Source organism: Variovorax endophyticus (genome assembly GCF_025376855.1).
GTDB lineage: Bacteria > Pseudomonadota > Gammaproteobacteria > Burkholderiales > Burkholderiaceae_C > Variovorax.
In genome coordinates, this window is the sequence record NZ_JAHUTH010000009.1 from 1 (window position 1) to 111,040 (window position 111,040).

Below are 111,040 nucleotides of genomic sequence, written 5' to 3' on the forward strand. Positions count from 1 at the left end.
CCTGCTGGCGCTGCCGGTGCTCGGCGGTTCGGCCGCCTATGCCTGCGCCGAGTTCCTGCGCGTGCGCCGCGGACTCGAGCAGCCGGTGGGCGCCGCGCCGGCCTTCTACGGCATCCTCGCGGCCGCCATGGTCTGCGGCATCGGCATCAGCCTGTGCGGCGTCGATCCGATGAAAGCGCTCGTGTGGGCGGCGGTGCTCAATTCGCTGATGTCGGTGCCGATCATGGTCGGCGTCATGTGGGCCGCCGGCAGCCGCCGCCTCATGGGCGAACTGGTGCTGCCGCTGCACTGGCGGGTGCTGGGCTGGGCCGCGACCGCGGTCATGGCGCTGGCGACCCTGGCCTTTCTCTGGACCAGCCTGCGGTCCTGAGCATCCGCCGCCCGCGGTGGGTCGCCTCGTTTCCGTTTCCACCGATTCCCGTAGGACTTAGTCGGGTTTTGTAATCTAGTGTGTTTAATTGCAACGAGTGTTATATTTTTGGCGAGTAACACTGGTTAACACTTAGGCATTCAATCAAAGGCGGGCCGCGAGGCTTCCCGGGGATGTTTCATCGATGGAAGCGCTTGAATTGCCATTCGGACTGCAAAAACGCCCCAATTTGGTGCGATCTTGGGCGAGTGCCGCCCAGCCACCTGCGGACCGCCCATGACCGGTTCCAGCGCCTCGACCCGCGACCGCCGGCCGCTGCTGAGCTTCAGCATCGAAGGGCTGCCGGCCCGCGACGAACTGCTTTTCAAGTCGCTGGTGCGGCTGCTCGACCACCGCACCCACCAGCACTGGGCCTGGCAGGTCGAGGGTGCCGACCTGCGCGTGGTGGGCGACCGGGCCGCGGCGCTGTCGGCCGAGGCGGCCGATTCGCCGCTGCCGCCGGTGCCGTTGCTGACCGTCGGCGACACGCCGCCGCCGCGCGGCCCCTTCCTGCGGCTGCCGCTGCATGCCGATGCGCTCGAGGCCATGCTCAACCGGCTTGGCGCGATGGTGGTCCATGCACGCGACCTGGGCCTGGCGGCATCGGCCGAACGCGGCGCGCGCGGCGAGGAATACCGCCTGCTGCGCTGGCCCTCGGTCGCGCTGCTCGACTCGGCCGTGCGCATGAAGCTCGCGACCCTGCTCGCGAGCCGCCCGGCCACGCTGGCGGCGCTGCAGCAGCGCTCGAACGCCAGCGCGCAGGAATGCGCCGATTTCATCGCCGCGCTCGAGCGCGCCGGCTTCGTGGCGGCCAGCGGCGGCGGCGCCGCGCGCGCGCCCGAGTCGATCTGGCCCGATTCGCAGGTCCACCCCGCCGCCGAGGCGACGCCCCCGGCGCGCGAGGTGCAGCCCGGCCTGCTCGCGCGCATCCGCAGCCGCCTCGGGCTGCTGTCCTCGGGATCGCGCGCCTGATGCGCCGCGATTCGCCCTCATGACCCCCACCGATTCCGACTGAGCGTGGAGCACAAGATCCTTTTCACCGGCACCATGGGCGCCGGCAAGACCACCGCCATCGCGGCCGTGAGCGAGATTGCGCCGGTGCGCACCGAGGTGCGCAACAGCGACACCTCGGTCGCCAAGGCCACCACCACCGTCGGCCTGGATTACGGCGAGCTCACGCTCGACAACGGCGAGAAGCTGCGCCTGTACGGCACGCCCGGCCAGATGCGCTTCGACTTCATGTGGCGCATCCTCGCGCGCGGCGCGCTCGGCCTCGTGATCCTGGTCGACAACAGCCGCCCCGATCCGCTGGCCGACCTCGAGGTCTACCTCGACGGCTTCGCCGAACTCATCGCGCAGACCGCCTGCGTGGTCGCGGTGGGCCGCACCGAGACCCATCCCGAACCCGGCCTCGACGCCTATGCCCAGCGCATGCAGGACAAGGGCGTGCTGTGCCCGGTGCTGCCGGCCAACGTGACCGATCCGCAGCAGGTGGTGCAGCTGCTCGAGCTGCTGCTGATCCAGCTCGAGGCCTGAGCGCCGCCCCTTTCTTTCCTTTCTCTTCCGACATGAACATTCCACCCCGCCTCAAGGACGCCGCCGAGTCCGCCGTCGACACGCTCATGCGCGAGATCAAGGGCGTGAAAGCCGTCGTGATCTCGACCGAGGACGGCCTCGAGCTGGCCGCGCGCGTGGAGAACACCGCGCAGGTCGCGCGCCTGTCGGCCATCGCGAGTTCACTGGCCGCGCTCGGCGCGGTGGCCGGCGAGGAGAGCGGCCTGGGCCGGTGCGAGAACGTCGCGATCGAGTCCGCGCTGGGCCACATCCTGATGCTGCAGGCGCGCCACGACGAGGCCGACCTGATCGTGAGCGTGGTCGCGGGCAAGGACGCGGTCATCGGCCAGGTCCTGTACTTCGCCAAGCAGGCGACGCTGGCGCTGCAGCGCGCCTGAGGCACGGGTCCTCCCTTCACTGTTACCAACCGGCCGCCGCTCATCACTCGCCCGGGTGGCGGCCGATCCTCAGGGCGATGGACTACGAAAGACAGCGATGGCAAATATCAAGCAATCCATGGACGAACTGATGACGATCGACGGCGCCCTGTGCGCGGCGCTGGTCGACTCCGGCAGCGGCATGATCCTGGGCCAGGTCGGCTCGGGCGTGGACCTCGAAGTGGCGGCCGCGGGCAATACCGAGGTGGTGCGCGCCAAGAACAAGACCATGCGCGCGCTCGGCCTGAACGACACGATCGAGGACATCCTGATCACGCTCGGCCGCCAGTACCACATCATCCGCCCGCTGCAGAAGCACGAAGGCCTGTTCGTCTACCTGGTGCTCGACAAGTCGAAGTCGAACCTCGCGCTCGCGCGCCGCAAGACGCAGGACGTGGAGCAGGCCCTCGCCGTCTGACGCGGCGCGCGTCGGCAACGGACAATGCCGGCGGCACGCACCACGCCGCCGACCCCACGCCGGACTCCGCCGATTGAAGCCCTTTCCCCCCGCCCCGCCGTACCGCATCGTCGCAGCGGACCAGCTGCCGCCGGACCTCGAGCAGGCCGCGGGGCTCGACTGGAAAGCCGCGCGGGTGCTGTCGTCCGCGCCCGCCGAGGCAGCGCGCGACCAGGCCGCGCCGGCCCTGCCGCCGGCCGCGAGCTGGGCGCTCTACGACCTCGCGGCCGACCGGCTGCTGGGCCACGAGCCCGCCGCCGGCAGCTATCCGCCGGCCGGCCTCGCCAAGCTCGCGACCGCGATGCTGGTGGAGCGCAAGCTGGTCGCCGAGCAGCGTGACCGGCGCGCCGAGCGCACGCCGATCGCGGTCGGCGCCGAGGCCATGGTGCGGCTGTCGGTGCAGCGCCTGCTCGAGGCCGTGCTGATCGCCTCGTCCGACAGCGCGGCCTTCGCGCTCGCCGCCTGGCACAGCGGCACCACCGAGGCCTTCGTCGAGGCCATGAACCGCCAGGCCGTGGCCTGGGGCCTGCGCGACACCCGCTTCGCCTGTCCCGCGGGCCAGGACGAGAGCGCGCGCAGCAACGCGGTCGACGTGCTGCGGCTGGCGGCGCGGCTGATGCGCGACCATCCGGCGCTCGCCGCCATCGCCGGCAAGACCCGGCTCGACCCCTGGGAGCAGGCGCTGCCCAACGTCAACCTGCTGCTGGGCACGGTGCGCGGCGTCGACGGCCTGGCCGCGGCCTTCTCGCCCGCGACGGGCGCGCACCAGATCGCCACCGCGGCGCACGAGGGCCGGCGCCTGCTGGCCGTGGTGCTCGGCGCGCCGGACCGCGTGGTCTGCGCCCGGCTCGCGGCGGCGCTGCTGCGCAAGGGTTTCTCGATGCCGGTGGCGGCGGCGCCGGCCTGAGCGCCGCGGCCGGCTGTCAGGCGCGGCCCGACATCGGCCACAGCCGCACGGCCAGCGCCGCGGCCGAGGAGGCGATCGCCAGCGCCGTCACCGCGGCCCAGCCCCATTGCGCGAGCGCCAGCGCACCCACCGCGGAGCCGATCGCCATGCCGATGAACATCGCCGTGAACAGCACCGCGTTGAGCCGGCTGCGCGCGCCGGGCTCGATGCCGTAGACGATGGTCTGGTGCGCGATCAGCGTGGCCTGCACGCCGAGGTCGAAGCCGATCACCGCCACCACGATCACCGCGAGCTGCGCGCCGGGCGCCATCAGCGGCGCGAGCGCCATCACCGCGAACGAGACCACCACCAGCGCGGCGCCCAGCCGCGTCACCAGTTCCGGGCCGCGGCGGTCGGCCAGCCGGCCCGCGAGCGGCGCGGCCAGCGCGCCGGCCGCGCCGGCCAGGCCGAAGGCGCCGGCCGCGGTGCTGCCGAGGTGGAAGGGCTGGCCGTGCAGCATCACGGCCAGCGTGGACCAGAAGGCGCTGAAGCCGATCGAGATCAGCCCCTGCGCCCAGGCCGCGCGGCGCAGCGCGCCATGGCGTTGCCACAGCGTGGCCAGCGAGCGCAGCAGCGCGCCGTAGGCCAGGTGCGTGGTGGCCTTGAAGCGCGGCAGCCCGCGCCAGGCGGCGGCGCCGATCAGCGCGATGCTGGCGGCGGCGGCCACGAACATCGTGCGCCAGCCGAAGTGCTCGGCCACGAAGCCGCTGACCACGCGAGACAGCAGGATGCCGAACAGCAGCCCGGTCATCACCGTGCCCACGGTCTTGCCGCGGCTGGCCTCGGGCGCCAGGGTGGCGGCGGCGGGCACGATGTCCTGCGCCATGGTGGCGGCCAGCCCGATCGCCAGGCTCGCGGCCAGCAGCATGCCGATCGAGGGCGAGGCGCCCGCGAGCAGCAGCGCCACGCACAGCACGGCCGCCTTGGCGAGGATGATGCGGCGCCGGTCGTAGCGGTCGCCCAGCGGCGCCAGGAACAGGATGCCCAGCGCATAGCCGAGCTGGGTCAGCGTGGGCACGAAGCCGACCGTGCGCGTCGGCGCGCCGATGTCGGCCGCGAGCACGCCCAGCATCGGCTGGCTGTAATAGAGGGCGGCCACCGCGAAGCCGGCGCCGCTGGCGAGCAGCAGCACCAGCGAGGCGGGCAGGGCCGGGGCGGCCGGCGCCAGCGGCTTGGTGCCCGCATGCGCTGCTTGAATGGAAGACATGGTATTTACCCTTGGATTCGGCGGAAAGTGCGCGGAGTTTGCAGGGCGGAGCGCTCGAACGGTAGCCCTCGGCAGCGAACAACGCCTATACGTTTGACGCATACAAGGCGCAGAATCCCGCGATGGCATCGAATTCCGCTCCCGAAACGCCCGCCGTTCTCCCGGCCGCCGTCCCGGCCGACCGTGTCGAGCTCATGCAGACCTTCGTCCGCATCGTCGAGGCCGGCAGCCTGTCGGCCGCCGCGGCCCAGCTCGGCATGAGCCAGCCCACCGTGAGCCGGCGCCTGCAGGCGCTTGAGCGCTCGCTCGGGCTGCGCCTGCTGCGGCGCTCCACCCACGGCATGAAGCTCACCGAGGACGGCGAACGCTGCTTCGCGCGCGCGAAGGAACTGCTGGCCGACTGGGCCGCGTTCGAGGACGAGCTGCGCGGCGCCGGCCGCGCGGCCGAGGGCACGCTGCGCGTGATCGCGCCGCATGCGCTCGGGCAAGACCTGCTGATGCATCCGCTGTACCGCTACCTGCGCGAGAACCCGCGCGTGGACGTCGAATGGCTGCTGCACGACCGGCGTCCCGACTTCATCACCGAGAACATCGACTGCGCGATCCAGGTCGGCGAGATCGACGACCCCTCGGTGGTGGCGCTCAAGCTGTCGGAGATCCCGCGCATCGTGGCCGCCGCGCCGGCGCTGATGGAAGGCCGGTCGCCGATCGCGCATGCCTCCGAGCTCGCGGCGCTGCCCTGGCTGGCGCTGCGCACCTTCTACCGCACCGAGCTGCGGCTCTCGCACGTGACGACCGGCGAGGAATGCCGGGTGCCGATCCGCCCGCGCCTGAGCACCGACGGCCTCTACGCGCTGCGCAACGCGGCCGTGCTGGGGCTCGGCGCCTGCATGGGCTCGGCCTGGCTGCTCAACGACGACATCGCGCGCGGCCGGCTGCTGCGGCTGGTGCCGCAATGGCAGGCGCCGCCGCTGCCGGTGTACCTCGTTTATCCGCAGACGCGCTTCCAGTCGGCCAAGCTGCGGCATTTCATCGAGGCGGTGCGCGCCGCGCTGCCGCGCGCGATCGACGTGGCCGATTCGCTCGCGGGCGTGGTGGCCTGAGGCACGGCGACGCCAGCGGAGGACTTCATGCTCACCCACAAGCAGTTGCGCTACTTCGTCGACATCGTCGATGCCGGCAGCTTCAGCCTCGCGGCGGAACGTCTCTACATCGCGCAGTCGGCGCTGAGCCGGCAGGTCAAGGAGATGGAAACCCAGCTGCAGGTGCCGCTGCTCGAGCGCGGCACGCGCCAGCTCGAGATGACGCCGGCCGGCCGTTCGCTGTATGCCGACGCGCGCCAGATCCTGCGCGCGCTCGATGCCGCCGCGCTGGGCGCGCGCCAGGCGCAGCGCGGCATCGAGGGCACGGTGCAGCTGCTGCATTCGAGCTCGGTGCCGCTGTCGCCGGTGCTGCTCGGCGCGCTGCGCTCGCATGCGCTGCGCTGTCCGGGCGTGGCGATCGAGGTCGCGCAGGCCTCGTCCGAGCACCAGGCGCTCGACATCGCCGAGGGCCGCGCCGACATCGGCCTCGCGCGCGCGCCGGTGCTGCGCCGCCATCCGGGCGTGGGCCATGCGCCGCTGTTCGACGAGCCGCTGGTGGTGCTGCTGCCCGCCGCGCACGCGCTGGCCGGGCGCGCGAGGCTGCGGCTCGCCGAGCTGCGTGCCGAGCCCTTCGTCGCGTTGCCGCACCGCGAGCGCGGCGGACTCAGCCATGCGGTGGCCGAGCTGTGCCGCGCCGAGGGCTTCGAGCCCGTGGGCGCGCAGGTGCGCTCGCGCAAGTGGTCGCAGCTCGCGCTGGTGCAGGCCGGCTTCGGCCTCGCGATCGTGCCGGCCTCGATGGCCGCGCTGGCGCCCGCGGGCGTGCGCGCGCTGCCGCTCGACGGCGAGGGCTGCCGCAGCGGCGTGCTGGTGCTGTGGCGCGAGGGCGGGCCGCGGCATGCGCTCGCGCTGCGCGAGTCGCTGCAGGCCGCGTTCGCGCCAGCGATCTGATTTCGAGATCGCCGCACGCCGCATTCGGCATTGTCGCGGCGCGGCGCCAGCGCCTAGATTCGCGTCCCATGACCTTGTCGTCGTCCCTGCAGCACCTGCTGCCCTTCACGCCGCTGCAACTGCTGGCCATCTGCGCCGGCATCGTCGCGGCCTACGTGATCTTCGGCATCGCCGGCTTCGGCACCGCGCTGGTCGCCGGGCCGGTGCTTGCGCAGTTCGTGCCGGTGGCCACGGTCGTGCCGCTGCTGGCGCTGCTCGACTTCGTCGCGGCCGTGGTCAACGTGAGCCGCGATGCCGGCGCGGCCGACCGCGCCGAGCTGCGCCGGCTGGTGCCGCTGATGGCGTTCGGCAGCCTCTTGGGCGCCGCGCTGCTGCTGCTGGGACGGCCGCAGGCGATGCTGCTGGCGCTGGGCATCTTCGCGGTCGCCTATGCGCTGTATGCGCTCAGCGGCTGGCGGCCGGTCGCGCGGCTCTCGGCGCGCGCGGCCGTGCCCTTCGGCTTCGTCGGCGGCATCTTCTCGGCCATGTTCGGCAGCGGCGGCTTCATCTATGCGATCTATCTCGCGGGCCGCATCGACGAAAAGGAACGCGTGCGCGTCACCCAGTCCACGCTGATCGGCCTCAGCACGCTCACGCGCGCGCTGCTGTTCCTGGCAGCGGGCGTGTATGCCGAGGTCTCAATCCTCGCGCTGGCCGTGCTGCTGCTGCCCGCGATGCTGCTGGGCACCGCGCTGGGCCGGCGCATCACGCTGCGGCTGTCGCGCGAGCAGTTCCTGCGCGTGGTCGCGCTCGCGGTGCTGTGCTCGGGCGCGTTCCTGATCGTGCGCTACGCGATGGGCTGAAGCCCGTGCGCTCAGGCCGCCTGCAGCCGGGGCGGCGCGACCTCGGGTTCCGCGCGCAGTTCGGCGCGCCGCGCGGCGATCGCCTCGGCAAGGAACTCCGCGTCGCGCGCCACGCCCGAGAAACGTCCCGAGCCCCAGGTATGCAGCCACGGCAGCCCGAGGAAGTACAGCCCCGGCTCGCGCGTGACGCCGCGCTGGTGCACCGGGTGGCCGCGGCCGTTGAACACCGGTGCGTCGACCCAGGCGAAGTCGGGCGAGAAGCCGATGCACCACAGCACGCTGGTGATGCCCGCGGCCGCGAGATCGAGCCGGGTGCGTTCCTCGGCCGGCTCCCACACGGGCGCGTAGACCGAGGGCGGCGGCGCCTCGATGCCGTTGGCGGCGATGAACTTGTCGATCGAGGCGTTGATGCCGTTGTAGATGCGGTCGGCATGGTCGAGGTGCTCGCGCAGGTTGGGCTGGAACTGCAGCACGCCCTGGTCCAGGTCGGTCAGCAGGCCGAACAGTTCCATGCCCTCGCGCGCGAAGCGCCGCAGGTCGATGTCGCGCCCGCCGTCGCGGCCGGTCACGTAGTGGTTGGTGTTGTCGCGCACGCCCTCGCGCAGCGGATGGGCGGTGACCGGCATGTCGTAGTACTGCATGTCGGCCAGCCAGTCGACCACCTCGCGGCCGCGGTAGAAGCGCGCGCAGCGCGGTGCGTCGCCCGTGGCCAGGTAGACCTTGCGGCCGGCCAGGTGCAGGTCCTCGGCGATCTGCGCGCCCGACTGGCCGCAGCCCACCACCAGCACCGCGCCCTCGGGCAGTTGCGCGGGGTTGCGGTACTGCGCCGAGTGGTACTGCGCCACCGAGGCCGGCAGCTTCTCGGCCAGCCGCGGCACGATCGGCTTGTGGTAGCCGCCCGAGGCCACCACCACCTGGTCGGCGGTGTAGAGGCCGGCGTCGGTCTGCACCTCGTAGCGGCCGCGCTCGCCGCTTTGCGGCACGTGCACCACGCGCTGCACCGTCACGCCCTCGAGCGCGGGCGGCTTCACCTGCGCCACGAAGCCCGCGAGCCAGTCGTTGATCTGATCCTTGACCATGAAGCCGTGCGGATCGTCGCCCTGGTAGGGCCAGCCCGGCAGCTGGCATTGCCAGTTGGGCGTGACCAGGCAGAACGAATCCCAGCGCTGCGTGCGCCAGCTGTGGACCAGGCTGCGCTTCTCGATCACGAGGTGGTCGATGCCGCGCTGCTGCAGGCAGTGGCTCAGCGACAGGCCGGCCTGGCCGCCGCCGACGATCGCCACGCTGTAGTGGCTGCGGCCGCCGTAGGGATGCTCGGGATGGGTGGGGTGGGACATGGGGTCTCTCTTTCTCGATGGGGGCGCAAGGGGGAGGTCAGTCGAAGGCCAGCACGGTGACTTCGGCGGCGGGCTCGAAGCGCGCGGCGATGCGCTCGATCTCGGCGAGCTGGTCCATCGCCTGCGAACAGGCGAAGCCATACTTCGCGCGCACGCGTTCGGAGGCGATGCCGAGCGCCTCGCGCGTGCGCCGCAGGAAATCGTCGAGCGCATAGCGTTCGCCGGGCGCGAGGAAGTCGCGCACCACCAGCGAGGGCGAGTAGCAGCGCGATTCGCTGGCATCGGGCCAGCGCACCTGGAAATGCATCACGGGCATGGGGCGGTCCTCGTCTCGATGGCGTGGGGGCGGCGCAGGCCTTCGCGGTAGAGGGCGACGTGCCGCTGCGCGCTCTCGGCCCAGCTGAAGTGCCGCGCGAGCCGGGCCGCCGATCGCGCGATGCGCGCGTCGTCGCGGCGCGCGAGCGCATCGGCCAGGGCCTGCGCGATCGAGCCGGCATCGAGCGGGTCGGCCCAGCTCACGTCCTCGGGCGCGAGGTAGTCGGTGAAGGGCGCGATGCGCGAGGCCACCACGGGCCGGCCGCTCGCCAGGCCTTCGAGCACCACCAGCCCGAAGCCTTCGCGCAGCGAGGGCATCGCGACCACGTCGGCCAGGCGATAGAGCGCGGGCATGTCCTCGTCGGCCAGCGGCCCGGTGAGCCGCACGGCACGGTCCGGACCTTCGGCCAGCCCGAGGCGCGCGAGCGCGCCGGCGAAGGCCTGCATGGCGGCGCTGTGGTCGAGCAGGCTCGCGCCGCCCGCGATCACCAGTTGCGCATCGGCCTGGCCCGGGCGCTGCCGCAGCAGCGCGAAGGCCTCGAGCAGGCGCAGCGTGTTCTTGCGCTCCTCGACGCCGCCGACGGCCAGCACCGTCGCGCCGGTACGGATGCCGAGTCGCCGCGCGAGCGCCGCGTCGCCGGCCTGCATGCGCGGCGAGAAGCGCGCGGTGTCGATGCCGTTCGCCACCTCCTGCGCCGCGATCCCATGGTGCCGAGCGAGATGCTCGCGCCACAGCCGGCTCACGCAGAACACCTGCCGCGCGCTGACGAAGGCCTGCTGCTGCCAGTGCGCGAGCTGCGCATCGGCGAAGTCGTCGAGGTGATGGACCGTGCGCACGAAGCCCTCGATGCGGCCCATGTCCTGCAGCCGTGCCAGCGCATTGCCGCCGATCGAATCGTGGGTGTGGAGCACGTCGAAGCGCTCGTGCTCGAGCAGCGCGCCCAGGTGGTCGACGAAGGCCGCGATGCGCGTGCGCACCATCGCCACCGTGTCGGCCGGCGTGCCGTGCACCGGCACGAGCTCGGCGCGGCAGGACGGTTCGCGGAAGAAGCGCTGGCCTGGCGCGGCCGGCGCGAACACGGTGACGGCATGGCCGGCCTCGTGCAGCGCACGCGCGAGTTCCAGCGTGTGGACCACGCCGCCGCGCGGGTTGACCGAATGCGTCAGCAGCCCGATGCGCAGCGGGCGCTCGAAGTGGTCTTCAGCCATGGCGGGCCTCCTCGCGCAGGCCGGACGGCGCCGGCGGCTGGATGAAGGCATCGCGGCTGAAGTCCCACAGCAGGGCCTCCTCGCCATCGGCGCGCAGGCGCACGGTGCGGCTCTCGTCCACGGTGCCGATCACGCCGCAGGCGATGTCGCGTGCCGCGAAGCGTGCGAGCACGCGCGCGAGCTGCGCCGGTGCCACGCTGAGCACGAAGCCGTAGCTCGGGAACGACGACAGCCAGCGCAACAGCGGCACGCCCTCGGGCTTCGGTAGCGCATCGAGCTCGATCGAGGCGCCCACGCCCGAGCATTCGAGCAGCATCATCGCGGTGCCGACCGCGCCGGCCATGCTGATGTCCTTGCCGGCGCGGCACAGGCCGGCCTCGGCCAGCGCGGGCAGCAGCTCGAGGTCGGCGCGCAGCCGCGCGGCCGGCGCGCGCGTCGAGGCGTTCCAGTAGGGGAAGGGCTCCTCGTAGGCGCCGCGCAGGTCGGCCGCCATCACCAGCAGATCGCCGGGCCGCGCATCGAAGCTCGTGATCAGCCGGCGCGCATGGCCGAGGATCGCGACCGCGAGCTGCGGCCGCTCGCTGCGGTTGTTGCTGTGGCCGCCGACGATCGGCACGCCATAGCGCGCCGCGGCCTCGGCCATGCCGCCGAGCACCTGGTCGGCCGGGTTCATGCCGCTGCTCCACAGCGCGTCGACCACCGCGGTCGGGCGCCCGCCCATCGCGTAGATGTCGCTCACGTTGACCATCACGCCGCAGTAGCCCGCGAACCAGGGCATGCGCACGATGAAGTCCTCGACCAGCCCCTCGATCGCGAACAGCAGGTAGCCGCCGCGGCCGTCGGGAATGGCGGCGCAGTCGTCGCCCACGGGTACGGCTTGCGCGAGCGCCGCGTGGCCGCCGGGCAGCGAGCGGCCCAGCGCCGCCACCACCTCGCTGATGTCGCGCTTGTGGGCGAAGCCGCGCGTGGCGCGCAGCGCTTCGGCGATCTCGGCGGCGCGGCTCATCGCGGCACCCTTGCGCGCGTGACGAAGCCGCTGACCGGATCGTGGCAGGGCGGATAGAAGCCGAGGTCGGCGCGCATGCGCGCATGCGCTCGGCCCTGCACCTCGCATTCGCCGAGCGTGGTCCAGCCGAGCTTGCGGAACAGCGGCTCGTTCTGCAGCTGCACCTGCGCGAGGAACAGCGTGCAGCCCAGCGCATGGGCGCGCGACACCGCGAGCCGGATCAGCGTCGCGCCCAGGTGGCCCTGGCTGCGGAAGGCCGGGTGCACCGCGAGCCGCGAGCCCCACCATTCGCCCGCGGCCGCGCCGCGATGGATGCGCACCGTGCCCACCACCTGCTCGGGCATGCCGGCGTTGCACGACATCGCGACCAGCAGCAGTGCATGGTCGTCGACCGCGTCGCGGTCGTCGCGCGCGAAGATGCCCTGCTCGATGCAGAACACGGCGCGGCGCAGCGCCATCGCCTCGTCGCGCTCCCATTGCTGGGAAGCCTCGCGCACGAGGTATTCGACCGGCGCGTAGGCCAGCGGCAGCTCGCTCCAGGCTTCGGCGGTCTTCATCTCAGGCCTCGTAGACGGACAGAGAAGAACACGCGCCGCACTTGCCGCAGCCGGCCTTGATGTCGGCCGAGCGCAGGCCGGCGGCCGCGACGCGCCGGCCCAGCGGCTCGAGCAGCGACTTCATGAACTCGGGCGTGGGCGCGGGATGGTCCTCGAGCGGCGTGCCGCTGATCGGCACGAAGGGCACGACGAAGGGGTAGACGCCGCGCGCGAGCAGCTCGTCGCAGACCGAGAGGATGGCCTCGCGCGAATCGCCGAGGCCCGCGAGGATGTAGGTGCTGACCTGGCCGCGGCCGAACACCGCCACCGCGGCCTCGAAGGCGCTCATGTAGCGCGACACCGGCACGCTGGCCTTGCCCGGCATGATGCGTTCGCGCACTTCGGGCGTGACCACCTCCAGGTGCATGCCCAGCGTGTCGATGCCCGCGGCCTTCATGCGCTGGAACCAGCGGTCGTCGTTGGGCGGCTCGCACTGGCCCTGGATCGGGATGTCGACTGCGGCCTTGATCGCGAAGGCGCTCTCGCAGAGCACCGCCGCGCCGCGGTCGGTGGCGTTGGGCGTGCCGGTGGTCAGCACCATGTGCTTCACGCCGTCGAGCAGCACGGCCGCGCGCGCCACCTCGGCGAGCTGCTGCGGCGTCTTGTGCGCGATGGTGCGGCCGGCCGCGAGCGACTGGCCGATCGCGCAGAACTTGCAGCTCTTGCGCCGGCTCTCGTAGCGGATGCAGGTCTGCAGCACGGTGGTGGCGAGCACGTCGCTGCCGTGCAAGGTGGCGATGTGCGAATAGGGCACGCCATCGAAGGTCTGCATCGCATAGAAGCGCGGCTGGCGCGGAAAGGCGATGTTCGCGATCGGGATGCTGCCGCGCATCACGCGGCTCACACCCTGCGCGTCGGGCGCCTCGGCCGTGAACGGCGAATGCCAGGCGCTCGCGGTGTGCACCGGCACCATGATCGTGTGGCCGTCGACCAGCACGGCCTTGTGGTCCGAGGGGCCGGCGCCGCCGCGGCGGCTGGCGGCACCCGCGCCGGGATCAACCAGCCGCAACCCGAAGGACTGGAGCTCCGTCATCAGCTGGCGGCTGTCCACCGGCGCGGGATTCGGTGCGGGGTTCGATGCGAGGGCGGCGGTCGTCGTCATGGTCGGGGCTCCGTGGGTGGGAAGAAAGGGTGTGCATCGGCACGGTGGTGGCCGCGGGCCGGTCGTCGATGGCGAGCGAGAGCAGCTCGGGGCGCGCGTAGTGGCCCACCGAATCCATCATTCGCTTGCGCTTGGCGATCAGCGCCATGTCGAGGTCGGCGATCACCATGCCCTCGCCCTCGGTGAGCGGCGGCGCGAGATGCCGGCCCTCGGGCGAGACGATGGCCGTGTGGCAGCCGCCGCGCAGCGCCTTCTGCAGGTTGGGGTCGGGCGTGACGCTGCGGATCTGCTCGTCGCTGAGCCAGCCGGTGGCGTTGACCACGAAGCAGCCCGACTCGAGCGCGTGGTGGCGGATCGTCACCTCCATCTGCTCGGCGAAGATCGGGCCCACCAGCGAGCCCGGGAACTGCGCGCAGTGGATCTCCTCGTGCTGCGCCATCAGGCTGTAGCGCGCCAGCGGGTTGTAGTGCTCCCAGCAGGCCAGCGCGCCGACGCGGCCGATGGCGGTGTCGACCACCTTGAGCCCGGCGCCGTCGCCCTGGCCCCAGACCATGCGCTCGTGGTAGGTCGGCGTGATCTTGCGGCGCTTGAGTGCGAGCGTGCCGTCGGCGTCGAACACCAGTTGCGTGTTGTAGAGGCTGCCGTGGTCGCGCTCGTTCACGCCGAGCACCACCACCACGCCGCGGGCGCGCGCCCGCTCGGCCACGGCCTGCGTGACCGGGCCGGGCACCACCACCGCGCGCTCGGCCAGCAGCAGGTGCGGCGCGCCCTGCAGCACCGGCGGCAGCACGAAGCTGAAGTAGGGGTAGTAGGGCACGAAGGTCTCGGGGAAGACCGCGAGCTGCGCGCCCTTCGAAGCGGCTTCGTCGATCGCGCTGCACACCCGATCGAGCGTGCCGTCGGGACGGTCGAAGTCCGGCGCGATCTGGATCGCCGCGGCACGGACGATGCGGGGTGCGGTGGCCATCGCTTACAGCGTCCAGGTGTCGAGGATGAAGGCGTTCTGCTTGCGGTGCAGCAGGATCAGGTCGAGCACGTCGAGCGGGTTGATCGGCTTGATGCCCTCGATCAGCGCGCCTTCGCCATGGCCGTAGAGCGCCTGCAGCGCGAAGCGGCAGGCGTAGACCTTGCCGCCCTCGGCGATGAAGGTGGCGATCTGCTTGTTGAAGTTCTGGTGGCCCGGGAAGGCCTCGTCGCCCAGGGTCGGGAAGCCGCGCTGCACGCCCAGCGTGACGCCGGGGCCGTAGAGCAGGATCGAGGTCTCGAAGCCCTTGCGCTTGAGGCGGGTGGCCTGCAGCAGGTTGACGAAGCCGATCGAGCCTTCGAAGGCCACGGTGTGGAAGGTCACGAGCGCCTTCTCGCCGGGCTCGGCCTTCACGTCTTCGAACACCTTCTCTTCGTAGTCGACGAGGAACTCGCCTTTTTCGTTGCGGGGACGGGTCACGGTGGGCATGGGGTACTCCGGTGAAAGGGATGAAGGAGAGGAACGCAGCAGCGTCTGCGCGCCTTCTTCTTCGCATGCCATGTGCCAGGGCGCGGGGCCCGCGATGCAATCAAGTTGCGATCAAGGCGCAGCGGTGCCGCATGCGGGCGCGAAAAAATTTCCGCGCGGGTGTCGCGGACGCGTCGCGCGGCCTTCGCGGCGGGCCGGGCCGCACCGTGGCGAAGCGTTCGGCGTGCGATCAATGCACCCGATCAATGGGGCTGATCGCACCCGTTCGAGGCATCGCCGGCCCTGGGAACCCCCAGGGGACGGGCACGTTTCCTGCGGGTTGATCGGTCCCCCGATGCAATCAATGGATGCAATCAAGTGGCCGCCACCGACACCGCCCCGATCGCCCCCGTCACGCTGCACTGGCGCAAGCAGCTGCGCGCCAGCGCCAAGCCGGCCTACCTGCTGCTGGCCGACCTGATCGCCGACGACATCCGCACCGGCCGGCTCGGCGCGCGCGACCGGCTGCCCACGCTGCGCGAGCTGGCGGCGGACCTGCAGCTCAACTACACGACCGTGGCGCGCGGCTACGCCGAGGCGCGCAAGCGCGGGCTGATCGACTCGCGCGCGGGCACCGGCACCTTCATCCGCACCGGCAGCCCGAGCCTGCGGCTGCGCGGCGGCAGCGGCGCCGAGATGACGATGAACATGCCGCCCGAGCCGCGCGACGAGCACCTGGTGGCGCGCATGCACGAGGGCGCCGCGCAGGCCTTCGCGCAGGCCGACCTCTACGACCTGCTGCGCTACCAGGACTTCGGCGGCACGGTGCACGACCGCGAGGCCGCGATGCAGTGGCTGCGCCCGCACGTGCCCGAGGCCGGCGTCGACCGCATCCTCGTGTGCCCCGGCATCCACGGCGTGCTGACCGCGCTGATCTCGCAGCTCGCGCGGCCCGGCGAGCTGGTGTGCGTGGAATCGCTGACCTATCCGGGCATCAAGGCCATCGCGGCCCAGCTCGGCGTGCAGCTGCATGCGCTGCAGCTCGACGACGACGGCCCGATCGCCGATGCCTTCGAGCACGCCTGCAAGACCCTGAAGCCCAAGGCGCTGTACTGCAACCCGACCCTGCTCAACCCCACCACCGGCACCGTGAGCCGCGCGCGGCGCGAGGCGCTGGCCGACGTGGCGCTGCGCTACGCCGTGCCGATCATCGAGGACGATGCCTACGGCATGCTGCCGCGCCAGATGCCGCCTACGCTCGCCACGCTGGCGCCCGCGCTGACCTACTACGTCACCGGCTTCTCCAAGTGCTTCGGCGCGGGGCTGCGCAGCGCCTATGTCTGCGCGCCGACCGCGCGCCAGTCGCAGCGGCTCGCGGGTGCCCTGCGCGCCACCACGGTGATGGCCTCGCCGGTCACCAATGCGCTGACCACGATGTGGGTCGAGGACGGCACGGCCGACGCCATGCTGCAGGCGGTGCGCGCCGAATCGGCCGCGCGCCAGCTGCTGGCCGCGCGCCACCTCGGCGGCCACGGGCTGCAGGCCCATCCCGAGGGCTTCCATGCCTGGCTGCCGCTCACGCCGGGCTGGAGCCCGGTCGAGTTCGCCTCCTTCCTGCGCACGCGCAACGTGGGCGTGGTCGCGAGCGCGGCCTTCTCGACCGACGGCGATCCGCCCGACGCGGTGCGCATCTGCCTCGGCGGGCCGATGTCGCGCGAGGAGTGCGACGACGCGCTGCGGCTGATCGCGGACACGCTGACGCATCCGCTGCATCCGCACGCGACGGTGCAGGAAAGAGCCTTCTAGCCACATCGGATCGTGGCGGCGGACGCGGAGCTTGTTACGGCGTGAAACACCGGACTACAGCCCGGTAAGATCGCCGGACTGGCCGGAACGCCGTTCCGGCCGCCGACTCCACCCGCACCCTCATCCATGGTTTTGGCCCGCTACCGAAGAAAAGGCGCTGCCTGATGGCGACCGCCGCCTCGATCACCAGCCTCACGCCCGTGCCGGCCTCCGCCGACGAGGCCGAGGCCTGGGTGCGCGGCGAGCTGATCCGCAGCCTGATGCGCTCGGCGCGCGGCTCCTACCTCGTGTCGGGCACCTTGATGGTCGGCATGGCGGCGCTCAACTGGTCGGCGCTGCCGCGCTGGGAGGTGCTGACCTGGCTCACCGCCGGCCTGATCTCGATGGCCTGCCGGGCCTGGGCCGCGCGCGTGTACGCGGTGCGCTACGTCGGGCGCAGCGCGCTGGCGCAGCAGCAGTACGCCGACCGCTATGCCTTCGTCTGGACCGCCAGCGCCTTCGTCTGGGGCCTGTCGGTGCTGCTGTTCTTCGAGCGCGTGCCGCAGGTCAACCAGTTCATCAGCTGGCTGGTGATCGCGGGCGTCGCGACCTCGCCGCTCAACGGGCTGGCGCTGCACCCGCCGCTGCTCAAGCGCTTCGTCAACACGCTGTTCGCCACCGTGCTCGGCTCGGTGCTGGTGCGGCTGGTGGTCATCAACCTCGAGCATCCGCAGTTCCAGTACGGCTTCCTGCTGCCGATCCTGCCCACGCTGCACTGGTACCTGCTGCTGCGCGCCGGCCACCACATCCACGAGACCGCGCGCAACAGCCTGGAGCTGCTGTTCCACAACCACATCCTGATCAAGTCGCTGACCCAGCAGCGGCAGGCGGCGGTGGCGGCCGTGGCGATGAAGAACCGCTTCCTCGCGAGCGCCGCGCACGACATGCGCCAGCCGGTGCTGGCGCTGTCGCTGTACGCCGACTGGCTGCGCAACGAGCCCGAGCTGGTGCTCGAGCTGGCACCGAAGATCGTGCGCGCCACCCATGCGGTCAATGCGCTGTTCGACTCCATGTTCGACCTCGCGCGCATCGACTCGGGCCAGGTGCGGCTGCACATCGAGCGCGTGGACATCGCCGAGCTGCTGCAGGACCTCGAGCTGCAGTACCGCCCCGTGGCCGAGAGCAAGGGGCTCGATTTCCGCGTCCACGTGACCGAGGGCAGCTTCCTCACCGACCCGATCCGCGTGCGCCGCATGATCGGCAACCTGCTGGCCAATGCGATCAAGTACACGCCCGAGGGCGGCGTGCTGCTGGCCTCGCGCCGCACGCGGGAGGGCATGCGCGTCGAGGTCTGGGACACCGGCATCGGCATCGCGCCCGAGCACCTGCGCGACGTGTTCCTCGAGTTCTACAAGGTGGCCGACCATGCCGGCACCTCCGATGGCTTCGGCCTCGGCCTGGCGATCGTCGCGCGCCTGTCGCACGTGCTGGGCCACCCGGTCAGCGTGCGCTCGCGCCTGGGCAGCGGCAGCGTGTTCCGCGTGGCGCTGCACGATGCGGACGAGGCGGTGGCGCAGGCGCGGGTGAGCGCGGCGGTGGGCTAGGAGCCTCCGCAGCATCAGGCCGACCTAGGGATTTGGCGCAGGGCCGAGGTGCCCGCTGCTGTTATCTTCCCCGCCATCTCGAAACGGAACCGCAGAGCCGCATCCAGCAGGCCGTTTCCGTTCTTTCAAGACAGGGCACGGGAGGGCCCGCAGAGATGATCCACAAGTTCAGATACGCCGTGGGAGCGGCCATGGTCGCGATGCTGTGCGCATGCGGTGGCGGAGGAGGCGGCGGTTCCGCCGGCTTCGCGTTCCTGCCGCCGGTTGCTCCGCCCGCGACGGGCGGGCCTTCCGGTCCGTCCGGGCCCTCGGAACCCGAAACCCCCACGCCCACCGACAGCGCGCCGCCGGTCGCCGCGGCCGCGAAGGCTTCGGCGGGCACGCTGGGGCTGGTCGCCACGCTCGACGGCAGTGGCAGCAAGGCGGCGCAGGGGCGCTCGCTCAGCTATGCCTGGGTGCTGCAGTCCAAGCCGCCGGGCAGCCAGGCGGTGCTGGCCGATGCGAATGGCGCGAAGCCGTCGCTGCTGCTCGACGAGCAAGGCGACTATGTGCTGCGGCTGGTCGTGAACGATGGCGTGAAGGACAGCGAGCCGGCGTACATCACCGTCACGCCCATGCTACCCGCCGCTACAGGTCCTTTGTTCAAGTTCGCGCTGGTCGAAACCGTCGCCGCGGTCGATCCGGGCCGATCGGGCTCGTACTCGGACTGCCAGGCCTGGCGCGCTGGAGACCATGTACGCGACTTCTGGCCGGTCGGCGTCAACGCGAGAGATTGCAACGGGGTAGGGACCCTTCCATCCGATTTCGAGGTGCGGTCGCGCGGGCTCGGCAGCCTGTTCGGGCTCGAACCCGAGCGTTTGCCCGTCTTCATTTCCACGGTCCTGGGAACGCCCAGGCTGGGCGTGTTTCCAGCGGATGCGCCGGCGACGCCGGTCAGCACGAGCTATGAAATTTCGCCGGACATCGTTGCGCTGGCACGCACGCCATTCGGCAAGAGCACGGGCGCGTCGCTCTACTTCTCGCTCAACGGCAATCGGATGGTCTATCTGCCCGACGATCCGCGGGTTCCGCCGGTGCGTCCGAAGGCGCGCTATCGGATCGTGGGTGCGGTGCTGCCCGAGAACGCGCCCGAGGGCTGGGAGGCTGCCGTGGAGATCACGGTCCGGTTGCGCGTGAATGCCAGCGATCTCCTCACGCCGGTCGCGAGCTTCGACGTCTACTCGAAGCGCTTCAGTGCGAATTTCTCGGAGGACGTGATGCTCGATCTCAACGCGGCTGTCTATCCACAGGCAGCCGGGGCGACGCAAGCGAGCTATCTGCTCGAGGTGACGCAGCAGGTGGCCTATCAGCGCAAGGCGCTGCCTTGAGGTCCGTACTGACCCCGCCCCGCGCCTGAAACGAAAAAGCCGCGCCCAGGGGCGCGGCTCATTCACTGCACTGCCGCAAGGGCCTCAGCCCGACAGCAACCCGTTCGTGCGCGCGTAATGCAGCGCCTGCGTGCGGCTCTTCACGCCGAGGCGGCGGAACAGGCGCCACAGGTGCACCTTCACCGTGTGCTCGCTGATCTCGAGGTCGGTGGCGATGTCGCGGTTGCTCATGCCCTTGTCGAGCATCGCGATCAGCTGGGTCTGGCGCTTCGAGAGCTTGCTGTTGCTGGCCAGCGGCGGCTCGTCGGTTTCTTCCGAGCCGGCCATCAGCAGGCCGCGCAGGGCCGCCGCCAGCTCGGCCGAGCTGGCCGACTTCTCGATGTAGGTGTCGGCACCGGCCTCGATGCAGGCGTCTTCCATGTCGGCCGAGGGCGCCGCCGAATAGACGGCGATCGGCACGTTGGGATAGACCTGCTTGACGGCGATCACGCCCGAAACGCCGTTGGTGTCGGGCAACTTCAGGTCGAGACAGAAGAGCGTGGGCGCTCCGCGCTGCGCGACGGAACTCGCGAGCTTGTCGAGCCGTTCGAGCTCGACGATGTTCTCGGCCGGACGAAGGCGCCGCAGGACCATCACGATCGCGTCGCGCATCAGGGGGTGGTCGTCGATGACATATATGCTCATGTTTTCTTCCTTTGTGATCGCACCGTCTTCTCTCTTCTCGTCCACCGGCGGATGGGCCGGTGGCGGTTGCCGGATCAGCCGCCCTTGGTGGTGGCGGTGGCCTCCGACAGTGCCTCCAGCGCCTCGCTCGCGGCGCGCAATCCTTCATCCGTGGCGATCGGCTCGAGCCGATCCGCATAAGTCGCCAAGGCCGCGCCGCGCTGCTCCTGCAGCGCCGCGATGGTACGGCCGGCCTCCTGCGGCGAGGCGAATGCTCGGCTCTGCAGCAGGGTTTCGCCGCTCGCGTCGAGCAGCTTGAAATAGAACATCCCGTCGCGTTCGCGGTATTGCTTGAAGCCGGCCTTGCCGGCCCCCTTGCCGCCCTTGCGCGCCTTGGCGCCGTCGCCCGCGTCGGCCAGGTTGCGCAGGCCGACGGCATGGCGCAGCCGCGTCATGAACGGGCGTGACAGCGCGCGCGCCTTGTCGGCACCGGCCAGCAGCGTGCGCTCGATCTGCGCCGGGTCGGCCATCAGCGCCTCGTAGCGCTCGCGCAGCGGCGCCACCTCGCGGTCGATGCGCTCGAACAGCACCTGCTTGGCGTCGCCCCAGGCGATGCCCTCGGCGTAGGACTTGCGCAGCGCCTCGGTTTCCTCGGCGCTCGCGAAGGCCTGGTAGATCTGGAACAGCGCCGAGCCCTCGGTCTCCTTGGGCTCGCCGGGCGCACGCGAGTCGGTCACGATGCTGGCGATCTGCTTTTGCAACTGGGCGCGCGGCGTGAACAACGGGATCGTGTTGTTGTAGCTCTTGCTCATCTTGCGGCCGTCGAGGCCGGGCAGGGTGGCGACGGCCTCGTCGATCTCGGCGTCCGGCAGCGTGAAGTGGTCGCCGTAGAGATGGTTGAAGCGCTGCGCCATGTCGCGCGCCATCTCGATGTGCTGCACCTGGTCGCGGCCCACGGGCACCTTGTGGGCGTTGAACATCAGGATGTCCGCACCCATCAGCACCGGGTACATGAACAGGCCCGCCGTGACGTCGGCATCGACGTCCTCGCCCTTGGCCGTGTTCTTGTCGACCTGGGCCTTGTAGGCATGGGCGCGGTTGAGCACGCCCTTGCCGGTGACGCAGGTCAGGAACCAGGTGAGCTCGGGGATCTCGGGGATGTCGGACTGGCGGTAGAAGGTGACGCGTTCGGGATCGAGCCCGCAGGCCAGCCAGCTGGCGGCGATCTCCAGGGTGGAGCGCTGGATCTTCGCGGGCTCCTGCACCTTGATGAGGGCGTGGTAGTCGGCCAGGAAGAAGTAGCTCTCGACGCCGGGTGCGACGCTCTGGCGCACCGAATGGCGGATCGAGCCGACGTAGTTGCCGAGATGGGGCGTGCCGGAGGGCGTGATGCCGGTGAGGACGCGCAGCGGGGAGGGGGAGGACGAAGCCATGGTCGGAACTGGAAACTAACGCAACATCAACGCAACAGGGCCTGCAGCGGCCCGATCAGCAGATCGAGCACCTCGTAGCCCACGCTCATCAGCGGCATCAGCCAGAACCTGCTGACGATGCCCGCGAGCACCAGGCCCATCACGATGAAGAAACCGTAGGGCTCGATGCGAGCGAGGAAATTCTGCGCCGGCCCGTTGGGCAGCAGCCCGGCCAGCACGCGGCCGCCGTCGAGCGGAGGCAGCGGGAAGAGGTTGAAGGCCCACATCACGAGGTTGACCAGCACGCCGCCCTGCGCCATCTTGACGAAGAAGGGCTCCTGCACGCCCACGCCGACGAGCACCGCCCAGACCACGGCCCAGAGGATCGCCTGGATGAAGTTCGAGGCCGGACCGGCCAGGGCCACCCAGACCATGTCGCGCTTGGGATGGCGCAGCCGGCCGAAATTGACCGGCACCGGCTTGGCATAGCCGAACAGGAAGGCGCCCGAGGTCGCGAAGTAGAGCATCAGCGGCATCAGGATGGTCCCGATGGGGTCGATGTGCTTCATCGGGTTGAGCGTGACGCGGCCCATGACCGCCGCCGTGTTGTCGCCGAGGTAGCGCGCCACGTAGCCGTGCGCGGCTTCGTGCACGGTGATCGCGAAGATCACGGGCAGCGCATAGATCAGGACCGTCTGTATCAGATTGGAGATATCCACTGCGAGATTGTGTCAGACGGAACAAGGGGAAAGCGAAGGCTGCATCACAGCCCCAGCACCGAGAGCGCCCCGCGCCCCTGGCGCACCACCACCGGATCGTCGCCGCTGCCCATGGGCGTGAGGTCGACCACGGTGGTCGGTTGGGAGGGGCAGGCGCCGGCGTCGATCACGCCCGCGATCTGCTTCTCGAAGCGCTCGCGGATGACCTCGGCGTCGTTGAGCGCCTCGGTCTCGCCGGGTGCGATCAGCGTGGTGGCCAAAAGCGGCGCGCCATGCAGCGCCAGCAGCTCGAGCAGCACCTTGTGGTCGGGCACGCGCAGGCCGATGGTCTTGCGCTGCGGATGGCTCACGCGCCGCGGCACTTCCTTGGTGGCCTCGAGCAGGAAGGTGTAGGGGCCGGGCGTGGCGGCCTTCAGCAGGCGGTACTGCTTGTTGTCCACGCGCGCGTAGTTCGCGAGCTCGCTGAGGTCGCGGCAGATCAGGGTCAGGTGGTGCTTGTCGTCGACCTGGCGGATGCGGCGCAGCTGGTCGACCGCGTCCTTGTCGTCGAGGTGGCAGGCCAGCGCGTAGCTGGAGTCGGTGGGCACGGCGACGATCTCGCCGCGCTGCAGCAGCGCCACGGCCTGCTTGAGCAGGCGCTGCTGGGGGTTCTCGGGGTGGACTTCGAAGTACTGGGCCATGAAAAACGCTCCTGATCAGGATTCCGCCGGTTCGATCGGCACGCGGCGCTCGCGCACGGTGAGCCAGGCACCGGCCGCGCCGCAGACGGCGATCATCGCCATGCCGACCAGCGACACGACATCGGGCACGTGGGAGAACATCAGCCAGCCGCCGAGCATCGCGAACGCGATCTGCGCATAGAGGTAGGGCGTGAGGGTGGAGGCTGGCGCGCGCTGGTAGGCGAGGATCAGCATGAAGTGCCCCACCGTGCCCATCAGGCCCATGAGGCACAGCAGCGCCCACCAGTGCCACGAGGGCAGCGCGGTCCAGGCGAAGGGCACGGCCAGCGAGGCCAGCAGCGTGCCGACCCAGCCGGTGTAGAAGTGCATGGTCAGCGGGTTCTCGGTCTGCGCGAGCTTGCTCGTGAGCACCTGGAACCAGGCGTTGGTCATCACCAGGCCGATCGGCAGCAGGATGGCCCAGCTGAAGGCGCCGCCGCCGGGCCGCAGGATGACCAGCGTGCCCGCGAAGCCGCCCGCCACCAGCGTCCAGCGCAGCGGCGAGACCTGCTCCTTGAGCGTGGTGGCCGCCAGCAGCGTGATCACCAGCGGCGCGATCAGCACGATCGAGGTGAACTCGGCCAGCGGCATGTAGCGCAGGCTCATGAAGGCGAACAGGCTCGAGCCCAGCAGCAGCGCCCCGCGCAGCGCCTGGTAGCGCGGATGGGCGGTGCGCAGCAGCGCGGTGCCGCGCAGCGGCAGCAGCACGGCGGTGGTGGCCACGGCCTGGAAGGCATAGCGGAACCACACGCCCATCAGGATCGGCACGCTCGCGGTCGAGATCTTGGTGGCGGTGTCGAGCGTGGCGAAGCAGGCCACGGCCAGCACCACGAGGCCGATGCCGGCCAGGATGCGTTCGGACTCGCGGCTGGAGGCGGCCTGGGCCGCGGCGCGGGCCAGGGCCAGCGCTTGGGTTGCGGCGCTCTCGGTCGCGGTCCCGGGCTGTTGGCTCACGCTAGGTCTGGATTCGGTGGCCGAGCAGTTCCCATACCGGCGTGAGCGAAGCGTGCAGCGGCGGCAGCTTGCCGAGGTCGCAGTGGCTTTCGTCGGGGCTGTGGAAATCGCTGCCGCGCGAGGCGGCGAAACCGAACTCGAGCGCCTTGTCGGCGTACTCGACGTATTCGGCCGGGGTGTGGCTGCCGGTGACGACCTCGATGGCCTGTCCGCCGTGCGCCTTGAACTCGAGAAACAGCGCGTACTCCTCGTTGGCGCTGAACTTGTAGCGGCCCGGGTGCGCGATCACGGCCAGGCCCTTGGCCGAGGTGATCCAGTGCACTGCATCCTTGAGCGTGGCCCAGCGGTGCGGCACGTAGCCGGGCTTGCCCTCGGTGAGGTATTTGCGGAATACCTCGGGCGTGTCGCGGCAGTGGCCCTGCTCGACCAGGAAGCGCGCGAAGTGGGTGCGCGAGATCAGCTCGGGGTTGCCGACGAACTTGAGCGCGCCTTCGTAGGCGCCCTGGATGCCGACCTTGGCCAGCCCCTCGGACATCTCCTGCGCACGCTTGCCGCGGCCGCCGCGGGTGTCGTACAGGCCCTGGGTCATGGCGGCGTCGTCGGGGTCGAAGCCCAGGCCGACGATGTGCACGGTCTCGCCCGCGAAGGTGACCGAGATCTCGGTGCCGGTGAGGTAGCGCATGCCGTTCTCGCGCGCGGCGGCGGCGGCGCGGTGCTGGCCGCCGATCTCGTCGTGGTCGGTCAGCGCCCACAGGTCGACGCCATTGCTGGCGGCGCGCACGGCGAGTTCTTCGGGCGTCAGTGTGCCGTCGGACACCACGGAGTGGCAGTGCAGGTCGGCATTGAGAATGGAGGACACCGGTCGATTCTAGGCGCTCCGGCCTGTCGACACGGTCGCATGGGTGCTCGTATTTGCTACTAGATAAATAGCATTAACCGCAGCGGTGGAGCGGCTCAGCGCTTCTTCCTGAAAGCGGCCCAGGCGGCCACCGCGGTGAAGGTGGCGACGATCGCCACCACGATCCAGAAGCCGTGCTTGTGCTCGGCCAGCGGGATGCCGCCGACGTTCATGCCGAACAGGCCGGCCAGGATGTTGATCGGCAGCGCCAGCACCGTGACCACCGTCAGCACGAACAGGCTGCGGTTGTTGTCCTCGTTGACGTTGGCGGCGATCTCTTCCTGCAGCAGCTTGATGCGTTCCTGCAGCGCCTGCATGTCGCGCAGCACCACCGAGAACTCCTCGGTCGCGCCGCGCAGCTCCTGCGTGTCGTCCTCGGCCATCCAGCCCGGCGGGCGCTGCAGCAGCCGGAACAGCGCCGCCGGCTCGGGCGCCAGCAGGCGCTGCAGCCGCACCAGCAGCCGGCGCATCAGGCCCAGGCGCGCGCGCTTGTGGTCGAGGCGGCCGGCCAGCAGTTCGTCCTCGATGCGGTCGACGCGGCCGGTCACGCCGCGCACGATCTTCACCAGCACGTCGGCCTGCGCGCGCAGCAGGTGCTCGAGCAGCTCGGTGCTCGAGCCCGGCGCGTCGCCGGCCTTGACCGCGGTGCGCAGTGCGTCGACCGAGCGCAGCGGCTTGCTGCGCGCGGTCACGACCAGCCGCGCGCCGACCGCGATCCACAGCGTCGAGATGTCCGAGGGCTCGAAGCTGAAATCGAAGTGCACGTCGTTGATGACCGCGATCAGCGCATCGTCGGCGCGCTCGATGCGCGTGGAGGGCAGGCCCTCGTGCAGCGTCTCGTAGAAGGTGTCCGACAGCCGCGCGTGGCGCCGCAGCCAGCGCTCGGCCTGGGCATGGCTCAGGTTGAAGTGCAGCCAGGCGTAGGGGCCCTCGAAAGGCGCGCCCGCCAGCTCTTCGTCGGGCGGCAGCGCATCGAGCCAGGCCGCGGCCTGGCTCGAATCGATCTCGCGCGAGGCGTCGGGGCCCGACGCGCCCGGGTCGAACAGGTAGCCGCAGATCAGCCCGGCTTCGTCGCCGCCATACGAATTGGCGGCCAGGTCATGGAGTGCCGGCAAGGTGCGCGATGCTTCAGAACAGGTGCGTGAACAGCCAGTACAGCACGCCCGACAGCAGCATCGCCGCCGGCAGCGTCAGCACCCAGGCCAGCGCGAGGTTGCGCAGCGTCGACATCTGCAGGCCCGAGCCGCTTGCGGTCATGGTGCCGGCCACGCCCGAGGACAGCACGTGCGTGGTCGAGACCGGCAGGCCGTACATGTCGGCCGCGCCGATGGTCACCATCGCCACCACCTCGGCCGAGGCGCCCTGGGCATAGCTCAGGTGGGTCTTGCCGATCTTCTCGCCCACGGTCACCACGATGCGCTTCCAGCCGATCATGGTGCCGAGGCCCAGCGCGATCGCCACCGCCACCTTCACCCACAGCGGGATGAAGCGGGTGGCGTCGTCGAGTTCCTGGCGCAGCGCGCCGACGCGGGCCTTGGTGTCGGCGTCGAAGCGCGCGGCGCCGCTCTTGTCCAGATGGCGGATCGCCTCGGAAGTCAGGTACATGTCGTTGCGCACGTTGGCCACCGCGTCGGCCGGCAGGCGGGCCAGCGAGCCGTGCTGCCTCACCTGCTGCGCGATGCTGCCGGTGACCGAGGCCAGCGCCGGCACCACCGTGTCGTTGAACTCGCGGGTGCGCACGTAGGTCGCGAGCGAGTCGCGCGCGGCCGCCGGCTGCAGCGCGGGCAGCGACGTCGGCAGGCTGCGCTGCATCGCGCCCTGCGCCACCTCGGCCACGGCGACGAACTTCACCGTTTGGTCGGCCGGCATGGCGCGGTTGAGCGCATAGGCCATCGGCACCGTGCCCACCAGGATCAGCATGATCAGGCCCATGCCCTTCTGGCCGTCGTTGGAGCCGTGCGCGAACGAGACGCCGGTGCAGGTCAGGATCAGCAGGCCGCGGATCCACCACGGCGGCGGCTCGCTGCCCTTGGGTTCTTCATAGAGCGCGCGGTTCTTCACGAAGGCGCGCAGCGCCAGCAGCAGCAGCGCGGCGCAGCCGAAGCCCACCAGCGGCGACAGCAGGAGCGAATAGCCGACCTTGGTGGCCTGCGCCCAGTCCACCCCGCTGGTGCCGTCGCGCCCGTGCATCAGCGCGTTGGCCACGCCCACGCCGATGATCGAGCCGATCAGCGTGTGCGAGGAGGAGGCCGGCAGCCCCAGCCACCAGGTGCCGAGGTTCCAGATGATGGCGGCGATCAGCAGCGCGAACACCATCGCGAAGCCCGCGCCCGAGCCCACCTGCAGGATCAGCTCCACCGGCAGCAGCGCGATGATGCCGAAGGCCACCGCGCCGCTGGAGACCAGCACGCCCAGGAAATTGAAAAAGCCCGACCACACGACCGCGAAGTTCGGCGGCAGCGAGTGGGTGTAGATCACGGTCGCCACCGCGTTGGCGGTGTCGTGGAAGCCGTTGACGAACTCGAAGCCCAGCGCGATCAGCAGCGCCACGCCCAGCAGGATGTAGGGCACCCAGGTGGTCATGGGCGCGCCGGAGTCGGAGACGTCGCTCACCAGGCTCCATGCCGTGTAGAGCAGGCCGACGGCCAGCAGGCCGACGAAGGTGATCAGGGCGACCGGACCGGGCCGGGCGTCGAGCTTCGGGCGGTGGGCTGCGGACCCTGCCGGCGCGGCCGGCATGTCCGTATTCGGGGCGGCGAGCGTGTTCATGGAAGCGTTCTGGAGTGTTGTAGTGGGGAGAAATGGTGTTCGCGCCGTGTGACAACGGCGTGTCGGCCTACAGGTTTCGGCCGCGAAACCGTCACGCCGGCGTCATCTGGTCCATGCAGCATGGTTTTCCCCGATCCCGCCACTCTTGCCCCCTTCACCATGCCGACGAGCGCCCTTCCCGACCACGAAGAACTGATGCAGCGCATCGCCCGAGACCTCATCGACAGCTACGACGAGGAGCTCGAGCTGGAGATCGAGGACCGCAACGTCGACGGCCTCGACGGCGAGCCCGCCGGCACGAACGGCGCGTCCGACAAGGCGGCCCGCCAGGCCTATTTCAAGGAACTGTTCCGCCTGCAGGGCGAACTGGTGAAGCTGCAGGACTGGGTCCAGCACAGCAAGCAGAAGGTCGTGATCCTGTTCGAGGGTCGCGACGCGGCCGGCAAGGGCGGCGTCATCAAGCGCATCACCCAGCGGCTGAACCCGCGCGTGGCCCGCGTGGCCGCGCTGCCCGCGCCCAACGACCGCGAACGCACCCAGTGGTACTTCCAGCGCTACGTGGCGCACTTGCCGGCCGCCGGCGAGATGGTGCTGTTCGACCGCAGCTGGTACAACCGCGCCGGCGTCGAACGCGTGATGGGCTTCTGCACCGACGACGAGTACGAGGAGTTCTTCCGCACCGTGCCCGAGTTCGAGAAGATGCTCGTGCGCTCGGGCATCAAGCTCATCAAGTACTGGTTCTCCATCACCGACGACGAGCAGCACATGCGCTTCCTCGGCCGCATCCACGATCCGCTCAAGCAGTGGAAGCTCAGCCCGATGGACCTCGAGAGCCGCCGCCGCTGGGAGGAATACACCAAGGCCAAGGAAACGATGCTGGAACGCACCCACATCCCCGAGGCGCCGTGGTGGGTGGTGCAGGCGGTCGACAAGAAGAAGGCGCGCCTGAACTGCATCAGCCACCTGCTGGGCCAGTTGCCCTACGAGATGGTGCCGCATGCACCGGTGGAGCTGCCGGCCCGCGTGCGCCATGCCGATTACCTGCGCCAGCCCGTCCCGGCCAGCATGATCGTTCCCGAGGTCTACTGATCTCCCAGGGGCAGCGGGCGATCGCTGTCCCATCGCGGCGCCATGCGTCACACTGCGCCATGGCCCGCCGCTCCACCGCTTCCGTCTTCGCCCGCGCCTACGAGCGCAACCTGAAGGCGCTCACCAAGCTCACGCTGCGCAACAGCAAGCGCGTGGCCGGCCAGGTCACGCGCGCCGCGGCGAAGCAGATGAAGCCGCCGCCGGGCCGCGGCGACTGGCTCTCGGGCATGGCGCTGGGGCCGGCCGGCGCGCGCCGCTACCACCTGTTCCGCCCCGCCGAACTGCAGCTCGCGCCCGGCGAACGCCTGCCGCTGATGGTGATGCTGCATGGCTGCGGCCAGACCGGGCGCGACTTCGCGATCTCCACGCGCATGAACGCGCTCGCGGTGCGGCACCGCTTCCTGGTGCTCTACCCCGAGCAGGACCGCATCGCCCATCCGCAGGGCTGCTGGAACTGGTACGAGCGCCGCTCGGGCAAGGCCGACGCCGAGGCCGCCACGCTGATGGCGGCCGTCGATCAGGTCTGCATGCTCTATCCGGCCGACCGCGAGCGCGTGGCCGTGGCCGGCCTCTCGGCCGGTGCCAGCATGGCGGCGCTGCTGGCCACGCGCTACCCGGCGCGCTTTCGTGCCGTCGCCATGCACTCGGGCGTGGCGCCGGGCGCCGCGCGTTCCTCCGCCACGGCCATCGGCGCGATGCGCGGCCGCAACGTGCCGCCGATGCCCGTCACCGCGGTCGGCAAGGCGATGGGCGCGGCGGCCGTGTTCGCGACCCTGCCGCCGATGCTGGTGCTGCACGGCGATGGCGACGCGGTGGTGGCGCCGAGCAATGCGCGCCACAGCGCCGAGGTCTGGGCCGCCGCCGTCGGCGCCGTGGCCGGCCCCGTGCGTGCCGTGAAGCGCGGGAAACGCCTGCCGATGCGCCTGACCGACTACCGGCGCCGCGGCCGCGCGCTCGTCGTGCTGTGCGAGATCGCCCAGCTCGGCCATGCCTGGAGCGGCGGTGCCGCGCGCGGGCTGTTCAGCGATCCGGCCGGGCCGGATGCCACGCGCATGGTGTGGGCGTTCGTGGCGGCGCAGTTCAAGGCGGCGGCGAAGGGCTGACCGGTTCGGCGCTCGACTGCGCCGGCACCCGACAGCATCAGCCCCCGCCGGGCGCGGGGAGCGCCGACAGCTTCGCTGCCACCTGCTGGCAGGCCACGATCATGTCCCGGACGATGCGCTCGTCCACGTTCAGGTCGCCCTCGTACTCGCCGAGGTTGCGGATCTCGTGGCCCTTGGCCAGCACGCGCCAGACCTCGGGGCCCAGCGACAGCGTGTGGGGCAGCACCTGGAAGACGATGAAGCGGTTGCCCGAGCGGTAGCCATGCCAGCGCAAGGCGGCGAGGCACAGGGCGTGGGCCGCGTTGTAGACGAGGTCGAAGCGGTCCTCGAGCGAGAGCTGCGCGACCTGCGCATCCTTCAGGCGGGCATGGCCCGAACGCAGCAAGCCCGCGAACTCGCGCGCATCGGGCGCCTCGGCCGCGAGCGGCTTCGAAGGGCCGCAGAGGTTGTCAAGCGGGGAGGGCATGCGCGTCGCCGAGCACCCAGAGCTTGGGCTGAGCCATCACGCGCGTGGCGAAGGATTCGCCGTCCTTGAGCTTTCGCATCAGTTCCTTCCTCGTGAACAGGGTCGGGTTCACTGTACGGCCGAGCCGTGCGGAGACGGCATCGAGCGCGAGAAAGAGATCCGGATAGGCAAGTTCGTCACTGATCAGCAGCAGGTCGATGTCGCTCGCGGCCGTGTCGCTCTTCTTGGCCACGGAGCCGTACACGAACGCGGCCTCGATCCTGTCGGCCACGGGCTGCAGCGCCTCGCGCAGCGGGCCCGCGAGCCCGAAGGTCTTGCGCACGATGCTGCTCAGTTCCTCGTGGATCGGCGATTGCGCATTGGCCTGGTAGTGCTTCTGATTGCCCACGCGCGACATCGTGAGCAGCCCGCTGTCGGTCAGTTGCTTGAGCTCGCGCTGCACGGCGCCCGAGCCCGCGCCGGTAAGCTTGATCAATTCGGTGAAGAAGAAGCTCCGGTCCGGCTGGCCGAAAAGGCAGCCCAGCACGCGCTGCTGGGTGGTCGTGAACAGGGCGTCGGCGAGTCCGACGGGTGCTTCGAGCTGCTTCGGCATCGGCGATTTACCCATTTTGGGCATTTTATTACCCAAAATGGGCTTTTCATGTTTGTGTCCCCAAGAGCCGCCATGACCCACGACCTCCAATCGCTCACGCTCGCCCTGCGCGACTTCGCCCGCGAGCGCCACTGGGAACCCTTCCACTCCCCGAAGAACCTCGCCGCCGCGCTCTCGGTCGAGGCCGCCGAGCTGCTCGAGCATTTCCAGTGGCTCACCGAGGCCCAGAGCCGCGAGCTGCCGGCCGACAAGCGCGCCGAGGTCGGCACCGAGATCGCCGACGTGCTGCTCTACCTGCTGCAACTGGCCGACCAGCTCGGCATCGATCCCGTCGAGGCCGCGCGCAGCAAGATGGTCGCGAACGCGCGCAAGTACCCGGCGCCGTAGCGCCGTTGACGCGGGCTGAGTACCTCCGTGTACGCCACCCGGCGTATTTCTCCTTCCTGGTGCATTCCGCAGACTCCCTCCCATCGCTCGGCACCGCGCCGGCGAACAGGTTCAACCCACCGGAGCAGGAGTCCACATGCAACGTCGTTTCACCCTCAAGGCGCTCACCGCCGCCGTCGCGCTGGCCAGCATCTCCGCTGTGCCGGCATTTGCCGCCGACACCATCAAGGTCGGCGTGCTGCACTCGCTGTCGGGCACGATGGCCATCTCGGAAACCGTGTTGAAGGACACGGTGCTGATGGCCATCGACGACATCAACGCCAAGGGCGGCGTGCTCGGCAAGAAGCTCGAGCCCGTGGTGGTCGACCCGGCCTCGAACTGGCCGCTGTTCGCCGAGAAGACCAAGCAGCTGCTCGGCCAGGACAAGGTCTCGGTGATCTTCGGCTGCTGGACCTCGGTGTCGCGCAAGTCGGTGCTGCCGGTGGTCGAGGAAATGAACGGCCTGCTGTTCTACCCGGTGCAGTACGAGGGTGAAGAGCTCTCGAAGAACGTGTTCTACACGGGTGCCGCGCCCAACCAGCAGGCGATTCCGGCCGTCGACTACCTGATGAGCAAGGAAGGCGGCGCCGCCAAGCGCTGGGTGCTGCTGGGCACCGACTACGTCTACCCGCGCACCACCAACAAGATCCTGCGCGCCTACCTCAAGAGCAAGGGCGTGAAGGACACCGACATCGACGAGAAGTACACCCCCTTCGGCCACAGCGACTACCAGACCATCGTCGCCGACATCAAGAAGTTCTCGGCCGGCGGCAAGACGGCCGTGGTGTCGACCATCAACGGCGACTCCAACGTGCCCTTCTACAAGGAACTCGGCAACGCCGGCCTGAAGGCCAAGGACGTGCCGGTGGTGGCCTTCTCGGTCGGCGAGGAAGAACTGCGCGGCGTGGACACCAAGCCGCTGGTCGGCCACCTGGCCGCGTGGAACTACTTCATGTCGATCAAGAACCCGACCAACACGGCCTTCATCAAGCAGTGGAGCGACTACGCCAAGGCCAAGAACATCGCCGGCCACAAGGACAAGCCGCTGACCAACGACCCGATGGAAGCCACCTGGATCGGCATCCACATGTGGAAGCAGGCGGTCGAGAAGGCCAAGTCGACCGACACCGACAAGGTGATCGCCGCCATGGCCGGCCAGACCTTCACCGCGCCCTCGGGCATCGTCTCGAAGATGGACGAGAAGAACCACCACCTGCACAAGAGCGTGTTCATCGGCGAGATCAAGGCCGACGGCCAGTTCAACGTGGTGTGGAAGACGCCGGGCCCGGTCAAGGCCAAGCCGTGGAGCCCGTACATCGAAGGCAACGACAAGAAGCCCGACTATCCGGCCGGCAAGTCGATGTAAGTGCGTTCCTCCCTCCCCCGCCCGGGGGAGGGCCTTTCCTACTTCCGCTTCAAGATGCTTCGACGAACCCTCCACTGCGCATTCGCCGCCATGCTGTTCATGGCAACGGCCGCCCAGGCGCTGACCGCCGACGAAGCCCGGGCCATCGCCGCCGGCGATTCCGAAGCCCGCATCGCGGCGCTCAACAAGGCCGTCACCAGCGCCGACGAGAAGACCGCCGACTTCATCCAGGCGATGTCGGACGACGCGGTCAAGTACACCGAAGACAAGGTCTTCGTGATGAAGGACGACAAGGGCTACGACCCCGTGACCGGCGCCGAGCTCAAGGTGCCCGACACGGCCGAGGACGTGGTCAACAACAACCTGATGCGCGGCGCGCTCGATGCCGCGCAGGCCGCGCTCAAGCTCACCAGCAAGGACGACGCGGTGCGCGCCGAGGCCGCGCAGGCGCTGTTCAAGGAGCCCGACGAATCGCGGCTGCCGCTGGTCGAGAAGGCGCTGGCCGCCGAGACCCACCCGAAGATCAAGGCGCAGCTCGAACTGGTGCGCGCCGCCAGCATGCTCGGCAGCGCCGACAAGGCCAAGCGCCTCGTGGCCGCGCGCGAGCTCGGCGAGAGCCGCAGCCCCGACACCAAGCTGCTGCTCAACCAGCGCCTGGCCGACGAGACCGAGGCCGACGTGAAGGCCGCGATCGTGGCCTCCATCGCCAGCATCGACGGCTCGCTGGTCTGGGGCGACCGCCTCAATGCCGTGTTCAGCGGCGTCAGCCTGGGCTCGGTGCTGCTGCTGGCCGCGCTGGGCCTGGCCATCACCTACGGCCTGATGGGCGTCATCAACATGGCGCATGGCGAGCTGATGATGATCGGCGCCTACGCCACCTACGTGATGCAGGGCATCTTCCAGAAGTACCTGCCCGAGGCCGCCTTCGGCTGGTACCTGGTGGCGGCGATCCCGGTCTCGTTCCTGGCCTCGGCGCTGGTGGGCGCGGTGCTCGAGCGCGGCGTGATCCGCTTCCTCTACGGACGCCCGCTCGAGACCCTGCTGGCCACCTGGGGCATCAGCCTGATGCTGCAGCAGCTGGTGCGCTCGCTGTTCGGCGCGCAGAACGTGGGCGTGGAGAACCCGGCCTGGATGAGCGGCGGCCTGTCGCTGCTGTCGAACGTCACGCTGCCGTGGAACCGCCTGTGCATCATCGTCTTCGCGGTGCTGGTGCTGCTGGCCATGGGCTGGCTGATCGGCCGCACGCGGCTGGGCCTGTTCGTGCGCGGCGTCACGCAGAACCGCCCGATCGCCTCCTGCATGGGCGTGAACACCGCGCGCATCGACACCTACGCCTTCGCACTGGGCTCGGGCATCGCCGGCCTCGCGGGCTGCGCGCTGAGCCAGATCGGCAACGTCGGCCCCGACCTGGGCCAGAGCTACATCGTCGACAGCTTCATGGTGGTCGTGATGGGCGGCGTCGGCCAGCTCGCGGGCACCGTCTACGCGGCGCTGGGGCTGGGCATCCTCAACAAGTTCATCGAAGGCTGGGCGGGCGCGGTGCTCGCGAAGATCGCGGTGCTCGTTTTCATCATCATCTTCATCCAGAAGCGGCCGCAGGGCATCTTCGCGATGAAGGGCCGGAGCGCAGAGGCATGAGCAAGGTCGTACTTCCAACCAAGGGGCCGCTGCTGAGCGGCAAGGGCTGGACGGCCTTCTTCGTCGCGCTGATCGTGGTGTGCGCGGTGGCGCCGATGCTCAACATGTGGGTGCCGGTCGACAGCCCGCTGCACATGAGCGACTACGCGGTGGCGCTGGTCGGCAAGATCATGTGCTACGCGATCTGCGCGCTGGCCATGGACCTGATCTGGGGCTACACCGGCATCCTCTCGCTGGGCCACGGTCTCTTCTTCGCGCTCGGTGGCTACATGATGGGCATGTACCTCATGCGCCAGATCGGCCGCGACGGCAACTACAAGAGCGACCTGCCCGACTTCATGGTGTTCCTCGACTGGAAGACGCTGCCCTGGCACTGGACCTTCAGCGACAGCTTCATTGCCACCTTGGTCCTGATCGTCGCGGTGCCGGGCCTGATCGCCTTCGTGTTCGGCTTCTTCGCCTTCCGCTCGCGCATCAAGGGCGTGTATTTCTCGATCATCACGCAGGCCCTGACCTTCGCGGCCATGCTGCTGTTCTTCCGCAACGAGACCGGCTTCGGCGGCAACAACGGCTTCACCGACTTCAAGCGCATCCTCGGCATCCCGATCGCCACGCAGGAGATGCGCATGACCATCTTCGCGCTCACCGGCGTCACCTTGCTGGCCTTCTTCCTGTTCGCCAAGTGGCTGATCGCGAGCAAGTTCGGCCGCGTGCTGCAGGCCATCCGCGACGCCGAGTCGCGCGTGATGTTCTCGGGCTACAACCCGCTGCCCTACAAGCTCAGCATCTGGGTCATCTCGGCCGTGATGTGCGGCGTGGCCGGCGCGCTCTACGTGCCGCAGGTCGGCATCATCAACCCGAGCGAGATGAGCGCGGCCAACTCGATCGAGATCGCGATCTGGGCCGCGGTGGGCGGGCGCGCGACCCTGATCGGGCCGATCATCGGCGCCTTCATCGTCAACGGCGCGAAGAGCTGGCTCACGGTGGCCTATCCCGAGTACTGGCTGTACTTCCTCGGCGCGCTGTTCATCGCGGTCACGCTGTTCCTGCCGAACGGCATCGTGGGGCTGGTGCGCCAGTGGCTGTCGCGCGAGAAGGCGGCGCCCGTTGCGGCATCGCCGGCGCGCGCCGAGGCCCAGCGTTCGCTGGCAACGGAACAGGGCATGGAGCCGGAAGCGATCGCCGCGCCGCTGCATGCGGAACCGAAGGGAGCCCGCGCATGACGCCCGACCTGATGGAAGCCGGCGCCGAGCGCGCCGCACGCGCCAAGGGCCAGCCGCACGACACCGGCGCCACCGAATCGGGCGGTCGCACGGCGGGCTTCAGCCGCATCGCGACGCCCGGCGAGGTCGACGTGACCCACGGCCGCATCCTCTACCTGGAAGACGTGAGCGTGAGCTTCGACGGCTTCAAGGCGATCAACAAGCTGTCGCTCGACATCGCGCCGGGCGAGCTGCGCTGCATCATCGGCCCCAACGGCGCGGGCAAGACCACGATGATGGACATCATCACCGGCAAGACCCGGCCCGACGAGGGCACGGTGTTCTTCGGCAGCACCATCGACCTGCTGCGCCACAAGGAGGCCGAGATCGCGCAGCTGGGCATCGGCCGCAAGTTCCAGAAGCCGACCGTGTTCGAGCACCTCACGGTGTTCGAGAACCTCGAGCTCGCGCTCAAGACCGACAAGGGCGTGCGCGCCTCGATGCTGTTCAGGCTCGACTCGGCGCAGAGCGACCGCCTCGCCGAGGTGCTCGAGACCATCCACCTCGCGGCCAGCGTGTCGCGCATGGCGGGCAACCTGAGCCATGGCCAGAAGCAGTGGCTCGAGATCGGCATGCTGCTGATGCAGGACCCGAAGCTGCTGCTGCTCGACGAGCCCGTGGCCGGCATGACCGACGAGGAGACGGCGCGCACGGCCGAGCTGTTCCTCACGCTCAAGGGCAAGCATTCGCTGATGGTGGTGGAGCACGACATGAGCTTCATCCGCACCATCTCCGAGATCGTGACCGTGCTGTGCGACGGCTCGGTGCTCGCGCAGGGTTCGCTCGACGAGGTGCAGGCCGACGAGCGCGTGATCGAGGTCTACCTGGGCCGCTGAGGAAACCACGCCATGCTGACAGTCAAGAACATCCACCAGTACTACGGCGGCTCCCACATCCTGCGCGACGTGAGCTTCGAGGCCACGCTGGGCAAGGTCACGGTGCTGCTGGGCCGCAACGGCGTGGGCAAGACCACGCTGCTGAAGTCGCTGATGGGCCTGGTGCCGATCAAGAGCGGCAGCATCGAGCTCGAGGGCCGGCCAATCCACAAGGCCACGCCCTACGACCGCGCGCGCGCGGGCATCGGCTTCGTGCCGCAGGGCCGCGAGATCTTCGCGCGCCTCACGGTGGAGGAGAACCTGCGCATGGGCCTGGCCTACAAGCGCGGCGGCACGCCGATCCCGGCCGAGCTGTTCGAGCTGTTCCCGGTGCTCAAGCAGATGATCGGGCGCCGCGGCGGCGACCTCTCGGGCGGCCAGCAGCAGCAGCTCGCGATCGCGCGCGCGCTCGCGCCCAAGCCGAAGCTGCTGATCCTCGACGAGCCCACCGAGGGCATCCAGCCGAGCATCATCAAGGACATCGGCCGCGTGATCCGCATGCTGGCCGACCGCGGCGACATGGCGATCGTGCTGTGCGAGCAGTACTACGACTTCGCGCAGGATCTGGCCGACGACTACCTCGTGATGGAGCGCGGCGAGGTGATCGCGCGCGGCCTCGGCAAGGACATGGAGGCGCAGGGCGTGCGCCAGCTCGTGGCGATCTGACGCCTCAGCGCGCCCAGTCGCGGCGCAGGTCGGCCGCGAGGCGCAGCAGCAGTTGCGCGTGCGCCTCGATGGCGTCGGCCGACACTTCCTCCGCGGTGGGAAAGCTCACGTTCATCGCATAGAGGCTGCCCGAGGGCGCGCGCAGCGGCAGCGCCACCGCGGTCATGCCAGCGGCCCAGTTCGCGTGACAGAAACCGCGCTCGCGCACCGCCTCGAGCGCGGCCTCCACCCGCGGCTGCAGCACGCGCCATTCGGCGCCGTGCGCCTGCCGCAGCCGGCCCAGCAGGGCCTTGCGCTCGCCCGGCTGCATGCCGGCGAGGAAGGCGCAGCCCAGCGAGGTGCTCGCGATCGGGATCCGCGAGCCCGAGAGGATGCGCCGGAAGATCCCGAGCCGGCTCAGTCGCACCGACTCCAGGTAGACCATCTCGAGCTGGTCGGCCACCGCGAGGCCGACGTTGACGCGCCGGCCCTCGGCCAGCGCGCGCATCAGCGGCAGCGCGCGCGCCAGCGTGGCCTCCGAGCTGCGGAAGGACAGCGCGAGGCTCAGGCAAGCGGCTGTGAGGCGGTAGCCGCGCTGCTCGAGGTCGTAGGCGAGAAAACCCGCATCCACCAGCGAACGCGTGAGCCGGCTGACCGTGGGCCGCGGCAGCTGCGCGCGGTCGGCCAGCTCGGCGTTGGTCAGCACGTCCACGCCATGCCGGAAGGCGCGCAGCAGCGCGAGGCCGCGTTCGAGCGAATGGCTGCCGGGCGTGCTGCGCACGAAGGTGCCGGTGGCCTGCGTGCGGGCGCGCGTCGAGCCGGCGGTGGAAGGGCGGGGCGTGGCCATGATTTCGTTCTCCGAAATTCTAAGGTTGTCGCCGCCGGGGCCCGCCGGAATACTGGCCGCATGCCCATCGCAGGGCGCAACGGACCAGGAGACACGCTTGGATTTCACGCAACTGAGGTACGCGGCGATCGGCCGCGTGGCCTCGATCACCTTCGACCGGCCCGACCGGCTCAATGCCTGGACGCCCACGCTCGAGGCCGAGCTGCGCGCGGCCATCGCGCATGCCGAAGCCGACGACGCGGTGCGCGCCATCGTGCTCAGCGGCGCCGGCCGCGCCTTCTGCGCCGGCATGGACATGGCGGTGCTGTCCGACCCGGGCCGGCCGCCCGTGCCGCAGGCCGATTCCGACGACGACGCGGCGCAGCGCTACGGCTACCTCGGCGCGCTCGCCAAGCCATTGATCGCCGCGATCAACGGCGCGGCCGCGGGCGTGGGCCTGTGCATCGCGCTGCATGCCGACCTGCGCTACGTGGCGGCCGGCGCCAAGCTCACGCTGCCCTATGCGCGCCGCGGCCTGGTGGCCGAGCACGGCACGGCCTGGCTGCTGCCGCGGCTGATCGGCCCGATGCATGCGGCCGACCTGCTGCTGACCGGCCGCACCCTGCAGGCCGAGGAGGCCGATCGCATGGGGCTGGCGAGCCTGCTGCCGGCCGAAGGCTTTCTCGATGCGGTGCTCGCGCGCGCCACCGAGATCGCCGAGCTGAGTTCGCCGCGCGCGGTGCGCATCATCAAGCGGCAACTGATTGAGGCCCGCTACCAGACCCTCGGGCAGGCCACGCGCGTGGCCGATCGCGAGATCGCGGCCTGCCGCGGCACCGAGGATTTTCGCGAGGGCGTGCGGCACTTCGTCGAGAAGCGCGCGCCCCGTTTCACGGGACGCTGAACCATGACGGACGACACGAACAGCAGCACCGCGCTGCCGCTGGCCGGCATCAAGGTCATCGAGCTCGGACAGAACATCGCCGGGCCCTACGCGGGCGAGATCCTGTCCTCGCTCGGCGCCGAGGTGGTGAAGATCGAGCGGCCCGGCACGGGCGACGACGCGCGCGGCTGGGGCCCGCCGTTCTGGCGTGGCACCGCGACCACCTTCCAGGCCATGAACCACGGCAAGAAGAGCATCGCGCTCGACCTCAAGGACCCGGCGCAGGCGCAATGGCTGCGCGAGCGCGCGGCCGAGGCCGACGTGTTCGTGCAGAACATGCGGCCCGGCTCGCTCGAGGAACTGGGGCTCGGCGCCGAAGCGCTGCGCGCGCTCAACCCGCGGCTGGTGTACTGCTCGCTCTGGGCCTTCGGTCACAAGGGGCCGATGCGCCTCGCGCCGGGCTACGAGCCGATGGTGCAGGCCTTCGCGGGCATCTTCAGCATCAACGGCGCAGAGAGCGGGCCGTCGGCGCGCGTGGGCATGCAGGTGCTCGACCTCGGCACCGGCGTCTGGGCCGCGCTGGGCTGCATCGCGGCATTGCTGCGCCGCGCTTCGACCGGGCAGGGTTGCGTGGTCGACACCTCGCTGTTCGAGACCGCGCTGGGCTGGCTGCAGGTGATGATGGCCGGCTTCCATGCCACCGGGAAGCAGCCCGAGCGGCACCGCAGCGGCAATCCCAACGTGGTGGTGTTCCAGGCGTTGCCGACCGGGGACGGCGAGATCGTGGTGGCCGCGGCCAACGACCGGCTGTTCGCCAAGCTGGCGCGCGCGGCCGGCCGCGAGGAATGGACGCGCGACGAGCGCTTCGCGAGCAATGCGCTGCGCGTGCAGCACAAGGCGCTGCTGATCCCCGCGCTCGAGGCCGTGTTCCGCACGCGCTCGACGCAGCAGTGGCTCGAGGCGCTCGAGGCCCTGGGCATTCCCTGCGCGCCGATCCAGGACTTCGCGCAGGTGCTCGCGCAGCCGCAGACCGAGGCCATCGGCATCTTGCAGACCATTCCCGGCGAGGAGCTGCGCATCGTCGGGCTGCCGCTGTCCTTCGATGGCGAGCGGCCGCGGGTGCGGCATCGCGCGCCCGGCGTGGGCGAGCACAACGAGGCGCTCGGCGCGAAGGCCCCGGGCTGAGCGCGCACCTCCAGCGACACGAACAACAGGAGACGACATGCAGAGAAGACAGTGCCTCGCCGCGCTCGCGGCCTTGCCGTTCGCGGCCGCGATGGCGGCGGACAACAACAAGCCGATCCAGATCGTCGTGCCCTTCGGGCCCGGCGGCTCGGGCGACATCTCGGCGCGCATGCTGGCCGAGTTCCTCACGCGCAAGACCGGCCGCGCGGTGGTGGTCGACAACCGTCCCGGCGGCAACGGCATCATCGGCGTGGAGGCGGTGCGCAATGCGCCGGCCGACGGCTCGGTGCTGCTGCTGGCTACCACCTCCACGCACCTGGCCAACCCCAGCCTGTTCCGCAAGCTGCCCTACGACCCCGGGCGCGACTTCCGGCTGGTCGGCTCCTTCGGGCCCGGCTCCACCTACATGCTGGTGCGGCCCGACGCGCCCTACAGGACGCTGCAGGACTTCGTCGCCGCCGCGAAGAAGGCGCCGGGCACGATCAACTACGGCCACTTCAACGCCACCTCCAAGGTCACGGCGGCGCTGTTCGCGCACGAGGCCGGCATCGAGCTCGCGGCGATTCCGTACAAGCAGGTGAGCCAGGCGATGTCGGAGCTGATCGCGGGCCAGATCCAGGTGGTGTTCACCGACACCGTGGCCGGCGATGCCTTCGTGGCCTCGGGCCAGTTGCGCGCACTCGCGGTGCACAGCGACGCGCGGCTCAAGCGCTATCCCGAGCTGCCGCTGATCGCCGAGAGCTATCCGGGCTTCAGCATCCGCGGCGGCTTCCTCGGCATCGCGGTGCCGGCCGCCACGCCGGCGGCGCTGCAGCAGCAGCTCAACCAGTGGATCAACGAGGCCGTGACCACCGACCCGATCCGCGCGCGGCTCGAGGGCTTCGCCTTCGCGCCCGCGAAGGTCAGCCTGGCCGAGCTCGCGAGCTTCGAGCGCCAGGAGCGCGAGAAGTGGAAAGGCTACGTCGACATCGCGAAGCTGGAGGTGCAATGAGCGCGGTCGCTTCGGTGGAATCGGGCCATGGGCACGTGGCGCTGCTCGAGCTGCGGCGCGCGCCGTTCAACTACCTCGACGTGCCGCTGCTGCGTGAACTGGCCGACCGGCTCGCGCAGCTCGATGCCGATCCCGATTGCCGCGTCGTCGTGCTGGCCGCCGAAGGCAGGGCCTTCAGCGCGGGCGCCGACTTCAGCGGCAAGGACGATGCGCGCGATCCCGCGCCGCTCTACGAGCAGGCCATGCGCCTGTTCGGCAACGCCAAGCCGCTGGTGGCCGCGGTGCATGGCCCGGCCATCGGCGCCGGGCTCGGCCTCGCGCTGGCGGCCGACTTCCGCGTGGGCTGCGCCGAGGCGCGCTTCAGCGCCAACTTCAACCGCCTCGGCTTCCATCCGGGCTTCGGTCTGAGCCTGACCTTGCCGCGCCTGGTCGGCGCGCAGCAGGCCGCGCTGCTGTTCTACACCGGGCGCCGCATCGGCGGCGAGGAGGCGCTGCGCATCGGGCTGATCGACCAGCTGGTGCCGGCCGATGAAGTGCGCACCAGCGCGCTGGCGCTCGCGGCCGAGATCGCGCTGTCGGCCCCGCTCGCGGTGGAATCGACGCGCGCGACCCTGCGGCGCGGCCTGGCCGAGGCGGTGGCCGCGGCGAACCGGCACGAGCGCGAGCTGCAGTGCGTGCAGTTCGCGAGCGAGGATTTCAGGGAGGGCGTGCAGGCCATGGCCGAACGCCGCGCGCCGCGCTTCCTGCGCCGCTGAGCGGCGAGGGGCAAGAAGGTATCGGGCGGGGCGCAAGCCTTCATCAGCGCGCGTTAAGGGTTTACCCTAAAATCGGGCTTTGCCCGCGCTCGCCGGGCATTCCCCCCAGGAGCTCCGGCCTTGAACGCCCCACCATCCGCCCTCGAAGGCGCGGACACCCCCGCCATCCCGCCCGTCTCGTCGGCCCGGTTCCTGCGCGCCGTGCTCGCGCTCGGCGTCGGCGGCTTCGCCATCGGCACCGGCGAGTTCGTGATCATGGGCCTCTTGCCCGAGGTCGCGAACGACATCGCCGTCAGCATCCCGCAGGCCGGCCACGTGATCAGCGCCTATGCGCTCGGCGTGGTCATCGGCGCGCCCGTGCTCGCGGTGCTCGCGGCCGGCTGGCGCCGCCGCGCCTTGCTGATCGCGCTGATGGCCGTGTTCGCGGCCGGCAACTTCGCGAGCGCGATGGCGCCCGGCTACACCTCGCTGAACCTGCTGCGCTTCGCCACCGGGCTGCCGCACGGCACCTACTTCGGCGTGGCCGCGCTGGTGGCCGCCACGCTCGCGCCGCCCGGGCGCCGCGCGCGCGCCGTGGGGCTGGTGATGCTGGGGCTCACGGGCGCCACGCTGGTCGGCGTGCCGATCGCGGCCTGGCTCGGCCAGCTGTTCGGCTGGCGCGCGGCCTTCGTGTTCGTGGGCGTGATTGCGCTCATCGCCGTGGTGCTGCTGCGCCGCGACATCCCCGACCTCGCCGCGCCCGCGGGCGCCAGCCCCTGGCGCGAACTCGGCGCGCTCAAGCGCAAGCAGGTCTGGTTCACGCTGGGCATCGGCGCCATCGGCTTCGGCGGCATGTTCTCGGTGTTCAGCTACATCAAGCCCACGCTGATCGAGGTGGCCGGCATGCCGCTGGGCGGCGTGCCCTTCGTGCTCGCGCTGTTCGGGCTCGGCATGGTGGTCGGCAACCTGGTGGGCGCGCGGCTGGCCGACAGGTCGCTGATGCGCACCATCGGCGGCCTGATGGCCTATGCGGCGCTGGTGCTGGCGCTGTTCGTCTTCTCGGCCCACAACATCTACACCGCGGGCTTCAACGTGTTCCTGATCGGCACCACCGTGGCCATCGGCCCGGCGCTGCAGATCCGGCTGATGGACGTGGCCGGCGACGCGCAGACCCTGGCGGCCGCGCTCAACCACTCGGCCTTCAACATGGCCAATGCGCTCGGCGCCTGGCTCGGCGGCGTGGCGATCGCCGCCGGCCTGGGCTGGACCTCGACCGGCTGGGTCGGCGCGCTGCTCGCGCTCGCGGGCATGGGCGTCTTCTGCTGGGCCGTGGCGAGCGCGCGCGCCGATGCGCGGCGGCCGCGCGTGGCGGCCTGCGAAGGCTGAAGTCCTAGCGCGGCTGCAGCTGCTCGCGCAGGATGCGCCGGATCTCGAGGATCGCGAGCGGGTTCTCCTGCACGCTGTGCGCCGACGGGATCACCAGCTCCGAGGCCGCGCCGTCGAGGTGCGCGCTGGCATAGGGCACGATGCCGTCGCTCGACAGCGCCTGCGCCAGGCCCGGCGTGTCGTTGCCGATGATCGAGTGGAAGCGCACGCGCGGATTCATCGGCAGGCCCGAGGAGAGCCGCACGAAGGGATCGCGGTCGCTGAGGTTGTCGATGCTGTTGGGAATGCGCAGCGGCCCCGCGTCCTGCCGGCCCGGCGCGATGCGGATCAGCTCGCGCGAGATGTCGCTCAACTGCCCCAGCATCGCCACCGGCAGCGTGATCAGGTTGGCGACCCAGCGCGAGATGCGGTTGTTGGCGAAGTCGGTGCCGCGGTGCGGCGAGGCGATGAAGATCGCGTCGCTGACCTGCGGCAGCGGCTCGAAGCGCAGGTAGGGCGCGAGCTTCTCCTCGATGCGCCGCTGCTGCGCGCCCGGCATTGGGTAGCTGGCCAGCAGCGCGTCCCAGAGCTTGTCCTGCGACGACGACACCATCAGCCGCGACAGCACGCCGCCCATGCTGTGGCCGATCAGCGTGATGTCCTTCGAGGCCGGGGCCTGGCCCGTGGGATCGAAGTGCTGCAGCGTCTGCGTCACGGCCTCGCGGATCGCGAAGTTGTTGAGCGGCAGCGGCGCATTGGTCGGGTAGTAGACCTGCCAGATCTGGTAGCGGCGGCGCAGCGTCTCGTCGCCGAGCACCTCGTTGGCCACGTTGATCCAGGCCTCGGGGCTGCTCGCGAGGCCGTGCAGCATGATGACCGTGCGGCGCTCCGGGTCGTAGGGCTGCATCAGGTAGATGCGCGGCTGCGTGAGTCCGTCGCGACCGCCGAACAGGCTGCGCAGCGCCTGCAGCGCGAAGTCGGAGCGGGCCAGCCACAGGCCGTAGCCCGAGGTGAAGTTGGCGGCCAGCGGCACCTCCTGCCCGGCCAGCTGCACGTTGGCCGTGCGATAGGGGTCGTAGGCCGCGATGCGCAGCCTGCGCGTGGCCAGCACCTCGGCGAGGTTGCCGCCCTCGAACAGCAGCAGCGCGGTGACGGCGGGGAAGGGCATCTCGCGGTAGGGCGGGCGCGGCTCGGCGGTATCGCGCGCGGGCGCCTTCTCGTCGGTGCGCTGGCTGTCGGCCGCCACCAGCTCGGCGCCGAAGCCGTCGCGCCGGTAGGTGTTGCGCAGGCCCGAGAAGGTCAGCGAGGCGGCGGGGATCAGCTCGTCGGGCAGCGGCGCGTCGGCGGGCAGGCGCAGGCCCGACACGTCGGCCTCGATGCGCCAGTCGCCCACGCGCGGCACCTGCGGTTGGGCCGCGCCGTTGCGCCGCGCGCCGCGGTACAGGCCCGTGATGGCCTGCTGCACCGCGTAGTTGTAGTAGTCGCGCACCTGCGTCTGCCGGTCCTCGAAGGCACGGTCGCGCGGCTTGCGCACGGTGAAGAACAGGTAGGCATAGGCATGGCGCGCGCTCTCGAGCCAGGCCTCGATGGCGGCGGTATCGGCGCTCGAGCCCGGCGGCGTCGCGCTGCCGCTCTTCTCGGCCGCGATCGCCACCTGCAGCCACACCTCCGACAGCGCCGACAGCCGCTGCTCGTCGCTCAGGCCCGGCGAGTCGGCCAGTGCGCTGCGGCAGGCCGGGCCGTCCTTGCCGCACAGCTCGGCATCGGAGCCGATCACGCGCAGCACCTCCTCGGCCGAGGTGCTGAGCCGGCCCGTGGTGAGCACGTCGCCGCGGCGCTGCGCGAGGTATTCGGCGGGCGAGATCGAGCCCACCTTCACGCCCGCGCAGCCCGCGAGCAGCGCGGCGGCACACAGCAGGGCCGCCAGGCCGGGGAGACGCGCGCGCATCGTCACGGGGCCTCGGCGCCCGGCAGCCCCTGCCGGATCGCGCGCGAGAAATCGACGCCCGGCACGGCATCGCTCGCGATCGCGCGCTGCGTGATGCGCCCGTCCGTGCGCAGCGCCTCGAGGCTGTAGCCCGGCGTGAGCCCGCCCACGTCGTACAGGTAGTCGGGCAGGTAGCCCGAGGCCAGCAGCCGCCAGTCCATCGGCAGGCCCGGCACGATGCGCCTGGCGAGGTCGTAGACGATGGTGGTGCAGTTGGCCGTGAGCGTGTTGTAGAAGCTCGGCGCGCGCAGCAGCGCGGCGCTCTGGTCGAGATAGGCCAGGAACAGCGAGCGCATCTCGGCCTGTGGCAGCCGCACGCGGTACATGTGGACGTCCTCGCCGCGCACGTTGGTGCGCACGCGCAGCACGTCGCGCTCCTCGGCCGCGACCAGGCTCAGCTCGAAGCGCCGGAAGAAGCCGCCGATCGACGAGAAGCTCTCGCCGCGCTCCTTGCGGATCTCGATCGAGAAGGTGAGGAAGCGGCCGTCGTCGAAGCCGAAGGACACCAGCGTGTGCGCGATCGCCGGGCCCATCCAGTACGAGACCGAGACGTCGACCGAGCGCAGGCGCTCAAGGTCGTAGCGGCGCGTTTCCCAGCGCGGCGTGTAGTCGGTGTCGCTGCGCCAGTCGAAGTTGCGCACGTTCTCGAGCGTGACCATGTTGCCGTCGACGCGCGCCACCAGCTGGCGCGCGACGTCGTCGGCCCAGTCGCGCTGCTGCAGCGGCACGATGGTGTTCCACCAGCCCAGCAGCAGCGCGAAGCCCACCGCGTAGGACAGCAGGGCGCGCGCGGCCCGGCCGCGCCACAGCAGTACCAGGGCCGCGAGGCCGAAGCCGCTCCACAGCACGGCGGCGAGGACCTTGCCCGTCTCGCCCACGGGCAACTGGTACCAGAGCGCGAGGCAGGCCCAGCCCGTCGACAGCAGCAGCACCAGCGAGGCCGCGACGCGGCCAACGATGCGCAGCAAGGTCCGGAACCCGGAGGCGGAATGCGTGATGGCTTGGGAGGGGGAGGGGCTCATTCGGGAAACGCGTGGATCGGCGCCGAGCTTAAACGCAGTCCCGCGCGCCGACCGCGACCGCGCGGTGTGCTGAGACGAAGACGGGATCGGGCGGCCGAACGCAGAAATCGCGAAGGTCTCGCAGAAGTCGCAGAAGGAGAAACCAGGATTTCTCTTCTTTTCCTTCTGCGACTTCTGCGTAACTTTTGTATTTCTTCTGCGTTCGGCTGCCCGATCCCGTCTTCAGCCGCTAAGGGCGCACCGCCGTCCTCGCATGCAGCAGCGCCGCGAAGTGGCGCAGCTCGGCCGCGTTGAGGTCCGACACGGCCCAGGCCTGCATGCCGCCCTGGGTCCAGTGCGCGAGCTGGTAGCCCTGCCGCGTCGAGAAGGCCGGGGCCTGTGGCTTCTCATCGACCGCGGGCCAGACGAAGACATTGATGACGTGCGGACCCGAGCGATAGACCAGCGCCGCCACCGTGCGCCCGTCGAGGTAGTCGAGCCGCCCACCCGTCAGCGCGAAGCCCTCGGCGGCGAGGTCCACCACCGGCGGCGAGAAGTCGAGCTTGCCGGCGAACCAGGGCTTGACCGTGTGCTGGTCGGTGGAGGCCACGTCGGCCAGGTGCGAGGCCATCAGCGAGCGCACATGGTTGGCCGTGACCTGCGCGCCGAGCAGCTCGAGGGGCGCCGGCGATGCCAGCAGCACCAGCGCCAGGCCCCAGGCCGCGGCCGCGCCGGTTCCGAATCCGAGCAGGCCCTGCCACCAGCCGTGACGGCGCGGCGCCGGCGTTGCGGGTGCGCCGGCCTCGGCGCGCACCGACAGCGCGATGCGCTCGGCCAGGCCGGCGGGCGGCGCATGGCGCGTGGCGTGCTGTCGCATCAGCGCTCCCAGCTCGTCGTCAGGAATTGGCATGCCGTGTCCTTTCCCGCGCCGGGCCCGGGCGCTCGTCGCGCAGGCTCTCGCGCAGCAGGGCCCGCGCGCGCGACAGCCGCGACATCACGGTGCCCAGCGGCACGCCGGCGATGCGTGCGATGTCTTCATAGCGCAGCTCCTCCAGTTCGCGCAGCACGATCGCTTCGCGGTAGACCGCGGGCAGGGCGTCGATCGCTGCATTGACGCGCTCGCCCTGCACGCGCCGCTCCCACAGCCGCGCGGGATCGCCGGCCTCCGGCGTCGTCGCGTCGGCCGACTCGCTGTCGCGCAGCTCGTCGAACTCCACCTGGTCGGCCAGCTGCCGGTTCTGCCGCATCCAGTCGTAGCAGGCGTTGCGCACGATGCCCAGCAGCCAGGGCCGCGCGTTCTCGCCGCGCAGCCCGTCGAAGAAACGGAAGGCCCGCAGGTAGGCCTCCTGCACCGCGTCCTCGGCCAGGCGGTCGTCGCGCAGCAGCCAGCGCGCGAGATTCCAGGCCGCATCGAGATGCGGCAGGGCGGCGGCTTCGAACTGGCGGGTGCGGTCGGTCAAGGGACGTGCTTTGGGGGCATGACGCGGCGGGCGCGCGTTTTATTCCAGCCCTGCGCGAAAAAATTTCGGGGAATAGACGAAGGGCACCGCGCGTCATGCCCTGTGCCGATTCTCTTCCTCTCTTCTTTCAGGAGTGTTCCCCCATGACCGCCTTTCCAGGATTCGCACGCCTGCTCGCCGTTCTCGCGGCCTCCGGTGCCCTGGCCTTCCCGGCGCTGGCCGCCGGCCCCAAGGCCTACGTCGGCAACTTCAAGGACAGCACGCTCAGCGTGATCGACACCGGCAGCGAGCGCGTGCTCGCCACAGTGCCGGTGGCCGCGGGGCCCGACGGCATCGTGATCTCCCCGAACGGCCAGCGCGTGTTCGTCAGCGGCTCCAGCGCCTCGGCGGTGAGCGAGATCGACGCCGCGACCGACCGCGTGACGCACACCATCGAGGTCGGCCAGGGACCGCAGGGCCTGGCCACCACGGCCGATGGCAAATGGGTGCTGGTGGCCGTCAACGGCGACGACCGCGTGGCCTTCATCGACACCGCGACCCATGCCGTGGCCGCGAGCGTGGCCGTGCCCAAGCCGCACACCATCGCCGTGCGCCCCGATGGCCGTCAGGCCTACGTGGCCTCGCAGGCGCCGGGCCATTTCTCGCTCGTGGTGCTCGACCTGGCGACGCGCAAGACGGTCTCGGAGATCGCGCTCGACAAGCCGCCGCGCGACCTCGAGTTCGGCCCCGACGGCAAGGCGCTCTACCTGACGCTCGCGGGCGTGCCCGCGGTGCAGGTGCTGGATGCGGCCACCAATCAGTGGCTGGCACCGATTCCCACGGGCGTGTCGCCCCACATCGCGCAGCACTTCGCGGGCATGGCGAGCGGCGTGGTCGTGGTGCAGGGGCCGGGCGAGGTGATGCTGTTCGACCCCGCGACGCGCACGCCGGGCCGCAGCATCGCCGTGGGCACGCAGCCGCACTGGCTCGACATCTCGGCCGACGGCGGGAAGCTGTGGGTCAGCAACGAGGGCTCGAACGACGTCAGCGTGATCGATCTGGCCGGTGGTCCGTCGCACACCGTGGCGGTCGGCAATGCGCCGCGCAAGGTGGCGGTGCAGCGCGGCGCGCCGGCCGGGCATGCGGGCGGCTCGGCGCACGTGGCGATCCGCAACTTCGCCTTCGAGCCGGCGCAGATCACCGTGAAGGTGGGCCAGCCCGTGCGCTGGAAGAACGACGACGGCGCGCCCCATGGCGTGGTGTTCAGGAAGGGCGGCCCCGCGGGCATGGACCTGATGCTGCCGGGCCAGGACTTCACGCAGACCTTCGACAAGCCCGGCGTCTACGACTATGCCTGCTCGGTGCATCCCTACATGACGGCACGCGTCACGGTGATTGCACCCTGACGTGCAGGCCTCGGGCGGCCTGCCTATGATGGTCGTGCAGCCACGCGCGCCTGCGCGGTTCGGCCGTTTCACAGGAACCATCCACCATGAGCATTCCCACCACCCGCCTGGGCCGCACCGGCCTGACCGTCTCGCGGCTCGCGCTCGGCACCATGACCTTCGGCCTGCAGACCGACGAGGCCGTGTCGCACCGCATCCTCGACAAGGCCGCCGAGGGCGGCATCAACTTCCTCGACACCGCCGACGTCTACCCGCTGGGCGGCACGGTCGAGACCACGGGCCGCACCGAGGAGATCATCGGCAACTGGCTCGAGAAGCAGGGCCCCGCGGGCCGCCGGCGCTTCGTGGTCGCGACCAAGGCGGTCAACAAGGTCGGCCCCAATCCCTGGGACCAGGGCGCCTCGCGCAAGCACCTGCTCGATGCCATCGACCTCTCGCTCAAGCGGCTGAAGACCGACCACGTCGATCTCTACCAGCTGCACATGGACGACCGCGAGACGCCGCTCGAGGAGAGCATCGAGGCGCTCGACACCATCGTGAAGTCGGGCCGCGCGCGCTATGTGGGCGTGTCGAACTTCCTGGCCTACCGGCTCGCGCGCGCGCTCGGCAAGGCCGACCTGCTGCGGCTCACGCGCTTCGTCTCGGTGCAGCCGCGCTACAGCCTGCTGTTCCGCGAGATCGAGCGCGAGCTGCTGCCGCTCGCGAGCGAGGAAGGGCTGGGCGTGATCCCCTACAACCCGCTGGCCGGCGGCCTGCTCACCGGCAAGTACAAGCCCGGCGCCAGCCCCGAGGCGAACACGCGCTTCACGCTCGGCACGGCCGGCAACATGTACCAGGACCGCTACTGGAACGAGCGCAGCTTCAACACCGTGACGCAGCTGCATGCGCTGGCCGACGAGGCGGGCGTGCCGCTCGCGACGCTGGCCGTGGCCTGGGTGATGGCGAACCCGCTGATCACCGCGCCGCTGCTCGGCGCGAGCCGGCCCGAGCAGCTCGACGCGACGCTCGCGGCGGCCGAGTACCAGCTCGACCCGGCGCTCAAGCAGAAGCTCGACGAGCTGACGGCCGAGTACCGCAAGGGCGACGCGCCGCGCTGAACGCGGCCGGCGCCGCCTTGCGCCTCAGCGCCAGCCGCGGTGCCAGCCCGCGTGCGGGTTGTACCAGCCCCAGCCGTAGTGCGGGTGGTAGCGCCAGCCCCAGCCGGGGCCGGGCGAGACGTAGGTCGGGCCGACGATGGCCACGCCCACCGGCGGTTCGATCGGCGCGGCATACACGGCCGCGCCGTGCACCGGCCCCACCGGTGCCACCACGCAGGCACTGAGACTGGCCGCCGCGGCAAGGGCCGCGGCAATCGCTGCGAGTTTCATGGGTCGCTCCTGAGAATGCGTTGTTGAAGACTTCGGCTTCTTCAATGCCGCGGGCGGTCCCGAAGCCGACGCCTCGGCGGTAAAGATTTCTTAGCGCGCGCCAACTGACAGCTTTGTCAGGAAGTCGACAGCGAGCGGTTGGAAGGCGGGTCCTAGAGTGGCCGCACCATGGCTCGCTTCGCCGCTCCCCCCTTCTCCGACCTCCCGCGCCGCGCCCTGCGCGCGCCCGCCGCGGCCGCGCTGGCCGCGCTGCTGCTCGCGGGCTGCGCGGTCGGCCCCGACTACGTGCGGCCGGCGATGGAGCTGCCCGCGGCCTACAAGGAAGACGGCCCGTGGAAGACCGCCACGCCGCGGGCCATCGATCCCTCGCACCCCTGGTGGGAAGCCTTCGGCGACACCACGCTCAACGCGCTGGTGGTGCAGGCCAATGCCGCCAACCAGAACATCCGCCAGGCCGAGGCCCAGTACCGCGAGGCGCGCGCGCTGGCCTCGGCCGCGCGCGCCGGCTTCTATCCCACCCTCGGCCTGAACGCCGGCGCCAACCGCGCGCAGACCAACAGCACCGGCAGCATCGAGCGCCGCACCACCGACACCCTGGGCCTCGCCGCGAGCTGGGAGCCCGACGTCTGGGGCGCGGTGCGCCGCTCGGTCGAGGCCGGCGATGCCGGCACGCAGGCCAGCGCCGACGACCTCGCGGGCGCGCGCCTGAGCATCCAGACCACGCTGGCGCAGGACTACCTGCAGCTGCGCGCCATCGACCTGCAGCGCGCGCTCTACGCCACCACCACCGCCGCCTATGCGCGCGCGCTCGAGCTCACGCAGCACCAGTACGCGGCCGGCACCGTGCTGCGCTCCGACGTGGCGCTGGCCGAGAGCCAGCTGCGCACCGCGCAGGCGCAGGGCGTGGATCTCGAGGCGCAGCGCGCCCAGCTCGAGCATGCGATCGCGGTGCTGACGGGCCAGGCGCCGGCACGCTTCTCGCTGGCCGCGCTGCCGGCCAGCGAGAACCCCGCGCTCGCCAATGCCGGCACGCTCGGCGTCCGGCTGCCGCTCGCACCCGCGGGCCTGCCTTCGGAACTGCTCGAGCGCCGCCCCGACATCGCAGCGGCCGAGCGCCGCGTGCAGGCCGCCAATGCGCAGATCGGCGTGGCCAAGGCCGCCTACTTCCCGCAGATCGTGCTGAGCGCGAGCGGCGGCTTCAGCGCCGGCAAACTGGCTTCGCTGTTCGACACGCCGAGCCGCGTCTGGTCGCTGGGCGCGGTGCTCGCGCAGACCGTGTTCGACGGCGGCCTGCGCAAGGCCCACAGCGAGCAGGCCGTGGCCGCCTACGACGCCTCGGTCGCGCTCTACAAGCAGACCGTGCTCGGCGGCTTCCAGCAGGTCGAGGACAACCTCGCCACCCTGCGCGTGCTCGACCACGAATCGCAGCTGCAGGCGCAGGCCGTGCAGGCCGCGCAGACGGCCGAGCGCCTCGCGCTGGCCCAGTACCGCGCGGGCACCGCCACCTACCTGAGCGTGGTGACCGCGCAGCAGCTCTCGCTGACCAACCAGCGCACGGCAGCGCAACTGCTGGCGCGCCAGCTCGCCGCCAGCGTGGCGCTGATCGCGGCCACCGGGGGCGGCTGGCATGCCGATGCCGCCACCACCGCCGCCGCCGCAACGACTTCCGGAACCTGATGCCATGACGAATCCAGCCCCTTCCCACACCGGCCCCGCCAGCGACGACGCCGTTCCCCGCGCGCGACGCAGCGCCGCCTGGTTCGCCGTCGCCGCCCTCGTCGCCGTGCTCGGCGGCGGCGCCTGGACCCTGGGCCGCAAGGCCTCGGCCGCCACGCCCGAGGCCAAGGTGCCCCCGGTGCTGGTGACCACCGCGCCGGTGCGGGCGCAGGACGTGCAGGTCTACCGCAGCGGCATCGGCACCGTGGCCTCGATGGCCACCGTCACCGTCAAGGCGCGCATCGACGGCCAGCTCGACAAGGTCGGCTTCGTCGAGGGCCAGGACGTGAAGGCCGGCCAGATGCTCGCGCAGCTCGATCCGCGCACCCTGCAGGCCCAGCTCGCGCAGGCCCGTGCCACCCAGGCGCGCGACCAGGCGCAGCTCGGGAATGCGCGCGCCGACCTCGCGCGCTACACCACGCTGATCGCGCAGGACGCGGCCACGAAGCAGCAGGTCGACACCCAGAAGGCGCTGGTCGGCCAGCTCGAGGCCACGGTGCAGACCGATGCCGCGCAGGTGCAGTACGCCCAGGTGCAGCTGAGCTTCACGCGCATCGACGCGCCGATCGACGGCCGCGTGGGCGCGCGGCTGGTCGACCCCGGCAACATCGTCCATGCGGCCGACACCGGCGGGCTGGTGGTCATCAACCAGATCGACCCGATCGCGGTGCAGTTCACGCTGCCCGAGGACGCGGTGCAGGACATCAACCGGCTGCAACAGAAGGGCGCCGCGCCGCTCGCGGTGGTGGCCTACGACCGCGCCGGCACGCAGCAGCTGGGCACGGGCAAGCTGATCCTGCTCAACAACCAGATCGACACCACCAACGGCACGGTGCAGCTCAAGGGCAGCTTCGCCAATCCGCAGCACACCATGTGGCCCGGCCAGTACGTCAACGTGCGGCTGCAGCTCGACCGCCGCGCCGGCGCGCTGACCGTGCCGGCCGCCGCGGTGCAGCGAAGCCAGGACGGCACCTACGTCTGGGCCGTCGATGCCGAGAACAAGGCCAGCTCGGTGCCGGTGCACGTGGTGCAGATCGCCGACGGCACGGCCGTGCTCGACCAGGGCGTGGCCGCCGGCCAGCGCGTGGTGGTCGACGGCCAGTACAAGCTGCGGCCCGGCGCCACGGTGGCCGAGAACAGGACCGCGGCCAAGGCCGCGCCGCCGGCCGCCGCGGCCGGCGGCAACAACGCGAGCGGGGTGCGCAATTGAGCATTTCCGCCGCCTTCATCAAGCGCCCGATCGGCACCACGCTGCTCGCGCTGGCCATCCTGCTGGTCGGCGCCGCGGTGTTTCCGCTGCTGCCGGTGGCGCCGCTGCCGCAGGTCGACTTCCCGACCATCCAGGTCTCGGCCAACCTGCCGGGCGCCAGTCCCGAGACCATGGCCTCGAACGTGGCGCAGCCGCTGGAGCGCCAGTTCTCGCTGATCGCGGGGCTGACGCAGATGACCTCGACCAGCGGCCTGGGCAGCACCCAGATCACGCTGCAGTTCGACCTCGACCGCAGCATCGACGCCGCCGCGCTCGACGTGCAGGCGGCCATCAACGCCTCCACCGGCCAGCTGCCGGCCAACCTGCCGAGCCCACCGACCTTCCGCAAGGTGAATCCGGCCGACTCGCCGATCCTGATCCTGTCGGTGCAGTCCAAGACGCTGCCGCTGACCGAGGTCAACGACTACGCCGACAACATCCTCGCGCAGCAGATCTCGCAGATCTCGGGCGTGGGCCTGGTCAACATCGGCGGCGCGCAGAAGCCCGCGGTGCGCATCCAGGTCGATCCGGCCAAGCTCGCGGCGCTGGGCCTGAGCCTGGAGGACGTGCGCACCGTGCTGTCCTCGGCCACCGTCAACGCGCCCAAGGGCACGATCGACGGGCCGAACCAGAGCTTCACCGTCTACACCAACGACCAGCTGCTCAAGGCCCAGCCCTGGAACGACGTGGTGCTGGCCTACCGCAACGGCGCGCCGATCCGGGTGCGCGACCTCGGCGTGGCGGTCGACGGCCCCGAGAACGCGAAGATCGCGGGCTGGGCCTATGCCGGCGCCGCCGCGCCCGCGGGCAGCACGGTGCAGAACGGCCGCTCGATCGTGCTGGCCATCACCAAGCAGCCCGGCGCCAACGTGATCGAGACGGTGGACCGCATCAATGCCGCGCTGCCGCGGCTCAAGGCCTCGATCCCGCCGACGGTGGACGTCAACGCCATCATCGACCGCACCCAGACCATCCGCGCCTCGGTCAAGGACGTGGAGTTCACGCTGCTCCTGACCATCGTGCTGGTGGTGGCCGTGATCTTCGTGTTCCTGCGCAACGTGGCGGCCACGCTGATCCCGAGCGTGACGGTGCCGCTCGCGATCCTCGGCACCGTGGCCATGATGTACCTGCTGGGCTACAGCCTCGACAACCTCTCGCTGATGGCGCTGACCATCGCGGTCGGCTTCGTGGTCGACGACGCCATCGTGATGCTCGAGAACATCTACCGCTACGTCGAGGAGGGCATGGCGCCGCTGGAGGCCGCCTACAAGGGCGCGGGCGAGATCGGCTTCACCATCGTCTCGATCTCGGTCTCGCTGATCGCGGTGTTCATCCCGCTGCTGCTGATGGGCGGCATCGTCGGGCGGCTGTTCCGCGAGTTCGCCGTCACCGTCACCCTGACCATCGTGGTGAGCGTGGTGATCTCGCTCACGCTCACGCCGATGCTGTGCTCGCGCTTCCTCAAGAACGAGCATGCGCGGCGCCACGGACGGCTGTACCTGCTGTGCGAGCGCGGCTTCGACGCCATGCTCGACGGCTACAAGCGCGGGCTGCACGTGGTGCTCGACCACCAGTTCATCACCTTGATGGTGTTCATCGCCACCGTGGTGGCCACGGGCGCGCTGTTCGTGGTGATCCCGAAGGGCTTCTTCCCGCAGCAGGACACGGGCTTCATCTCGGGCTTCGCCGAGTCGGCGCAGGATGCCTCCTTCGCCTCGATGAACGCGCGCATGCTCGAGCTGGCCGACGTGGTGCGCAAGGACCCCGACGTGACCGGCTTCGGCATGAACGGCAGCTCGTCGACCTACAACACCGGCAACTTCTTCATCAGCCTCAAGCCCAAGGACGAGGGCCGCACCGCCAACGCCGACGAGATCATCGCGCGGCTGCGCCCGCAGCTCGCGAAGGTGCAGGGCGTGAACCTGTTCCTGCAGGCCGGGCAGGACATCCGCGTGGGCGGGCGCTCCTCGCGCACGCAGTACCAGTACACGCTGACCGACTCGAACCTCGACGAGCTCAACACCTGGGCGCCGCGCCTTTTGGCCAAGCTGCGCCAGGTGCCCGAGGTGACCGACCTCGCGACCGACCAGCAGAACGCCGCCGCCTCGGCCGTGCTGACCATCGACCGCGACCGCGCCTCGAGCTTCGGCATCTCGCCGGCCGCGATCGACGCCACGCTGTACGACGCCATCGGCCAGCGCCAGGTGGCGCAGTACTTCACGCAGCTCAACAGCTACCACGTGGTGCTCGAGGTGACGCCCGCGCTGCAGCAGGATCCGGCGCTGTTCGACAAGCTCTACCTGAGCGCACCGGCCACCGGCCAGCAGGTGCCGCTGTCGACCTTCGTGAAGGTCGACACCAGCAAGACCGCCTACCTCTCGATCAGCCACCAGGGCCAGTTCCCGGCCGTGACGATCTCGTTCAACCTCGCGCCCGGCGCCTCGCTGGGCCAGGCGGTCGACGCGATCAAGGCCGCGCAGTCCGAGATGGGCATGCCGCAGTCGCTGACCGGCGCCTTCCAGGGCACGGCCCAGGCCTTCCAGGATTCGCTGGCCTCGCAGCCCTACCTGATCGCGGCGGCGCTGGTGGCGGTCTACATCGTGCTGGGCCTGCTCTACGAGAGCTACATCCATCCGCTGACGATCCTCTCGACCCTGCCCTCGGCCGGCGTGGGGGCGCTGCTGATCCTGATGGCGGGCGGCTACGACCTCAGCGTGATCGCGCTGATCGGCATCATCCTGCTGATCGGCATCGTCAAGAAGAACGGGATCATGATGATCGACTTCGCGCTCAAGGCCGAGCGCGAGCAGGGCATGAAACCGCACGAGGCGATCTACCAGGCCTGCCTGCTGCGCTTCCGCCCGATCATGATGACCACCATGTGCGCGCTGCTCTCGGGCCTGCCGCTGATGCTGGGCCACGGCTCGGGCTCCGAGCTGCGCCGGCCGCTGGGCTACGCCATGGTCGGCGGGCTGGTACTCTCGCAGGCGCTCACGCTGTTCACCACGCCGGTGGTCTACCTCTACCTCGACCGCGCCCATTACTGGTACCTGCGCCGCAAGGAAGCGCGCATGGCCCGCAAGGCGGCCAAGGCCGGGGAGGCGCCCGCGCAGGTGCAGGGGCATTGAGCACCGGAGACCACGCCACGCCATGAAGATCCTGATCGTCGAAGACGAGTTGAGAACCGCCGACTACCTCTCGAAGGGGCTGACGGAGCAGGGCTGCGCGGTCGACATGGCGCACAACGGCATCGACGGCCAGCACCTGGCGCTCACGCACGACTACGACGTGATCGTGCTCGACGTGATGCTGCCGGGCCAGGACGGCTTCTCGGTGCTGCGCGGGCTGCGCGCCGTGAAGCAGACGCCGGTGATCATGCTGACCGCGCGCGACCGCGTGGAGGACCGTGTCAAGGGACTGCACGAGGGCGCCGACGACTACCTGGTCAAGCCCTTCTCGTTCCTCGAGCTGCTGGCGCGGCTGCAGGCGCTGAACCGGCGCGGCCGCAAGCAGGAGCCGATGCAGCTGCGCATCGCCGACCTGCAGATCGACCTGCTCGCGCGCAAGGCCTTCCGCGGCGCCACCCGCATCGACCTCACGGCCAAGGAGTTCGCGCTGCTCGCGGTGCTGGCGCGGCGCCAGGGCGAGATCCTCTCGAAGACCGCGATCGCCGAGCTGGTGTGGGACATGAACTTCGACAGCAACACCAACGTGGTCGAGGTCGCGATCAAGCGGCTGCGCGACAAGATCGACGTGCCTTTCTCGCCCAAGCTGCTGCACACCATCCGCGGCATGGGCTACGTGATGGAGCTGCGCGAGGACGGCGCCACGCCATGAAGCGCTCGATCGCCGCGCGGCTGGTGCTGATGTTCGCGGCGGCGGCGCTCGCCACCTTCGCGTTGATCGGCGCGGCGCTGCAGGGCGTGCTGCTGCGCGAGCTCGAGCGCCACCAGTACGAGGAGCTCGACACCACGGTCAAGAGCCTGCAGTTCTGGATCCAGGCCATCGGCACGCCCGAGCGCTGGCCGCGCGTGCAGGCGCGCATGGACGCGCTCACGCCCGAGGACGGCAGCACCCGCTTCTGGGTGCTCAGCGACGACCCGCGCTTCCAGTACGGCAAGGGCATGGCCGAGATCGACGCCCTCACGCGCGAGACCGGCCGCAGCCTGCTGCTGCCCGGCGAGGAGAAGCCCTACCGCACGCTGTCGGCCCACATCCCGCCGTTCGAGCAGCGCCCGGCCGTGCGGCTGATCGTGGGCAAGAACACCGAGCCCTATGCGCGCACGCGCCGCACCTTCCTCACGGCGCTGGTGTCGCTGGGCCTGGGCGCGGTGCTGGTGGTGGCGGCCGCCGGCTACTGGATCGCGCGCGTCGGCCTGCGCCCGCTCGACCAGCTCTCGCGCGAGGCGCAGGCACTGCGGCCCAAGATGCGCTCGCAGCGGCTGCGCTCGGGCGCGCTGCCGGTCGAGCTGTCGGGGCTGGCCGAGGCCTTCAACGGCGCGCTCGCGCGGCTCGAGGAGGCCTATGGCCAGCTCGAGGCCTTCAATGCCGACGTGGCGCACGAGCTGCGCACGCCGCTGGCCAATCTGATCGGCAGCACCCAGGTCGCGCTGTCGCGCCAGCGCAGCGCGCCGCAGTTCGAGGAGGTGCTGCAGGCCAACCTCGAGGACCTGGAGCGGCTGCGCTCGATCGTCAACGACATGCTGTTCCTCGCGCGCGCCGACCGCGGCGAGGTCGCCACCGGCCTGGTGCTGACGCCGGTGGCGCAGGAGGTGCGCAAGACCATCGAGTTCTTCGAGTTCGTGCTCGAGGAGAGCGGCGTGCAAGTCGAGATCGAGGGCGACGTGCTGGCGCAGGCCCAGCTCGAGACCGCGCTGTTCCGCCGCGCCATGTCGAACCTGCTGCAGAACGCGATCGAGCATTCGCCGCCGGGCGCGCGCATCGCGGTGCGGCTGCGCGAGACGCCCGCGGCCACCTGGATCGGCGTGTCGAATCCCGGCGCGCCCATCGCCGAGGCGCACCTGCAGCACCTGTTCGACCGCTTCTACCGCGTCGACGCCGCGCGCAACGACGGCGGCGAGCACCATGGCCACGGGCTCGGGCTGGCGATCGTGCGGGCCGTGGCCAGCATGCATGGCGGGCAGGTCGCCGCGGCCAGCGCGGACGGCGTGAATACCTTCGAATTCAGCGTCGCCCGGCCGGCGGCCTGAACCCGTCGCGCGGGGGCCGGCCATGACCCCCGGAACGCGCCGCAACCCGCATGGCCAATGGCCTCCCGGCGACAGGCCCTTGCGCCATGCCGCAGAATCCATGCCGCCCATGACCACGTCCGCACCCTCTTTCGCCATCACGGAGCCGTTGCCATGGCACAGCTGATGTCGCTCCTGGTGCAGAACGCGATCCTGGTGGTGTTCGCCGCCAGCTTCGCCGCCCGCCTGGGCCTGCCGGTGCCGGCGGCCGCGGTGCTGGTGGTCACCGGCGCGCTGCTCGCGGCCGGCGACATCTCGCTGGCCGGCGTGGTGCTCGCGGCGGTGGCGGCCAACCTGCTGGGCGACGGCGCGTGGTTCTATGCCGGGCGGCGCTTCGGCTACCGCTTCATGCGCCTCTTGTGCCGGATCTCGCTGGCGCCCGACTCCTGCGTGCGCCGGGGCGAATCGCTGATCGGCGACTGGGGCGGCCTGTCGCTGGTGGCCGCCAAGTTCGTGCCGGGCGTGTCGGTGGTGGCGCCGCCGATGGCGGGCGCGCTCGGCATGTCGGTGCCGCGCTTCATCGGCTTCGATATCGGCGCCGCGCTGATCTGGACCGGCCTGTTCCTCGGCCTGGGCTGGGGCTTCCGCAACCAGATCCAGGACGTGCTCGCGGTGATGGCGCAGGCCGGCGGCATCGCCACCATGGCCCTGGGCGCGCTGCTGGTCGTGTTCCTGGTGGTGCGCTGGTGGCGCCGCCGCGCCTTCATGCGCCTGACCGGCATGCCGCGCATCTCGGTCGACGAGCTGCACGAGATGCTCGCGGGCGACGAGCCGCCGCTGGTGATCGACGTGCGCGGCGCGGCCGGCCGGCAGGTCGATCCGCGCCGCATCCCGGGTGCGCTGTCGTACACGCTCAAGGCGCTGCAGCAGCGCGGCCTCGACCTGTCGGCCGCGGCCGGGCGCGACGTGGTGCTGTACTGCAACTGCCCCAACGAGGTGTCGGCCGCGCAGGCCGCGCGCGTGCTGCTGGCACGTGGCGCGCGGCGCGCGCTGCCGCTGACCGGCGGGCTCGATGCCTGGGTGGCCTCGGGCCGGCCGACCTCGCCGCACTGAGCCAGGCCCGGGCCCTGCGCGCCTGCCGGCGGGGCGGTGGTAGTCTTCGCGCCCGACATGAACCTGCGCACCAAGATCGTGGCCCTGGCCGTCGCACCGCTGCTGGTGGCGCTGGTGCTGGTCGCGCTCGCCGTGCGGCACCAGGAGCACGACCTCGCGCAACGCGAGCGCGCGCTGATCGAGCAGAGCTACATGACCCAGCGGCGCAACGAGCTGCGCAGCTACGTCGACCTCGCGATCAGCATCGTCAAGCCGCTGTACGACGCGGGCCAGGACGACGAGGCCACGCGCGCCGAGGCACTGCGCCGGCTGGCCGCGCTCGACTACGGCGACGACGGCTACTTCTTCGTCTACGACCTGCAGGGCCGTTCGCTGATGCATTCGCGCCAGCCCGATCTCGTGGGCCAGGACCTCTGGGGGCTCAAGGACTCGAAGGGCCGCTTCACGATCCAGGACCTGATCGCGCGCGCGAAGGAGGGCGGCGGCTACGTCGAGTACGAATGGCGCAAGCCCTCGAGCACGCAGCGCGCGCCCAAGCTCGGCTACGTGGTCGCGCTGCCGCGCTGGAACTGGATGGTGGGCACCGGCCTGTACCTCGACGACATGGAAGCCACCATGCAGTCGCTCGACCGCCAGATCAGCGCCAACGTCACGACCACCCTGCTGTGGATCGCCGGCATCGCCGCGCTGTGCCTGGGCGTGGTCAGCGCCGGCGGCCTGCTGCTCAACCTCAGCGAGCACCGCGTGGCCGAGGCCAAGCTGCGCCTGCTCGCGCGCCGCGTGGTGCAGTCGCAGGAGGAGGAGCGCGGCCATCTCGCGCGCGAGCTGCACGACGGCACCAGCCAGACCCTGGTGTCGGCCAAGCTGCTGATCGAGTCGGCCGTCGATGCGCTCGACCGCGCGCGGCATCCCGCGCCGCCCGCGCTGGGCAAGGCGCTGCAGCGGCTCAACGATTCGCTGACCGAGGTGCGCCGCATCTCGCACCGGCTGCGTCCCGCGCTGCTCGACACGCTGGGCCTGCCGGCCGCGCTCGAGCGGCTGGTCGACGAATTCGGCGAGGAGGGCCAGGGGACGACCGCCGCCTCGCTGATGGTCGAGGGCGAGCCCTTCGAACTCTCGCAGGAGGTGAAGACCGCGCTGTTCCGCACCACGCAGGAGGCGCTGACCAACGTGCGCAAGCATGCGCTCGCGCACGAGGTGCACATCGCGCTGGCCTTCGGCGAGCGCGAGGTGCGGCTCGAGGTCGGCGACGACGGCATCGGCTTCGACGTCGATGCCGTGCAGCTCGATCCGCGGCGCGGCATCGGCCTGCGCAACATGCGCGAGCGCGTGGCCTCGATCGACGGGCAGCTCGTGGTGCGCTCGGGCAGCGGGCGCACGCGCATCGTCGCGATCGTGCCCGCCGCGGCCGCGCGGGCCGTGCCGCCCCTTTCCCCCTCCACCTGACGAACGCCCCGACGATGACGACCGCCAAGGCCCGCACCCCGCCGCCGATCCGCATCTTCCTGGTGGACGACCATCCGCTGGTGCGCGACGGCCTGCGCGCGCGGCTCGGCGCGCTGCCCGGGCTGGAGATCGCGGGCGAGGCCGGCAGCGCGGCCGAGGCGCTCGCGCAGATGGACAGCGTGCGGCCCGACCTGCTGCTGGTCGACATCGGCATGAAGGACATGAACGGCATCGAACTCGCCGCGCTGCTGCTCGAGCGCGAGCCCGCGCCGCACGTCGTGATGCTCAGCATGTACGACAACCCCGAGTACGTGCAGCGCGCGCTGCAGGCCGGCGCGCACGGCTACGTGCTGAAGGATGCGCCGGCGTCGGAGATCGTCGCGGCCATCGAGGCCGTGTCCGCGGGCGGTACCTTCCTGAGCCCGGCCGTGTCGAGGAAGCTGTTCCGCAACCAGACGCCGCGCCCGCTGCTCACGCCGCGCGAGAGCGAGATCCTCGCGGCGCTGGGCCGCGGCGAATCGAGCAAGCAGATCGCGCGCGACCTCGGCCTGAGCGTGCGCACGGTCGAGGCGCACCGCCAGAGCATCAAGCGGCGGCTCGGGATCGAGGGGCAGGCCGAGCTGATCAAGTATGCGGTGGAGCATGCGAGGGAGTTCGAGCGGCGCTGAATGCGCCGCAAAAGTTCCCGTTGGCACGCACTTGGCGCGAACTTCGGAGTTTCCGAACGAAACGGACGTAAACGAATGAGCGCCGGCGTCGCGCCGACCGCACAACCCGCGCCCGCATGAGGTAGAACCGCAGCCTCGCCGCGCGGGGATGGATCGCTCCGGACCCGTGCATCGTTCACGTTGCCTCGCTTTCGCGTGCGTGCCGGCCGGAGGCCGGCGTAGCGCCCGTTAAATTCGAGCCGGTGCGCCCCCGCCGCTTCGCCGCGCGGGGGCGTCACCGAACCGTCATCTCAATCCACAAGGAATCACTCGTTTTGAACAAGACCGACCTCATTGCCGCCATCGCCAACGACACCAGCCTGAGCAAGGCCGACGCCGCGCGCGCCCTCGACGCCGCCCTCGACAACCTCTCGCGCGCGCTCGCCGGCGGCGACACGGTGCAACTGATCGGCTTCGGCACCTTCGCGGTGACCAGCCGTCCCGAGCGCACGGGCCGCAACCCGTCGACCGGCGAACCCCTGACCATCAAGGCCAGCAAGGCCCCCAAGTTCACCGCCGGCAAGGCGCTGAAGGACGTGGTGAACGGCGCGGCACCGCAGGCCTGATCCCGTGCCCCGCGGCGCGCCTCGCGCGCGCCGCACCCCCAGCCCTCCGCGGGCCCGCGCATCCGATGCGCGTGGAGCGCGGAGGGTTTGCTTTTGGCGCGCGCGCATTCGCGCTAGAGTGCGCGCACGTCCACAAGACCCGCCCTCGACATGCCAGACGCACGCGCGCACCACCCCGGCCACCGCATCCCGAAGCAACTGCATCGCTTCCTTGCCGCCGGGGCCTGCGCGGTGGCGATCCTGGCCGCGGGCTGCGCGAGCCGGCCCTCCTCGCCCTCCTCGCCCTCGACCCCGACCGTGCGCAGCTCGCCGCTGAGCGACGAGCAGTCGAACAGCATCGCGATCCACGCGCTCGGCCTGGTCGGCACGCCGTACCGCTACGGCGGCAACACGCCCGCCGGCGGCTTCGACTGCAGCGGCCTGATCGGCTATGTCTACCGCGAGAGCGTGGGGCAGGCCGCGCCGCGCACCGTGGCGCGCATGGCCTCGTTCGGCCAGAGCGTGCCCACCGCGGAGATGCGCACCGGCGACCTCGTGATCTTCGGCGCGGGCACGCCCACGCATGCCGGCATCTACGTCGGCGCCAACCGCTTCGTGCACGCGCCCTCGACCGGCGGCGAGGTCCGGCTCGACCGGCTCGACGGCATCTACTGGTCGCGCCAGCCGGTGCAGGTGCGCCGGCCCGGGTAGGCCTTCGGGTTTTCCATTACGCAAAGCCACGCGCCCCGCCTGCGCGGTGCGACGGATGGCAGCGCGCGCGTGTCCGGCAAGACTCCCGGGGTTCGACAAATCCGAGGAGACAAAGCATGCAGAGCATCCGCCGCCACCTGGTGTGGCTCGTCATCGCGGTGTTCGGCGCGTTCGCGCTGGGCACCGTGGCCCTGAGCCGGGGGGAAACGATCAACGCGATCTGGGTGGTCGCCGCCGCGATCTGCACCTACCTGATCGCCTACCGCTACTACAGCCTGTTCATCGCCGACAAGGTGCTGGGCCTGGACGGCAACCGCAAGACGCCGGCGCACCGTCACAACGACGGCCTGGACTACGTGCCGACCGACAAGAACGTGCTGTTCGGCCACCACTTCGCCGCCATCGCGGGCGCGGGTCCGCTGGTGGGGCCGGTGCTGGCGGCGCAGATGGGCTATCTGCCCGGATTGCTGTGGGTGCTCGCGGGCGTGGTGTTCGCGGGCGCGGTGCAGGACTTCATCGTGCTGTTCATCTCCACGCGCCGCGACGGCCGTTCGCTCGGCGACCTGGTCAAGCAGGAGATGGGCGTGGTGCCAGGCATGATCGCGCTGTTCGGCACCTTCATGATCATGATCATCATCCTCGCGGTGCTGGCGCTGATCGTGGTGAAGGCGCTGGCCGAATCGCCGTGGGGCACCTTCACGGTGGCCGCGACGATTCCCGTGGCGGTCTTCATGGGCCTCTACCTGCGCTACATCCGCCCGGGCCGCATCGGCGAGGTGTCGATCATCGGCTTCGTGCTGCTGATGCTCGCGATCTTCGGCGGCCAGTGGGTGAGCCAGGACCCGGTCTGGGGCCCGGCCTTCACCTTCGACGGCAAGGCGCTGACCTGGATGCTCGTGGGCTACGGCTTCGTCGCCGCGAGCCTGCCGGTGTGGCTGCTGCTCGCGCCGCGCGACTACCTGTCGACCTTCCTGAAGATCGGCACCATCATCGCGCTGGCGATCGGCATCGTGGTCGTGGCGCCCACGCTGCAGATGCCCGCGGTGACGCAGTTCGCGCAGGGCAACGGCCCGGTGTGGTCGGGCAACCTGTTCCCGTTCCTGTTCATCACCATCGCCTGCGGTGCGGTGTCGGGCTTCCATGCGCTGATCTCCTCGGGCACCACGCCCAAGATGCTCGACAACGAGCGCCATGCGCGCTTCATCGGCTACGGCGGCATGCTGGCCGAGTCCTTCGTCGCCGTGATGGCGCTGGTGGCGGCCTCGTGCATCGAGCCCGGCATCTACTTCGCGATGAACAGCCCCGGTGCCCTGATCGGCACCACGGTGCAGCAGGCGGCGCAGACCATTTCGGGCTGGGGCTTCGTGGTCACGCCCGAGATGCTGGTGCAGACCGCCAAGGACGTGGGCGAGACCACCATCCTGGGCCGCGCCGGCGGCGCGCCCACGCTCGCGGTCGGCATGGCGCACATCCTGCACCAGGTGATCGGCGGCCAGGCCATGATGGCCTTCTGGTACCACTTCGCGATCCTGTTCGAGGCGCTCTTCATCCTCACGGCGGTCGATGCCGGCACGCGCGCGGGCCGCTTCATGCTGCAGGACCTGCTGGGCAGCTTCGTGCCCGCGCTCAAGCGCACCGACTCGCTGCCGGCCAACCTGGTCGCGACCGCGCTGTGCGTGGCGGCCTGGGGCTACTTCCTCTACCAGGGCGTGGTCGATCCGCTGGGCGGCATCAACACGCTGTGGCCGCTGTTCGGCATCTCGAACCAGATGCTGGCCGCGGTGGCGCTGCTGCTCGGCGTGGTGGTGCTGTTCCGCATGAAGCGCGAGCGCTATGCCTGGGTGGCGGCGGCGCCGGCCGCGTGGCTTTTGGCCTGCACGCTGACCGCGGGCTGGCAGAAGATCTTCTCGAGCGATCCGAAGATCGGCTTCCTGTCGCATGCCGCGAAGTACAGCGAAGGCCTGGCCAATGGCGTGCTGGTGGCACCGGCCAAGACCACGGCGGCGATGGAGCGCATTGTCTTCAACGACCGGCTCGATGCCGCGCTGTGCGCGCTCTTCATGTTCGTGGTGCTCAGCGTGCTGGTCTACAGCATCAAGGCCTGCATCGCGGCGCGCGCGGCCCACCGGCCGACCGCGCACGAGACGCCGTTCGAGCCGATGGGCGGCGCGGTCGCGGCGCGCGGCGCGCACTGAGGCCGGAGCGCGAGATGCAGGTCGACGAAGCGTCCGCCGCGGGCCGCGGCCTCGCGGACACCGGGCGCTACATCGCGCGCTCGATCCGGCAGTCGCTGCGGCTGATGGTCGGGATGCCCGACTACGACGTCTACCTGAGCCACATGGCGGCCACGCATCCCGACCGGCCGCCGATGAGCTACGAGGCCTTCTTCCGCGAGCGGCTCGAGGCGCGCTACGGCGCGGGCAAGGGGCGCTGCTGTTGAGCTGGGCGAGAATGGTCCGCTGACGATCACCACGCTTCCGAAGGAAGCGTTTTTTCATTCATGCAAGACGAGTTGGAAACGGCGATCGGCCTGCTGAACGCAAGCCGGCGCGTCGTCGTTTTTTCCGGCGCGGGGCTGTCCCGCGCCTCGGGCATCCCGACCTACCGGGACGCCGATGGGCTGTGGATGCAGCAGAACGCGATCCAGTTCTCGCATGCGGAGGACCTGGCGCGCGATCCCGCGGGTTTCACGAAGTTCTGGGCGCAGCGTCTGGCCGTGATCGAGGAGGCGGCGCCGAATCCGGGGCATCGGGCGCTGGCTGCGCTGCAGCGGTTGCGGCCGGCTACGCGATTGATCACGCAGAACGTGGATGGGCTGCTGACGCAGGCGGGATGCATGGACGTGCTGGAGCTGCATGGGAATCTGCGGCGGTGGCGGTGCGATCGGTGCGGCAATCGGCATGGGCCCTGGCCGTTTCATCGCTGCCTGCGGTGCGGGGGGCATGCGCGGCCCGATGTGGTGATGTTTGGGGAGATGCTGAATCCGGGGGTGTTGATGGATGCGCAGGAAGCTTCGGCGGATTGCGATCTGTTCTTGCTGGTGGGGAGTACGGCGGTGGTTTATCCGGCTGCGGATTTGCCAGTGGCTGCGATGGCGCATGGGGCTGCGTTGATCACGTTGAACATGGAGCCTATTGCGCATCTGGACGACAGGGCGCGTGTCGTGCTGAGAGGGGCTTCGGAAGTCTTTTTGCCGTTGATGGTGGAAGGGTTGAAGGGAGTTTGAGATTGCAGGCCGGGTCTCGCCCCGGCGGGCGAGTCACTTTCTCTTGTCTCGCCAAGAGAAAGTAACCAAAGAGAAGGCGACCCCGCTGTCTGCGTCCCTCCGCTTCGCTACGGGCAACCTGCGGTGCTCGCGTTTCGCGGGGTCTCGCAGAACTCGCTTCGCTCAAACAGCTGCGAGCCCTGATCCGCGAAACGCTGCGCTCCTCGGCGCAGCCAGAGGGGGTGGATCGGGCCATCGCTTCGCTCGGCGTCTTGTTCCCTCTCCCTCTGGGAGAGGGTTAGGGTGAGGGCACCGGGCCTTGCAACTGGACTGGACCTCTGCATCGCCGCCCTGGCGCGGTACTACGAAGCTGCAGGAAAGCGGTGGTACATGAAGTACTTGCCGTCCTGCTCCCAGCCTTGCCGTTCATAGAGCTGCTGCGCCGACACGTTCTCGCGTGCGACGTTCAGCGAGATGCGCGCGGCACCCAGCGACCACGCATACGACTCGACAGCCGCGAGCAGGCGCGAGGCGACGCCCTTGCGGCGCCCGGCCGCGGCGACGAACAGGTCGTTGAGGATGAACACGCGCGTGAGCGAGACCGACGAGAAGATCGGGTAGAGCTGCGCGAAGCCCACGGACACGGCGCCGTCGTGGCAGAGGAAGAGCACCGACTCGCCATGGTCGAGACGCTCGCGCAGGAAGGCGCGTGCGGCGGGCAGGTCGCCGGGCTGGCCCTGGAACTGGCGGTACTGGTCGAACAGCGCGGTCAGTGCATCGAGGTCGGCCATCACGGCCTGGCGGACGGAGATCGTGGTCATGGGGCGCTCGGGTGAGATGAAGCGCGCAGGGTAGCAAAGCACCCCGCGCGCCGCGGACTCAGCGAGGCTCGCCGCGCCACACGGGGCGCAGTGCATCGTCGATCGCCCAGTGCGCTTTGCGGGGCTCGATGCGCACGCCGCCGATCCAGCGTTCGTGGCTCGCATGGTCGATCCAGTACCTCTCGCCCGCGAGCACGCGCCGGCCCAGTGTCGTGAGCTCGAGCGGGCGCCGGGGCCAGTCGCGCTGTGCCTCGGATTCCACGATCAGCGGCTCGGCCGCGTCGATCAAGGGACGCACGAGCGCATGGAACATCAGGTCGCCGAGAAAGGGCAGCGGCTCGCGATGCTCGTTGAGTTCGGCATAGACCTGGCCGAACGCGGGTCGGTCGTGCTCGTCGATGGTCTGGAGCACCAGGCGCTCGGTCAGCGAGAGGCCGTCGCGCAGCGAGGGCAGTTCCTGCAACTGCCGCCGCAACGCGGGCGCGAGGAAGGGCAGGGCGGGCGTCTTGCCATGCGCGATGTCGGCCCAGGCCTCGGGCGAGGACGCGCGGTAGGCACGCCATGCGTTGCGCGCGAGTTCGAGCGCGGGCGCATCGATGGGCCTGCGGCGCGGCCACAGCCAGGCCAGCACGGCGGGTGCGAGCTGGCCGATGCCGATGAAGCGGTCGACGCCGGGCACGCGATCGATCTCGATCAGCTCGAGCTTCGCGGGCAGGCGCTCGAGCCGCGCGAGCACGGCGATCAGGAACAGCTGGTCGTAGGCATCGGCTTCGCACCAGAGCACGGCGCGGCCGGCATCGGGCAGGTTCGCGAGCGCTTCGTATTCGCCGCGCATGCGGCCGCGTGCATCGTCGGGCGGCAGGCCGAAGGTCCGGGCGACGAAGGCGCTGCGCGTCTCGATGAAGGCGGCCTCGGGCTGCTCGGGCACCGGGCCCATGCACAGCGGGTCCGCGAACATGTGGAAGGCGCCGCGGAAACCGGCGAGCCGCAGGGTGTGGGCGATGTCGTTGCCGCAGCGCCAGTGCCGGGTGCCGGCCTCGTCGTCGGCCACGAAGCCCGGATGCGCCGCGGCGAAATCGACCGCGTCGACATGGGCCTTGAGCCGGGGCCAGCTCGCGAAGCCGAGTTCGCGCGCGATCAGCCATTGGGCGTCGGCCAGCCGTGGTGCCGAAGCGCTCCGGCGCGAAGGAAGGGACGGTGGCGCGGCGGCGCTGCCATCGGTGAGCCGCGCGAGCAATTCCTTGGCGCGCTTGCGCTGCTGCTCGAGGTTGATGTGGCCGCTGCGGGCCGAGGCGCGATGGGGGTCGCGAGGGGCGTTGGACATACGAACTCCAGTGTCGGCCGTGTCCGCTGTCTGGCCGGGAGTCGCATGGGCATGCGATGGGGGATGAAACCTGGGCGCAGCCCTTTCCGCGGACGGGAGGCGTGGAAGACGCCGACGCCGATTCTAGGAGCGATTTACTTGTTTTCGGGGATGGCTGCACGAGGACCGTGAGGACACACTCCGTTGCGTTTTTTCAACGCGTCAGAGACACCATGCAAGCACCCCTTCGCGCCGTGCGCACCATTCCTCGCTCCATTCCGAGTGGCCCATCGTCCATGCGGCGCCTGCTGCGCGCGGTGCCGCTCGCGGCGCTGCTCATGGCTGGCGGCAGCTTTGCCGCGGGCTTCAGCGGCGGCGGTGTCGGCAATGGCGGCACCAGCGATTCGGGCGGCTCGGGCGGCGGCGGCGGGGCGGCGGCGCAGGCCGCCGGCGGTGCAACGGCGATCGGCGGGGGCGGCAACGGCGGCAATGCGAGTTCGGGCGCGACCGGCGGCGCTGGCGGTTCGGGCGCGAGCACCACCGTCGCGGGAGGCTCCGCGATCGGCGCGGGAGGGAGCGGCGGCAATGCGAATTCGACCGGCACGGGCGGCTCCGGTGGCTCGGGCGCGAGCACGACCGCCGCCGGCGGCTCCGCGATGGGCGCGGGCGGGCGTGGCGGCGATGCCTTCGCTGGCGGAACAGGTGGCGTGGGCGGTTCGGGCGCGAGCGTGACCGGGGGCGGCGCCACGGCCGTTGGCGGCGGCGGCAATGGCGGCCAGGCCGCCGGGGGAGCCGGTGGAGCGGGCGGCCAAGGGGCCTTGGCTGGTGACCAGGGCGCCACGGCCATAGGCGGAGGCGGCAACGGCGGCGAGTCCGCAGGGGGAACCGGTGGCGCGGGCGGCAGAGGAGCCTCGGCGGCTGGCGGCCAAGGAACCATGGCCATTGGCGGCGGCGGCCATGGTGGCGAGGCCAATTCAGGGGGAACCGGTGGCACAGGCGGTAGCGGTGCCACGGCAACGGGCGGTCAAGGCGCCATGGCCATCGGCGGCGGCGGCAACGGCGGCCTGGGCGTGGCCGGCGGCCACGGTGGCGCGGGCGGTGGCGGCGCCACGGCAGCCGGCAGCGGGGCGATCGCATTGGGTGCGGGCGGCAATGGTGCCGAAGGGTGCTGCGGCGGTACCGCGCCATCGGGCGGCAATGGCGCGCAAGCCTCCGCCACGGGCGCGATCGCACTCGGCAGCGCCGACGGCACGCGCTCGGGCGCGGTCGCATCGGGCGCCGCGAGCACCGCGATCGGCGGCGCGGGCAATGGATCGGCCGGTGCCTCGGCCCAGGCCGCGGGCAGCGTGGCGCTGGGCAGCGGCAGCCAGGTGGCGAGCGGCGCGAACGGCAGCGTGGCGATCGGCGCGAACTCGGTCGCGACCGATGCCAACACGGTCTCGTTCGGATCGGCCGGCCAGACGCGCGGGCTGGTCAACGTGAGCGCGGGCGCGGTGACGGCCACCAGCACCGATGCGGTCAACGGCAGCCAGCTCCACGGCGTGCAGCAGACGGCGAACAGTGCGTCGGCGGCGGCCAGCGCCGCGCAGGGCACCGCGACGGCGGCGCAGACGGCCGCTGCCGCCGCGCAGACCACGGCGGATGCCGCGTCGACGGCGGCGGGCACGGCGCAAGGCACGGCCACGGCAGCGCAGACGGCGGCCGCTGCCGCGCAAACCACGGCCAATGCCGCATCGACGGCGGCGACCACGGCGCAGGGCACGGCCACGGCAGCGCAGACGGCGGCCGCTGCCGCGCAGACCACGGCCAATGCTGCGTCGACAGCGGCGAATACGGCGCAAGGCACGGCCACGGCAGCACAGACGGCCGCTGCCGCCGCGCAGGCCACGGGCACGGCCGCGCAGGCCGCCGCCGCCGCGGCACAGACCACGGCCAATGCCGCGCAGACGACCGCCACGGCCGCCCAGGGCGCGGCCGCCACCGCGCAGACCACCGCCAACGCGGCACAGGGCACCGCGACGGCCGCGCAGGGCACCGCCAATTCGGCACTGGGCCTGGCGCAGAACTCGGCGCAGTACGGCACAGGCGGCACCTCGCTGCAGCTCAATGCCAATGGCGGCGCGGGCACCACCATCGCCAACGTCGCGGCGGGCCAGAACGCGACCGACGCGGCCAATGTGGGCCAGGTGCAGCAGGCGCAGCAGAGCGCGGTCAGCTCGGCGAACAACTTCACGGTGCAGCAGGTCACGGCGCTGCAGGCGCTGATGAACCAGGCGCTGGCCAGCGGCGTGTGCTCGATGAACGCCTCGGGCGCGGTGGCCTGCGGCAGCGGCTCGGTGTCCAGCGGCGCCGGCAGCACCTCGATGGGCACGAACGCGCAGGCGATCGGCGAAGACACGACCGCCATCGGCAACGGTGCGCGCGCCGAGCACAAGGGTTCGGTGGCGATCGGCGCGGGCGCGCGGGCGCTGGCCGACCCCACCACCGCGGTCGGCAACAACGCGGTGGCGACGGGCAACAACGCGGTCGCGCTCGGCGCCAACACGCTGGCCTCGGGCAGCAACTCGGTGGCACTGGGCCAGGGCTCGGTCGCCGATCGCGACAACACGGTGTCGGTGGGCAACGCGGCCACCGGCCAGCTGCGCGCGATCGCCAACGTGGCGCCGGGCCTGCTGGGCACCGACGCGGTCAACGTCAACCAGCTGCAGCAGGCCGTGAGCGGCGCGGTGCAGCAGTCCAATGCCTTCGCCGCGCGCGGCGTGGCGGCCTCGCTCGCGATGCCGGCGATGCCGGCGCTCGCCGCCGGCAAGAAGTGGATGGGCGCGGCCGTGGGCAACTACGCGGGCGCATCGGCGATCGGCTTCGCCTTCGGCTACCAGGTGAGCGAGAACCTCAACCTCGGGCTCGGCGTGTCCACCGCCACCAGCGGCGGCAGCGGCAGCCACATCGCGACGCGGGTGCAGGCGGGCTACGCCTGGTGAGGGGAGGGCGGCCACGCAGCCGCCTCGTTTCGACGGGAATTGAATGCCGTTCGATTTTGAATGTCGTATAAACTTGGACGACGTTCAACTTTGAAGGTTTCGCCTTGCCAGTCCCGGAGATCCCCGGCCGCCGCGAGCGGCGGCGCGCGCAGACGCTCGACCACGTGGCGACCACCGCCATGCGGCTGTTCGAGACCCAGGGCTACGACGCCACCACGATGGAGCAGATCGCGCTGCGGGCCGACGTGGCCAAGGGCACGCTCTACAACCACTTCGCGACCAAGGAGGCGGTGCTCGCGCACTGGATCCACCTCGAGCTCGCGGCCGACACCGCGCGGCTGGCCGAACTGGTCGGCGCGCCCGGCGGTTTCGAGGCGCGGCTCGTGCGGCTGCTCGAGGCCTCGGCCGAGTGGTCGCGGCGCCATCGTGCCTACCTGCTCGACTACTTCCGCTTTCGCTTCCTCAACATCGAGAGCGAGCTCGACGGCGGCGGCGATCCCGAGGGCCGGCCGCGCGACCTGATCGGGCTGTTCGCGCTGCTGATCCGCGATGCGCAGCAGGAGGGTAGCCTGCGCGCCGACCTCGCGCCCGATCATCTCGCGCAGCTGCTGCACCACCTGTACTTCGGCGCGCTGATGCGCTGGCTCACGCTGCCGGGCCTGGAACTGGGCGAGGAGTTCGCGGCGATCGTCGAGGTCTTCGTCGACGGCACGCGCGCGGGCGCCAAGGCCGCGAGGAGGAAGCGCGCATGAGGATCGCGGTCGTCACCTACGGCACCGAGGGCGATGCGCGTCCGCTCGCCGCGCTGTGCCATGCGCTCGACGCGGCCGGCCATTCGACCTTGCTGCTGGCCGATGCCTCCACGCTCGGCGCCGCGCAGCGCCTGGGCGTGCGTTCGCAGGCGCTGGCCGGCGACATTCAGGGCGCGCTGGGCGCGAGCGGCGCGATCGCCAACGTGGTCGCGCAGAGCCACAACCCGGGCGCGGCCGCGAAGGCGCTCGCGGCCATCGCCAACGCCAATGCCGCGGCCTGGCTGCGGCAGACCGTCGAGGCGGCACGCGATTGCGATGCCATCGTGTCGGCGGGGCTCGCGGCCTTCGTCGGGCTCTCGGCCGGCGACGCGCTGCGCGTGCCGGTGATCGGCGCGGGCATGTTCCCGCTCACGCCCACGCGCGATTTCGCCACGCCCTTCGTGCCGCCGGCGAAGGTGCCGCGCTGGCTGCACCGCACCAGTCATCGCTTCGTCAACGCGATGCTGTGGCGTGCCTTCCGCCCGGCGATCAATGCGGCGCGCGCCGAGGTCCGCGGCCTGCCGGCACGCGGCAAGATGTGGGACGGGCACCCGATGCTCTACGGCTTCTCGCCGAGCCTGCTGCCGCGCCCAGCCGACTGGCCCGCCAACGCGGTCGCCTTCGGGCAGTGGATGCCGCCCGCCAGCGCTTGGCAGGTGCCCGCGGCGCTGCAGGCTTTTCTGGAGGCGGGCGAGGCGCCGGTCTACCTGGGCTTCGGCAGCATGACGGGCTTCGATGCGGTGCGCATGCGCGCGATGCTGGTCGAGGCGATGGCGGGCCGGCGCACCGTGTTCAACCCGGGCTGGAGCGGCATGGCGCTGCAGGGGCTGCCGGCCAACTTCCACGTGGTGGGCGACGTGCCGCACGACTGGCTGTTCGCGCGCATGGCAGCGGTGGTGCACCACGGCGGCTCGGGCACCGCGCATTCGGCGGCGCGTGCCGGCGTGCCCTCGGTGGTGGTGCCGTTCGCGGGCGACCAGTTCTTCTGGGCCCACCAGCTCGCGCGCGCCGGCGTGGCACCCGAGGCGGTGGCCGGCACGCGGCTCACGGCGCAGGACCTGGCGCGCGGCATCGCCTGGACCGACGACGAGGCGGTGCGCTCGCGGGCGCGCGAACTCGGCGAGCGCATGCGCGCCGAGCAGGGACTGGCGCGCGCCGTGGCCTTCATCGAGGCCACGCTCGCGCGCTGATCAGGGGCGCACCAGCGGGATCTGCAGGTTGGTCGGCCGGTTCTGCTCGGTGTCGAAGCCGCGGCCGTCGATGTGGCGCGCGCCCCAGAACAGCATGTCGCCGCGCAGGTGGACGAGGTCGTACTCCATGAAATGGCGGCCCGCCGCCAGGCCGAAGGGCGCGAAGCTCTTGCCGAACACGCTCTGCGTGCCGTTGAGCTCCCACTTCGCATAGCCCTGGCTCGCCACCTGGTTCAGCAGGTCGGCGAAGCCCTGGATCAGCGGCGTGACCTCGTAGGCCTCGTCGGCCACGAAGTCCACCTTCTGCGCACCGGCCGTGATCGGGTGCGCGCCGCGCCACAGCATGTGGCCCTTGATGAGGATGCGCGCGAGCGGCACGGCGCCGTTCGGGTCGGCCGAGTTGACGATGGCGAGCTCGAAGCGGTCGTCGGGCAGGGCCTTGAAGGCGCGCTTCAGGTAGAAGGGCTTGAGCGTGCCGTCGGCATTCTTCGCGGCGCTGGGCCGGACTTCGGTCGCGATGCTGGTCCAGTCGCCCAGAAGGGCTTGTTGGGTCTGTTCCTCGGTCATGGGGCTGCCCTGTGTGAAGAGGCCGGCAGTGTGCGGCGGGAGGTCGAACGCTCGTTAACCCAAATCGGCAAAATGCGCGGGCCGGCGTACGCTGGCGTCCCACCGCCCCTTGCCGACGCATGGCCATCACCCTCGACCTGTACGACGACTTCCACCTGCATGGTGCTTCCGCGCCCGAGTGGCAGCAGCGCTACCTGCAGCTGTCGCAGGGCGTGATGCGCAGCACGCTGGCCGAAGCCGTGTCGGGCGGGGTGCACGTGTTCCGCAAGTGGATGAGCGAGCGCGTCGTGCAGCAGGGCTGCCTGCCGGCGGGACGGCTGTGCTTCGCGGTCGGCAATGGCCAGGGCGCGGGCATTCCGCGCGTGCAGGGCCGCGCGCTCGAGGACCACAGCCTGTTCCTGCTGCGCGCCGGCGAGGACTTCACCTTGCAGCGTCCGCGCGGCATGGAACTGCTGGCCGTGACCTTCGAGGCCGAGCAGTTCCGCCGCCTGCTCGATGCGCGGCCCCTGCCGCCGCAGGCGCTGCGCCTGCTGTCGCAGCCGGTGCTGCGCGCGCCGGCCGAAGCCGTGGCGCGCATGCGGCACGCCTTGCTGGGGCTGGTGCAGGGCGGCGATACCGCGCACGAGGAAGCCGCCGCGCGCATCGCCTTCGAGGCATTGCATGCCGTGCTCGAGGGGGCGGCCGGTGCCCCACCGGGCGTGGCGGGCAGCTCGGCGAGCTTCATCGTCTCGGAGTGCCATCGCATCGTGGCCGCCAGCGGCGCCGCGCCGCCCGACATCGAGGCGCTGTGCCGGCGCCTGCGCACCAGCCGGCGCAGCCTGCAGAACGGCTTCCGGCAGATGGCCGACACGACGCCCGTGCATTACCTGCGCAGCCTGCGGCTCAATGCGGTGCGCGGCCGCCTGCTGGCCACCTCGGCCGCGCAATGCAGCGTGTCGCAGGCGGCCGAGGCGCAGGGGTTCCATCAATTGAGCCATTTCTCGCAGCGCTACAAGGCGCTGTTCGGCGAACTGCCGTCGGCGACGCCGCGCGCCATTTCATAACGCTTCCCCGCTGCCGGGACTCTTCGCTCGGTGGTCCGCCTTTCGGCCTATTGCCGATGCACGCAATGGGACGCGCGTTTCGGCTTTTCGCGAATGGATACTGGAGGCGATGCGGCCGGCGACCGCGAATGGATCCGATCGTCGCTGCATCGCCCATCAAAGACCGAAGCGACACAGGAGACATTCCGAAGATGCCCGCCTACATCATTGCGCAACTCGCCTTCAACGACCTCGAGGCCTACCGGCGTTATCAACGCGCATTCCCGGCCGTGTTCGCGCGCTTCGACGCGCAATTGCTCGTGGCCGACGAAGCGCCCGAAATCCTCGAAGGCGGATGGCAGCGCGACAAGGTGGTGGTGATGCAATTCGCTGACAAGGAGGCCGCGCGCGCATTCCAGAACGATCCCGGCTATGCGGCGATTGCGCGCGACCGCAAGGCCGGCGCGGATGCGGTGGTGCTGCTGGTGGAGGGATTGCGGCCCCTGGGGCGATAGCCCGGCGGCGCAATTCGGCCGCCCCAAAAAGACATGCGGCCTCGAGGGCCGCATGTGCAATTCGAAAGCGCCAAAGGCGGGTTTCGGGATGGCGCACCGGTGGTAGCGGCGCCTCTCGAAGTCCGTCGCCTTATTTCGCGAGCAGTTCGTCGGGCGACTTGCCGGCTTCGAGCGCGGCCTTGAACCAGCCGGGACGCGGACCGCGGCCGCTCCACACATTGCCCTGGTCGTCCCTGAACTTGGGCGCATTGCCGGCGGCCTTGCGACCCTTGCGGCCCTGGCGCGCGGCGGGTTTCGCCGTGGCGGCGGGACGGCCGGGCGAGCGGCCGAAACCCAATTCGGCGGCCGTGAAGCCATACACCTCGATGGCTTCGCGGATGCGCTCGAGGACGCCGTCGGCTTCCTTCTTGCGAAGCTGATCGGCTTCTTTCTGGAGTTGTTCGATTTGCTTCTGGACCTGTTGGAATGTCTTGGCCATGGAGATGCTTTGTATTTGAGTGAGGAGAGGAGAGCTGGCGAGATTAGGCCGCGAACGCATTTTTCGTTGTCAGCAATTGTCGCAAGATCGAAATCAGGACGAGTCGCAGACAGGTGGTCTACAAAAAAGGCATCCGGTTTGGCCCATCGCCAATCCGTGCCGGCATCGAATCCGGCCCGCCGACTTTATCTGATCGGGAAGCGGAATCCCGGATTCCTTTTTGGGAATTGGGGATTCGGGCTGGCAGGCTTCCGTGCCGGTCGGTGAATGAATTCGACTTCACCGCATCGCGCGGGATTCGCCGCCGGCCGTCGAGGCTGCAATTGGACGACCGCAAAGAACTCGCACTGGAATACCCGGATGCCCAAGTCCGGTGCGCGACCGGCAATCCCAATTCGAGCCCGCCACCCTATTCCGGCGGCGGAATTTATCGTCCGTCGGCCAGGAATGAACGCGGATCGACCGCGCGCCCGCCCACGCGGACCTCGAAATGCAGCTTGACCCGGTCGGCGTCGGTATTGCCCATCTCGGCGATCTGCTGGCCCTTCTGCACGGTCTGGCCCTTCTTCACCAGGGCGCTGCGCAGGTGGGTGTAGACCGACATGCGCGAGCCGCCGTGGTCGATCATGAGCACGTTGCCGTAGCCGCGCAGGGTCTCGCTGACCGTGACCACGCCCCTGGCCGCGGCGACCACCGGCTCGCCGAGCTTGCCGGCGATGTCGACGCCCTTGTTGCTGCCGCCGTTGAAACCCGCGATCACCGGGCCCGGCGCGGGCCAGGCCCAGTCGCCGGTGCCGACGCGCGAGGGCGGCGGGCCCGATTCGCGCGGTGCCGGCGGCACGGGCCGCTTCGAGGGTTCGCGCTCGCCGCCCGCGGTGCGCGGCGGCTCCGACGCGCCGCCCGGCGGCACGATGCGCAGCACCTGGCCGACCTCGAGCTTGTCCGGGTCGTCGATGCCGTTCCAGCGCGAGATGTCCTGCATCCGGCGGCCGGTCTTCGAGGCGATGCGGTACAGGGTGTCGCCCGGCTGCACCACGTAGTTGCCGGGACCGCGCGCATCGCTCTTCTCGACGGGCGCGCTGCCCGGGGATGGGGTGGAACAGCCCGCGATGGCCAGCGCCATCGTCAGGGCCACGAGCGGTGCGGCGCGCATGCGCCAGTTCCTGCCTGTCGAAACCAAAACCGGATACCTCCTGGATCAAAAGCCGCCGTGCGCGGCGGGGCATGATCGCACGAGGCGATGGCGGCGGCCGTAGGAGGCCGGGAGGCTCAGGCGATGACGTTGAACCAGCGCGTGGCACTGGCGCCGTCGATGCGGGCTTCCTGCCGCGCATGGGCGGCCTGTTCGAGCACCGCCGTGACCGGTCGCGCCGGGTCGCCGATGGCGAAGCCGACCTTGCAGTCCAGCCCGTGGCCGAGCGCCCGCGCGCCGCGCACCAGCGAGGAGCCGACGCGCTCTGCGGCCTGCGCCAGCCCGTCGCGCGGGCCGGTCAGCACGATGACGAAGGTGTCGGCGTCGATGCGCCCGCAGGCGTCGCCGGGACGCACCGAGCGGCGCATGCGGCCGACGAAGGCCTGCAGCAGCCGTTCGGCCGCTTCCTCGCCGAGGCGGTCGCGTGCCGCGGCGAGGCCGCCGAGCTCGACGCTGATCGCGCACCAGAGGAAGCCGGGGCTGTTCTCGGCCACGGTGCGGGCCTGCCGCACCTGGGCGAGGAAGACCTCGGGCAGCGGCAGGCCGGTGATGTCGTCGCGCGCCATGTCGTCGGGCGCGGGCGCCATTTCGGCGGCCACGCCGGTCTTCGGCATGGCCTCGGCCGCGGGGCCGGGCACGGTGAGCGCGCGCGCGGTGGCGGTGGGTACCACCACGTCGGGCACGTCCATCGAAGCGGGCCGGAATTCGCGGTTGAGCCGGCGCGCGATCAGCGCCGAGGCCGCCAGGCCGAGCACGACCAGGCAGCTGCCCATGCCGAGCAGCGAGGCCAGCGGGTTGCGGGCACTGCGGGTCAGGGTGTCCTCGGGCACGCCGACCGCGACCCACCAGGCCGTGCCGGGCACCGGCGCGATGGTGGAGAGCACCTTCAGGCCGTCGAGCGTGAGGGTGCTGCTGACGCTGCGGTCGGCGCCGGCGATCTTCTGCCGCAGCTGGGGCGTGGCGTGGTGGCCGAGATAGCGGTCCTCGTCGCGCGAGCGCGCGACCACCTTGCCGCTGGCGTCGACCAGCGAGGCAACCCAGCCCTCGGGCCAGATCTGTTCGCGCAGCACCACGCCGAAACCCTCGGGTCGCAGGCCGACGAGCGCGGCCGGTACATCGGCCAGCCACGGCGTGCCATCGGGACGGTAGACGGCATGGAGCGCGGGCGAGGCTTCGCCCGGGCCCTGTACCTCGAAGCGCTGGCCCGAGCGCGGCACGGCGGCGAGCTGGTGGACGTCGGCGCGCAGCCGGTCGGCCTCGCGCGCCATCGCGGCGGCGGTGCTGTTGGCCTTGTCGAGCAGCAACTGGCGCTCGCGGGCCTCTGCCTGGTCGCCCATGCGGGTGGTGACGTAGACGCTGAAGGCCAGCATCGGCACGAGCACGAAGAGCTGGACCGCGATCAGCCAGGGGATGAAGCTCGCCGGGCGCGAGCGCGTGCTTTCCGGCGGGAAAGGGGTGCGTGGGGAGAAGCCGATCCGGTTCATGGCAGGTGTGCGCTGCGCTGGAGCCTGAATGTAACCTTTGGCCTTAAGAAAAGGTCACTAATTGTTGCCCGGAGCAGGGGCTTTTTTCACGTCCTGGTGACCGGCGGTGGCTGCCGGGGTGCGGGCGGCGCTCTCGCGGCCCTGTTCCGCGCCGCCGAAGCCGCGGAAAGGAAACAGATGCTGACAAAGCCGATCGGCCCGCCTGGGCGCGGGAACGCGGCCCGGCGCCCTCAGGCGGCCTCGCCGGCTCCGGCGGCCGCGAAGCCGCGGCCGAGGTCGGCCACCAGGTCGGCCGGCGCCTCGAGCCCGACGTGCAGCCGCACCACCGCGCCGCGCGCGCTCCAGTCGCTCACGCTGCGCGCCGCGCGCATGTTGGCCCAGGCCACCAGGCTCTCGTAGCCGCCCCAGGACGAGCCGCGCCCGAACAGCGAGAGCGCATCGACCAGCCGCTCGACCGCGGCCGGCGCAATCTCCGGCCGCAGCTCGAAGGACAGCAACCCGTTGGTGCCGCTGCAGTCGCGCCGCCAGAGATCGTGCCCGGGGTGCGTGGGCAGCGCGGGGCAGAACACGGTCGCGACCTCGGGCCGCGCCTGCAGCCAGTGCGCGACCTCGAGCGCATGCTGCTCGTGCAGGCGCAGCCGCGCCGACAGCGTGCGGATGCCGCGCAGCACCAGCCAGGCGTCGTCGGGGCTCACGGTCATGCCGAAGGCGTCGCAGCGCTCGTTGAGCGCGCGCCAGGCCTCGCGCGTGGTCGCCACCGTGCCCATCATCACGTCGGAGTGGCCCGAGAGGTACTTGGTGGCGGCCATCAGCGAGATGTCGGCGCCGAGCGCGAGCGGGCGGTACTGCAGGCCCGAGCCCCAGGTGTTGTCGGCCGCCAGCAGCGCGCCGCGCGCATGCGCGAGCGCGGCCAGCTTCGGCAGGTCGCACATCTCGTAGACCAGCGAGCCCGGGCACTCGGCGTAGACCAGCCGCGTGGCGGGCTCGAACAGCGCTTCGATGCCGCTGCCGTCGGCCGCGAAGAAGCTGCAGCGGATGCCGTAGGGATCGAGGAAGGAATGCACCAGCTGGCGCGCCGGCTCGTAGACGCTGTCGGACATCAGCACGTGGTCGCCCGGCTTGAGGTAGGACAGCAGCACCATGCCGATGGCCGCGAGGCCGGTGGGAAAGAGCCGCGTGCGGTAGCCGCCCTCGAGCTCGCTCACCGCATCCTCGAGCGCGAAGGTGGTGGGCGTGCCGCGCGCGCCGTAGCTGAAGACGCGCTCCTCGCCGCGCCGCGCGCGGGCGTCGCGCATCGCGGCCACGCTGTCGAACACCACCGTGCTGGCGCGCACCAGCGGCGGGTTGACCGGCGCGCCGCCCGCATGGGCCGGGTGCTTGCCGAGGTGGGCGATGCGGGTTTCGAGGGACAGGCCGGAGGGATCGGTGGGCGAGGCGGGCATGGGCTTCTTCTCTGACGTGGAGGCGTTCGCCGATGCTAGTCGGCGCGCGCGCCCGACAGCTTCACGATGCGCGACCAGCGTTCGATGTCCTGCCTGAGCTGCGCCGCGAAGGCCTCGGGTGTGTTCGCGACCACCTCGCTGCCGCCGTCGGTCACCTGCCTGTTCACCTCGGGCAGGTGCAGGGTGCGCACGATCGCCTCGTTGAGATAGGCCACGCGCTCGGGCGGCGTGCCGGCCGGCGCGAAGAAGCCGTACCAGTCCTCGAAGCGCGCATTGGCATAGCCGAGCTCCTCGAGCGTGGGCGCCTTCGCGAACACGCCGATGCGGCGCGGGCTGGTCACGGCCAGCACGCGCAGCTTGCCGCTTTGCACCATGCCAGCGACCGAGGCGGTGGAGGTCACGAGCACGTCGACCTGGCCGCCGAGCAGGTCGGTGAGCGCGGGGCCGGCGCCCTTGTAGGGCACGTGCGTCATGTCGACGCCGTTGTCCTTCTGCAGCACCACGCCGACCAGGTGCGAGAGCGTGCCGTTGCCCGGCGTGGCATAGGTGAGCTTGCCGGGACTGGCCTTGGCCTTCGCGGCCAGGTCGGCGAAGGACTTGAGCGGCGAGTTCGCCTCCACCACCAGCGCGAGCGGCGCCGCGTTGATCTGCGTGATCGGCACGAAGTTCTTGACCGGGTCGAAGCCCGGCGCCGCGTACAGCGCGGGGTTCACCGCCATGATCGAGACCTGCGAGGTCAGCACGGTGTAGCCGTCGGCCCTGGCATCGGCCACCGCCTTGGCGCCGATGTTGCCGCCCGCGCCGCCGCGGTTGTCGACCACGGCCGGCTGGCCCGTGATCTCGGCCAGGCGCGTGGTCACCAGGCGCGCGGTGGCGTCGTTGCCGCCGCCTGGAGGGAACGGCGAGACGAAGCGGATCGGCTGCGTGGGGTAGCCGTTGCGCGCGGGCAGCGGGTCGGCCGCCGCGCCCTGCAGCACGAGCGTGGCGCTCCAGGCCGCGGCGAGCAGCCAGCGCGCGCGGCGCATGCGGGACGGACGGTGCGGGGAAAGGCCGGATGCAGTCGACATGGTGAACTCCTGGACGGAACGAACGAGGACGAGCGAAGGCCGGACCGTGGCGCGAAGCCGCGGTCCGTGGACTGGCGAGGAACGGGGGCGAGGGCTACGCGTGCGGCGCGCCCGGCAATCGGAAGGCGGCGCGCTCCTGCGCGTCGAGCTGCGCGACCAGGCCGGTCTCCCAGGCGAGGTAGCGGCGCGCGGCCTCCTTGTTGCCGTCGTGGCGGTCGTGCACGAAGAACAGGTAGTCGATGCAGTCGGCATCGCTGGGCAGCGCGGGCGTGGCCTCGAGCGGCAGCCCGGCGGCGCGCCATGCGGCCATGTCGCCCTCGAGCAGCAGCGGCGCCGCGTGGTCCGCGAGCTCGGAGGCGACGGCCCAGGCGGCGAGCGCCGGATCGTCGGCCACCAGCACCAACTGGCGCGTTTCGCCGCGCAGGTCGTCGGCCAGCCGCGGCCGGATCGACCAGCGCGCGCCCGCGATGTGGCCGGCGCGGAATGCCATGCCCGGGCGCAGGTCGACCAGCGCGACCTCGCCGCTCTCGATGCGCGCCGACAGCGCGCGCGCATCGATCGTGACGAGCGGCTTCGGCGCGGGTGCGGTCACTGCCTCGAGCGCCAGCCCGCTCGCGAGCCCGCCCTCGAGCACGCTCGCGTCGTGGCCCATCTGGCGCAGCCAGCTCGCGACCGTGGGCGCGCGCACGCCGTCGCTGTCGAACAGCACCAGCCGCGCGCCGCGCACGCCCAGGTACTGGTCGGCCGCCTGCAGCAGTTGCCCGCCCGGCGTGTGCTGCGCGCCGGGCAGGCTGCCGGCCGCGAATTCCTCGGGCGTGCGCACGTCGCACAGGAACAGGCTGCGGCCCGCGTCGCCGGCCCAGTCGCGCACCGTGCGCGCATCGACCGTGGGCGCGCCGAAGCGCGCGGCCAGCGCCTGCGCGGCGCCGCGCAGCTCGCAATTGCCGCTGTCGTCGGCATAGCGCTCGGTGCCGCCGTGCGCGAGCGCATGGTCGGCCAGGTACCAGCCCTGCGTGCCGTTCTCCAGCGCATAGACCGGGTTCGGAACGCCGAGGTTGATCAGCGTCTGCGCGCCGATGATGCTGCGCGTGCGGCCCGCGCAGTTGACGACGATGGTCGTGCGCTCATCGGGCACGAGCCGGCGCACGCGGTAGGCGAGTTCGCCGTTGGGGCAGCAGGTCGCGCCCGGGATGTTCATCTTGAAGAACTCGCTCACGGGCCGGCCGTCGAGCACCACCACGTCGTCGCGGCGCGCGAGCATGGCGGCGAGTTCGTCGGCGCCGATGCGCGGCGTATGGTAGGCCTCCTCGGCCAGTTCGCCGAAGGTCTTCGAGGGCAGGTTCACGCCCGCGAACAGCGCATGGCCCGCGGCCTGCCAGGCGCGCGTGCCGCCTTCGAGCACGTGCACGTCGCCGTAGCCGAGCGCCCGCAGGCGTTCGGCGGCGCGATGAGCGACGCCCCGGCTCTCTTCGTCGCCCCCGTCATAGGTCACGACGCGCACGCCGCGGCGCGGCAGCAGGCGCGGCGCATCGAGCTCGAGCCGGCTGAAGGGCAGCGGCACGCCGAGGAACAGGTGCGACTCGCCGTACTGGCCGTGCTCGCGCACGTCGAGCAGCGCGATCTCGCCGCCGTCGTGCAGCCAGCGCTTGAGGGTCTTCGGGTCGATGGAGGTCATGGGGAAAGCGAAAAGGAAGAAAGCGGGGGAGCCGGTTCAGCGCCGCGTCTGCACGCCGATGCCCATGGTCTGGCAGGTGCCGGCCGCGAGGTCGTAGGCGGTGCGGCGGTCCAGCGTCTCGAGCGCGCGGCCGTACATGTGCAGGTGGCGGATGGTCTGCTCGCCCTGGATCTCCACCGAGTGGATGTCCTCGGGCATCAGCGCGATGCCGGCGCCGGGCGCGACCACCACCAGCGCGGTCTCCTCGAGCCGGCCCACGCCGGGCACCGAGCCGTCGTCCAGCCGCCGGTAGACGCGGTTGTGCTCGGTGCCTTCCACCGCGGCGATGCAGGCCCAGGTCGTATGGTTGTGCGGCACGATGCGCTTGCCCGGGCGCATCACGTTGAGATAGAGCGCGTAGCTCTGGTCGGCGTCCTCGGCGATCAGGTAGCGCGCCTGGTGCTCGCCGGGCTCGGGCGGCGGGTAGTCGCCGGCCTGCCAGTACTCGGTGCGGGCGGCCAGGCCCTGCAGCGCTTCGAGCACCTCGGCCAGCTTCTCGCGCGTCGGTTCACCGTTGGCGATGGATGTCTTCATGCTGGCGATGGCCGTCTCGACGGCTTCGCTGCGTGGAACGGATGCGGTGCTCATGCGGTTTCTCCTGTGGGGCTGCCCGATTTCTGTGCAGCCACTGTAGTGAGCCCGGCGGCGCCGAACAATCCAGCACGGGCGCAAAACACATCAATAAAATTAATGAATGCCCACGCTCGACCTCGAACTGCTGCGCACGCTCGCCGCCGTCGTCACCCATCGCAGCTTCGCCGCCGCGGCGGTGCACCTGGACCGCACGCAGTCCGCGGTCACGCAGCAGATGCAGCGGCTCGAGGAGCAGATCGGCCACCCGCTGTTCGCCAGGCAGGGCCGGCAGAAGCGGCTGACCGAGCACGGCCAGCGCCTGCTCAACTACGCGCACCACCTGCTGGCGCTCAACGACGAGGCGCTGCGCAGCCTGCGCGAGGGCCAGCTCGAGGGCAACCTGCGCATCGGCGCGCCGCACGACGTGGCCGAGACCATGCTGCCGCTGCTGCTGACCGAGGTGGCGCGCACCTCGCCGCTGCTGCAGCTCGACATCCACGTGGCGCGCAGCCCCTACCTCATGACTTCGCTCAAGCGTGGCGAGGTCGACATGATCATCTCGAACCGCATCGACACCCAGTTCGAGGGCGTGGTGCTGCGCAACTCGCCGACCGTGTGGCTGTGCGCCGCGGGCTACGTGCACGACCCGGCGAAGCCGGTGCCGCTGATCATGGCCGACGGGCCCAGCATCTTCCGGCGCATCGGCCACGAGGCGCTCGACGCGGCCGGCGTGCCCTGGACGCCGCGCTACACCTCCTCGAGCCTGATCGGCATCAAGGCGGCGCTGCGCGCGGGCCTGGGCGTGACGGCGCGCGGCGTGGAGCAGCTCGACGCGGGCCTGCGCGTGCTCGGCGTGGGCGACGGCATGCCGCGGCTGCCCGACCTGGCCTACCACCTCTACGTGCGCAGCCATGTGGTGAACCCGGTCACGCGGCAGGTGTTCGAGCACCTGAAGAAGCACCTGCGGCTGCCGCGCACCGACGCGGCGGGCTGAACCCGGGGCTGAGCGGCGCGGGCGCGTTCAGCGCGCCGCGGGCACGGCGTGGCCGTCCTGCTTGGCGCGGTACATCGCCTGGTCGGCGGCCGCGAGCAGGTCGCGCGGCGTCTCGCCGCCACGGCCCAGCGCGATGCCCACCGACACGCCGATCAGCGTGCGCGCGCGTGCCAGCTGCAGCGGCTCGGCGATCGCCGCGATGCAGCGCTGCGCCAGCACCTGCGCGCCCTGTTCCGCGGGCTCCACGAGGCCGGTGGCGAGCAGCACGAACTCGTCGCCGCCGATGCGCGCCACGGTGTCCGTCTGCCGCACCAGCGCCTGCAGCCGGCGCGCGATCTCGCGCAGCGCGAGGTCGCCGGCCTCGTGGCCCAGGGTGTCGTTGAGCTGCTTGAAGCCGTCGAGATCGAGGTAGAGCACCGCCACCGGCTGCCCGTGGCGCGCGGCATGGGCCAGCGCCTGCTGCAACCGCTCGTCGAGCAGCTTGCGGTTGGGCAGGCCGGTCAGCGTGTCGTGGTGGGCCAGCCGTGCCAGCGCCTGCTGGTTGTCGACCAGCTTGGCCAGCAGCCGGTTGAAGGCCTGCGTCAGGTGGCCGATCTCGTCGTCGCGCACCACGCGCAGCGGCGCCAGCGGCAGCTCGCCGCGCGTCATGCGGTCGGCCTGGTCGGCGGCACGCAGCAGCGGGCGCAGCAGCCAGGCCATGATCAGGCCGATCACGATCAGCACCATCGTCACGGCCGGCGCGCGCTGCCGCAGGATGAAGGCCTGCATGCGCGCCACCGGCGCGAGCGCCTCCGCCACCGGCAGCCGCGCGACCACGAACCAGCCGGCCGTCGGCACCGAGGCGATGGCCGAGATCTCGTCGATGCCGCGGGCGTTGCGCGTCGTGCCGCTGCCGCGGTAGCCCGCCATCGCGCGGTCGTGCAGCGGGTTCACGCCGTCGGGCGGCGTGGGGGTCAGCATCATCGTCGCGTCGGTCGAGGCGACGAAGAGCCGGTCGCGCGGCGAGATCACGAGGATGCCGCCGGCCTGGCCCACGCGGCCTTCCAGCAGGTGGTCGAGCAGGCCGTCGGCCGTGAGGTCGGCGGTGCCGAGCAGCACGGCCACCACCTCGCCGCTGCCGTCGCGCAGCGGCACGGCCATGGGCAGGGCCGCGTGATGCGCCGCCGTCGCCTGCGCCCGGCCCACCGCGCGCCGGCCGGCGCGCGCGGCGGCGAATTCCAGCGCCTCGGTCGAAAACTGCCCGTCCTGGTCGAGCCGCCTGCCATCGGGCGTGGCGAGCGCCAGGCCGAGCGGGAACAGCGGGTTCAGCGCGCCGCGCTCCGCGAGCCAGGCGTGCAGCGGCGCGGGCTGCGCCAGCAGCTCGGGCGGCACGGCCTGCGCCAGCCGCTCGAGGAAGGCAAGGCGCTCCACCAGGTAGTTGTCGACGTCGCGCGCCACGTAGGCGGCCAGCGCGGTCTGCTGCGAGGCCACCGACTGCGTCAGGTCCTCGCGCAGGAAGCGGCTGAGCTGGATGTAGCTGGCGGCGGTGCCGATGATCGCCATCACCAGCCCCATCACGAGGAGGCGCACGACCAGGCTGCGAGCGGATTTTCGGAGGGTCACTCTGGCGGCGGGTCGTGAGGCGGGAGGTGCGGGACTGTAGCCGAAAGCCTTAGCGCCGCCGCCGCGGCGGGGGTCTTCAGGTCGACCAGATGCGCGGCGTGGCGGCCGGCAGCGACCAGAGCTCGGCGCGCCAGTCCTGCCACACCTGGCGCAGCAGCCGCATCGCGGGTTCGACCACCGGCGCGAGCACGCGCAGCACCACCACCTCGGCATGCGGGCTGGTGGCGCCGGCGCTGCCGGCCAGGCCCTGGGCCTCGATGCGTTCGCGTGCGAGCGCGAGCAGTGCCTCGCGCCGGGCGCGCGCGGCCGGCGTCCCCGCCACGTAGAACAGCGAGGCCAGGCAGCGGTGGCCGCCCAGGCCCAGCGGGCTTTGCAGCAGCCTCTGGTCGGCCGCGTCGATGCGGCCGCGCTCGAGCCATACGCCGGGCGCCTCGATGTGCTGCAGCAGGCTGCCGCGCTCGAAGGGCTGGTGCGCATGCGGCAGGCCCAGCGCCGCCACGTCCCAGCCGATCATCTCCGCGCCGGGTTCGGCCTCGATGGCGATGCGGTTCTCGGCCACGCAGCCGCTGTAGCAGATGGCCTCGAGCGGAAGCCATTCGAGCCGCGCGCCGGCCGCCAGCCGCAGCCGGGTGCGCTGCACCGCGCGCTCGCCCTCGCTGCGGTAGAAGCGCGAGGCGCCGGGCGTGGTCACCAGGCCATGGCTGCCGGCGGCGGCCTCGACCTCGATCTCGAGCGTGTCGCCGCCCACCAGCCCGCCCGGCGGATGCACCAGCACGTTGTGGCAGACGGCATCGCCCTCGGGGTAGAGGCTCTGAAGGATGCGCAGCGGGCCGTCGTGGCGGAAGCGGGCGACGGTGCGGTCGGCTTCGTGGCGGTAGGAAAGATGGAGGCGGGCGTGCCAGGGCATGCGGGGAGTCTATGTGCCGCGTCAGCTCTTCCAGGCGCCGTCGTGCGCGGCGCTGGCCTCGTCGACCAGCGCCGGGCCGATGCATTCGATCGGGTGCGGCGAGACGCGGAACACGTCGCGGCACGACAGCTCGGCATCGCGCTGGTCCTGCCGCTCGCCGCGGAACACGCGCAGCCGCTCGGCGTCGATGCCGAACACCACGCGGCCGATGTTCGACCAGAAGATCGCGCCCGCGCACATCACGCAGGGCTCGCCCGAGGCATAGAGCGTGGCGCCGGCCAGTTCCTCGCGCGAGATGCCGCGGCCCGCGAGCGCGCGGATCGCGTTGGTCTCGGCATGGCCGGTGCAGTCGCCGGTCTCGCCGGTGTTGTTGTAGGCCTCGGCGATCACCTCGCCCGCGGCCGAGACGATGACGGAACCGAAGGGCCGGTTGCCGCGCCGGCGCGCGAGGTGCGACCAGACGATGGCCTTGCGCAGGTAGCGGCCGTCGCGTTCGTCGAGCGCGGTTTCGGCGGGGAAGGAGGGGGATGGGGTGTCGCTGAAGTTCATGCGTGGAAAGAGGGCGTGCGTTCGCCGCGGCGGGGCGGCAGTTTCGTTTGTCTCGGATCGGATGTCCTGGTGACCGCATCATGACCGCCTGAACGGCGGGCCATGGCGCGGGCGCTGCAAGAGCAATTTCCGGGCGGCGCACTTCGATGGTGCATCTGCCGCTGAACGCTTCTACTCTCGGCGGCGTGGAATGCATGCCGCATGCCAAGGCGGCGCGCTCGGGCATTGCGCACGATGGATCGCCCGCGCGACACAATGCGGGCGCGCAACTTGCATCGGGCAAGGCGCAGAGTAGAAGCGTTCAGTCCACCGGCCTTCGTCCCACCCCCTGGCGAAGCCGGCCGCGACGGGAAATTGCTCTTTCAGGTTCGTCCCCGCGCATCGCTGGTCGTGCGCGGACATGCAACGCAGAAGGAGTCCCACGCATGCTCGTCACCCGTCAACCCGTCTTCCGCAAGTTCTGGCATGCCGTCATGCCGCTCGCCGACCTGGCCCAGGGGCCCAGGCCCTTCCGGCTGCTCGGCGAGGACATCGTTCTCTTCCTCGACGCAGAAGGCCAGCCGGCCGCGCTGCGCGACCGCTGCTGCCACCGCACCGCGAAGCTTTCCAAGGGCTGGTGCGTCGACGGCGCGGGCCAGGCCTGTGGGCAGGGCGCGATCCAGTGCGGCTACCACGGCTGGACCTACGACCGCGGCGGCCAGGTCATCCGCATCCCGCAGTACGAGGCGGAGCGACCGATCCCGCCCGACTACCGCACCACGGCCTACCGCTGCGCCGCGCGCCATGGCTATGCCTGGGTCGCGCTCGAGGAGCCGATCGCCGACATCCCGGCCATTCCCGAGTTCGACGATCCCGGCTACCGCACCATCTTCCAGTTCCACGAGGAGTGGCGGACCAGTCCGCTGCGCGCGCTCGAGAACTCCTTCGACAACTCGCACTTCAGCTTCGTGCACCGCGCCACCTTCGGCGTGGCCGCGAGCCCGAAACCGAGCAAGTACGAGCTGGTGGAGAACGAGGCGGGCTTCCACGCGGAGACCGTCATCGAGGCGACCAATCCCGCGAAATTCCATGCGATCAGCGGCGTGAGCGATCCCATCACCACGCGCCACATGCGCAATGCCTACTTCATGCCGTTCTCGCGCCGCCTCGACATCGAGTACCCGAGCGGCATCCGCCACATCATCATCAACTGCTTCACGCCGATCGACGACCACCGCATGCAGCTGTGCCAATGGCTGTTCCGCAACGACACCGAGGCCGACTGCCCGGCCTCGATGCTGATCGCCTTCGACGAGGAGATCACGCGCGAGGACAAGGACATCCTCGAGTCGACCGATCCCGATGCGCTGGTCGACACGCGCCGGCGCGGCGTCGAGTACTCGATGGAGTCGGATCGCCCGGGCATGCTGATCCGCAAGCACCTGATGCAGCTGCTCGCGCGGCATGGCGAGGCCGAGGTGTACCGGGGGATGGACAGCGGCGTGACGGTTGCGAAGGCCGCCTGAAAAACGGGATCGGGCAGCCGGACGCAGAGGACGCGAAGGTTTCGCAGAGGACGCGAAAGGAAAACCAATTTTTTATTGAATTGTTTTGCGCCCTTCGCGAAACCTTCGCGTCCTCTGCGTCCGGAAGTCCGCTTTCTCAGGCCGTCGCAGAGGCCGGGCGCGGTTGAGGCATACGCTGCGACCCCTGCTCGTAGCGGTCCATCGCGAGCCCGTCGGTGCGGATCTCGGGCCGCTGGCCGGTCACGATGTCGGAGATCAGCTTGCCCGAGCCGCAGGCCATGGTCCAGCCCAGGGTGCCGTGGCCGGTGTTGAGGAACAGGTTAGGGTAGCGCGTGGCGCCGACGATCGGGGTGCTGTCGGGCGTCATCGGGCGCAGGCCGGTCCAGAAGCTGGCGCGCGGCAGGTCGCCGCCCGGGAACAGGTCGCTCACCACCTTCTCGAGCGTGGCGCGGCGCTGCGGGTTCAGGCGCAGGTCGAAGCCCGAGAGCTCGGCCATGCCGCCCACGCGGATGCGGTTGTCGAAGCGCGTGACGGCCACCTTGTAGGTCTCGTCGAGCACGGTCGATTGCGGCGCCAGCGATTCGTCGATCAGCGGCACCGTGAGCGAATAGCCCTTGACCGGGTAGACGGGAATGTCGAGGCCCAGCGAGGCGATGGCCGCGCGCGAGTAGCTGCCGAAGGCCATCACGTAGCGGTCGGCCGTGAGCACCTTGCCGGCCGTGGTGCGCACGCCGCTGATGCGGCCGCCCTCGGTCTCGAGCGCCTCGATGCCCTGGCCGAAGCGGAAGTCCACGCCCAGGCCGCGCGCGATCTCGGCCAGGCCGCGCGTGAACAGGTGGCAGTCGCCGGTCTCGTCGTTCGGCAGCCGCAGGCCGCCCGTGAGGCGGTCGCGCGCGCCGGCCAGCGCGGGTTCGACGCGTGCCAGCGCATCGCGGTCGAGCAGTTCGTAGGGCACGCCGCATTCCTCGAGCACCGCGATGTCGCGCTGCACCGCGTCGAGCTGCGCCTGCGTGCGGAACAGCTGCAGGGTGCCGCCGGTGCGGTGCTCGTACTGCAGGCCAGTCTCGGCGCGCAGCGCCTGCAGGCAGCCGCGGCTGTACTCGGCCACCCGCATCATGCGTTCTTTGTTGATCGCATAGCGCTCGGGCGAGCAGTTGCGCAGCATCTGCGCCATCCAGCGCAGCTGGAACAGCGTGCCGTCGGGGCGGATCGACAGCGGCGCATGCTTCTGGAACATCCACTTGATCGCCTTCAGCGGAATGCCGGGCGCGGCCCAGGGCGTGGAGTAGCCGGGCGACACCTGGCCCGCGTTGCCGAAGCTGGTTTCCTCGGCCGGACCGGCCTGCCGGTCGAGCAGGGTGACGTCGGCGCCCGAGCGCGCGAGGTAGTAGGCCGTGGTGGTGCCGATCACGCCGCCGCCCAGAACGATGACTTTCATGGTGTATCCGCTGATTCGAATGGAATACCGAGAATTTATGCGTCAGAATGAAGTGGATTCCACTGTTTTCATGCGTTCGGCAGTGGAATCCCCTGTGTAGAACCTTCCTATGCGCCGCGCGGAGTGAAAGTGCCCGAGCTCGACCGAATCGACCGCAAGATCCTCGACCTGCTGCAGCGCCAGGGCCGCATTTCCATGACCGAACTGGCCGAGCGCATCGGCCTCTCGGCCTCGCCCTGCGCCGAGCGCGTCAAGCGCATGGAGCGCGACGGCGTCATCAGCGGCTACCACGCGCGCGTGTCGCCCGAGGCGCTGGGCAAGACGCTCTTGGTGTTCGTCGAGATCAAGCTCTCGGCCAAGTCGGGCGACGTGTTCGACAAGGTCAGGCAGGAGCTGCTGCACATGCCCGAGGTGCTCGAATGCCACCTCGTGTCGGGCAGCTTCGACTATCTCGTGAAGGCGCGCCTGAGCGGCATGAGCGAATACCGCCACCTGCTCGGCGACATCCTCAAGAAGCTGCCGGTGGCGGCCGAGTCGCACAGCTACGTGGTCATGGAGGAGATCAAGGAAACCCTGATGCTCGCCACCGACCGCTGAAGGCACGGCTACCATCGCCGGCCCATGTCCCCCGACCCGATCACCATCCGCCCCTGGCGCCTCGACGACTTCGACGCCGTCAAGGCCATCCTCGACGACACCTTCGCGAGCACCTGGCTGCCGCAGCTCACGCCCGAGGCCGCGCGCGGCTACCGCGAGAGCGGCGAGCCCGTGGGTTACATCGACGAGATGGGGCCCGAGTTCTTCGTCGCCGAGATCGGCGGCGAGGTGGTCGGCATGGTCCATTGGCAGCGCGACTTCGTGCAGGCGCTGCACGTGCCCGCGGCGCATCGGCGCAAGGGCATCGCGCGCGCGCTCATGGCCTTCGCCGAAGCGGGCATGCGCGCCGACGGCATCGAGCTCGCGCGGCTCGAGACCGACACCTTCAACACCGCGAGCCAGGGCTTCTACCTCGCGCTCGGCTATCGCGAGGCCGACCGCTATCCCGACCTCGAATGGCACAGCGGCTTCACGACCATCCTCTACGTGAAGCCGCTGCTTTCCTGAACCTCTACTCCCCCCCAAGGACACCGCCATGAGCATCTCGATCCGCCGCGACGGCACCACCGGCACGCGCCACATCCTCAAGATCCGCAACCACGAGATCGCGGTCGATGCCTCGCCCGCTGGCGGCGGCAACGACGAGGGCCCCGAGCCGCACGACCTCTACGACGCCTCGCTGGCCGCCTGCAAGGCGCTCACCGTGCTGATCTACGCGCGCCGCAAGGGCATCCCGGTCGAGGACATCGAGGTCGTGGTCGACCGCGACGACAGCGAGGAGCGCAAGGGCATCTACCGGCTCGACTCGACGTTGCGCGTGAGCGGCAACCTCACCGATGCGCAGCGCGACGAGCTGCTGCGCGTGGCGGGCAAGTGCCCGGTGCACAAGCTCATGACCGAGGTGAAGACCGAGATCCAGACGAACTGGGCGGCCTGACCCCGGGGCGGTCAGCGCAGCACGCGCCAGGCCCGCACCGCGCGCAGCAGCGACCACAGGCCGGCCTCGGCCGGCACCTTCTTCTCGTTGAAGGACACGGCGATGTAGAGGTCGTCGGCCGGCACGTAGGCGACCACGCTCGTGAAGCCCTCGATGCCGCCGCTGTGGCCCAGCATCAGGCCCGGCCCGTCGGGCACGTCGTAGAGCTGCACGCCCATGCCGTACGAGGCATTGCCGCCGCTGTAGGGGCCGAGCATCGCGGGCATGTCGCCGAACATGCGCCGCACCGTGGCCGGCGGCAGCACCCGGCCGCCGAGCAGCGCATGCCAGAAGCGCACGAGGTCGCCCGCGGTCGAGGCCAGCGCGCCCGCGGCATAGGGCGTGGCGTACTGGTCGGGTGCCTCGACCGGCCGGCCGCCCGCGTGGCCGCTGACGACGGGCAGTTCGACGCCGGGCCGGCGCATCGTGGTGTGCGTGAGCGCGAGCGGGCCGACCAGCCGCTTCGCCAGCACCTGCTCGAAGGACGCGCCCTCGAGCCGTTCGACGATGGCGCCGAGCATCGCGTAGCCGGTGTTGCTGTAGCTCCAGTTCGTGCCGGGGCAGAACTGCGGTTTCTGCGCGAGGCCCATGGCGATGATCTCCGCGGGTGGCCGGTACTTCGTGCCGAAGTCGGGCAGCGCATTGAAGCTCACGAGGCCGCTGGTGTGGCGCAGCAGGTGCTCGATGGTGACGAGCCCGGCGTTGGGCGCCTCGGGGAACCAGCGCTCGATGCTGTCGCCGAGCGCGAGCCGGCGTTCCTCCACGAGCTGCAGCACGATCGTGGCGGTCAGCGTCTTGGCGGTGCTCGCGACCTGGAAGCCCTGGTCGGGCCGGACCGGCTCGCGCGGCTCGGTGCGCGCCAGGCCGCGGGTTGCCCGCCAGCTGCCTTCGCCGGGGAGCGCGACCGCCACGCTCGCGGCCGGCACGTGCTGCAGCATTTTGTCGAGCGCATCGCCGAGGCTCTTCTGCAGGTCGGCGGGCAGCTCGCCGTCGATCGCGCGGCCGAAGTCGCGCTGCCAGATGGCGTCGGGCGCGGAGCGCTGCGGCGGGCCGGCATAGGCGGCGCGGACCGAGCAGCCCTCGTCGGCGCGCGCGCTGCCCCATGGCAGTGCCATCGCGATCATCGTGGCCAGCGCGTTGCGGCGCGCCGGGTCGTTCAGCGTCGTTGTCATCCGATCTCCATCAGCCCTGCCTGGCCGCTTCCGACTGCTTGCGCGCCGCCTCCACGCGCTTGGCGTAGCGGTCGCCCCAATCGGCGAGCGGGCCGAGCGCCGCGTTGAGCGTGGCACCCAGCTTGGTCTCCGAATACTCGACGCGCGGCGGCACCTCGTGGAACACCTCGCGCGCGACCACGCCGTCGGTCTCGAGCTCGCGCAGCTGCTGGATCAGCATCTTCTCGCTGATGCCCGGCAGCATGCGCCGCAGCTCGCCGAAGCGGCGCGGCTGCAGGTGCAGCTCCCAGAGGATCAGCGCTTTCCATTTCCCGCCGATGACTTCGAACGCGGGGCCGATGCCGCAGACGTAGGGCTTCTTCGCTGCCATGCCTTCTCCAATACTGACATTTTGGTAAGTACCGCACTTTATCGTAGGTACTTGACCATCGGGAGGTGCGATTTCTACCATGCGGCCATCGTCAATCCTTTTCGGAAACACCCCATGAGCAGCAAGCAGAAGATCACCGTCATCGGCCTCGGCGCGATGGGCGCCACCATCGCGCGCCTCTACCTCGAACAGGGCCACGAAGTCACGATATGGAACCGCAGCGCCGACAAGGCCGCGCCGCTGGTCGCCCAGGGCGCGGTGCTGGCCGACAGCGCCGCCGCCGCGGTGCGCGCGAGCCGCGTGGTGCTGATGTGCGTCTACGACTACCGCGCGGCCGACGCGATCCTCGGCGCCGAGGGCGTGGCGGCCGCGATGGACGGCCGCCTGCTGGTGCAGCTCACGACCGGCAGCCCGCGCGATGCGCGCGATGCGCAGGCCTGGGCGCAGCGCCACGGCGCCACCTTCCTCGAGGGCGCGATCCAGGCCGCGCCCGAGCAGATGGGCCAGGGCGACACGCCGATCCTGATGTCGGGCGACGAGCAGGTGTTCCGTGCCGTCGAGCCGCTGCTCGCGGTGCTCGGCGGCGGCATCGTCTACCTCGGCGAGAAGATCAGCAACGCCGCGGCCATGGACCTCGCGACGCTCTCGACCATCTACGGCACGATGCTGGGCTTCCTGCACGGCGCGCGCGTGGCCGAGTCGGAGGGCTTCGACGTGGCCGAGTTCGGACGCATCGTCGCGGGCATCATGCCGACCTTCGCGGGCTTCCTGCAGCACGAGGGCGCGGTCATCCAGTCGGGCGACTTCAAGATCTCGCAGAGCCCGATGCGGATCTCGGTCGAGGCCACGCAGCGCATCCTTCAGACGGCGCGCGAGAGCGGCATCAACAGCGAGTTCCCGGCCTTCGCGGCCGGCCTGTTCCAGCGCGCCGATGCCGCGGGGCTCGGCGGCGAGGAACTGGCGGCGCTGATCAAGCTGCTGCGCGCGCCGAATTGACGCCACCGGCCGGCCTCAGGCCCAGCGCATCGCCTCGATGGCGCGCACCAGCTCGGACTCGCGCTCGATGAAGAAGTCGCCGTGGCAGGCGTCCTCGAGCACGAGCTGGTGGCGGGTCTTCAGCGCCGCCATCAGGCGGGCCGCGTCGTCGACGCGCACGTAGCGGATCGCGCGCAGGTAGGCGGCCGCGTCCTTTTGCGTGGCATCGTCCAGCGTCTCGGGCAGCGCGGGGAAGATGTCGCGGATGTCCCCGGGCATCGCGGTCACGACGAGAGCGGGCGCTCGCACCGGCGTGTAGTCGGGCGAGAAGGAATGGCTGGCGGTGTCCATCGCGTCGGCCACGGCGGCGGGCGTGTTGAGGCGCACGCTGCCGTCGGGCCGTGGGTCGAGCTGGTCGCGCAGGTTGGCCTCCAGCGGCGCCGACCAGTGGCGCACCGTGCGCCGCGCATAGGCGATCGCCGCCTCCATCGAGGCGCCGTCCTGCTCGTTCGGTACTGGTTCGCGAAACAGCCGGTTGTCTGGCACGGGCAGGCCGCCGGTGCCGGGGTTGCGCGTGGGGTCGAAGGTGGCATCGAGGTAGACCAGCCCGCGCACGCGCTGCGGATGCCGGCCCGCGAAGCGCGTGAGTTCGTTGCCCGCGATCGAATGGCCCGCGAGCACCACGCGGTCGAGCCCGAGGCCGTCGAGCAGCGCATGCAGGTCGGCCACCAGCGTGTCGACCTCGTAGTGCTCGGTGGCGGTGCGCACCGGCAGCGGCTTGTCCGACTGGCCGTAGCCGCGGCGGCTCACCGCGATCACGCGCGAACGCGGCGCGAGCGCATGGGCCAGGCCGTCGAAGACGTAGGCATTGGCGCCCAGCCCCGGCAGCAGCACGATGGCCGGGCCGCGGCAGTTGTCGCATTGCCAGTCGCGCACATGCAGCGAGACATCGTGCGCCACCTTCACGCGCCGGTCGGTCACCGACACCACGATCGGGCCGGCGGGCGCACTGGCCTGCGGGGCGACCGGATGGCTGCTGCCGCCGCAGCCGCCGAGGGTGACGAGGCCGCCGAGGCCCGAGAGCGAGACGGCCGAGGGCCAGGCCAGCGCGGCGCGCAGGAAGGCGCGCCGCGGCGGAAAGAAGAGGGGGTGGAACCGGGGCATGGCGCGCAGTGTGGGCAACCGACCTGAAGCGCGGCTGTGGCCTTCATGAAGGAATCCTGAAGTCTTCGAAGGCCGCTTGGCAGATACTTCCGGCTCCCCAGGTGCCGGGCGGCGCACCGCACGGAGACTGTCATGAATCTTTTGCTCGTGGAGGACGACCTCGAACTCGGCAACGGCGTGCGCATCGCGCTCGCCAACCAGGGCATGGACGTGGTCTGGGTGCGCCGTCTCGACGATGCCATCCGTACCCTCGACAGCGGTGCCTTCGACATGGTGCTGCTCGACCTCGGCCTGCCCGACGGCGACGGCATCGAGCTGCTGCTGCGCCTGCGCCGCGAGCGCCAGATCCTGCCGGTGCTCGTGCTCAGCGCGCGCGACGCGCTCAACGACCGGCTGCGCAGCCTCGACGACGGCGCCGACGACTACCTGGTCAAGCCCTTCGCGCTGGCCGAGCTGCTGTCGCGCGTGCGCGCGCTCGCGCGCCGCAGCTACGGCTTCGACGACGAGACCATCCGCATGCGCGGCCTGGCGCTGCACGAGCCCACGCGCGGCGTGCTGGTCGACGGCCAGCAGGTGGAGCTCTCGCGCTGCGAGTTCGACCTGCTCGCGCTGCTGCTCAAGCGCACCGGTCGCGTGGTCACGCGCCGCGTGATGGAGGAACAGGTGCTGCCGGGCGGCCCGGGCATCGGCAGCAATTCGCTCGAGGTGCACATCTCGAACCTGCGCCGCAAGATCGGCCAGGGCTACATCCGCACCGTGCGCGGCATCGGCTACGTGGTCGACGCCCAGTCGCTGGCGCGCGCCGGCAGCCCGCGCGCATGATCCGTGGCGCGCTGCGCTTCATCGGGCGGGTGATCCAGCCCTCGCTGATGCGCCGGCTGGTGCTGGCGCAGATGGCGGTGGTGGCGGCGCTGTGGACCTTGATCGTCGGGCTGCTGTTCTACGACTCCTACAAGGACCCGGAGCTGCTGCGCTTCGGCAAGATCTACGAGAGCGTGGCGGCGATCGCCATCAACCTGGCCGACGACCCGAAGCGCCAGTACGACACCCTGCATGCCTTCGACCTCGCGCTGATGGAGACCGCGAGCGACGGCAACGCCGAATCCGACACCTCGCCGATGCTGCAGGTGTGGCAGCGCGGCAAGCTGATCTACCGCACCACCGACAGCGTGCCCGAGATCGTCAACAGCGCGCCCGACGTCATCGAGACGGTGCACGCGGGCGGGCGCGAATGGCGCGCGCGCACGCTGCATTCGCCGCAGCTCGACACCCGCGTGATGATCGCCGAGCCCGGCATCTGGCGGCTGGTGGTCAACATCACCTACCGCGGCTATTACCTGCTGCCGCTGCTGGTGAGCCTGCCCTTCCTGGTGGTGCCGGCCTGGCTCACGGTGCGGCTCGCGCTGCGGCCCTGGCGCCGCGTGAGCCGCGAGACCTCCGAGCGCGGGCCGGCCGACCTCACGCCGCTGTCGTACCGGCCGCCGCACCGCGAGCTGCAGCCGCTGGTGCAGAGCATCAACACGCTGCTGCAGCGGGTGCGCGACAGCACCACGCGCGAGCGCAGCCTGATCGCCGACGCGGCCCACGAGCTGCGCACGCCGCTGGCCGCGATGCGTGTGAACGTGGAGGCGCTGAAGGCGCAGAGCATCGATTCGGGGCAGCGCGAGCTGATGGCCAACCTGCTGCGCAGCAACGACCGCGCGACCCGGCTGGTGGGCCAGCTGCTGCAGCTCATGCGCAGCGACGCGGTGTCCGATGCCGCGTTGCCGGTGGCGCTGTCGCTCGACGCGCTGGTGCAGGACCGGCTCGCGATGATCGAGGCCGTGGCGCATGCGCGCGGCGTCGAGCTCGAACTGGCCTGCGAGGGCGAGGTGCCGGTGCTCGGCGAGCGCGAGAGCCTGGTGTCGATGGTCGACAACCTGGTGGACAACGCCATCAAGTACAGCCCGCGCCGCACGATCGTCAAGGTGCAGGTGGCGCGCGAGCAGGACCAGGCGGTGCTGCGCGTGGCCGACCAGGGACCGGGCATTCCGCCGGGCCTGCGCGAGCGGGTGTTCGACCGCTTCTTCCGCAGCCCGGGCCAGGCCCAGAGCGGCAGCGGGCTGGGCCTCGCGATCGTCAAGTCGGTGGTCGACAAGCATGGCGGCAGCGTGGTGCTGGAGACCGGCGCCGGCGGCCGCGGGCTGCTGGCGGTGGTGCGGCTGCCGCTGGCGGTCGACGGGCAGGCGCAGCCGATGCTCGAGGGGCGCGGCTGAGGGCACCAAGACCCCGCTCAGCCCCGCCGAAGTGTGAAGATTTAAAATGCCGGGTGCTCTCCGGCACCCCTCCCGAACAGGACACTCCCCCATGAAGTGGGTCATTCTCGCCATCTTCGCGCTCAGCGCGCTCTACGTGCACTTCCGTGGCCAGGTGCGCCACCGATTCTTCCGCCAGCTGTCGGACCATTCGACCTTCCTCGCGCCGCTCAACGTGTTCATGTACATGTTCTCGAAGGTGCCGAGCACGCCCTACCTGTCGCCCAAGGAATTCCCCGAGATGCGCGTGCTCGAGGAGAACTGGGAGGTCATCCGCGAGGAGGCGCTCGCGATGCGCAACGGCGGCAGCATCAAGGCCTCGAGCCAGTTCAACGACGTGGGCTTCAACTCCTTCTTCAAGAGCGGCTGGAAGCGCTTCTACCTCAAGTGGTACGACGAGGCCCATCCCTCGGCCGCGGTGCTGTGCCCGCGCACGACCGAGCTGCTGCGCGGCATCGGCACCATCAAGGCCGCGATGTTCGCCGAGCTGCCGCCCGGCAGCCGGCTGGTGCGCCACCGCGACCCCTTCGCGGGTTCGCTGCGCTATCACCTGGGCCTGTGGACGCCGGGCGTGGAGGGCTGCTACATCGACGTCGACGGCCAGCGCTACCACTGGCGCGACGGCGAATCGGTGGTATTCGACGAGACCTACATCCACTATGCCGAGAACACCACCGACCACGACCGCGTGATCCTGTTCTGCGACATCGAGCGTCCGCTCAAGTACCGCTGGGCCAGCGCCGTCAACCGCTGGTTCGCGAAAAACCTGCTGGCCGCGGCCAGCTCGCCCAACGATGCCGGCGACAAGACCGGCGGCATCAACCGCGCCTTCAAGTACATCTACCAGATCCGCGTGATCGGCAAGCGCCTGAAGGCCTGGGACAAGCGCGTGTACTACCTCGTGAAGTGGGCGATCTTCGGCGGCCTCGCGCTCTGGATCTTCTGGTAGTGAAGGGCCGGGCGCCGCCTCAGGCGCCCACCAGGATCAGCCGGCGCCGCGCCGGGCCGGTGATCCAGCTCATGAAGCCCGCCAGCGCCGTGCCGCCGAGCACGTCGAGCAGCACGTGCTGGCGCGTGGCCAGCGTCGAATAGACGATCCCCGCGGCCCACAGCCAGTTGAGCGCCAGCACCCAGCCGGGCGCGTCCACGCTGCGCAGCTGGCGCGTCATCAGCACGGCCGTGAACACCGCGAACGACACGTGCAGCGAGGGAAAGGCATTGCCGCCCGCGTCGGTGCTCTTGAGGAACTGCAGCGAGGGGTACTGCGCCCAGTCGACCGGGAAGGCCGGCACGGTGGTCGGAAAGAGCCAGAACACCACGAGCCCGATGGCCGCCATCAGCGCCGCCGCCTGCGCATGCAGCAGCAGCTCGGCGCGGTCCTTCGCGAAGGCCGGCGCGAGGCCGACGTAGAGCCACAGCGAGCCGTAGAGCGGCAGCGCGTCCTCGCTCAGCGGCACCCAGTGGTCGATGGCCGTGAGCGGCATCGTGAGCGGCAGGCCGAGCGGGTGGTGCATGACCCAGAAATACAGCACGAAGAAGCCGGAGATGCCGAGCGTGGTGCCGAGCATCTTGGTGACCCAGAGCGTGGCGATGCGCCGCAGCAGCGCCGCGTGCCATGGCGTGCCGGCGAGGCGGGACGAGAGGGGTGTCACCTGGGCTCCCTGGATGGATGAACCGGCCAGGGTAGGCGAGGGCATTGCGTGAACATTACGGGGGCCGCCCTCTAGAATTCCCGCCCGATATGAGAATCCTGCTGGTCGAAGACGAAGCCGAACTCGCGCAGGCGCTGGCGGCGGCCCTGCGCCAGAACCAGGCGGTGGTCGACGTGGCCGGCTCGCTGCGCGAGGCGCAGGACGCGGTGCTCGCGGGCCAGCATGAGGTGATCGTGCTCGATCGCGGCCTGCCCGACGGCGACGGCCTGAGCCTGATCGAGTTCCTGCGCGCCAGCGGGATCGCGGCCGCGGTGCTGGTGCTCACCGCGATGGCCGACATCTCCGAGCGCGTGCTGAGCCTCGACGGCGGCGCCGACGACTACCTCGCCAAGCCCTTCTCGATGGACGAGCTGATGGCGCGCGTGCGCGCGCTCGCGCGCCGTCCCGCGCTGCGCGCGAACCCCGTCACCGCGCTGGCGCGGCTGCGCTTCGACCACCTGCAGCGGCAGGCGCATGTCGATGCGCAGAGCCTGCTGCTCACGCGGCGCGAGCTGCTGGTGCTCGAGGCCCTGCTCGAGCAGCGCGGGCGCACCGTGCTGCGCGAGTCGCTGCACGACCGCGTCTACGGGCAGGAGGGCGACATCCATTCGAACGCGCTCGACACCCATGTCTCGCGCCTGCGCTCCAAGCTCGACAAGTCGGGCGCCCAGGTCGAGATCCACGCCATCCGCGGCGTGGGCTACCTGCTGTGCGCGGCGCCGGGCGCCGCATGAAGCTGCTGTCGCTGCGCTGGCAGCTGATCTGGAGCCTGATCCTGCTGCAGGTGGTGGTGGGGCTGCTGGTGATGGGCGGCTTCATCGGCCTGGCCTGGGTGCTGGGGCGGGTGGTCGACGAGACCGGCGAGGAGACGGTGCGCGTGATCCGCGATGCGGTCGTGCGCGCGGACGACGGCGTGCTCGCGCTCGCGCCCACGCCCGAGTTCGAACAGCTGCGCGGCAACGCCGGCGCGGGCCTGTGGTTCATCGTGCGCGATGCGCAGGGCCACCAGCTCGTGCAGGGCGAGGTGCCCGAGCGCTACCTCGGCCTGGCCGGACGCTTCGACGGCATCGACCGCGTGTGGATCGACCTCGCCACGAGCAACGGCCAGCCGAAGGCGCGCTTCGAGCGCGTCGAGACGCGCGCCGGCCCGGTCGCGATGATGGTTCAGACCGGCAGCCCGCTGTCGATGAAGAGCACGCTGCGCGGCACCGGCGTGGCCTTCCTGTTCCTGGTGGCGCCGATGGCGCTGGTCACCTGTCTCGGCGTGATCCTCGCGACGCCCTTCGTGGTCAAGCGCGGCCTCAAGGGGCTGATCGCCACCGCCGCGCATGCCGAGAGCATCGACGTGCACGAGCGCACCACGCGGCTGCCGCTCGATGGCGTGGCGAGCGAGATCCGCCCGCTGGTGAATGCCGTCAACCGCGCCTTCGACCGGCTCAACGAAGGCTACGATCGGCAGGAGCGCTTCCTGGCCGACGCGGCGCACGAGCTGCGCACGCCGATCACCATCCTGCAGATCCGCCTCGAGGGGCTGCCCAACGATCCGCTCAAGGTCAAGCTGATGCAGGCCTCGGCGCGCCTGGCCACGCTGGCCGAGCAACTGCTCGACCTGCAGCGGCTCGACGGCGTGGTGGTGCAGGCGCAGCAGGTGGACCTGAAGGCGCTGTGCGAGCGCGTGGCGGCCGACCTCGCGCCGCTCGCGATCATGAACCGCTGCACCCTGTCGGTCGATGCGCCGCAGGCGATCGTGGTCGGCGGCGATGCGCCCTCGCTCGAGCGCGCGCTGACCAACCTGATCCAGAACGCGATCGAACATGGCGGGCAGGGCTGCGACATCCAGGTGCGGCTGTGCGAGCCCTTCTGCATCGAGGTACTCGACTCGGGCCCTGGCATCCCCGAGTCGGAGCGCGAGCGCGTGGTCGAGCCCTTCCACCGGCTGGTGCCGCGCGGGCGCGGCGCCGGGCTCGGGCTGCACCTCGTGGCCGAGGTGGCGCATCTGCACCGCGGGCGGCTCACCATCGGCAGCAACGACACGGGCGGCGCGCGGATGCGGCTGGAGCTGAACCTCGGGACCTGATCAGGCCTGGCGCAGCCAGCGGTTGCAGGGCTCGGAGAAGCCTCGTGCCACCACCTGCCCCAGCAGCCCCGACACGGCCAGCAGCGCGAGGTAGCCGAGCGGAATCCACATCGCCGGCAGGCCCGATTGCTGGAACCACCAGGCACCGGGAATCACCACGAACATGTGGCTCAGGTAGACCTCGTAGCTGTATCGCCCGAACCAGCGCAGCGGCGCCGCGGCCGCGCCCGCGCACCAGCGCCAGGGTCGCCAGTGCGCCGCCACCAGCAGCAGCGCGAGGCCCAGCTCGAGCAGCGTGACCTGCAGGCCGAAGCGCGTGAGGCCGAGCTGGAACACCTCGCGCCGGAAGCAGAACACGCCCGCCACCAGCAGCGCGCCCGCGGCCAGCAGCAGCCGATGCACCGTGGCCGAGGGCGCGCGCGGCACGCGGTGCGCGAGCAGCGCCGCGAGGCAGCCGAAGGCGATGCCGTCCATGCCCGAGAGGTAGGCGTGGTCCTGCCACAGTTCGTTGTCGCTCCACACGCTGCGCGCCAGCGGACCGAGCGCGATCGGCACCAGCATCAGCAGCGCGAAGCGGCGTTCGCCGCGCGCGAGCAGGCACAGCCACGGAAAGCCCAGGTAGAAGGCCTCCTCGACCGAGAGCGACCACAGCACGCCCCAGGGGCCGGGCAGGTAGCCGACCTGCGCCTCGAGCCAGTTGAGGTGCAGGCCCAGCGCCGCGAGCAGCGCACGCGGCAGCGAGACCCTGGTCGTGTCGAGCGCGAACCAGGCGCTGCCCGCGAGATGCAGCACGCTCAGTACCGCGAGCAGCAGCACGAGGCTCGGCAGGATGCGCGCCGCGCGCAGGCGGTAGAAGGCGCCTGGCGACACGCGCGACAGCGTGCCCCAGCGGCGCAGCGAGGCGCTCGCGATCAGGTAGCCCGACACCACGAAGAACGCGATCACCGCGTAGTAGCCGCTCCGGAACAGGAGGCCCTGCAGGCGCGGCCCGAGCGCCTGCGCGAGCTCGGGCGGACCGAAGGGCAGGCGCAGGTTCGCATGCAGCAGGATCACGAAGACCACCAGCAGGCCGCGCAGCAGGTCGACATGCGGCAGGCGGGGCAGGGCATCGGAGCGGACCATCGCGGCGATTCTGCGGACGAACGCCCGCGCGGCCTGAAGGGCTGCTGAAGCACCGACAATCGCGCCTCGACCGTCCCGCACCGCATGCCCGATTCGCCTTTCGCCGACCCGGCCCTTCTCGCCACGCCGACCGACCTCGCCAGTGCCCAGGCCCTGATCGCGCGCATCGCGCCGCTGCTCGCGGCGCGCGGCCTGGCGATGCGCGCGCCGCCGCCCGAGCCCACCACCTGCTGCGGGCGCGGCTGCAACGGCTGCGTCTGGGAAGGCTGGCTCGCGGCGGTCGCCTACTGGCGCGACGAGGCCTCCTTGCTGCTCGATTGAGCGGCGCGCTTGCGCGGCGCCTTGCGATCGGGTGCCGCGATGGCGCCCGTGCCCGCGGCGCGCAGGATGCGCCTGAAGGTCGGGCATTCCATGTGGCTGGGCGCGCGGCACACGGCCGCGTGCCGCAGGCCGTCGCGCATCGCGGCGAGCTGGCGGATGGTGCGGTCGAGCTCGTCGGCCTTGGTCTCGAGCATGCCGCGATCGATGCGCGGCTGGCCGTCGGGCGCGAACATGCGCGCGATCTCGTCGAGCGAGAAGCCGGCGGCGCGGCCCAGCGAGATCAGCGCCAGCTTCTCGAGCACGCCGGGATCGAACAGCCGGCGCAGCCCCTGCCGGCCCGTCGAGGCGATCAGCCCCTTCTCGTCGTAGAAGCGCAGCGTGGAAGCGGGCACGCCCGATTGCCTCGCCACCTGCGCGATATCCAGTGGTGCCATCCTCTTGACCTCAAGTCGACTTGAACTTGCATAGTGCGTTCTCCGCCTTCCGAAGGCAAGCCAGAAAGGAAAGAAAGATGCACGACACGCAAGAGTCCGACAGCGAGCAGTCGCGGCTGTGGAACGGCCCGGCGGGCCGCGCCTGGGTCGACCGGCAGCCGCTGCTAGACCGCCTGTTCGCACCGCTCGGCACGCTGCTGATCGAGTCCCTGGCCGGGCATTCGCTCGGTCGCGTGCTCGACGTGGGCTGCGGCACCGGTGCCGTCACGCTCGCGCTCGCGAGCCCGTCGGGCGATGCTGGCGAATGCGTCGGCATCGACATCTCGGCGCCGATGATCGAGGCCGCCCGCGCACGCGCCGAGCGCGAGGGTTCGCGGGCGCGCTTCGTGTGCGCCGATGCCCAGGCCCATGCCTTCGCGCCGGCCGGGTTCGACACCCTCGTCTCGCGCCTCGGCGTGATGTTCTTCGACGACCCCGTCGCGGCCTTCGCGAACCTGCGGCGTGCCGCGCGCGACGGTGCCGCGCTGCGCTTCCTCGCCTGGCGCGCGGCCGCGGAGAACCCGTTCATGACCACGGCCGAACGCGCGGCGGCGCCGCTGTTGCCTCGACTGCCCGCGCGCCGGCCGGGCGCGCCGGGGCAGTTCGGCTTCGCGGACCGCGAGCGGGTCGAGTCCATCCTCGCGCAGGCCGGCTGGGGCGCCATCGCGATCCGTCCCGTCGATCTGGCTTGCAGCCTGCCCGCGCGGGAGCTCGTGCCCTACCTGAGTCGCCTCGGCCCGGTCGGCCTCGCGCTCGAGCAGGCCGATGCGGCAACGCGCGATCGCGTCATCGAGACGGTGCGTGCCGCCTTCGAACCCTTCGTGCAGGGCGACGAAGTGCGCTTCACCGCCGCCTGCTGGCTGGCCGGCGCGCAGGCCGCGAGCGCGGCCCGGCCGGCATGACGCTCACTGGTTCTGCGACCCGCGGTGCGCCCAGCCCGTGGTGTGCTTCTCGATCACGCTGAAGAGTTCGTACATCAGCATCGCCATCGCGCCCACCACCATCAGCCCGGCGAAGGCCAGGCCCATCTGCATCGACGAGCCGGCCGAGATCAGCAGGTAGCCGATGCCCTCGTTGGCGGCGGTCATCTCGCTGACCGTGGTGCCCACGAAGGCCAGCGTGATCGCGACCTTGAGTGAGCCGAAGAAGTAGGGCATGGAGCGCGGCAGGCCGATCTTCATGAGCACGTCCCAGCGCTTGGCGCCGAGCACGCGCAGCACGTCCTCGAGCTCGGGCTCGAGCGTGGCGAGGCCGGTCGCGATGTTGACCATGATCGGGAAGAAGCTGATCAGGAAGGCCGTGAGGATCGCGGGCCCGATGCCGATGCCGAACCACACGACCAGGATCGGCACGAAGGCCGCCTTGGGCAGCGCGTTGAAGGCCGTCATCAGCGGATAGATGGCCGCATAGGCCAGGCGCGAGCTGCCGATCACGAAGCCGAGCAGCACGCCCACCACGATCGCGAGGCCGAAGCCCGCCATCGTGACCCAGAAGGTGCGCCAGGCATGGCCCGCGATGATCTCCTTGAACTCCCAGAACTGGTTCCAGATGCGCAGCGGGCTCGGGAAGATGAAGTCCGAGACGCCGAAGCCCGCGCAGATCACCTGCCACAGCAGGATCACGGCCACGAGCAGCAGCCAGGGCGACCAGCGTTCGAGTTGCTTGTTGTTCTTCATGGCCGCTCCTCAGTGGGCCACCGCGGCGGCACCGCTGGCGCCGGCGGCATTGCCGCGGATCGCGCCGATGTGGCTGCGCAGCTCGAGCACGATGTCGGTGAACTCCTTGGTGTAGGTGAGCTCGAGCTCGCGCGGGCGCGGCAGCTCGATCTCGCGCTTCACCACGAAGCGGCCCGGGCTCTTGCTCATCACGTAGACCGTGTCGGCCAGGAACACCGATTCGCGCAGGTCGTGCGTGACCAGGATCACGTTGAAGCGCTGCTCGGTCCAGAGGTCGCGCAGGATGCACCAGAGCTCCTCGCGCGTGAAGGCGTCGAGCGCGCCGAAGGGCTCGTCGAGCAGCAGCATCTTGGGCTCGTGGATCAGCGCGCGGCAGATGCTCGCGCGCTGCTGCATGCCGCCCGAGAGCTGCCACGGGAACTTGTCCTCGTAGCCGCCCAGGCCCACCTTCTGCAGCAGGCGGCGCGCGCGGTCCTCGTACTCCTTGCGCTTGGCCTTGAAGTTCGAGCGGTAGGGCTCGACGATCTCCAGCGGCAGCAGCACGTTGTCGACCGTGGTGCGCCAGGGCAGCAGCGAGGGCGCCTGGAAGGCCATGCCCGAGATCTTGAGCGGCCCGGTCACCGGCTCGCCGTCGATGCGGATGCGGCCCATCGACGGCATCTTGAGCCCGGTCGTGAGCTTCATGAAGGTCGACTTGCCGCAGCCCGAGGGGCCGACGATGGCGATGAACTCGCCGCGCCTGACCTTCAGGTCGATGGCCTCGACCGCGAAGTGGTTGGCGCGCAGCAGCTCCTCGTTGTAGGCGAGCCAGACGTCCTGGAAGTCGACGAAGGGGGCGGCCTCGTTCGCGGCGTCCGCCATCACTTGCGCAGGATTCCGCTGAGTTCGGCGGCCGGCGGCAGCAGCGCGGCGGACCACACGGCCTCGGGGCTCACGCGGGTCTTGGTGTTGAAGGCATCCGACACCTGCGAGGCCATCAGCGACAGGCGGCCCGCGTTGACCGCGCCGAAGCCGTCGGCGCGCGCGTCGGCGCTGTTGATCACGGTGTCGATCGCGAGCTGCAGGCGGCGCGTCTCGAGCTTGCTGTCGACGATGCCGTCGCGCGCCTTCACCGACTCGATGCCCTGCGCGGGATTGGCGATCACTTCCTTGGCGCCCTTGGCGAAGGCCGAGAGGAATTTCTTCACCGCCTCGGGGTTCTCCTTGATCAGCTTGGGCGAGGCAATGATGACGTTGCCGTAGAGCTTCACGCCGTAGTCGGGGTAGGGCAGGATCACCACGTCGGCCGTCTTGGCGCCGCGCGCCTCGAGGTTGAGCAGCGAGGTGAAGGTGAAGCCGGTGATGGCGTCGATGTCGCCGCGCATCAGCATGGTCTCGCGCAGGGTCGGGTCCATCGCGGTCCAGTTGACCGTGCCGATGTTGTTGGCCTTGGCGAAGATCGGGAACGCGCGGCGGCCCGCGTCGAACACCGGCGCGCCGAGCTTCTTGCCCGTGAGGTCGGCGGGCTTGGTGATGCCGCTCTTCTTGAGCGTCATGACCGAGGCCGGCGTGTTGTTGTAGACCATCATCACCGCGACCGGCTTGTTCGGGCTGTCGGGGTTGTTGGCGTGGAATTCCATCAGCGCCGCGAGGTCGGCGAAGCCCATGTCGTAGGCGCCCGAGGCCACGCGCGTGACCGTGCCGCCCGAGCCGTTGCCCGCGTCGATGGTCACGTCGAGGCCGGCGGCCTTGAAGTAGCCCTTGGCGGCCGGATGCAGGAACAGCGCGGCCGGTCCCTCGAAGCGCCAGTCGAGCTGGAACTTGATCGGCGTCGTGGCCTGGGCGAAGGCCGAGGGCAGGCCGAAGCTCAGGGCCGAGGCGGCGAGGAAGGACTGGAGCAGATGGCGCTTGTTCATGCGGGCTTGGTTCCGTGAAGGTGAAATGCTTCCGGATTCAAGCAAAAACGGTGCCCGCACGTGATTGGTGCGAACCCTTCCCGCGTCTCGATGCGGTGCGTCGCTGGGGAAAACCGCACCGCGAGGGTGAGAAACCTTCGATTCTCAGGGGACGTTCGCACCGAAGCTGAGCCTGGGGGCGCGATCGCGGCCCCAGGCTCGGCCTTCCTGCTTACTTGTCGACCGTGACCTTCGCCACCGCCAGCGCCGTCATGTTGATGATGCGGCGCACCGTCGACGAGGGCGTGAGCACGTGCGCCGAGCTCGCGGCGCCCAGCAGCACCGGGCCCACCGTGATGCCGTTGGCGCCGGTCATCTTCAGCACGTTGTAGAGGATGTGGGCCGAGTCGAGGTTCGGGCACACCAGCAGGTTGGCCTCGCCCGAGAGCGTGCTGTCGGGCAGCGCGGTGCGGCGGATCTCCTCCGAGAGCGCCGCGTCGCCGTGCATCTCGCCGTCGCATTCGATGTCGGGCGCCATCTGGGCGAACAGGTCGCGCGCCAGCCGCATCTTGCGCGCCGAGCCGCGCGAGGAACTGCCGTAGTTCGAGTGCGAGAGGAAGGCCACCTTCGGCGGCAGGCCGAAGCGGTGAATCTCCTCGGCCGCCATCAGCGCGATGCTGGCGAGCATCTCGGCGCTCGGGTCCTCGTTCACGTTGGTGTCGGTGATGAAGATGGTGCGCTTGTCGAGCGTGAGCGCGTTCAGGGTCGCGAAGCCGGGCGCGCCGCGCTTCAGGCCGATCAGGTCGCGGATGTGCTCGAGGTGGGCGTCGAAGCGACCGACCATGCCGCAGATCATCGCGTCGGCGTCGCCGAGGTGGATCATCAGCGCGGCGATCACGGTGTTCGAACGGCGCACCGCGGCCTTGGCGGCCTCGGGCGTCATGCCGCGGCGGCCCATGAGCTTGTGGTAGCTCTCCCAGTAGGTGCGGAAGCGCGGATCGTCCTCGGGGTCGACCACCTCGAAGTCGGTGCCCAGGCGGATGTGCAGCCCGGCCTTCTTGATGCGGGCCTCGATCACGGCGGGGCGACCCACCAGGATCGGCCGCGCGATGCCTTCGTCGACCGCGTACTGGGCCGCGCGCAGCACGCGCTCGTCCTCGCCCTCGGCGTAGGCCACGCGCTTGGCGGTGGCCAGCTTGGCGGCGGTGAACACCGGGCGCATGAACATGCCGGTCTGGTAGACGAAGCGCGTGAGGTGCTGGCGGTAGGCCTCCATGTCCTCGATCGGGCGCGTGGCCACGCCCGAGGCCTGCGCGGCCTTGGCGACGGCCGGCGCGATGCGCAGGATCAGGCGCGAATCGAAGGGCTTGGGAATGATGTAGTCGGGGCCGAAGGCGAGCTCCTGGCCCGCGTAGGCGGTGGCCACTTCCTCGCTGATGTCGGCCTTGGTCAGGTCGGCGATCTCGCGCACGCAGGCCAGCTTCATCTCTTCCGTGATCTTGCTCGCGCCGCAGTCGAGCGCGCCGCGGAAGATGTACGGGAAGCACAGCACGTTGTTGACCTGGTTCGGATAGTCCGAGCGGCCGGTGGCGATGATGCAGTCGGGCCGCACGGCCTTGGCGAGCTCGGGGCGGATCTCGGGCTCGGGATTGGCCAACGCCAGGATGATCGGCTGGCGCGCCATGGTCTTGACCATGTCGGCGGTCATCACGCCGGGGGCCGAACAGCCGAGGAACACGTCGGCGTCCTTCACCACGTCGGCCAGCGTGCGCGCGCCGGTGTCGGGCTGCGCGTAGCGCGCCTTCGATTCGTCGAAGCCGCCCGCGCGGCCGGTGTAGATCAGGCCCTTGGAGTCGCAGGCGTGGATGTTGGCGGGTTTCACGCCCAGGCCCACCATCACGTCGAGGCAGGCGATGGCGGCGGCGCCCGCGCCCGAGACGGCGATCTTCACGTCCTCGATCTTCTTGTCGACCAGTTCCAGGCCGTTGATCAGCGCGGCGGCCGAGATGATGGCCGTGCCGTGCTGGTCGTCGTGGAACACCGGGATGTTCATGCGCTCGCGCAGCTTCTTCTCGATGTAGAAGCACTCGGGCGCCTTGATGTCCTCGAGGTTGATGCCGCCCAGCGTGGGCTCGAGCGCCGCGATGATCTCGACCAGCTTGTCGGGATCGGTCTCGGCCAGTTCGATGTCGAACACGTCGATGCCGGCGAACTTCTTGAACAGGCAGCCCTTGCCTTCCATCACGGGCTTGGCGGCCAGCGGGCCGATGTTGCCCAGGCCCAGCACGGCCGTGCCGTTGGTGACCACGCCCACCAGGTTGCCGCGCGCGGTGTATTCGGCGGCGGTGGCCGGATCGGCCGCGATGTCGAGGCAGGGATAGGCCACGCCCGGCGAATAGGCCAGCGACAGGTCTCGCTGGTTCAGCAGGGGCTTGGTCGGGGTGATCGAGATCTTGCCCTTGACGGGCGAGCGGTGGTATTCACGGGCAGCTTCGCGCAGTGCTTCTTCTGCCGGTGACAGGGGGGCGGCCATGGAAAGTCTCCTTGTTTCTGACGGGGAACGAGGCTACCGCAAAAGCGCTACCTCTTCTTGCCAGGGCGATGCCGAAAAGGCCTGAACCCATAGCGGGCGTGGCCCCCGATGGATGCGCGGCGGCCGCGGCCGCGCGCCGGAACGGGTTCGGCGCGGCCCGGGGGGCCGCTAAACTGCGCTCCGGCCGGTTGCGGCCCTGCCGCGAGGGCGGCTTCATCCTCCACATGACAGAACGACAACAAGAGGCTTGCAGCGAATGACTTCCGGACCTTTCACCAGCACCGAACCCGACGTCGTGGTCATCGGCGGCGGGCCCTCGGGTTCCACCGTGGCCGCGCTGCTCGCGGACAAGGGCCACGACGTGGTGCTGTTCGAGAAGGCGCAGCATCCGCGCTTTCACATCGGCGAATCGCTGCTGCCCATGAACATGCCGCTGTTCGACCGGCTCGGCGTGCGCACCGAGGTCGAGGCCATCGGCATCCGCAAGCACGGCGCCGAGTTCGTCTCGCCCTGGCACGACCACAGCAGCCATTTCGACTTCGGCGAGGCGATGGACAAGAGCTTCCCGTATGCGGTGCACGTGCGCCGCTCGGAGTTCGACGAACTGCTGTTCCGCCATGCCGGCAAGCGCGGCGCGCGGACCTTCGAGGGCCAGCGCGTCACGGGCGTCGACATGGACGCCGGCAAGGGCACGCCCGACAATCGGCCGCTGGTGAAGATCAAGGCCGACGACGGCACCGAGACCGCCTGGCGCCCGCGCTTCGTGATCGATGCCAGCGGGCGCGACACCCTGCTGTCGAACCAGTTCGATGCCAAGCAGCGCAACCGCAAGCATGCGAGCGCCGCGCTCTACGGCCACTTCGCCAATGCCGAGCGCCGGCCGGGCCGCTTCGAGGGCAATATCTCGCTGTTCTGGTTCGACCACGGCTGGTTCTGGTACATCCCGCTCAAGGACGGCACCGTGAGCGTCGGCGCGGTGGCCTCGCCGGCCTACTTCAAGCGCCGCCAGGGCGCCTCGCTCGAGGACTTCCTGATGGAGACCATCGCGCTCGCGCCCAAGCTGGCCGCGCGATTGAAGAACGCCACGCTGATGGAGGGCGCCACCGCCACCGGCAACTACGCCTACGACTCCAAGTTCTGCCGCGGCGACCGCTTCATGATGGTGGGCGACGCCTATGCCTTCGTCGACCCGATGTTCTCCTCGGGCGTCTACCTCGCGATGAACAGCGGCTTCGAGGCCGCGACGGCCGCCGACCTGTGGCTGCGCGGCGAGGCCAGGGAGGCCGAGCGCGCG

108 protein-coding genes (1 of these 108 cut by a window edge) are annotated in these 111,040 nt (G+C 70.7%); 59 read left to right on the forward strand and 49 right to left on the reverse strand.

All coding sequences use genetic code 11. From position 1 onward, the window contains the following. The 6 genes from KV106_RS13430 to KV106_RS13455 form a co-directional block, all read left to right on the forward strand. Window positions 1-370 (forward strand): divalent metal cation transporter (locus KV106_RS13430; protein ID WP_261210701.1); only part of this gene is annotated, 370 nt, incomplete at its 5' end. A gap of 276 nt (window positions 371-646) precedes the next feature. Then, window positions 647-1,381 (forward strand): hypothetical protein, encoded by a 735-nt coding sequence (locus tag KV106_RS13435; protein WP_057595892.1) that lies wholly within the window; start codon window positions 647-649, stop codon window positions 1,379-1,381. A gap of 45 nt (window positions 1,382-1,426) precedes the next feature. After that, the gene (locus KV106_RS13440; protein ID WP_082321702.1) at window positions 1,427-1,945 is read left to right on the forward strand and encodes a GTP-binding protein; all 519 of its coding nucleotides are present in this window, start codon (window positions 1,427-1,429) and stop codon (window positions 1,943-1,945) included. Between the two features lie 32 nt (window positions 1,946-1,977). Continuing rightward, a complete protein-coding gene (locus tag KV106_RS13445; RefSeq protein ID WP_057595891.1) occupies window positions 1,978-2,361 on the forward strand; it encodes a roadblock/LC7 domain-containing protein in 384 nt (127 codons plus the stop codon). Between the two features lie 97 nt (window positions 2,362-2,458). Further along, window positions 2,459-2,818 (forward strand): hypothetical protein, encoded by a 360-nt coding sequence (locus KV106_RS13450; RefSeq protein ID WP_057595890.1) that lies wholly within the window; start codon window positions 2,459-2,461, stop codon window positions 2,816-2,818. A 73-nt stretch (window positions 2,819-2,891) separates the two neighbouring features. Further along, complete coding sequence (locus tag KV106_RS13455) at window positions 2,892-3,764, forward strand: D-alanyl-D-alanine carboxypeptidase family protein (RefSeq protein ID WP_261210702.1); 873 nt, start codon at window positions 2,892-2,894, stop codon at window positions 3,762-3,764. 16 nt (window positions 3,765-3,780) lie between these two features. Here KV106_RS13455 and KV106_RS13460 read toward each other — a convergent pair whose 3' ends face one another. After that, a complete protein-coding gene (locus KV106_RS13460; RefSeq protein WP_261210703.1) occupies window positions 3,781-5,010 on the reverse strand; it encodes an MFS transporter in 1,230 nt (409 codons plus the stop codon). A gap of 194 nt (window positions 5,011-5,204) precedes the next feature. Between KV106_RS13460 and KV106_RS13465 the strand changes: the two genes are divergently transcribed. The 3 genes from KV106_RS13465 to KV106_RS13475 all read left to right on the forward strand — a co-directional run bounded on the left by KV106_RS13465 (window position 5,205) and on the right by KV106_RS13475 (window position 7,882). Next, window positions 5,205-6,113, forward strand: a complete 909-nt coding sequence (locus KV106_RS13465) for a LysR family transcriptional regulator (RefSeq protein WP_409976517.1) — start codon at window positions 5,205-5,207, stop codon at window positions 6,111-6,113. Between the two features lie 27 nt (window positions 6,114-6,140). Continuing rightward, window positions 6,141-7,040, forward strand: coding sequence for a LysR family transcriptional regulator (locus tag KV106_RS13470; protein ID WP_057597782.1), 900 nt, complete (start codon window positions 6,141-6,143; stop codon window positions 7,038-7,040). A gap of 68 nt (window positions 7,041-7,108) precedes the next feature. Next, a complete protein-coding gene (locus KV106_RS13475) occupies window positions 7,109-7,882 on the forward strand; it encodes a sulfite exporter TauE/SafE family protein (protein ID WP_261210705.1) in 774 nt (257 codons plus the stop codon). Window positions 7,883-7,893: 11 nt separating this feature from the next. Here KV106_RS13475 and KV106_RS13480 read toward each other — a convergent pair whose 3' ends face one another. The 8 genes from KV106_RS13480 to KV106_RS13515 are packed head-to-tail and all read right to left on the reverse strand — an operon-like array spanning window position 7,894 to window position 14,900. Beyond that, complete coding sequence (locus KV106_RS13480; RefSeq protein ID WP_057598965.1) at window positions 7,894-9,219, reverse strand: MSMEG_0569 family flavin-dependent oxidoreductase; 1,326 nt, start codon at window positions 9,217-9,219, stop codon at window positions 7,894-7,896. Between the two features lie 37 nt (window positions 9,220-9,256). Then, complete coding sequence (locus KV106_RS13485) at window positions 9,257-9,535, reverse strand: MSMEG_0570 family nitrogen starvation response protein (protein WP_057594432.1); 279 nt, start codon at window positions 9,533-9,535, stop codon at window positions 9,257-9,259. Beyond that, the gene (locus KV106_RS13490; RefSeq protein WP_261210706.1) at window positions 9,526-10,743 is read right to left on the reverse strand and encodes an MSMEG_0565 family glycosyltransferase; all 1,218 of its coding nucleotides are present in this window, start codon (window positions 10,741-10,743) and stop codon (window positions 9,526-9,528) included. The genes KV106_RS13485 and KV106_RS13490 overlap by 10 nt, the downstream gene beginning before the upstream one ends. After that, entirely contained in the window at window positions 10,736-11,749 is a 1,014-nt protein-coding gene (locus KV106_RS13495) for a sll0787 family AIR synthase-like protein (RefSeq protein WP_261210707.1), read from the reverse strand. The genes KV106_RS13490 and KV106_RS13495 overlap by 8 nt, the downstream gene beginning before the upstream one ends. Then, window positions 11,746-12,306 carry an MSMEG_0567/Sll0786 family nitrogen starvation N-acetyltransferase gene (locus KV106_RS13500; protein ID WP_261210708.1) on the reverse strand — a complete coding sequence of 187 codons (561 nt, stop codon included), beginning with the start codon at window positions 12,304-12,306 and terminating at the stop codon, window positions 11,746-11,748. The genes KV106_RS13495 and KV106_RS13500 overlap by 4 nt, the downstream gene beginning before the upstream one ends. Window position 12,307: 1 nt before the next feature. Then, entirely contained in the window at window positions 12,308-13,378 is a 1,071-nt protein-coding gene (locus KV106_RS13505) for an MSMEG_0568 family radical SAM protein (protein WP_261210854.1), read from the reverse strand. After that, window positions 13,341-14,414 (reverse strand): Nit6803 family nitrilase, encoded by a 1,074-nt coding sequence (locus KV106_RS13510; RefSeq protein ID WP_261210709.1) that lies wholly within the window; start codon window positions 14,412-14,414, stop codon window positions 13,341-13,343. Before KV106_RS13510 ends, KV106_RS13505 begins: the two co-directional genes overlap by 38 nt. 3 nt (window positions 14,415-14,417) lie before the next feature. Then, a complete protein-coding gene (locus KV106_RS13515) occupies window positions 14,418-14,900 on the reverse strand; it encodes an MSMEG_0572/Sll0783 family nitrogen starvation response protein (RefSeq protein WP_057594427.1) in 483 nt (160 codons plus the stop codon). Between the two features lie 357 nt (window positions 14,901-15,257). Between KV106_RS13515 and KV106_RS13520 the strand changes: the two genes are divergently transcribed. From KV106_RS13520 to KV106_RS13530, 3 genes are all read left to right on the forward strand, one after another. Continuing rightward, window positions 15,258-16,685: an aminotransferase-like domain-containing protein gene (locus KV106_RS13520; protein WP_409976518.1), complete on the forward strand. Its 1,428-nt coding sequence runs from the start codon at window positions 15,258-15,260 to the stop codon at window positions 16,683-16,685. A gap of 164 nt (window positions 16,686-16,849) precedes the next feature. Beyond that, complete coding sequence (gene shkS / locus KV106_RS13525; RefSeq protein WP_057594426.1) at window positions 16,850-18,268, forward strand: surface-behavior sensor histidine kinase ShkS; 1,419 nt, start codon at window positions 16,850-16,852, stop codon at window positions 18,266-18,268. A 155-nt stretch (window positions 18,269-18,423) separates the two neighbouring features. Further along, window positions 18,424-19,635, forward strand: coding sequence for a PKD domain-containing protein (locus KV106_RS13530; RefSeq protein ID WP_261210710.1), 1,212 nt, complete (start codon window positions 18,424-18,426; stop codon window positions 19,633-19,635). A gap of 84 nt (window positions 19,636-19,719) precedes the next feature. On the opposite strand, the gene KV106_RS13535 is transcribed toward KV106_RS13530, so the two are convergent. From KV106_RS13535 to KV106_RS13570, 8 genes are all read right to left on the reverse strand, one after another. Beyond that, the gene (locus KV106_RS13535) at window positions 19,720-20,319 is read right to left on the reverse strand and encodes a response regulator transcription factor (RefSeq protein ID WP_057594424.1); all 600 of its coding nucleotides are present in this window, start codon (window positions 20,317-20,319) and stop codon (window positions 19,720-19,722) included. Between the two features lie 74 nt (window positions 20,320-20,393). Next, window positions 20,394-21,731: a tryptophan--tRNA ligase gene (locus KV106_RS13540; RefSeq protein WP_261210711.1), complete on the reverse strand. Its 1,338-nt coding sequence runs from the start codon at window positions 21,729-21,731 to the stop codon at window positions 20,394-20,396. A 26-nt stretch (window positions 21,732-21,757) separates the two neighbouring features. After that, complete coding sequence (locus KV106_RS13545; RefSeq protein ID WP_057594422.1) at window positions 21,758-22,429, reverse strand: site-2 protease family protein; 672 nt, start codon at window positions 22,427-22,429, stop codon at window positions 21,758-21,760. 44 nt (window positions 22,430-22,473) lie between these two features. Beyond that, complete coding sequence (locus KV106_RS13550; RefSeq protein WP_057594421.1) at window positions 22,474-23,109, reverse strand: L-threonylcarbamoyladenylate synthase; 636 nt, start codon at window positions 23,107-23,109, stop codon at window positions 22,474-22,476. Window positions 23,110-23,124: 15 nt separating this feature from the next. Beyond that, window positions 23,125-24,102 (reverse strand): DMT family transporter, encoded by a 978-nt coding sequence (locus KV106_RS13555; protein ID WP_261210712.1) that lies wholly within the window; start codon window positions 24,100-24,102, stop codon window positions 23,125-23,127. A 1-nt stretch (window position 24,103) separates the two neighbouring features. Further along, entirely contained in the window at window positions 24,104-24,961 is an 858-nt protein-coding gene (locus KV106_RS13560) for a 3',5'-nucleoside bisphosphate phosphatase (protein ID WP_057594419.1), read from the reverse strand. A 95-nt stretch (window positions 24,962-25,056) separates the two neighbouring features. Continuing rightward, the gene (locus KV106_RS13565) at window positions 25,057-26,115 is read right to left on the reverse strand and encodes a transporter (protein WP_261210713.1); all 1,059 of its coding nucleotides are present in this window, start codon (window positions 26,113-26,115) and stop codon (window positions 25,057-25,059) included. 13 nt (window positions 26,116-26,128) lie between these two features. Beyond that, entirely contained in the window at window positions 26,129-27,769 is a 1,641-nt protein-coding gene (locus tag KV106_RS13570; protein ID WP_057594417.1) for an inorganic phosphate transporter, read from the reverse strand. Between the two features lie 159 nt (window positions 27,770-27,928). Between KV106_RS13570 and ppk2 the strand changes: the two genes are divergently transcribed. Further along, the gene (gene ppk2, locus KV106_RS13575) at window positions 27,929-28,858 is read left to right on the forward strand and encodes a polyphosphate kinase 2 (RefSeq protein ID WP_057594416.1); all 930 of its coding nucleotides are present in this window, start codon (window positions 27,929-27,931) and stop codon (window positions 28,856-28,858) included. A 59-nt stretch (window positions 28,859-28,917) separates the two neighbouring features. Next, complete coding sequence (locus KV106_RS13580; protein WP_057594415.1) at window positions 28,918-29,961, forward strand: extracellular catalytic domain type 1 short-chain-length polyhydroxyalkanoate depolymerase; 1,044 nt, start codon at window positions 28,918-28,920, stop codon at window positions 29,959-29,961. 37 nt (window positions 29,962-29,998) lie between these two features. Here KV106_RS13580 and KV106_RS13585 read toward each other — a convergent pair whose 3' ends face one another. Both KV106_RS13585 and KV106_RS13590 read right to left on the reverse strand, forming a co-directional pair. Beyond that, on the reverse strand, window positions 29,999-30,427 hold the full coding sequence (locus tag KV106_RS13585) for a hypothetical protein (RefSeq protein WP_261210714.1): 429 nt from the start codon (window positions 30,425-30,427) through the stop codon (window positions 29,999-30,001). Beyond that, on the reverse strand, window positions 30,411-31,019 hold the full coding sequence (locus KV106_RS13590) for a transcriptional regulator (RefSeq protein ID WP_256222332.1): 609 nt from the start codon (window positions 31,017-31,019) through the stop codon (window positions 30,411-30,413). The genes KV106_RS13585 and KV106_RS13590 overlap by 17 nt, the downstream gene beginning before the upstream one ends. Window positions 31,020-31,091: 72 nt before the next feature. On the opposite strand from KV106_RS13590, the gene KV106_RS13595 reads away from it, so the two are divergent. From KV106_RS13595 to urtE, 6 genes are all read left to right on the forward strand, one after another. Then, entirely contained in the window at window positions 31,092-31,406 is a 315-nt protein-coding gene (locus tag KV106_RS13595) for a nucleotide pyrophosphohydrolase (protein ID WP_057594413.1), read from the forward strand. Window positions 31,407-31,542: 136 nt separating this feature from the next. Further along, window positions 31,543-32,811, forward strand: a complete 1,269-nt coding sequence (gene urtA, locus KV106_RS13600) for an urea ABC transporter substrate-binding protein (protein ID WP_057594412.1) — start codon at window positions 31,543-31,545, stop codon at window positions 32,809-32,811. 90 nt (window positions 32,812-32,901) lie between these two features. Further along, window positions 32,902-34,449, forward strand: coding sequence for an urea ABC transporter permease subunit UrtB (gene urtB, locus KV106_RS13605; RefSeq protein WP_261210715.1), 1,548 nt, complete (start codon window positions 32,902-32,904; stop codon window positions 34,447-34,449). Next, entirely contained in the window at window positions 34,446-35,672 is a 1,227-nt protein-coding gene (urtC, locus tag KV106_RS13610; protein ID WP_261210716.1) for an urea ABC transporter permease subunit UrtC, read from the forward strand. Before urtB ends, urtC begins: the two co-directional genes overlap by 4 nt. Next, window positions 35,669-36,547: an urea ABC transporter ATP-binding protein UrtD gene (gene urtD, locus KV106_RS13615; protein WP_057594409.1), complete on the forward strand. Its 879-nt coding sequence runs from the start codon at window positions 35,669-35,671 to the stop codon at window positions 36,545-36,547. The genes urtC and urtD overlap by 4 nt, the downstream gene beginning before the upstream one ends. 12 nt (window positions 36,548-36,559) lie before the next feature. After that, window positions 36,560-37,252 carry an urea ABC transporter ATP-binding subunit UrtE gene (gene urtE / locus KV106_RS13620; RefSeq protein WP_261210717.1) on the forward strand — a complete coding sequence of 231 codons (693 nt, stop codon included), beginning with the start codon at window positions 36,560-36,562 and terminating at the stop codon, window positions 37,250-37,252. 4 nt (window positions 37,253-37,256) lie between these two features. On the opposite strand, the gene KV106_RS13625 is transcribed toward urtE, so the two are convergent. Continuing rightward, window positions 37,257-38,078, reverse strand: a complete 822-nt coding sequence (locus KV106_RS13625) for an IclR family transcriptional regulator (RefSeq protein WP_261210718.1) — start codon at window positions 38,076-38,078, stop codon at window positions 37,257-37,259. A 97-nt stretch (window positions 38,079-38,175) separates the two neighbouring features. Here KV106_RS13625 and KV106_RS13630 point away from each other — a divergent pair, with 97 nt between their 5' ends. The 5 genes from KV106_RS13630 (at window position 38,176) to KV106_RS13650 (ending at window position 43,236) form a co-directional block, all read left to right on the forward strand. Next, window positions 38,176-38,961: an enoyl-CoA hydratase-related protein gene (locus tag KV106_RS13630; RefSeq protein WP_261210719.1), complete on the forward strand. Its 786-nt coding sequence runs from the start codon at window positions 38,176-38,178 to the stop codon at window positions 38,959-38,961. Window positions 38,962-38,964: 3 nt separating this feature from the next. Further along, complete coding sequence (locus KV106_RS13635; RefSeq protein WP_261210720.1) at window positions 38,965-40,125, forward strand: CaiB/BaiF CoA transferase family protein; 1,161 nt, start codon at window positions 38,965-38,967, stop codon at window positions 40,123-40,125. Between the two features lie 37 nt (window positions 40,126-40,162). Beyond that, entirely contained in the window at window positions 40,163-41,116 is a 954-nt protein-coding gene (locus KV106_RS13640) for a Bug family tripartite tricarboxylate transporter substrate binding protein (protein ID WP_261210721.1), read from the forward strand. After that, a complete protein-coding gene (locus KV106_RS13645) occupies window positions 41,113-41,871 on the forward strand; it encodes an enoyl-CoA hydratase/isomerase family protein (protein WP_261210722.1) in 759 nt (252 codons plus the stop codon). Before KV106_RS13640 ends, KV106_RS13645 begins: the two co-directional genes overlap by 4 nt. Window positions 41,872-41,991: 120 nt before the next feature. Then, window positions 41,992-43,236: an MFS transporter gene (locus KV106_RS13650; protein WP_409976519.1), complete on the forward strand. Its 1,245-nt coding sequence runs from the start codon at window positions 41,992-41,994 to the stop codon at window positions 43,234-43,236. Window positions 43,237-43,240: 4 nt separating this feature from the next. Here KV106_RS13650 and KV106_RS13655 read toward each other — a convergent pair whose 3' ends face one another. From KV106_RS13655 to KV106_RS13670, 4 genes are all read right to left on the reverse strand, one after another. Further along, window positions 43,241-45,163, reverse strand: coding sequence for an esterase/lipase family protein (locus KV106_RS13655; protein ID WP_261210723.1), 1,923 nt, complete (start codon window positions 45,161-45,163; stop codon window positions 43,241-43,243). A gap of 2 nt (window positions 45,164-45,165) precedes the next feature. Further along, a complete protein-coding gene (locus KV106_RS13660) occupies window positions 45,166-46,224 on the reverse strand; it encodes an Lnb N-terminal periplasmic domain-containing protein (RefSeq protein WP_261210724.1) in 1,059 nt (352 codons plus the stop codon). A 229-nt stretch (window positions 46,225-46,453) separates the two neighbouring features. Next, window positions 46,454-47,113, reverse strand: a complete 660-nt coding sequence (locus KV106_RS13665; RefSeq protein ID WP_261210725.1) for an anti-sigma factor family protein — start codon at window positions 47,111-47,113, stop codon at window positions 46,454-46,456. Continuing rightward, window positions 47,100-47,663: a sigma-70 family RNA polymerase sigma factor gene (locus KV106_RS13670; protein WP_261210726.1), complete on the reverse strand. Its 564-nt coding sequence runs from the start codon at window positions 47,661-47,663 to the stop codon at window positions 47,100-47,102. The genes KV106_RS13665 and KV106_RS13670 overlap by 14 nt, the downstream gene beginning before the upstream one ends. Before the next feature lie 143 nt (window positions 47,664-47,806). Between KV106_RS13670 and KV106_RS13675 the strand changes: the two genes are divergently transcribed. After that, window positions 47,807-49,048, forward strand: coding sequence for a YVTN family beta-propeller repeat protein (locus KV106_RS13675; RefSeq protein ID WP_261210727.1), 1,242 nt, complete (start codon window positions 47,807-47,809; stop codon window positions 49,046-49,048). An 86-nt stretch (window positions 49,049-49,134) separates the two neighbouring features. Continuing rightward, entirely contained in the window at window positions 49,135-50,145 is a 1,011-nt protein-coding gene (locus KV106_RS13680; protein WP_057594399.1) for an aldo/keto reductase, read from the forward strand. A gap of 24 nt (window positions 50,146-50,169) precedes the next feature. Here the strand turns inward: KV106_RS13680 and KV106_RS13685 are convergent, their stop codons facing one another. Further along, complete coding sequence (locus KV106_RS13685) at window positions 50,170-50,415, reverse strand: hypothetical protein (RefSeq protein ID WP_057594398.1); 246 nt, start codon at window positions 50,413-50,415, stop codon at window positions 50,170-50,172. A 168-nt stretch (window positions 50,416-50,583) separates the two neighbouring features. Between KV106_RS13685 and KV106_RS13690 the strand changes: the two genes are divergently transcribed. The 13 genes from KV106_RS13690 to KV106_RS13750 all read left to right on the forward strand — a co-directional run bounded on the left by KV106_RS13690 (window position 50,584) and on the right by KV106_RS13750 (window position 66,317). Beyond that, window positions 50,584-52,092 (forward strand): efflux transporter outer membrane subunit, encoded by a 1,509-nt coding sequence (locus KV106_RS13690; protein ID WP_261210728.1) that lies wholly within the window; start codon window positions 50,584-50,586, stop codon window positions 52,090-52,092. A gap of 4 nt (window positions 52,093-52,096) precedes the next feature. Beyond that, the gene (locus KV106_RS13695; protein ID WP_261210729.1) at window positions 52,097-53,341 is read left to right on the forward strand and encodes an efflux RND transporter periplasmic adaptor subunit; all 1,245 of its coding nucleotides are present in this window, start codon (window positions 52,097-52,099) and stop codon (window positions 53,339-53,341) included. Beyond that, a complete protein-coding gene (locus KV106_RS13700; protein WP_261210730.1) occupies window positions 53,338-56,508 on the forward strand; it encodes an efflux RND transporter permease subunit in 3,171 nt (1,056 codons plus the stop codon). The genes KV106_RS13695 and KV106_RS13700 overlap by 4 nt, the downstream gene beginning before the upstream one ends. Before the next feature lie 22 nt (window positions 56,509-56,530). Next, complete coding sequence (locus KV106_RS13705; protein WP_057597212.1) at window positions 56,531-57,217, forward strand: heavy metal response regulator transcription factor; 687 nt, start codon at window positions 56,531-56,533, stop codon at window positions 57,215-57,217. Next, window positions 57,214-58,590: a heavy metal sensor histidine kinase gene (locus tag KV106_RS13710; protein WP_057597213.1), complete on the forward strand. Its 1,377-nt coding sequence runs from the start codon at window positions 57,214-57,216 to the stop codon at window positions 58,588-58,590. Before KV106_RS13705 ends, KV106_RS13710 begins: the two co-directional genes overlap by 4 nt. Before the next feature lie 153 nt (window positions 58,591-58,743). Continuing rightward, window positions 58,744-59,682 carry a DedA family protein/thiosulfate sulfurtransferase GlpE gene (locus KV106_RS13715; RefSeq protein ID WP_057597214.1) on the forward strand — a complete coding sequence of 313 codons (939 nt, stop codon included), beginning with the start codon at window positions 58,744-58,746 and terminating at the stop codon, window positions 59,680-59,682. Window positions 59,683-59,739: 57 nt separating this feature from the next. Further along, window positions 59,740-61,128, forward strand: a complete 1,389-nt coding sequence (locus KV106_RS13720) for a cache domain-containing protein (protein WP_261210731.1) — start codon at window positions 59,740-59,742, stop codon at window positions 61,126-61,128. Between the two features lie 14 nt (window positions 61,129-61,142). Continuing rightward, entirely contained in the window at window positions 61,143-61,796 is a 654-nt protein-coding gene (locus tag KV106_RS13725) for a response regulator (RefSeq protein ID WP_261210732.1), read from the forward strand. 314 nt (window positions 61,797-62,110) lie between these two features. Then, window positions 62,111-62,401: an HU family DNA-binding protein gene (locus KV106_RS13730; RefSeq protein ID WP_057597217.1), complete on the forward strand. Its 291-nt coding sequence runs from the start codon at window positions 62,111-62,113 to the stop codon at window positions 62,399-62,401. Window positions 62,402-62,551: 150 nt separating this feature from the next. Next, window positions 62,552-63,091, forward strand: coding sequence for a C40 family peptidase (locus KV106_RS13735; RefSeq protein WP_261210733.1), 540 nt, complete (start codon window positions 62,552-62,554; stop codon window positions 63,089-63,091). A 116-nt stretch (window positions 63,092-63,207) separates the two neighbouring features. Then, the gene (locus tag KV106_RS13740) at window positions 63,208-65,286 is read left to right on the forward strand and encodes a carbon starvation CstA family protein (protein WP_261210734.1); all 2,079 of its coding nucleotides are present in this window, start codon (window positions 63,208-63,210) and stop codon (window positions 65,284-65,286) included. Window positions 65,287-65,300: 14 nt separating this feature from the next. After that, entirely contained in the window at window positions 65,301-65,531 is a 231-nt protein-coding gene (locus tag KV106_RS13745) for a YbdD/YjiX family protein (RefSeq protein WP_057597219.1), read from the forward strand. Window positions 65,532-65,591: 60 nt separating this feature from the next. Next, window positions 65,592-66,317, forward strand: coding sequence for an SIR2 family NAD-dependent protein deacylase (locus KV106_RS13750; protein ID WP_057597220.1), 726 nt, complete (start codon window positions 65,592-65,594; stop codon window positions 66,315-66,317). 341 nt (window positions 66,318-66,658) lie between these two features. On the opposite strand, the gene KV106_RS13755 is transcribed toward KV106_RS13750, so the two are convergent. After that, window positions 66,659-67,117, reverse strand: coding sequence for a GNAT family N-acetyltransferase (locus tag KV106_RS13755; RefSeq protein ID WP_261210735.1), 459 nt, complete (start codon window positions 67,115-67,117; stop codon window positions 66,659-66,661). Between the two features lie 58 nt (window positions 67,118-67,175). Continuing rightward, a complete protein-coding gene (locus KV106_RS13760) occupies window positions 67,176-68,441 on the reverse strand; it encodes a DUF1835 domain-containing protein (protein WP_261210736.1) in 1,266 nt (421 codons plus the stop codon). A 212-nt stretch (window positions 68,442-68,653) separates the two neighbouring features. Between KV106_RS13760 and KV106_RS13765 the strand changes: the two genes are divergently transcribed. The 3 genes from KV106_RS13765 (at window position 68,654) to KV106_RS13775 (ending at window position 73,382) form a co-directional block, all read left to right on the forward strand. Further along, window positions 68,654-71,401, forward strand: coding sequence for a YadA family autotransporter adhesin (locus KV106_RS13765; protein WP_261210737.1), 2,748 nt, complete (start codon window positions 68,654-68,656; stop codon window positions 71,399-71,401). A gap of 104 nt (window positions 71,402-71,505) precedes the next feature. Beyond that, the gene (locus tag KV106_RS13770) at window positions 71,506-72,153 is read left to right on the forward strand and encodes a TetR/AcrR family transcriptional regulator (RefSeq protein WP_261210738.1); all 648 of its coding nucleotides are present in this window, start codon (window positions 71,506-71,508) and stop codon (window positions 72,151-72,153) included. Further along, a complete protein-coding gene (locus KV106_RS13775; protein WP_261210739.1) occupies window positions 72,150-73,382 on the forward strand; it encodes a glycosyltransferase in 1,233 nt (410 codons plus the stop codon). The genes KV106_RS13770 and KV106_RS13775 overlap by 4 nt, the downstream gene beginning before the upstream one ends. Here KV106_RS13775 and KV106_RS13780 read toward each other — a convergent pair whose 3' ends face one another. Continuing rightward, complete coding sequence (locus KV106_RS13780) at window positions 73,383-73,949, reverse strand: hypothetical protein (RefSeq protein ID WP_261210740.1); 567 nt, start codon at window positions 73,947-73,949, stop codon at window positions 73,383-73,385. It abuts the gene before it with no gap. A 119-nt stretch (window positions 73,950-74,068) separates the two neighbouring features. Here KV106_RS13780 and KV106_RS13785 point away from each other — a divergent pair, with 119 nt between their 5' ends. Together KV106_RS13785 and KV106_RS13790 are read left to right on the forward strand one after the other, a co-directional pair. Then, the gene (locus tag KV106_RS13785; protein ID WP_261210741.1) at window positions 74,069-74,992 is read left to right on the forward strand and encodes a helix-turn-helix domain-containing protein; all 924 of its coding nucleotides are present in this window, start codon (window positions 74,069-74,071) and stop codon (window positions 74,990-74,992) included. A gap of 128 nt (window positions 74,993-75,120) precedes the next feature. Next, window positions 75,121-75,486 carry a DUF1330 domain-containing protein gene (locus tag KV106_RS13790; protein ID WP_261210742.1) on the forward strand — a complete coding sequence of 122 codons (366 nt, stop codon included), beginning with the start codon at window positions 75,121-75,123 and terminating at the stop codon, window positions 75,484-75,486. Between the two features lie 130 nt (window positions 75,487-75,616). Here KV106_RS13790 and KV106_RS13795 read toward each other — a convergent pair whose 3' ends face one another. The 7 genes from KV106_RS13795 to KV106_RS13825 all read right to left on the reverse strand — a co-directional run bounded on the left by KV106_RS13795 (window position 75,617) and on the right by KV106_RS13825 (window position 83,451). Next, window positions 75,617-75,964, reverse strand: a complete 348-nt coding sequence (locus KV106_RS13795) for an H-NS histone family protein (protein ID WP_057591593.1) — start codon at window positions 75,962-75,964, stop codon at window positions 75,617-75,619. Between the two features lie 427 nt (window positions 75,965-76,391). Then, window positions 76,392-77,117, reverse strand: a complete 726-nt coding sequence (locus KV106_RS13800) for a peptidoglycan DD-metalloendopeptidase family protein (protein WP_261210743.1) — start codon at window positions 77,115-77,117, stop codon at window positions 76,392-76,394. Between the two features lie 116 nt (window positions 77,118-77,233). After that, window positions 77,234-78,640, reverse strand: coding sequence for a sensor domain-containing diguanylate cyclase (locus tag KV106_RS13805; RefSeq protein ID WP_261210744.1), 1,407 nt, complete (start codon window positions 78,638-78,640; stop codon window positions 77,234-77,236). 230 nt (window positions 78,641-78,870) lie between these two features. Then, window positions 78,871-80,082 carry a cystathionine beta-lyase gene (gene metC, locus KV106_RS13810; protein WP_261210745.1) on the reverse strand — a complete coding sequence of 404 codons (1,212 nt, stop codon included), beginning with the start codon at window positions 80,080-80,082 and terminating at the stop codon, window positions 78,871-78,873. A 35-nt stretch (window positions 80,083-80,117) separates the two neighbouring features. After that, a complete protein-coding gene (locus KV106_RS13815) occupies window positions 80,118-81,149 on the reverse strand; it encodes a Bug family tripartite tricarboxylate transporter substrate binding protein (protein ID WP_261210746.1) in 1,032 nt (343 codons plus the stop codon). A 94-nt stretch (window positions 81,150-81,243) separates the two neighbouring features. Further along, window positions 81,244-82,824 (reverse strand): rhodanese-like domain-containing protein, encoded by a 1,581-nt coding sequence (locus KV106_RS13820; RefSeq protein WP_261210747.1) that lies wholly within the window; start codon window positions 82,822-82,824, stop codon window positions 81,244-81,246. 36 nt (window positions 82,825-82,860) lie between these two features. After that, window positions 82,861-83,451 carry a cysteine dioxygenase family protein gene (locus tag KV106_RS13825; RefSeq protein WP_261210748.1) on the reverse strand — a complete coding sequence of 197 codons (591 nt, stop codon included), beginning with the start codon at window positions 83,449-83,451 and terminating at the stop codon, window positions 82,861-82,863. Window positions 83,452-83,557: 106 nt separating this feature from the next. Here KV106_RS13825 and KV106_RS13830 point away from each other — a divergent pair, with 106 nt between their 5' ends. After that, on the forward strand, window positions 83,558-84,430 hold the full coding sequence (locus KV106_RS13830) for a LysR substrate-binding domain-containing protein (RefSeq protein ID WP_261210749.1): 873 nt from the start codon (window positions 83,558-83,560) through the stop codon (window positions 84,428-84,430). 27 nt (window positions 84,431-84,457) lie between these two features. On the opposite strand, the gene KV106_RS13835 is transcribed toward KV106_RS13830, so the two are convergent. The 3 genes from KV106_RS13835 to KV106_RS13845 form a co-directional block, all read right to left on the reverse strand. Further along, window positions 84,458-86,032 carry a GGDEF domain-containing protein gene (locus KV106_RS13835; protein ID WP_314733639.1) on the reverse strand — a complete coding sequence of 525 codons (1,575 nt, stop codon included), beginning with the start codon at window positions 86,030-86,032 and terminating at the stop codon, window positions 84,458-84,460. Window positions 86,033-86,108: 76 nt separating this feature from the next. Further along, the gene (locus KV106_RS13840) at window positions 86,109-86,939 is read right to left on the reverse strand and encodes an urease accessory protein UreD (protein ID WP_057591584.1); all 831 of its coding nucleotides are present in this window, start codon (window positions 86,937-86,939) and stop codon (window positions 86,109-86,111) included. A gap of 21 nt (window positions 86,940-86,960) precedes the next feature. Continuing rightward, window positions 86,961-87,488, reverse strand: a complete 528-nt coding sequence (locus tag KV106_RS13845; RefSeq protein WP_057591583.1) for a nucleoside deaminase — start codon at window positions 87,486-87,488, stop codon at window positions 86,961-86,963. 425 nt (window positions 87,489-87,913) lie between these two features. On the opposite strand from KV106_RS13845, the gene KV106_RS13850 reads away from it, so the two are divergent. Further along, window positions 87,914-88,993, forward strand: a complete 1,080-nt coding sequence (locus tag KV106_RS13850) for an aromatic ring-hydroxylating dioxygenase subunit alpha (protein WP_261210750.1) — start codon at window positions 87,914-87,916, stop codon at window positions 88,991-88,993. Window positions 88,994-89,129: 136 nt separating this feature from the next. On the opposite strand, the gene KV106_RS13855 is transcribed toward KV106_RS13850, so the two are convergent. Then, a complete protein-coding gene (locus tag KV106_RS13855; RefSeq protein WP_261210751.1) occupies window positions 89,130-90,431 on the reverse strand; it encodes a D-amino acid dehydrogenase in 1,302 nt (433 codons plus the stop codon). A gap of 129 nt (window positions 90,432-90,560) precedes the next feature. Between KV106_RS13855 and KV106_RS13860 the strand changes: the two genes are divergently transcribed. The 3 genes from KV106_RS13860 to KV106_RS13870 are packed head-to-tail and all read left to right on the forward strand — an operon-like array spanning window position 90,561 to window position 91,965. Then, window positions 90,561-91,028, forward strand: coding sequence for a winged helix-turn-helix transcriptional regulator (locus KV106_RS13860; protein WP_057591580.1), 468 nt, complete (start codon window positions 90,561-90,563; stop codon window positions 91,026-91,028). Between the two features lie 24 nt (window positions 91,029-91,052). Beyond that, the gene (locus KV106_RS13865) at window positions 91,053-91,535 is read left to right on the forward strand and encodes a GNAT family N-acetyltransferase (protein WP_261210752.1); all 483 of its coding nucleotides are present in this window, start codon (window positions 91,053-91,055) and stop codon (window positions 91,533-91,535) included. Window positions 91,536-91,563: 28 nt separating this feature from the next. Further along, complete coding sequence (locus tag KV106_RS13870) at window positions 91,564-91,965, forward strand: OsmC family protein (RefSeq protein ID WP_057591578.1); 402 nt, start codon at window positions 91,564-91,566, stop codon at window positions 91,963-91,965. An 11-nt stretch (window positions 91,966-91,976) separates the two neighbouring features. On the opposite strand, the gene KV106_RS13875 is transcribed toward KV106_RS13870, so the two are convergent. Further along, window positions 91,977-93,176: a serine hydrolase domain-containing protein gene (locus KV106_RS13875; protein ID WP_261210753.1), complete on the reverse strand. Its 1,200-nt coding sequence runs from the start codon at window positions 93,174-93,176 to the stop codon at window positions 91,977-91,979. Window positions 93,177-93,186: 10 nt separating this feature from the next. Continuing rightward, window positions 93,187-93,546, reverse strand: coding sequence for a winged helix-turn-helix transcriptional regulator (locus KV106_RS13880; protein WP_057591576.1), 360 nt, complete (start codon window positions 93,544-93,546; stop codon window positions 93,187-93,189). A 114-nt stretch (window positions 93,547-93,660) separates the two neighbouring features. Here KV106_RS13880 and KV106_RS13885 point away from each other — a divergent pair, with 114 nt between their 5' ends. Continuing rightward, window positions 93,661-94,542: an NAD(P)-dependent oxidoreductase gene (locus KV106_RS13885; RefSeq protein WP_261210754.1), complete on the forward strand. Its 882-nt coding sequence runs from the start codon at window positions 93,661-93,663 to the stop codon at window positions 94,540-94,542. A 15-nt stretch (window positions 94,543-94,557) separates the two neighbouring features. Here KV106_RS13885 and KV106_RS13890 read toward each other — a convergent pair whose 3' ends face one another. After that, complete coding sequence (locus KV106_RS13890; RefSeq protein ID WP_261210755.1) at window positions 94,558-95,685, reverse strand: alpha/beta fold hydrolase; 1,128 nt, start codon at window positions 95,683-95,685, stop codon at window positions 94,558-94,560. A gap of 132 nt (window positions 95,686-95,817) precedes the next feature. Between KV106_RS13890 and KV106_RS13895 the strand changes: the two genes are divergently transcribed. From KV106_RS13895 to lpxO, 3 genes are all read left to right on the forward strand, one after another. Next, window positions 95,818-96,507 carry a response regulator gene (locus KV106_RS13895; RefSeq protein ID WP_057591573.1) on the forward strand — a complete coding sequence of 230 codons (690 nt, stop codon included), beginning with the start codon at window positions 95,818-95,820 and terminating at the stop codon, window positions 96,505-96,507. After that, window positions 96,504-97,940, forward strand: a complete 1,437-nt coding sequence (locus tag KV106_RS13900; RefSeq protein WP_261210756.1) for a sensor histidine kinase — start codon at window positions 96,504-96,506, stop codon at window positions 97,938-97,940. Before KV106_RS13895 ends, KV106_RS13900 begins: the two co-directional genes overlap by 4 nt. 91 nt (window positions 97,941-98,031) lie before the next feature. Further along, window positions 98,032-98,928, forward strand: coding sequence for a lipid A hydroxylase LpxO (gene lpxO / locus KV106_RS13905; protein ID WP_057591571.1), 897 nt, complete (start codon window positions 98,032-98,034; stop codon window positions 98,926-98,928). Window positions 98,929-98,947: 19 nt separating this feature from the next. On the opposite strand, the gene KV106_RS13910 is transcribed toward lpxO, so the two are convergent. Then, window positions 98,948-99,631, reverse strand: coding sequence for a phosphatase PAP2 family protein (locus tag KV106_RS13910; protein WP_261210757.1), 684 nt, complete (start codon window positions 99,629-99,631; stop codon window positions 98,948-98,950). Between the two features lie 89 nt (window positions 99,632-99,720). Between KV106_RS13910 and KV106_RS13915 the strand changes: the two genes are divergently transcribed. Then, window positions 99,721-100,404 carry a response regulator gene (locus KV106_RS13915; protein WP_057591570.1) on the forward strand — a complete coding sequence of 228 codons (684 nt, stop codon included), beginning with the start codon at window positions 99,721-99,723 and terminating at the stop codon, window positions 100,402-100,404. Beyond that, window positions 100,401-101,747 (forward strand): sensor histidine kinase, encoded by a 1,347-nt coding sequence (locus KV106_RS13920; RefSeq protein WP_057591602.1) that lies wholly within the window; start codon window positions 100,401-100,403, stop codon window positions 101,745-101,747. Before KV106_RS13915 ends, KV106_RS13920 begins: the two co-directional genes overlap by 4 nt. On the opposite strand, the gene KV106_RS13925 is transcribed toward KV106_RS13920, so the two are convergent. Continuing rightward, complete coding sequence (locus KV106_RS13925; RefSeq protein WP_261210758.1) at window positions 101,748-102,869, reverse strand: acyltransferase family protein; 1,122 nt, start codon at window positions 102,867-102,869, stop codon at window positions 101,748-101,750. Between the two features lie 84 nt (window positions 102,870-102,953). On the opposite strand from KV106_RS13925, the gene KV106_RS13930 reads away from it, so the two are divergent. Next, the gene (locus tag KV106_RS13930) at window positions 102,954-103,190 is read left to right on the forward strand and encodes an oxidoreductase-like domain-containing protein (protein ID WP_057591568.1); all 237 of its coding nucleotides are present in this window, start codon (window positions 102,954-102,956) and stop codon (window positions 103,188-103,190) included. Here the strand turns inward: KV106_RS13930 and KV106_RS13935 are convergent. Further along, window positions 103,154-103,624 (reverse strand): helix-turn-helix domain-containing protein, encoded by a 471-nt coding sequence (locus KV106_RS13935; protein WP_057591567.1) that lies wholly within the window; start codon window positions 103,622-103,624, stop codon window positions 103,154-103,156. The two genes, KV106_RS13930 and KV106_RS13935, sit on opposite strands and share 37 nt — an antisense overlap. Before the next feature lie 77 nt (window positions 103,625-103,701). Here KV106_RS13935 and KV106_RS13940 point away from each other — a divergent pair, with 77 nt between their 5' ends. Continuing rightward, window positions 103,702-104,565, forward strand: coding sequence for a class I SAM-dependent methyltransferase (locus KV106_RS13940; protein WP_261210759.1), 864 nt, complete (start codon window positions 103,702-103,704; stop codon window positions 104,563-104,565). A gap of 3 nt (window positions 104,566-104,568) precedes the next feature. On the opposite strand, the gene KV106_RS13945 is transcribed toward KV106_RS13940, so the two are convergent. From KV106_RS13945 to KV106_RS13960, 4 genes are all read right to left on the reverse strand, one after another. Further along, the gene (locus tag KV106_RS13945; RefSeq protein WP_261210760.1) at window positions 104,569-105,339 is read right to left on the reverse strand and encodes an ABC transporter permease; all 771 of its coding nucleotides are present in this window, start codon (window positions 105,337-105,339) and stop codon (window positions 104,569-104,571) included. 9 nt (window positions 105,340-105,348) lie between these two features. Further along, the gene (locus tag KV106_RS13950) at window positions 105,349-106,200 is read right to left on the reverse strand and encodes an ABC transporter ATP-binding protein (RefSeq protein ID WP_261210761.1); all 852 of its coding nucleotides are present in this window, start codon (window positions 106,198-106,200) and stop codon (window positions 105,349-105,351) included. Next, a complete protein-coding gene (locus KV106_RS13955) occupies window positions 106,200-107,234 on the reverse strand; it encodes an ABC transporter substrate-binding protein (RefSeq protein WP_093340597.1) in 1,035 nt (344 codons plus the stop codon). Before KV106_RS13955 ends, KV106_RS13950 begins: the two co-directional genes overlap by 1 nt. Before the next feature lie 211 nt (window positions 107,235-107,445). After that, entirely contained in the window at window positions 107,446-109,746 is a 2,301-nt protein-coding gene (locus KV106_RS13960; protein ID WP_261210762.1) for an NADP-dependent malic enzyme, read from the reverse strand. Between the two features lie 256 nt (window positions 109,747-110,002). Between KV106_RS13960 and KV106_RS13965 the strand changes: the two genes are divergently transcribed. Further along, window positions 110,003-111,040 carry the 5' portion of an NAD(P)/FAD-dependent oxidoreductase gene (locus tag KV106_RS13965; RefSeq protein ID WP_261210763.1) on the forward strand. The gene runs 300 nt beyond the window's last position, so the window shows 1,038 of its 1,338 coding nt (coding positions 1-1,038); its start codon is at window positions 110,003-110,005; the stop codon falls past the right edge of the window.

Coding starts and splice junctions, on each gene's coding strand:
- KV106_RS13435 (WP_057595892.1), top strand. CDS start 647: ATGACCGGTTCCAGCGCCTCGACCCGCGACCGCCGGCCGCTGCTGAGC.
- KV106_RS13445 (WP_057595891.1), top strand. CDS start 1,978: ATGAACATTCCACCCCGCCTCAAGGACGCCGCCGAGTCCGCCGTCGAC.
- KV106_RS13450 (WP_057595890.1), top strand. CDS start 2,459: ATGGCAAATATCAAGCAATCCATGGACGAACTGATGACGATCGACGGC.
- KV106_RS13460 (WP_261210703.1), bottom strand. CDS start 5,010: ATGTCTTCCATTCAAGCAGCGCATGCGGGCACCAAGCCGCTGGCGCCG.
- KV106_RS13465 (WP_409976517.1), top strand. CDS start 5,205: ATGCAGACCTTCGTCCGCATCGTCGAGGCCGGCAGCCTGTCGGCCGCC.
- KV106_RS13470 (WP_057597782.1), top strand. CDS start 6,141: ATGCTCACCCACAAGCAGTTGCGCTACTTCGTCGACATCGTCGATGCC.
- KV106_RS13475 (WP_261210705.1), top strand. CDS start 7,109: ATGACCTTGTCGTCGTCCCTGCAGCACCTGCTGCCCTTCACGCCGCTG.
- KV106_RS13480 (WP_057598965.1), bottom strand. CDS start 9,219: ATGTCCCACCCCACCCATCCCGAGCATCCCTACGGCGGCCGCAGCCAC.
- KV106_RS13485 (WP_057594432.1), bottom strand. CDS start 9,535: ATGCCCGTGATGCATTTCCAGGTGCGCTGGCCCGATGCCAGCGAATCG.
- KV106_RS13490 (WP_261210706.1), bottom strand. CDS start 10,743: ATGGCTGAAGACCACTTCGAGCGCCCGCTGCGCATCGGGCTGCTGACG.
- KV106_RS13495 (WP_261210707.1), bottom strand. CDS start 11,749: ATGAGCCGCGCCGCCGAGATCGCCGAAGCGCTGCGCGCCACGCGCGGC.
- KV106_RS13500 (WP_261210708.1), bottom strand. CDS start 12,306: ATGAAGACCGCCGAAGCCTGGAGCGAGCTGCCGCTGGCCTACGCGCCG.
- KV106_RS13505 (WP_261210854.1), bottom strand. CDS start 13,378: ATGACGGAGCTCCAGTCCTTCGGGTTGCGGCTGGTTGATCCCGGCGCG.
- KV106_RS13510 (WP_261210709.1), bottom strand. CDS start 14,414: ATGGCCACCGCACCCCGCATCGTCCGTGCCGCGGCGATCCAGATCGCG.
- KV106_RS13515 (WP_057594427.1), bottom strand. CDS start 14,900: ATGCCCACCGTGACCCGTCCCCGCAACGAAAAAGGCGAGTTCCTCGTC.
- shkS (WP_057594426.1), top strand. CDS start 16,850: ATGGCGACCGCCGCCTCGATCACCAGCCTCACGCCCGTGCCGGCCTCC.
- KV106_RS13530 (WP_261210710.1), top strand. CDS start 18,424: ATGATCCACAAGTTCAGATACGCCGTGGGAGCGGCCATGGTCGCGATG.
- KV106_RS13535 (WP_057594424.1), bottom strand. CDS start 20,319: ATGAGCATATATGTCATCGACGACCACCCCCTGATGCGCGACGCGATC.
- KV106_RS13540 (WP_261210711.1), bottom strand. CDS start 21,731: ATGGCTTCGTCCTCCCCCTCCCCGCTGCGCGTCCTCACCGGCATCACG.
- KV106_RS13550 (WP_057594421.1), bottom strand. CDS start 23,109: ATGGCCCAGTACTTCGAAGTCCACCCCGAGAACCCCCAGCAGCGCCTG.
- KV106_RS13570 (WP_057594417.1), bottom strand. CDS start 27,769: ATGAACACGCTCGCCGCCCCGAATACGGACATGCCGGCCGCGCCGGCA.
- ppk2 (WP_057594416.1), top strand. CDS start 27,929: ATGCCGACGAGCGCCCTTCCCGACCACGAAGAACTGATGCAGCGCATC.
- KV106_RS13580 (WP_057594415.1), top strand. CDS start 28,918: ATGGCCCGCCGCTCCACCGCTTCCGTCTTCGCCCGCGCCTACGAGCGC.
- KV106_RS13585 (WP_261210714.1), bottom strand. CDS start 30,427: ATGCCCTCCCCGCTTGACAACCTCTGCGGCCCTTCGAAGCCGCTCGCG.
- KV106_RS13590 (WP_256222332.1), bottom strand. CDS start 31,019: ATGCCGAAGCAGCTCGAAGCACCCGTCGGACTCGCCGACGCCCTGTTC.
- KV106_RS13595 (WP_057594413.1), top strand. CDS start 31,092: ATGACCCACGACCTCCAATCGCTCACGCTCGCCCTGCGCGACTTCGCC.
- urtA (WP_057594412.1), top strand. CDS start 31,543: ATGCAACGTCGTTTCACCCTCAAGGCGCTCACCGCCGCCGTCGCGCTG.
- urtB (WP_261210715.1), top strand. CDS start 32,902: ATGCTGTTCATGGCAACGGCCGCCCAGGCGCTGACCGCCGACGAAGCC.
- urtC (WP_261210716.1), top strand. CDS start 34,446: ATGAGCAAGGTCGTACTTCCAACCAAGGGGCCGCTGCTGAGCGGCAAG.
- urtD (WP_057594409.1), top strand. CDS start 35,669: ATGACGCCCGACCTGATGGAAGCCGGCGCCGAGCGCGCCGCACGCGCC.
- urtE (WP_261210717.1), top strand. CDS start 36,560: ATGCTGACAGTCAAGAACATCCACCAGTACTACGGCGGCTCCCACATC.
- KV106_RS13625 (WP_261210718.1), bottom strand. CDS start 38,078: ATGGCCACGCCCCGCCCTTCCACCGCCGGCTCGACGCGCGCCCGCACG.
- KV106_RS13635 (WP_261210720.1), top strand. CDS start 38,965: ATGACGGACGACACGAACAGCAGCACCGCGCTGCCGCTGGCCGGCATC.
- KV106_RS13640 (WP_261210721.1), top strand. CDS start 40,163: ATGCAGAGAAGACAGTGCCTCGCCGCGCTCGCGGCCTTGCCGTTCGCG.
- KV106_RS13645 (WP_261210722.1), top strand. CDS start 41,113: ATGAGCGCGGTCGCTTCGGTGGAATCGGGCCATGGGCACGTGGCGCTG.
- KV106_RS13655 (WP_261210723.1), bottom strand. CDS start 45,163: ATGCGCGCGCGTCTCCCCGGCCTGGCGGCCCTGCTGTGTGCCGCCGCG.
- KV106_RS13660 (WP_261210724.1), bottom strand. CDS start 46,224: ATGAGCCCCTCCCCCTCCCAAGCCATCACGCATTCCGCCTCCGGGTTC.
- KV106_RS13665 (WP_261210725.1), bottom strand. CDS start 47,113: ATGCCAATTCCTGACGACGAGCTGGGAGCGCTGATGCGACAGCACGCC.
- KV106_RS13675 (WP_261210727.1), top strand. CDS start 47,807: ATGACCGCCTTTCCAGGATTCGCACGCCTGCTCGCCGTTCTCGCGGCC.
- KV106_RS13680 (WP_057594399.1), top strand. CDS start 49,135: ATGAGCATTCCCACCACCCGCCTGGGCCGCACCGGCCTGACCGTCTCG.
- KV106_RS13685 (WP_057594398.1), bottom strand. CDS start 50,415: ATGAAACTCGCAGCGATTGCCGCGGCCCTTGCCGCGGCGGCCAGTCTC.
- KV106_RS13690 (WP_261210728.1), top strand. CDS start 50,584: ATGGCTCGCTTCGCCGCTCCCCCCTTCTCCGACCTCCCGCGCCGCGCC.
- KV106_RS13695 (WP_261210729.1), top strand. CDS start 52,097: ATGACGAATCCAGCCCCTTCCCACACCGGCCCCGCCAGCGACGACGCC.
- KV106_RS13705 (WP_057597212.1), top strand. CDS start 56,531: ATGAAGATCCTGATCGTCGAAGACGAGTTGAGAACCGCCGACTACCTC.
- KV106_RS13710 (WP_057597213.1), top strand. CDS start 57,214: ATGAAGCGCTCGATCGCCGCGCGGCTGGTGCTGATGTTCGCGGCGGCG.
- KV106_RS13715 (WP_057597214.1), top strand. CDS start 58,744: ATGGCACAGCTGATGTCGCTCCTGGTGCAGAACGCGATCCTGGTGGTG.
- KV106_RS13720 (WP_261210731.1), top strand. CDS start 59,740: ATGAACCTGCGCACCAAGATCGTGGCCCTGGCCGTCGCACCGCTGCTG.
- KV106_RS13725 (WP_261210732.1), top strand. CDS start 61,143: ATGACGACCGCCAAGGCCCGCACCCCGCCGCCGATCCGCATCTTCCTG.
- KV106_RS13735 (WP_261210733.1), top strand. CDS start 62,552: ATGCCAGACGCACGCGCGCACCACCCCGGCCACCGCATCCCGAAGCAA.
- KV106_RS13740 (WP_261210734.1), top strand. CDS start 63,208: ATGCAGAGCATCCGCCGCCACCTGGTGTGGCTCGTCATCGCGGTGTTC.
- KV106_RS13745 (WP_057597219.1), top strand. CDS start 65,301: ATGCAGGTCGACGAAGCGTCCGCCGCGGGCCGCGGCCTCGCGGACACC.
- KV106_RS13750 (WP_057597220.1), top strand. CDS start 65,592: ATGCAAGACGAGTTGGAAACGGCGATCGGCCTGCTGAACGCAAGCCGG.
- KV106_RS13755 (WP_261210735.1), bottom strand. CDS start 67,117: ATGACCACGATCTCCGTCCGCCAGGCCGTGATGGCCGACCTCGATGCA.
- KV106_RS13760 (WP_261210736.1), bottom strand. CDS start 68,441: ATGTCCAACGCCCCTCGCGACCCCCATCGCGCCTCGGCCCGCAGCGGC.
- KV106_RS13765 (WP_261210737.1), top strand. CDS start 68,654: ATGCAAGCACCCCTTCGCGCCGTGCGCACCATTCCTCGCTCCATTCCG.
- KV106_RS13775 (WP_261210739.1), top strand. CDS start 72,150: ATGAGGATCGCGGTCGTCACCTACGGCACCGAGGGCGATGCGCGTCCG.
- KV106_RS13780 (WP_261210740.1), bottom strand. CDS start 73,949: ATGACCGAGGAACAGACCCAACAAGCCCTTCTGGGCGACTGGACCAGC.
- KV106_RS13785 (WP_261210741.1), top strand. CDS start 74,069: ATGGCCATCACCCTCGACCTGTACGACGACTTCCACCTGCATGGTGCT.
- KV106_RS13790 (WP_261210742.1), top strand. CDS start 75,121: ATGGATCCGATCGTCGCTGCATCGCCCATCAAAGACCGAAGCGACACA.
- KV106_RS13795 (WP_057591593.1), bottom strand. CDS start 75,964: ATGGCCAAGACATTCCAACAGGTCCAGAAGCAAATCGAACAACTCCAG.
- KV106_RS13800 (WP_261210743.1), bottom strand. CDS start 77,117: ATGCGCGCCGCACCGCTCGTGGCCCTGACGATGGCGCTGGCCATCGCG.
- KV106_RS13805 (WP_261210744.1), bottom strand. CDS start 78,640: ATGAACCGGATCGGCTTCTCCCCACGCACCCCTTTCCCGCCGGAAAGC.
- metC (WP_261210745.1), bottom strand. CDS start 80,082: ATGCCCGCCTCGCCCACCGATCCCTCCGGCCTGTCCCTCGAAACCCGC.
- KV106_RS13815 (WP_261210746.1), bottom strand. CDS start 81,149: ATGTCGACTGCATCCGGCCTTTCCCCGCACCGTCCGTCCCGCATGCGC.
- KV106_RS13820 (WP_261210747.1), bottom strand. CDS start 82,824: ATGACCTCCATCGACCCGAAGACCCTCAAGCGCTGGCTGCACGACGGC.
- KV106_RS13825 (WP_261210748.1), bottom strand. CDS start 83,451: ATGAGCACCGCATCCGTTCCACGCAGCGAAGCCGTCGAGACGGCCATC.
- KV106_RS13830 (WP_261210749.1), top strand. CDS start 83,558: ATGCCCACGCTCGACCTCGAACTGCTGCGCACGCTCGCCGCCGTCGTC.
- KV106_RS13840 (WP_057591584.1), bottom strand. CDS start 86,939: ATGCCCTGGCACGCCCGCCTCCATCTTTCCTACCGCCACGAAGCCGAC.
- KV106_RS13845 (WP_057591583.1), bottom strand. CDS start 87,488: ATGAACTTCAGCGACACCCCATCCCCCTCCTTCCCCGCCGAAACCGCG.
- KV106_RS13850 (WP_261210750.1), top strand. CDS start 87,914: ATGCTCGTCACCCGTCAACCCGTCTTCCGCAAGTTCTGGCATGCCGTC.
- KV106_RS13855 (WP_261210751.1), bottom strand. CDS start 90,431: ATGAAAGTCATCGTTCTGGGCGGCGGCGTGATCGGCACCACCACGGCC.
- KV106_RS13865 (WP_261210752.1), top strand. CDS start 91,053: ATGTCCCCCGACCCGATCACCATCCGCCCCTGGCGCCTCGACGACTTC.
- KV106_RS13870 (WP_057591578.1), top strand. CDS start 91,564: ATGAGCATCTCGATCCGCCGCGACGGCACCACCGGCACGCGCCACATC.
- KV106_RS13875 (WP_261210753.1), bottom strand. CDS start 93,176: ATGACAACGACGCTGAACGACCCGGCGCGCCGCAACGCGCTGGCCACG.
- KV106_RS13880 (WP_057591576.1), bottom strand. CDS start 93,546: ATGGCAGCGAAGAAGCCCTACGTCTGCGGCATCGGCCCCGCGTTCGAA.
- KV106_RS13885 (WP_261210754.1), top strand. CDS start 93,661: ATGAGCAGCAAGCAGAAGATCACCGTCATCGGCCTCGGCGCGATGGGC.
- KV106_RS13890 (WP_261210755.1), bottom strand. CDS start 95,685: ATGCCCCGGTTCCACCCCCTCTTCTTTCCGCCGCGGCGCGCCTTCCTG.
- KV106_RS13895 (WP_057591573.1), top strand. CDS start 95,818: ATGAATCTTTTGCTCGTGGAGGACGACCTCGAACTCGGCAACGGCGTG.
- KV106_RS13900 (WP_261210756.1), top strand. CDS start 96,504: ATGATCCGTGGCGCGCTGCGCTTCATCGGGCGGGTGATCCAGCCCTCG.
- lpxO (WP_057591571.1), top strand. CDS start 98,032: ATGAAGTGGGTCATTCTCGCCATCTTCGCGCTCAGCGCGCTCTACGTG.
- KV106_RS13915 (WP_057591570.1), top strand. CDS start 99,721: ATGAGAATCCTGCTGGTCGAAGACGAAGCCGAACTCGCGCAGGCGCTG.
- KV106_RS13920 (WP_057591602.1), top strand. CDS start 100,401: ATGAAGCTGCTGTCGCTGCGCTGGCAGCTGATCTGGAGCCTGATCCTG.
- KV106_RS13925 (WP_261210758.1), bottom strand. CDS start 102,869: ATGGTCCGCTCCGATGCCCTGCCCCGCCTGCCGCATGTCGACCTGCTG.
- KV106_RS13930 (WP_057591568.1), top strand. CDS start 102,954: ATGCCCGATTCGCCTTTCGCCGACCCGGCCCTTCTCGCCACGCCGACC.
- KV106_RS13935 (WP_057591567.1), bottom strand. CDS start 103,624: ATGGCACCACTGGATATCGCGCAGGTGGCGAGGCAATCGGGCGTGCCC.
- KV106_RS13940 (WP_261210759.1), top strand. CDS start 103,702: ATGCACGACACGCAAGAGTCCGACAGCGAGCAGTCGCGGCTGTGGAAC.
- KV106_RS13945 (WP_261210760.1), bottom strand. CDS start 105,339: ATGAAGAACAACAAGCAACTCGAACGCTGGTCGCCCTGGCTGCTGCTC.
- KV106_RS13950 (WP_261210761.1), bottom strand. CDS start 106,200: ATGGCGGACGCCGCGAACGAGGCCGCCCCCTTCGTCGACTTCCAGGAC.
- KV106_RS13955 (WP_093340597.1), bottom strand. CDS start 107,234: ATGAACAAGCGCCATCTGCTCCAGTCCTTCCTCGCCGCCTCGGCCCTG.
- KV106_RS13960 (WP_261210762.1), bottom strand. CDS start 109,746: ATGGCCGCCCCCCTGTCACCGGCAGAAGAAGCACTGCGCGAAGCTGCC.